The 115343-nt window shown below is 60.8% G+C and carries 109 protein-coding genes and 2 pseudogenes (1 of these 111 running past the window's edge); 56 read left to right on the plus strand and 55 right to left on the minus strand.

What is annotated here, in order from left to right:
• The 4 genes and pseudogenes from NA8A_RS24390 to NA8A_RS14760 all read right to left on the minus strand — a co-directional run.
• Positions 1–257 (minus strand): DUF1515 family protein (locus NA8A_RS24390; protein WP_081581957.1); only part of this gene is annotated, 257 nt, incomplete at its 3' end.
• 5 nt (positions 258–262) lie between these two features.
• Positions 263–507, minus strand: a pseudogene (locus NA8A_RS25510) (hypothetical protein).
• Complete coding sequence (locus NA8A_RS14755; protein ID WP_009451129.1) at positions 419–661, minus strand: hypothetical protein; 243 nt, start codon at positions 659–661, stop codon at positions 419–421. The pseudogene NA8A_RS25510 and the gene NA8A_RS14755 overlap by 89 nt, the downstream one beginning before the upstream one ends.
• Entirely contained in the window at positions 661–1476 is an 816-nt protein-coding gene (locus NA8A_RS14760; RefSeq protein WP_009451130.1) for a lysozyme family protein, read from the minus strand. Before NA8A_RS14760 ends, NA8A_RS14755 begins: the two co-directional genes overlap by 1 nt.
• A 155-nt stretch (positions 1477–1631) precedes the next feature.
• On the opposite strand from NA8A_RS14760, the gene NA8A_RS14765 reads away from it, so the two are divergent.
• Together NA8A_RS14765 and NA8A_RS14770 are read left to right on the plus strand one after the other, a co-directional pair.
• Positions 1632–2504 (plus strand): sulfotransferase family 2 domain-containing protein, encoded by an 873-nt coding sequence (locus NA8A_RS14765; protein WP_009451131.1) that lies wholly within the window; start codon positions 1632–1634, stop codon positions 2502–2504.
• A 195-nt stretch (positions 2505–2699) separates the two neighbouring features.
• The gene (locus NA8A_RS14770) at positions 2700–4676 is read left to right on the plus strand and encodes an acyltransferase family protein (protein WP_009451132.1); all 1977 of its coding nucleotides are present in this window, start codon (positions 2700–2702) and stop codon (positions 4674–4676) included.
• A gap of 1634 nt (positions 4677–6310) precedes the next feature.
• Here the strand turns inward: NA8A_RS14770 and cueR are convergent.
• Genes cueR through NA8A_RS14790 form a run of 4 tightly spaced genes read right to left on the minus strand, consistent with a single transcriptional unit; the run spans position 6311 to position 10722 of the window.
• Positions 6311–6790 (minus strand): Cu(I)-responsive transcriptional regulator, encoded by a 480-nt coding sequence (cueR, locus tag NA8A_RS14775; protein WP_009451133.1) that lies wholly within the window; start codon positions 6788–6790, stop codon positions 6311–6313.
• A gap of 24 nt (positions 6791–6814) precedes the next feature.
• Positions 6815–7831: a 2Fe-2S iron-sulfur cluster-binding protein gene (locus NA8A_RS14780; protein ID WP_009451134.1), complete on the minus strand. Its 1017-nt coding sequence runs from the start codon at positions 7829–7831 to the stop codon at positions 6815–6817.
• A 5-nt stretch (positions 7832–7836) separates the two neighbouring features.
• A complete protein-coding gene (locus tag NA8A_RS14785; protein WP_009451135.1) occupies positions 7837–8109 on the minus strand; it encodes a glutaredoxin family protein in 273 nt (90 codons plus the stop codon).
• Positions 8110–8163: 54 nt separating this feature from the next.
• Positions 8164–10722, minus strand: coding sequence for a heavy metal translocating P-type ATPase (locus NA8A_RS14790; RefSeq protein ID WP_040672701.1), 2559 nt, complete (start codon positions 10720–10722; stop codon positions 8164–8166).
• 160 nt (positions 10723–10882) lie between these two features.
• Here NA8A_RS14790 and NA8A_RS14795 point away from each other — a divergent pair, with 160 nt between their 5' ends.
• Complete coding sequence (locus tag NA8A_RS14795; RefSeq protein WP_009451137.1) at positions 10883–11077, plus strand: heavy-metal-associated domain-containing protein; 195 nt, start codon at positions 10883–10885, stop codon at positions 11075–11077.
• A gap of 355 nt (positions 11078–11432) precedes the next feature.
• On the opposite strand, the gene NA8A_RS14800 is transcribed toward NA8A_RS14795, so the two are convergent.
• The 5 genes from NA8A_RS14800 to NA8A_RS14820 form a co-directional block, all read right to left on the minus strand.
• Complete coding sequence (locus NA8A_RS14800) at positions 11433–12956, minus strand: malonate--CoA ligase (RefSeq protein WP_009451138.1); 1524 nt, start codon at positions 12954–12956, stop codon at positions 11433–11435.
• A 97-nt stretch (positions 12957–13053) separates the two neighbouring features.
• On the minus strand, positions 13054–14397 hold the full coding sequence (locus NA8A_RS14805) for a malonyl-CoA decarboxylase (protein ID WP_009451140.1): 1344 nt from the start codon (positions 14395–14397) through the stop codon (positions 13054–13056).
• A complete protein-coding gene (locus tag NA8A_RS14810) occupies positions 14394–15710 on the minus strand; it encodes a TRAP transporter large permease (RefSeq protein ID WP_009451141.1) in 1317 nt (438 codons plus the stop codon). Before NA8A_RS14810 ends, NA8A_RS14805 begins: the two co-directional genes overlap by 4 nt.
• Entirely contained in the window at positions 15707–16285 is a 579-nt protein-coding gene (locus NA8A_RS14815) for a TRAP transporter small permease subunit (RefSeq protein ID WP_081581961.1), read from the minus strand. Before NA8A_RS14815 ends, NA8A_RS14810 begins: the two co-directional genes overlap by 4 nt.
• A 67-nt stretch (positions 16286–16352) precedes the next feature.
• The gene (locus NA8A_RS14820) at positions 16353–17357 is read right to left on the minus strand and encodes a TRAP transporter substrate-binding protein (protein ID WP_009451143.1); all 1005 of its coding nucleotides are present in this window, start codon (positions 17355–17357) and stop codon (positions 16353–16355) included.
• A 132-nt stretch (positions 17358–17489) separates the two neighbouring features.
• On the opposite strand from NA8A_RS14820, the gene NA8A_RS14825 reads away from it, so the two are divergent.
• A complete protein-coding gene (locus tag NA8A_RS14825; protein WP_040672703.1) occupies positions 17490–18167 on the plus strand; it encodes a GntR family transcriptional regulator in 678 nt (225 codons plus the stop codon).
• Between the two features lie 155 nt (positions 18168–18322).
• Here the strand turns inward: NA8A_RS14825 and NA8A_RS14830 are convergent, their stop codons facing one another.
• From NA8A_RS14830 to NA8A_RS14860, 7 genes are read right to left on the minus strand one after another with little or no spacing between them, the layout of a single operon-like run.
• Entirely contained in the window at positions 18323–19738 is a 1416-nt protein-coding gene (locus NA8A_RS14830; protein WP_009451145.1) for a M20 family metallopeptidase, read from the minus strand.
• A 2-nt stretch (positions 19739–19740) separates the two neighbouring features.
• Entirely contained in the window at positions 19741–21315 is a 1575-nt protein-coding gene (locus NA8A_RS14835; RefSeq protein ID WP_009451146.1) for a gamma-glutamyltransferase, read from the minus strand.
• A gap of 18 nt (positions 21316–21333) precedes the next feature.
• On the minus strand, positions 21334–22314 hold the full coding sequence (locus NA8A_RS14840; protein WP_009451147.1) for an ABC transporter ATP-binding protein: 981 nt from the start codon (positions 22312–22314) through the stop codon (positions 21334–21336).
• The gene (locus NA8A_RS14845; protein ID WP_040672753.1) at positions 22311–23321 is read right to left on the minus strand and encodes an ABC transporter ATP-binding protein; all 1011 of its coding nucleotides are present in this window, start codon (positions 23319–23321) and stop codon (positions 22311–22313) included. The genes NA8A_RS14840 and NA8A_RS14845 overlap by 4 nt, the downstream gene beginning before the upstream one ends.
• A gap of 14 nt (positions 23322–23335) precedes the next feature.
• The gene (locus NA8A_RS14850) at positions 23336–24235 is read right to left on the minus strand and encodes an ABC transporter permease (protein ID WP_040672705.1); all 900 of its coding nucleotides are present in this window, start codon (positions 24233–24235) and stop codon (positions 23336–23338) included.
• A 4-nt stretch (positions 24236–24239) separates the two neighbouring features.
• Positions 24240–25157 (minus strand): ABC transporter permease, encoded by a 918-nt coding sequence (locus tag NA8A_RS14855; protein WP_009451150.1) that lies wholly within the window; start codon positions 25155–25157, stop codon positions 24240–24242.
• 58 nt (positions 25158–25215) lie between these two features.
• Positions 25216–26730 carry an ABC transporter substrate-binding protein gene (locus NA8A_RS14860; protein WP_009451151.1) on the minus strand — a complete coding sequence of 505 codons (1515 nt, stop codon included), beginning with the start codon at positions 26728–26730 and terminating at the stop codon, positions 25216–25218.
• A 181-nt stretch (positions 26731–26911) separates the two neighbouring features.
• On the opposite strand from NA8A_RS14860, the gene NA8A_RS14865 reads away from it, so the two are divergent.
• Complete coding sequence (locus tag NA8A_RS14865; protein ID WP_040672708.1) at positions 26912–27694, plus strand: IclR family transcriptional regulator; 783 nt, start codon at positions 26912–26914, stop codon at positions 27692–27694.
• 42 nt (positions 27695–27736) lie between these two features.
• On the opposite strand, the gene NA8A_RS14870 is transcribed toward NA8A_RS14865, so the two are convergent.
• Positions 27737–28804, minus strand: a complete 1068-nt coding sequence (locus NA8A_RS14870; protein WP_009451153.1) for a LacI family DNA-binding transcriptional regulator — start codon at positions 28802–28804, stop codon at positions 27737–27739.
• 210 nt (positions 28805–29014) lie between these two features.
• On the opposite strand from NA8A_RS14870, the gene NA8A_RS14875 reads away from it, so the two are divergent.
• From NA8A_RS14875 to NA8A_RS14910, 8 genes are all read left to right on the plus strand, one after another.
• Complete coding sequence (locus NA8A_RS14875; RefSeq protein WP_009451154.1) at positions 29015–30316, plus strand: ABC transporter substrate-binding protein; 1302 nt, start codon at positions 29015–29017, stop codon at positions 30314–30316.
• Between the two features lie 83 nt (positions 30317–30399).
• Positions 30400–31149, plus strand: a complete 750-nt coding sequence (locus NA8A_RS14880) for an SDR family NAD(P)-dependent oxidoreductase (protein WP_009451155.1) — start codon at positions 30400–30402, stop codon at positions 31147–31149.
• A 15-nt stretch (positions 31150–31164) separates the two neighbouring features.
• Positions 31165–32049, plus strand: a complete 885-nt coding sequence (locus NA8A_RS14885; protein WP_009451156.1) for a carbohydrate ABC transporter permease — start codon at positions 31165–31167, stop codon at positions 32047–32049.
• An 11-nt stretch (positions 32050–32060) separates the two neighbouring features.
• Positions 32061–32888 carry a carbohydrate ABC transporter permease gene (locus NA8A_RS14890; protein ID WP_009451157.1) on the plus strand — a complete coding sequence of 276 codons (828 nt, stop codon included), beginning with the start codon at positions 32061–32063 and terminating at the stop codon, positions 32886–32888.
• A gap of 5 nt (positions 32889–32893) precedes the next feature.
• A complete protein-coding gene (locus tag NA8A_RS14895; protein ID WP_240532797.1) occupies positions 32894–33922 on the plus strand; it encodes an alcohol dehydrogenase catalytic domain-containing protein in 1029 nt (342 codons plus the stop codon).
• Positions 33922–35001: an ABC transporter ATP-binding protein gene (locus NA8A_RS14900; protein ID WP_009451159.1), complete on the plus strand. Its 1080-nt coding sequence runs from the start codon at positions 33922–33924 to the stop codon at positions 34999–35001. The genes NA8A_RS14895 and NA8A_RS14900 overlap by 1 nt, the downstream gene beginning before the upstream one ends.
• Positions 34998–35936 carry a PfkB family carbohydrate kinase gene (locus NA8A_RS14905; protein WP_240532798.1) on the plus strand — a complete coding sequence of 313 codons (939 nt, stop codon included), beginning with the start codon at positions 34998–35000 and terminating at the stop codon, positions 35934–35936. Before NA8A_RS14900 ends, NA8A_RS14905 begins: the two co-directional genes overlap by 4 nt.
• The gene (locus NA8A_RS14910; RefSeq protein WP_009451161.1) at positions 35933–36967 is read left to right on the plus strand and encodes a tagatose 1,6-diphosphate aldolase; all 1035 of its coding nucleotides are present in this window, start codon (positions 35933–35935) and stop codon (positions 36965–36967) included. Before NA8A_RS14905 ends, NA8A_RS14910 begins: the two co-directional genes overlap by 4 nt.
• 135 nt (positions 36968–37102) lie before the next feature.
• Here the strand turns inward: NA8A_RS14910 and NA8A_RS14915 are convergent, their stop codons facing one another.
• From NA8A_RS14915 to NA8A_RS14950, 8 genes are all read right to left on the minus strand, one after another.
• Entirely contained in the window at positions 37103–38107 is a 1005-nt protein-coding gene (locus NA8A_RS14915; protein WP_040672757.1) for a YeiH family protein, read from the minus strand.
• A gap of 26 nt (positions 38108–38133) precedes the next feature.
• Positions 38134–39132, minus strand: a complete 999-nt coding sequence (locus tag NA8A_RS14920) for an Ldh family oxidoreductase (protein ID WP_009451163.1) — start codon at positions 39130–39132, stop codon at positions 38134–38136.
• Complete coding sequence (locus NA8A_RS14925) at positions 39129–40061, minus strand: hydroxyacid dehydrogenase (protein ID WP_009451164.1); 933 nt, start codon at positions 40059–40061, stop codon at positions 39129–39131. Before NA8A_RS14925 ends, NA8A_RS14920 begins: the two co-directional genes overlap by 4 nt.
• Before the next feature lie 22 nt (positions 40062–40083).
• Positions 40084–40557, minus strand: a complete 474-nt coding sequence (locus NA8A_RS24925) for a tripartite tricarboxylate transporter TctB family protein (RefSeq protein ID WP_040672715.1) — start codon at positions 40555–40557, stop codon at positions 40084–40086.
• Positions 40554–42065: a tripartite tricarboxylate transporter permease gene (locus tag NA8A_RS14935; protein ID WP_040672717.1), complete on the minus strand. Its 1512-nt coding sequence runs from the start codon at positions 42063–42065 to the stop codon at positions 40554–40556. Before NA8A_RS14935 ends, NA8A_RS24925 begins: the two co-directional genes overlap by 4 nt.
• Positions 42066–42131: 66 nt before the next feature.
• Positions 42132–43106: a tripartite tricarboxylate transporter substrate binding protein gene (locus tag NA8A_RS14940; protein WP_009451165.1), complete on the minus strand. Its 975-nt coding sequence runs from the start codon at positions 43104–43106 to the stop codon at positions 42132–42134.
• A 122-nt stretch (positions 43107–43228) separates the two neighbouring features.
• Positions 43229–44410 (minus strand): UxaA family hydrolase, encoded by a 1182-nt coding sequence (locus NA8A_RS14945; RefSeq protein ID WP_009451166.1) that lies wholly within the window; start codon positions 44408–44410, stop codon positions 43229–43231.
• Between the two features lie 18 nt (positions 44411–44428).
• Positions 44429–44716, minus strand: coding sequence for a UxaA family hydrolase (locus tag NA8A_RS14950; protein WP_009451167.1), 288 nt, complete (start codon positions 44714–44716; stop codon positions 44429–44431).
• 169 nt (positions 44717–44885) lie between these two features.
• On the opposite strand from NA8A_RS14950, the gene NA8A_RS14955 reads away from it, so the two are divergent.
• Positions 44886–45593, plus strand: coding sequence for a GntR family transcriptional regulator (locus NA8A_RS14955; RefSeq protein ID WP_009451168.1), 708 nt, complete (start codon positions 44886–44888; stop codon positions 45591–45593).
• 74 nt (positions 45594–45667) lie between these two features.
• Here NA8A_RS14955 and NA8A_RS14960 read toward each other — a convergent pair whose 3' ends face one another.
• From NA8A_RS14960 to NA8A_RS14970, 3 genes are all read right to left on the minus strand, one after another.
• The gene (locus NA8A_RS14960) at positions 45668–47239 is read right to left on the minus strand and encodes a GMC family oxidoreductase (protein WP_009451169.1); all 1572 of its coding nucleotides are present in this window, start codon (positions 47237–47239) and stop codon (positions 45668–45670) included.
• A gap of 41 nt (positions 47240–47280) precedes the next feature.
• A complete protein-coding gene (locus NA8A_RS14965) occupies positions 47281–47823 on the minus strand; it encodes a hypothetical protein (RefSeq protein ID WP_009451170.1) in 543 nt (180 codons plus the stop codon).
• A gap of 153 nt (positions 47824–47976) precedes the next feature.
• Positions 47977–48372 carry a VOC family protein gene (locus NA8A_RS14970; RefSeq protein ID WP_009451171.1) on the minus strand — a complete coding sequence of 132 codons (396 nt, stop codon included), beginning with the start codon at positions 48370–48372 and terminating at the stop codon, positions 47977–47979.
• 200 nt (positions 48373–48572) lie between these two features.
• Here NA8A_RS14970 and NA8A_RS14975 point away from each other — a divergent pair, with 200 nt between their 5' ends.
• Positions 48573–48893 (plus strand): ribbon-helix-helix domain-containing protein, encoded by a 321-nt coding sequence (locus NA8A_RS14975; protein ID WP_009451172.1) that lies wholly within the window; start codon positions 48573–48575, stop codon positions 48891–48893.
• A 16-nt stretch (positions 48894–48909) separates the two neighbouring features.
• Here the strand turns inward: NA8A_RS14975 and NA8A_RS14980 are convergent, their stop codons facing one another.
• From NA8A_RS14980 to NA8A_RS14995, 4 genes are read right to left on the minus strand one after another with little or no spacing between them, the layout of a single operon-like run.
• Positions 48910–49233: a hypothetical protein gene (locus tag NA8A_RS14980; RefSeq protein ID WP_040672719.1), complete on the minus strand. Its 324-nt coding sequence runs from the start codon at positions 49231–49233 to the stop codon at positions 48910–48912.
• Between the two features lie 30 nt (positions 49234–49263).
• On the minus strand, positions 49264–50340 hold the full coding sequence (locus NA8A_RS14985) for a hypothetical protein (RefSeq protein ID WP_009451174.1): 1077 nt from the start codon (positions 50338–50340) through the stop codon (positions 49264–49266).
• Positions 50340–50747, minus strand: a complete 408-nt coding sequence (locus NA8A_RS14990; RefSeq protein ID WP_009451175.1) for a hypothetical protein — start codon at positions 50745–50747, stop codon at positions 50340–50342. Before NA8A_RS14990 ends, NA8A_RS14985 begins: the two co-directional genes overlap by 1 nt.
• Before the next feature lie 8 nt (positions 50748–50755).
• Positions 50756–52270: an FAD-binding oxidoreductase gene (locus NA8A_RS14995; protein WP_009451176.1), complete on the minus strand. Its 1515-nt coding sequence runs from the start codon at positions 52268–52270 to the stop codon at positions 50756–50758.
• Between the two features lie 318 nt (positions 52271–52588).
• Between NA8A_RS14995 and NA8A_RS15000 the strand changes: the two genes are divergently transcribed.
• From NA8A_RS15000 to NA8A_RS15020, 5 genes are all read left to right on the plus strand, one after another.
• A complete protein-coding gene (locus NA8A_RS15000; RefSeq protein WP_009451177.1) occupies positions 52589–53530 on the plus strand; it encodes a 4-hydroxy-tetrahydrodipicolinate synthase family protein in 942 nt (313 codons plus the stop codon).
• A 96-nt stretch (positions 53531–53626) separates the two neighbouring features.
• The gene (locus NA8A_RS15005; RefSeq protein ID WP_009451178.1) at positions 53627–54334 is read left to right on the plus strand and encodes an aspartate/glutamate racemase family protein; all 708 of its coding nucleotides are present in this window, start codon (positions 53627–53629) and stop codon (positions 54332–54334) included.
• Between the two features lie 3 nt (positions 54335–54337).
• On the plus strand, positions 54338–55447 hold the full coding sequence (locus tag NA8A_RS15010) for an NAD(P)/FAD-dependent oxidoreductase (RefSeq protein WP_009451179.1): 1110 nt from the start codon (positions 54338–54340) through the stop codon (positions 55445–55447).
• Positions 55428–55703 carry a (2Fe-2S)-binding protein gene (locus NA8A_RS15015; RefSeq protein WP_009451180.1) on the plus strand — a complete coding sequence of 92 codons (276 nt, stop codon included), beginning with the start codon at positions 55428–55430 and terminating at the stop codon, positions 55701–55703. Before NA8A_RS15010 ends, NA8A_RS15015 begins: the two co-directional genes overlap by 20 nt.
• Complete coding sequence (locus NA8A_RS15020; protein ID WP_009451181.1) at positions 55700–57082, plus strand: FAD-dependent oxidoreductase; 1383 nt, start codon at positions 55700–55702, stop codon at positions 57080–57082. Before NA8A_RS15015 ends, NA8A_RS15020 begins: the two co-directional genes overlap by 4 nt.
• A 31-nt stretch (positions 57083–57113) precedes the next feature.
• On the opposite strand, the gene NA8A_RS15025 is transcribed toward NA8A_RS15020, so the two are convergent.
• The 6 genes from NA8A_RS15025 to NA8A_RS15050 form a co-directional block, all read right to left on the minus strand.
• The gene (locus NA8A_RS15025; protein WP_009451182.1) at positions 57114–59432 is read right to left on the minus strand and encodes a molybdopterin-dependent oxidoreductase; all 2319 of its coding nucleotides are present in this window, start codon (positions 59430–59432) and stop codon (positions 57114–57116) included.
• Between the two features lie 15 nt (positions 59433–59447).
• Positions 59448–60410, minus strand: a complete 963-nt coding sequence (locus NA8A_RS15030) for an ABC transporter ATP-binding protein (RefSeq protein ID WP_009451183.1) — start codon at positions 60408–60410, stop codon at positions 59448–59450.
• Complete coding sequence (locus NA8A_RS15035) at positions 60407–61426, minus strand: ABC transporter ATP-binding protein (protein WP_009451184.1); 1020 nt, start codon at positions 61424–61426, stop codon at positions 60407–60409. The genes NA8A_RS15030 and NA8A_RS15035 overlap by 4 nt, the downstream gene beginning before the upstream one ends.
• Before the next feature lie 2 nt (positions 61427–61428).
• Positions 61429–62256, minus strand: coding sequence for an ABC transporter permease (locus NA8A_RS15040; RefSeq protein ID WP_009451185.1), 828 nt, complete (start codon positions 62254–62256; stop codon positions 61429–61431).
• Positions 62257–62266: 10 nt separating this feature from the next.
• Positions 62267–63250, minus strand: a complete 984-nt coding sequence (locus NA8A_RS15045) for an ABC transporter permease (protein WP_009451186.1) — start codon at positions 63248–63250, stop codon at positions 62267–62269.
• 94 nt (positions 63251–63344) lie between these two features.
• Entirely contained in the window at positions 63345–64946 is a 1602-nt protein-coding gene (locus NA8A_RS15050) for an ABC transporter substrate-binding protein (RefSeq protein ID WP_009451187.1), read from the minus strand.
• 575 nt (positions 64947–65521) lie between these two features.
• Between NA8A_RS15050 and NA8A_RS15055 the strand changes: the two genes are divergently transcribed.
• From NA8A_RS15055 to NA8A_RS15070, 4 genes are all read left to right on the plus strand, one after another.
• Entirely contained in the window at positions 65522–66583 is a 1062-nt protein-coding gene (locus NA8A_RS15055; RefSeq protein WP_157174146.1) for a MalY/PatB family protein, read from the plus strand.
• Between the two features lie 99 nt (positions 66584–66682).
• Positions 66683–68107, plus strand: a complete 1425-nt coding sequence (locus tag NA8A_RS15060) for an NAD-dependent succinate-semialdehyde dehydrogenase (protein WP_009451189.1) — start codon at positions 66683–66685, stop codon at positions 68105–68107.
• A 3-nt stretch (positions 68108–68110) separates the two neighbouring features.
• Positions 68111–69832: a GMC family oxidoreductase gene (locus NA8A_RS15065; RefSeq protein ID WP_009451190.1), complete on the plus strand. Its 1722-nt coding sequence runs from the start codon at positions 68111–68113 to the stop codon at positions 69830–69832.
• A 231-nt stretch (positions 69833–70063) separates the two neighbouring features.
• A complete protein-coding gene (locus NA8A_RS15070) occupies positions 70064–70738 on the plus strand; it encodes a TetR/AcrR family transcriptional regulator (protein WP_009451191.1) in 675 nt (224 codons plus the stop codon).
• Positions 70739–70957: 219 nt separating this feature from the next.
• Here the strand turns inward: NA8A_RS15070 and NA8A_RS15075 are convergent, their stop codons facing one another.
• The 5 genes from NA8A_RS15075 to NA8A_RS15090 form a co-directional block, all read right to left on the minus strand.
• The gene (locus tag NA8A_RS15075) at positions 70958–73288 is read right to left on the minus strand and encodes a Tex family protein (protein ID WP_009451192.1); all 2331 of its coding nucleotides are present in this window, start codon (positions 73286–73288) and stop codon (positions 70958–70960) included.
• 175 nt (positions 73289–73463) lie between these two features.
• Positions 73464–74666 carry an OpgC family protein gene (locus NA8A_RS15080; protein ID WP_009451193.1) on the minus strand — a complete coding sequence of 401 codons (1203 nt, stop codon included), beginning with the start codon at positions 74664–74666 and terminating at the stop codon, positions 73464–73466.
• A 10-nt stretch (positions 74667–74676) separates the two neighbouring features.
• Entirely contained in the window at positions 74677–76482 is a 1806-nt protein-coding gene (gene mdoH / locus NA8A_RS15085; protein ID WP_009451194.1) for a glucans biosynthesis glucosyltransferase MdoH, read from the minus strand.
• A 69-nt stretch (positions 76483–76551) separates the two neighbouring features.
• Positions 76552–76707, minus strand: coding sequence for a cupin domain-containing protein (locus tag NA8A_RS25125; protein WP_157174147.1), 156 nt, complete (start codon positions 76705–76707; stop codon positions 76552–76554).
• The gene (locus NA8A_RS15090) at positions 76691–78313 is read right to left on the minus strand and encodes an OpgD/OpgG family glucan biosynthesis protein (protein WP_009451195.1); all 1623 of its coding nucleotides are present in this window, start codon (positions 78311–78313) and stop codon (positions 76691–76693) included. Before NA8A_RS15090 ends, NA8A_RS25125 begins: the two co-directional genes overlap by 17 nt.
• A gap of 298 nt (positions 78314–78611) precedes the next feature.
• Here NA8A_RS15090 and NA8A_RS15095 point away from each other — a divergent pair, with 298 nt between their 5' ends.
• Complete coding sequence (locus NA8A_RS15095; RefSeq protein WP_009451196.1) at positions 78612–79394, plus strand: SDR family oxidoreductase; 783 nt, start codon at positions 78612–78614, stop codon at positions 79392–79394.
• A 144-nt stretch (positions 79395–79538) separates the two neighbouring features.
• Here NA8A_RS15095 and NA8A_RS15100 read toward each other — a convergent pair whose 3' ends face one another.
• Positions 79539–80879, minus strand: a complete 1341-nt coding sequence (locus NA8A_RS15100) for a GH1 family beta-glucosidase (protein WP_009451197.1) — start codon at positions 80877–80879, stop codon at positions 79539–79541.
• 36 nt (positions 80880–80915) lie between these two features.
• Positions 80916–81974 carry a LacI family DNA-binding transcriptional regulator gene (locus NA8A_RS15105; RefSeq protein WP_009451198.1) on the minus strand — a complete coding sequence of 353 codons (1059 nt, stop codon included), beginning with the start codon at positions 81972–81974 and terminating at the stop codon, positions 80916–80918.
• 266 nt (positions 81975–82240) lie between these two features.
• Between NA8A_RS15105 and NA8A_RS15110 the strand changes: the two genes are divergently transcribed.
• The 7 genes and pseudogenes from NA8A_RS15110 to NA8A_RS15140 all read left to right on the plus strand — a co-directional run bounded on the left by NA8A_RS15110 (position 82241) and on the right by NA8A_RS15140 (position 90411).
• Positions 82241–83617 carry an ABC transporter substrate-binding protein gene (locus NA8A_RS15110; protein ID WP_009451199.1) on the plus strand — a complete coding sequence of 459 codons (1377 nt, stop codon included), beginning with the start codon at positions 82241–82243 and terminating at the stop codon, positions 83615–83617.
• Between the two features lie 72 nt (positions 83618–83689).
• Positions 83690–84844 (plus strand): carbohydrate ABC transporter permease, encoded by a 1155-nt coding sequence (locus NA8A_RS15115; protein WP_009451200.1) that lies wholly within the window; start codon positions 83690–83692, stop codon positions 84842–84844.
• A complete protein-coding gene (locus NA8A_RS15120) occupies positions 84841–85974 on the plus strand; it encodes a carbohydrate ABC transporter permease (RefSeq protein ID WP_009451201.1) in 1134 nt (377 codons plus the stop codon). Before NA8A_RS15115 ends, NA8A_RS15120 begins: the two co-directional genes overlap by 4 nt.
• 8 nt (positions 85975–85982) lie before the next feature.
• A complete protein-coding gene (gene bglA, locus NA8A_RS15125) occupies positions 85983–87665 on the plus strand; it encodes a beta-galactosidase BglA (RefSeq protein WP_009451202.1) in 1683 nt (560 codons plus the stop codon).
• Positions 87666–87679: 14 nt separating this feature from the next.
• Positions 87680–88755: pseudogene (locus tag NA8A_RS15130) on the plus strand (ABC transporter ATP-binding protein).
• A gap of 276 nt (positions 88756–89031) precedes the next feature.
• Positions 89032–89724 carry a helix-turn-helix transcriptional regulator gene (locus tag NA8A_RS15135; RefSeq protein WP_009451205.1) on the plus strand — a complete coding sequence of 231 codons (693 nt, stop codon included), beginning with the start codon at positions 89032–89034 and terminating at the stop codon, positions 89722–89724.
• 96 nt (positions 89725–89820) lie between these two features.
• Positions 89821–90411, plus strand: coding sequence for a helix-turn-helix transcriptional regulator (locus NA8A_RS15140; protein WP_240532799.1), 591 nt, complete (start codon positions 89821–89823; stop codon positions 90409–90411).
• A gap of 48 nt (positions 90412–90459) precedes the next feature.
• On the opposite strand, the gene NA8A_RS15145 is transcribed toward NA8A_RS15140, so the two are convergent.
• From NA8A_RS15145 to motA, 6 genes are all read right to left on the minus strand, one after another.
• Positions 90460–90900 carry a hypothetical protein gene (locus NA8A_RS15145; protein ID WP_009451207.1) on the minus strand — a complete coding sequence of 147 codons (441 nt, stop codon included), beginning with the start codon at positions 90898–90900 and terminating at the stop codon, positions 90460–90462.
• A gap of 17 nt (positions 90901–90917) precedes the next feature.
• On the minus strand, positions 90918–91988 hold the full coding sequence (gene flhB, locus NA8A_RS15150; RefSeq protein ID WP_009451208.1) for a flagellar biosynthesis protein FlhB: 1071 nt from the start codon (positions 91986–91988) through the stop codon (positions 90918–90920).
• A 67-nt stretch (positions 91989–92055) separates the two neighbouring features.
• A complete protein-coding gene (locus NA8A_RS15155; protein ID WP_009451209.1) occupies positions 92056–93063 on the minus strand; it encodes a FliG C-terminal domain-containing protein in 1008 nt (335 codons plus the stop codon).
• A 33-nt stretch (positions 93064–93096) separates the two neighbouring features.
• Positions 93097–93468, minus strand: coding sequence for a flagellar motor switch protein FliN (gene fliN, locus NA8A_RS15160; protein WP_009451210.1), 372 nt, complete (start codon positions 93466–93468; stop codon positions 93097–93099).
• A 30-nt stretch (positions 93469–93498) separates the two neighbouring features.
• Positions 93499–94455 carry a FliM/FliN family flagellar motor switch protein gene (locus NA8A_RS15165; RefSeq protein WP_240532800.1) on the minus strand — a complete coding sequence of 319 codons (957 nt, stop codon included), beginning with the start codon at positions 94453–94455 and terminating at the stop codon, positions 93499–93501.
• Positions 94456–94468: 13 nt separating this feature from the next.
• Positions 94469–95347 carry a flagellar motor stator protein MotA gene (motA, locus tag NA8A_RS15170; protein ID WP_009451212.1) on the minus strand — a complete coding sequence of 293 codons (879 nt, stop codon included), beginning with the start codon at positions 95345–95347 and terminating at the stop codon, positions 94469–94471.
• A gap of 146 nt (positions 95348–95493) precedes the next feature.
• Between motA and NA8A_RS15175 the strand changes: the two genes are divergently transcribed.
• The 24 genes from NA8A_RS15175 to NA8A_RS15290 form a co-directional block, all read left to right on the plus strand.
• Complete coding sequence (locus NA8A_RS15175; RefSeq protein WP_009451213.1) at positions 95494–96615, plus strand: DUF1217 domain-containing protein; 1122 nt, start codon at positions 95494–95496, stop codon at positions 96613–96615.
• A 9-nt stretch (positions 96616–96624) separates the two neighbouring features.
• Entirely contained in the window at positions 96625–97341 is a 717-nt protein-coding gene (flgF, locus tag NA8A_RS15180) for a flagellar basal-body rod protein FlgF (RefSeq protein ID WP_009451214.1), read from the plus strand.
• A complete protein-coding gene (gene fliI, locus NA8A_RS15185) occupies positions 97338–98732 on the plus strand; it encodes a flagellar protein export ATPase FliI (RefSeq protein ID WP_009451215.1) in 1395 nt (464 codons plus the stop codon). Before flgF ends, fliI begins: the two co-directional genes overlap by 4 nt.
• On the plus strand, positions 98729–99400 hold the full coding sequence (locus NA8A_RS15190; RefSeq protein WP_009451216.1) for a hypothetical protein: 672 nt from the start codon (positions 98729–98731) through the stop codon (positions 99398–99400). Before fliI ends, NA8A_RS15190 begins: the two co-directional genes overlap by 4 nt.
• Before the next feature lie 32 nt (positions 99401–99432).
• Positions 99433–99813, plus strand: a complete 381-nt coding sequence (flgB, locus tag NA8A_RS15195; protein WP_009451217.1) for a flagellar basal body rod protein FlgB — start codon at positions 99433–99435, stop codon at positions 99811–99813.
• Between the two features lie 3 nt (positions 99814–99816).
• Positions 99817–100236 (plus strand): flagellar basal body rod protein FlgC, encoded by a 420-nt coding sequence (gene flgC, locus NA8A_RS15200; protein ID WP_009451218.1) that lies wholly within the window; start codon positions 99817–99819, stop codon positions 100234–100236.
• Positions 100233–100541, plus strand: a complete 309-nt coding sequence (gene fliE / locus NA8A_RS15205; RefSeq protein ID WP_009451219.1) for a flagellar hook-basal body complex protein FliE — start codon at positions 100233–100235, stop codon at positions 100539–100541. Before flgC ends, fliE begins: the two co-directional genes overlap by 4 nt.
• Before the next feature lie 12 nt (positions 100542–100553).
• Positions 100554–101342 (plus strand): flagellar basal-body rod protein FlgG, encoded by a 789-nt coding sequence (gene flgG, locus NA8A_RS15210; RefSeq protein WP_009451220.1) that lies wholly within the window; start codon positions 100554–100556, stop codon positions 101340–101342.
• A 5-nt stretch (positions 101343–101347) separates the two neighbouring features.
• Positions 101348–101815, plus strand: coding sequence for a flagellar basal body P-ring formation chaperone FlgA (gene flgA, locus NA8A_RS15215; RefSeq protein WP_009451221.1), 468 nt, complete (start codon positions 101348–101350; stop codon positions 101813–101815).
• A complete protein-coding gene (locus NA8A_RS15220) occupies positions 101812–102927 on the plus strand; it encodes a flagellar basal body P-ring protein FlgI (RefSeq protein WP_009451222.1) in 1116 nt (371 codons plus the stop codon). Before flgA ends, NA8A_RS15220 begins: the two co-directional genes overlap by 4 nt.
• A gap of 9 nt (positions 102928–102936) precedes the next feature.
• Positions 102937–103452: a MotE family protein gene (locus NA8A_RS15225; RefSeq protein WP_040672779.1), complete on the plus strand. Its 516-nt coding sequence runs from the start codon at positions 102937–102939 to the stop codon at positions 103450–103452.
• On the plus strand, positions 103449–104153 hold the full coding sequence (flgH, locus tag NA8A_RS15230) for a flagellar basal body L-ring protein FlgH (RefSeq protein WP_009451224.1): 705 nt from the start codon (positions 103449–103451) through the stop codon (positions 104151–104153). The genes NA8A_RS15225 and flgH overlap by 4 nt, the downstream gene beginning before the upstream one ends.
• Before the next feature lie 23 nt (positions 104154–104176).
• Positions 104177–104668 carry a flagellar basal body-associated FliL family protein gene (locus tag NA8A_RS15235; protein ID WP_009451225.1) on the plus strand — a complete coding sequence of 164 codons (492 nt, stop codon included), beginning with the start codon at positions 104177–104179 and terminating at the stop codon, positions 104666–104668.
• Positions 104665–105396, plus strand: coding sequence for a flagellar type III secretion system pore protein FliP (gene fliP / locus NA8A_RS15240; RefSeq protein WP_009451226.1), 732 nt, complete (start codon positions 104665–104667; stop codon positions 105394–105396). The genes NA8A_RS15235 and fliP overlap by 4 nt, the downstream gene beginning before the upstream one ends.
• A 298-nt stretch (positions 105397–105694) precedes the next feature.
• On the plus strand, positions 105695–106564 hold the full coding sequence (locus NA8A_RS15245; RefSeq protein WP_009451227.1) for a flagellin N-terminal helical domain-containing protein: 870 nt from the start codon (positions 105695–105697) through the stop codon (positions 106562–106564).
• A gap of 195 nt (positions 106565–106759) precedes the next feature.
• Positions 106760–107629 carry a flagellin N-terminal helical domain-containing protein gene (locus NA8A_RS15250; protein ID WP_009451228.1) on the plus strand — a complete coding sequence of 290 codons (870 nt, stop codon included), beginning with the start codon at positions 106760–106762 and terminating at the stop codon, positions 107627–107629.
• A gap of 110 nt (positions 107630–107739) precedes the next feature.
• Positions 107740–109383: a flagellar basal-body MS-ring/collar protein FliF gene (gene fliF, locus NA8A_RS15255; RefSeq protein WP_009451229.1), complete on the plus strand. Its 1644-nt coding sequence runs from the start codon at positions 107740–107742 to the stop codon at positions 109381–109383.
• Positions 109383–110027: a hypothetical protein gene (locus tag NA8A_RS15260; RefSeq protein WP_040672783.1), complete on the plus strand. Its 645-nt coding sequence runs from the start codon at positions 109383–109385 to the stop codon at positions 110025–110027. The genes fliF and NA8A_RS15260 overlap by 1 nt, the downstream gene beginning before the upstream one ends.
• Positions 110024–111307, plus strand: coding sequence for a MotB family protein (locus NA8A_RS15265; protein WP_009451231.1), 1284 nt, complete (start codon positions 110024–110026; stop codon positions 111305–111307). Before NA8A_RS15260 ends, NA8A_RS15265 begins: the two co-directional genes overlap by 4 nt.
• Positions 111304–112596: a chemotaxis protein gene (locus NA8A_RS15270; RefSeq protein WP_009451232.1), complete on the plus strand. Its 1293-nt coding sequence runs from the start codon at positions 111304–111306 to the stop codon at positions 112594–112596. The genes NA8A_RS15265 and NA8A_RS15270 overlap by 4 nt, the downstream gene beginning before the upstream one ends.
• Positions 112593–113858 (plus strand): flagellar hook-length control protein FliK, encoded by a 1266-nt coding sequence (fliK, locus tag NA8A_RS15275; RefSeq protein WP_009451233.1) that lies wholly within the window; start codon positions 112593–112595, stop codon positions 113856–113858. The genes NA8A_RS15270 and fliK overlap by 4 nt, the downstream gene beginning before the upstream one ends.
• Positions 113824–114381, plus strand: coding sequence for a transglycosylase SLT domain-containing protein (locus NA8A_RS15280; protein WP_009451234.1), 558 nt, complete (start codon positions 113824–113826; stop codon positions 114379–114381). The genes fliK and NA8A_RS15280 overlap by 35 nt, the downstream gene beginning before the upstream one ends.
• A gap of 126 nt (positions 114382–114507) precedes the next feature.
• Positions 114508–115182 carry a response regulator transcription factor gene (locus NA8A_RS15285; protein ID WP_009451235.1) on the plus strand — a complete coding sequence of 225 codons (675 nt, stop codon included), beginning with the start codon at positions 114508–114510 and terminating at the stop codon, positions 115180–115182.
• A gap of 111 nt (positions 115183–115293) precedes the next feature.
• On the plus strand, positions 115294–115343 hold the 5' portion of the coding sequence (locus tag NA8A_RS15290) for a flagellar hook protein FlgE (protein ID WP_009451236.1). It continues 1207 nt past the right edge of the window; the window shows 50 of its 1257 coding nt (coding positions 1–50); the start codon lies at positions 115294–115296; the stop codon falls past the right edge of the window.

Below are 115343 nucleotides of genomic sequence, written 5' to 3' on the forward strand. Positions count from 1 at the left end.
AGCCATCGCCCGAGTGTTCCGGCACCGGCAGGCTGAGTGCGCAACTGCGCCATATCATCGGTGACCGGCTTCATGTCGTTGACCGTCTTCTTGGTCGCCTCGACCTCCCCTTCCACATGCGAAAGGCGTTCGCTCACCTCATCGAGGCGGCGATGCACCACGGCGCGGCTGTCATCGGCACGCTTCAGCCGGTCATCGATCCCCTTGAGTTCTCCCAGGATTTGCCCAAGGGTGCGCTTCACGCTGGCTTGCGTCATACCGGCTATTTCCGAACCGCTCGCCCATGGCGGGCGCATTCCGATGGCGTCCAGATCGATGCACCGCAGAGGCCTGCGATGTTTCATCAATCTTGCCCTGATCGCGCGAGGTTGCCCCTTTCGCCCCGATCAGCGACGTTCCGACCACAGAGCGCAGGCCGTCACTCGTTACAGGCACCGGTTTCGAAGTCGTACAGCCCGCCACGCTCAGCGCAGCGGCGATAGCGAGCCCTCCAGTCTTCAGCCGCATTGCCGGCCTCCTTGTTTTCCTGATTGATCTTTTGGACGAATGCCTTCTGCTCAACCGAGCGTCCGGTGCGATAGGCCCATGAATGCGACCACATGAGCCCCCCGGCGATGGCCAGTACGGCGCCGATGCGCAGCCAGCTGTCGAGTGAGAGCATCACCCCTGACCCTCGACGGCGCCTTTGATCTCGCGCACTGCGGCAACGATCTGCGAGCGCAAGGCAACGAGCACGAGCAGAACGACGATCAGCACCACGCCGCCAGCGAGGATTGCCTGCCAGTCCATGCCCGTCAGCCAGCCAAGGCCGAACGCGCCCGATCCGAACAGACCCGTGAGCCATTGCCATAAGCCGGATTTCTTCCTGACTTCCTGCTCGACCTGTTCCGGTACAACAGGCTTGTCGACCTCGACCATCTCAACCTGCTTGGGCTCCCCTTCCATATGCCGGTGACGGACCTGCGAGAGCGCATATTTGACATCAGGAACCGTCACGGATGCCCGCTGCCCGCTGTAATAGCCCTTGCCGGAGGACGTCGGCAGGCTCGCCCATTCCTTCGCCAGGTTGGTGAGAAGCGTGTCCGTGCTCAGGCGCCCCGCCAACCATTTGTCGATGCCGCGCTGCCCGAGCAGAAAGCAGGCCATGCGGTCCTGCATGTCCCGGTCGAAAAGCTCCTTGCCGGTCAGGCCTAGTGTGTTTCGGATGGCGCGCATAGTGATGCGCACAATCTGGTAACGACCAACCGCGCTTGAATTAAGCTTGTTTTTCGGATGCTGGAGCATCTTCGTCTGCAGCGCATCAACCTGGGTCAGCGTCATGGAAACGAGATCAACATCGCCGCCGGTGTAGGCGCCATAGGCCAGCCTCTCATCGTAGCCGTCGCCCTTGTCCGTTCCTTCCGAGCGGCCGAGCAGATCGAGAACCGGGCGATAGACATGATAAGCGTCCACGGCCCGCGCAAAATTGCGGTCCATTGCTGATACTCCTGTTGCGGTTAGAGTGGGAACGACCTCTCGCATCTGGACGAATTGGCCTCGGCGAGGGTATTGAAACCCGAAAAGGATGCTGCGCAGAGCGAGATGAAATGCCGGATGCATTATCAAGCCCCTTACACCGGGACCTGTTCGAAATGTCCGTCAGGTTCGCCAGAGCGGGCGAGGAGATCGAAGGCGAGCGCTTTTTAGCGAAAGCCACCGCACCATGGGACTATCGGCTATTCCTGGCGGAGAAGTTCGCAAAGCAAGGCGCCCCGGCGATCATTCCAAACGCATTTGGCTCCTGGTTCCGGTCCCTGGCCGCTCTGAAGCAGGCGGGCGTCAACGAAGCCACGATCATGATCCCGCGCGATCAGAATTTCCTTGCAACGCCAAATCGAACCGCGGTGATAGTGGAAGAATTCAAGGTCATCTTCCTGCCGATATACAAATGCGGAACATCATCGTGGCGAGCACTGGTTCATGCAAATTGCTCTGAATTCTCTGATCGGGACGCCTCAGACAGCACCTCGCTGAATCGGACAATCAACCCTCAGGATGAACAATTTGGCACGTACGAGAAGTTCACCTTCGTTCGCCAGCCAATGGACCGTTTTGGCTCATTCTTCCGTGATAAGCTGCTTGCGGAAGATGGCACGCCGAATCACGAACACTTCATCATTCCCATAAGCGTTCTCATGGGGCAGAAAATCAGTGCACATGCAGCAGCGGAATTCATTGCCTCGATTCCGCCAGAGTATTGCGACCCGCACTACAAGCCGCAGTGGTTGACCATCAAACACCGTAAGACGATTTTCCCCGACCACATATTCCGGCTTAGCGACAGCCATCGCCTTTCGGAGATCGGGGTGCCGCACAAGTTTCCAACCAAGCTTTCGACAGCCAGCCGGAAAGACGCATACAAGGAAGACCCAACCCTTCAGGATGCCGAGACGGTCATTCGCGGCTACTATCCGCGCGACTATCGTTTGTGGCGAGATAGCGAAGCAAAGGCGGACGTTTCCTGAGTTCAGCGGCCGGCAAATCGTGACCTGAACAACAGACACGGGAAGCGCCCACAGCCCGCGCGAAATTGTGGTGCACCAAAGTTGCCTCTCATGAAGGAATGAGTCTGGGAAACAACGAGCCATAGCCATCTCCAATCAACTAACGCTTGGGTTGAACAGCTTACACGCTTGTGTAAAAGAGCCGGACAATCGGCAATGGGTGTGCCCGTGAAAACCAAGCAAGATTATCGCAACGACATTGATGGCTTACGTGCCATCGCAGTGCTTCTGGTCGTTGTCTTTCATATCAACGAAAAGCTGATTCCAGGTGGCTTCATCGGCGTCGATATGTTCTTCGTGATCTCGGGATACGTGATCACATGGGCAATTATTAAGGGCTATGGATCGGGAGAATTCTCCTTTGCGGATTTCTACCGCAAGCGCATAAAGCGCATCCTTCCAGCCATGTTCTTTGTGACAGCCGTCACCCTCGCCGCAGGCGTGGCTTTGATGCTGCCTGAAGATGTGGAAGCGTTATCCTGGTCAGCTGTGGCCACGGTGCTTTCGGGCGCGAACATCTATTTCACCTACTTCCTCGACACGAGCTATTTTGCGTCTGACAGCCGGGCCATTCCCTTGCTGCACATGTGGTCACTTGGTGTAGAAGAGCAGTTCTACATTTTCTGGCCTGCGTTCCTTCTGACGATACTGCGTTGGCCACGCTTCGTCATACCCGCCCTTTTGGCGCTGATCGCATTGAGCATATTGGTAGGCGAGCTTCAGCTGCATCAAGGGTTCTATTCCTGGGCGTATTACATGCTGCCGGCCCGCGCGTTTGAGTTGGCGGCAGGTGGCCTTTTGATCTACGCCCAAAAGGGGAAGCAACCGCAGCTTCACAAGGGGATTGCATTCTCGGCAGCTGTTCTGGGTCTGCTTCTAATCGGGCTAAGCGCCGCCCTCCTGACCGGCGAAAGCCCGTTCCCGGGGCTGCTCGCAATCCCGGTTACTCTGGGAACGGTGTTGCTGCTCGCCTCCGGCAGCACTGCCCAGCCCATCAGCTTAATCCTGTCGTTACCCCCTGTCCGGTGGGTCGGGTTGATATCCTATTCGCTCTATCTCTGGCACTGGCCGGTGCTCGCCTATGCGCATTACATGTTTGGAGAGATCAGCGTCACACAACAGTTGGCATGCGCGGCATTGATGCTGTGTCTTTCGGTTCTCAGCTATTATTCTGTCGAAAAGCCCGCGCGGTTCTCTGAAAAGCCGTTCCGATCACTGGCGATCCGCTATTTTGCCGTTCCTACGGCGGCGATGGTCATCGTTGCGAGCGCCCTAATTATCACCAAGGGTTTCGGCCCCTGGCTGCTGACCAAATACCCTGAACAATTGGCGCAGTTCTCCACCGATATCAGGCCGGCTGGAGATATGGATTATGTCTGCCAGACAAGCACCTTGAGCAAAAAGGACACCGAGAACCCAAAGTGCATAATCAACGGAACGTCGGAGCCCAAAATTCTGCTTTGGGGCGATTCCAATGCCAGTCACTATGTTGGAGCACTTGCGGCATTATCTCGGGAGGCCGGCATATCGTTCAGGAACTTTGCACATTCCGCCTGCCCCTCGGTCCTCGACAGACCGGAGCGTTTCACCAGAGAGAAGATTGCAAAGGCATGTAAATCTTCCTCTGCGACGGCGCTCAAGGAATTCGACAAATACGACACGATCATAATGTCATCGTCCTGGGACACCTATCTCAGGCAGAATGAAGCCGAATTCACCCAGGCACTCGCGAAGACCATTGAAACGCTGAAGACCAAGAATAAGACAATTATCGTATTGGGGCAGGTTCCACGGCTCTACGGGTATGACCCCACGTGTGAGAGAAAAAACATCAAGCTCAAGGTCCTTCACTGCCGAGACGCCTTCAAAGGCGCTCCGCAGCGAATTGAGACGACAAACCAAATTGTCAAAAAGGTGGCCTCGGAAAAAGGCGTTGGGTATCTCGATTTCGAACCGATCTTGTGCTCCCGCGATTTTTGCGGAAGCAAAATAGCCGAGAAATCGATCTACTATGACACTGGTCACTTAAGCGGTGCCGGATCAGAGCAATTAGGTATAGCTGCATCGAAGAATAGCGGGTTCATGAGCGATTTCATCAAGATCATGAACATCACGATGCAGAGCGGAAGTTGACAACCTACAATGACTGCTCTGTCAGCGTCGCGTTAGCTGCCAACCAAGATCGGCGGCCCCTCCAGTAGCTCTATTGTAGGCCTCAATCTTCACGGAGTCTTTTGCCTCGATAGCAGGAATTGTGAACACAGAAAATATATCTGCGCCGCTGTCGCGCCCGCCGGTCAGGCCAATGAAGTTTCCAACTTTGACACCATCAACGGTAATTCGACAACCCACGGCTTAACCCCAAAATGATCCTCCAACGATGCTCGCTCCGCCGCTGACTACCTCATAAATCGTGGAATAGGACAGCGCCGGAACAGATACCCTGTCCGCTCTCTCAAACTTCAGCACATCTGATTTTGTAACCGCCCGTGATGCTCGGTTGGCAACGGCGCTGGTGGTTACCATGCCTGGTCCGCATGGGTAGTTGATTGTCTTGACCGAGGACCCCGTGCCTGCAACATCCACGTGATCGATAGGATTCCCGTCCGCAGTAGTGCCATCCGCTGCAACAATAGAGCCACCGGAACAGACGATGCGTCCCAACGACGGCACAGAGCCATCAAGCGTGGAACCGCCAACACCGACAAATGAGCTGGGAGCAGCCCACACATCGACGCTTGTATTGTCCGAGAATCTTGCCCCATCCGCGACGACCACGGAACGGCGACAATATACCCCTTCCTTACACCCAGTGGCGATACCTTGGAAAAGTAGCAAAATGAGCCGCGACTGACATCCAGACCCCGTACTATCTATGCACACAGCACGCGAAAGATTGTATTGATGAAGCCGTGATCGAGGCGGCAACACTTCCCCCTCCCGATCACTCCCTTTGGTAGCTATCAATCCTTGACGCGTGAGTATTTAAACACGCGCCGTTATTAGCGCCGTTGTCGACGTTCTTGACGCCTTTCCCGGGCCGCACATACCCATAGGAATTATTGTTGAGCGTATATCCGCGAAGCAATGAGAAATTTGCGCAGTCTACGACAATGTCCCATTCCGGCATTTTGGCATTTACGGCAAGGAAAGCGATTAGCGAGGTCCGCGGAACTCCTGGGTCCAAGTCACTATTGGACACCGGAACAAAGGTATTTGAAATCGAGACAACCTGAACTGATGCGATGGATGCCTCCTTCGATAGCGCCGCTAAGGCGCGGATAGCATCATACGATGCCTGACGAAGGGGGCATCCATCGCATTAGTTCAATCCGGTCGCCTATTCAGTAGCGACGGTTCACAATGTAATCGATCTGCCCGACGATTAGAGCCTAGCGTCCGTTACCCCATAGTCTCTAGGCGCGCATTCGAGCGCGGCCGGCGAACGAGAACGGCGGGCGAACATCGGAGAGGGGGTATGACCGTAGCGCACCCAAGCTACCATTGATCTCCTGTAACGCGTCACAACAGATGCGCCTTTGACGGGGAGAACCGGGGAGAGGCGTGGACAGCGGTTCAAGGTCCTCACAGCCTGCGACACCTCAGCGACCGCAGCAACCAACAGACAGCCCGCCAGGATGACAGCCCGCAAGGACGACAGGACGAGGAGTACGCGCGGGCCGTTTTGGGCGCATGCAAAATCCGCCTGTGAGGATCACCGGCAAACGCTTACGAAAAGCTGTGCAGTAATCGCCGCTTCCTCGCGCCTACGCCTGGCCGAAACGTTGCGCCCGACCCAGTTTGTTTCCGGCCACGCCGAAACGAGGACGATCCTTGATCCGTTCGGATTCCAGTTCACCTCTGGCCGAAAGTTCATTGATGATCGGGCAGTCCGGGCGGGAATTACCTTGGCAATTATCGGCCAGGTGCCTGAGAGCCTTGCCCATCTCGGTAATTTCGCGAGCTTTCCGCTCAAGCTCTTTGACGTGCTCGAGTGCCATGCGTTTGACATCCGCGCTCGCCCGATCACGATCCCGCCACAGAGCCAGAAGACCGATCATCTGCTCGACGGAGAATCCGAGGTCGCGTGCCCGGCGGATGAAGCGCAGCGTATGCACGTCATTGTCGGAATAATCACGGTAGCCGGCATCCGTTCGGGACACTTTCTGTATCAATCCGATCGATTCATAGTAACGGATCATCTTCGCCGAGACGCCGGACGCTTCCGCTGCCTTGCCGATATTCATAACGCTATCCTTCCGGTTACGGACTTATATAGTTGTGTCTTCAGGCGTAAAAAACACGTCCGCATGGATGTCCTCATTGCGCACCCCTCGGTCCTGAAGCAACGACCCAGCAGTCTCGATCATCGCCGGCGGCCCTGCCATATAGGCTTTCCAGCCATCGAGGTCCGGGAGATCTTCAGCAATCGCAGTCGTCACGAAACCTTTGCGGAAGCGGGCGGAGCCCCGTTCTTCCGAAAGCACCGGAACGAACTCGAAATTGCCGTAGGTGCTCGCCAGAAGGCCGAAATGTTCGGTCAGGTAGAGATCGCGCGCCGTCCTCGCTCCGAAATACAGGTGAATCGGCTGCCTCAACCCGCTTGCCAGCGCCATTTCGACAATCGACTTGATCGGCGCCAGGCCCGACCCGCCCGCAACCGCCAGAATGGGACCCGTGTGCTGCTCACGCAAGAAGGCGCTGCCAAGCGGCCCGCGAACGAGAACCTTGTCACCCACCCTGAGCGTTCCAACGGCGTGTTCGCTCGCCGCTCCGCCAGGCACATGCCTGATGTAGAATTCGAAATGGGATCGCCCGGGCTGGTTCGCCATCGAATAATCGCGCGCGGGAACGCCGTTGAACCTCACCTGCGCATACTGGCCTGCCTTGAACGATACCGCCTCTCCAATTGCAACCTCCAGCCTGATTTTGCGGATGTCATGCGTTAAATGATCGACTGCGGCAACCTTGGTCCGGTATGTTTGGATGGGAATATCGGACTGTTCTTCCGCCTCATCGAGCCACGCAACGCCGCAGTCGGCAAGCGGCAGTGCCCTGCAGGCAAGGATCAGTCCTTGGGCCCGTTCTTCATCCGTCAGGGAAAAAGGCGTATGTGGCAAAAGGTCAACTTTCCCGTCAAGCAGTCGGGACTTGCAGGAGCCGCAACGGCCTGAGCGGCATCCATGAGGATAGGCGATCCCTTCCTCGAGTGCTGCCTCCAGAATGGTTTTGCCTTCCGGCACCAGGATGCTGCGCGCTGCCTGTCGAATGTCTATGCGTTTGGCCATTGCGATCACCCTTGAGCAGTGCCCGTCAGCTTCAGCGCTTCAGCCAGGCGGGGTTTCTGGTCGGCGAAGGTTCCATAGAAGACCTGTCCCTCTATAATCACGATGGGTGCGACCCGCACGCCGGTACGCGCTTTCGCCTCTTCGGCGATCTGCGGATCCGACAGATCCCGCTCCTCGAACGCGACGCCTTCCGTTGCGAACCATTGTTTGACGGCGCGGCAATCCGGGCATGTCGGCGTGGTGTAAAGGATCACCGATCCATTCTTTGAGTTTGTCATTGCCTTATTCCTTCCTGGGAGCGGGCGGGCCTGCCGAAGCAGTCCCGCCTGTTCTCACTCAGCCGGGACGAGTTCGAGCTGACGGCGCGGCTCCGCCCCGTTCTCCCCCTGCATCGGCGCGCGGAAGGCCTTGAGCCTGAGCGCATTGCCGAGCACGAAAACGCTCGACAGGGCCATGGCGCTTGCGGCGAAGACAGGCGACAGCAGGATGCCGTACAGCGGATAGAGGAGACCTGCGGCCACCGGGATCAGCGCCGTGTTGTAGGCGAAGGCCCAGAACAGGTTCTGCCGGATGTTCCCGATTGTCGCCTTGGACAGTGCAATCGCATTCGGCACTCCCTGCAGGCTGCCCGACATCAGAACGACGTCTGCCGCCTCGATGGCAATGTCCGTGCCGGTACCGATGGCAAGACCCACATCCGCCGCAGCCAGCGCCGGTGCGTCATTGATGCCGTCGCCTACGAAAGCCACCTTGCCATATTCGGTCTTGAGACGGCGAACAGCATCGACCTTGCCGTCCGGCAGCACTTCCGCCACCACCTCGTCGATCCCAAGGCGCTCTGCAATGGCTTTGGCGGTACGCTTGTTGTCCCCCGTGATCATCGCCACCTTGAGACCGAGATCATGCAGCGCCTTGATCGCAGCCGGCGTGGTCTCCTTGATCGGATCCGCCACGGCGATTATCGCTGCCAGCGTGTTGCCGACCGCAGCATAGAGAGGCGACTTGCCCTCATTGCCGAGACGCTCGGCCACCGCAGAAAAGGCTGTCACGTCGTGGCCGAGTTCAGCCATATAGCGGTCGGCACCGATCTCGATGCGCTTACCATCGACCTGCGCCGTTACGCCGAACCCGGTCACCGAGACGAAGTCTGACACGGTTGGCAGGGAGAGATTTTCCCTGGCGGCGGCATCCACGATCGCGTGCGCGATCGGGTGTTCCGACTTGGCCTCGACGGCGGCAACGAGGCTCAGCACGTTTGCCCGATCAAAGCCTACGGCAAGTTCGAGATCGGTCAGGGCCGGCTTGCCTTCCGTGAGCGTACCCGTCTTGTCGACCGCCACGACCCTCGCATCTTTCAGCGACTGAAGCGCTTCACCCTTGCGGAAGAGCACGCCCAGTTCAGCCCCGCGACCGGTGCCCACCATGATCGAGGTCGGCGTTGCGAGGCCCATGGCGCATGGGCAGGCGATGATCAGAACGGCGACGGCATTGACCAGCGCGAAGGTGAGCGCCGGCGACGGTCCAAAATAGAGCCAGGCGGCGAAGGTTAGCGCCGCGACCGCGAAGACCGCCGGCACGAACCACATGGTCACCTTGTCGACCAGCGCCTGGATCGGCAGCTTGGAACCCTGTGCCTCTTCGACCATGCGGATGATCTGGGAAAGCACCGTATCGCCGCCGACCGCCGTCGCGCGGATTGCGAAGACGCCCTTCTGGTTCACGGTCCCGGCCACGACGTCGCTGCCATCGGTTTTAAGAACCGGGATCGGCTCGCCCGTGATCATCGATTCATCGATATAGCTCTCGCCTTCGATCACTGCGCCGTCCACCGGAACACGTTCGCCCGGGCGTACCTCGACGATGTCCCCCGAGATCACGGTATCGATCGGTAGCTCGACGATCCGGCCATCTTTGCGCACCCGCGCCGTCTTGGCCTGAAGGCCGACCAGACGCTTGATCGCCTCGGAAGTGCGCCCCTTGGCACGAGCTTCAAGCAGCCGGCCGAGCAGGATCAGGGTCACGATGACCGCAGCCGCCTCGAAATAGACATTCACCGTTCCTGCAGGCAGGAAACCGGGTGCGAAAGTCGCGACCAGCGAATATCCGTAAGCTGCGAGCGACCCGACGGCCACCAGCGAATTCATATCGGGAGCCAGGCGCCACAAGGCCGGCAGCCCCTTGTTATAGAAGCGGATACCCGGCACGAACAGCACCAGCGTCGTCAGCGCGAACTGCAGGTACCAGCTGTTCTGCATGCCAATCGTCGCCGCGATCAGGGCGTGCACACCGGGAATGAGATGCGATCCCATCTCCAGGATGAAAACCGGCGCCGTGAGCACTGCCGCGATGATGAAGTCACGGGTCAGTTCTCGACGTTCGGCTTCCTTCTTCTCGGCGCGTTCATCCGTCTCCGCCGGGCCGGTCCCGGTTGCTGCCCTGACCACCTTGGCGTCATAGCCCGCATTCTCGATTGCCGCCATCACTGCGGCCGCTTCTACCGCACCCTGGATGGTCGCCTTTTCGGTTGCGAGGTTGACAACGGCTTCCGTGACGCCGGGCACGGCCTTGAGCGCCTTTTCGACCCGGCCGACGCAGGATGCGCACGTCATGCCCTCGATTGCGATCTCAAGCGAGGTTGCCGCCGGTTCGGCGAAGCTTGCCGGAACCTCATAACCTGCATCCTTCACGGCCTTGACGAGCGCCGCATGCTCGACCGGGGCTGAAGTCGTGAGGCTTGCCTTTTCGGTCGCCAGATTGACGACGGCGCCGGTAACGCCGGGCACAGCCTTGAGGGCTTTTTCAACACGCCCCACGCAGGATGCGCAGGTCATACCCTCGATGGGTAGCGATAGTGTTCGTGACAAATCCATTGACCGAACGGGGGCATTCATAGCCGCCTCCTTCTCATTCCGAAATTCAGGTTCGGACGGAAGATGGGGTTTCCAACGATGGTAAGGTCAATAGCGAAATTTCCTTTTTCATGCCTCTTGACCTTGCCATCGTTGGAAACCCCACCTTGAGCGCCTTGAGACCGAAACAAGGAGAAATCTCATGGAACTCAAAATCGAAAACATGACCTGCGGTGGATGTGCCAAGTCCGTCACCAATGCGATCCGGTCGGTCGATTCCGATGCCGAAATCAAAACCGATCCGGCGGCACGCATGGTCGAGATAAAGACCACAGCACTGCAAGAAGCCATTCTGCAGGTTCTTGAAGAAGCCGGCTACCCGGCAACAGAGGCCTGATCGGGGTCGAAACCATGAACAAACTGACGTCGGCATTCATAACCGGCTCACTTGCCGTCAGTGCTTGGCTTACCATTGCTCAAAGCTAAAGAAACAAAGGACGTGCCCTGGCTTCCCTCCGATTTTTCGGAGGGTCGCGGGTTACGCTGCCCGAAGCCAAGCTTCACATCGAAGCCTACGGTACACAGGGTATGATGAGGGATAGCATTAGCGATCCTTTGCTGCATTTAATCTGCGGACATACGCCAATCCTGTCCAGCAGGTTGCTACGTCACTTCAGTGGTATCAGCTTGCAGCAAATTGTTCGTGGCAAGGCAGGGCGGCGGCAGAGAAGTACACAACCCAAGAGGCCTTCCTATCCCGCATTCGCGGGCTGGTAGAGATCGGCATAGGATTGGCGCAAAATGTTTTTCTGCACCTTGCCCATCGTGTTGCGCGGCAATTCCTCCACGAAAAGGATGCGCTTGGGCTGCTTGTAGCGCGCCAGGCGCCCTTCCAGCCCCTTGAGGATGGCCTTTTCGTCCACTTCCTTTCCGGGTTCGGCAACCACGACCGCCGTCACGCCCTCGCCCAGGTCGGGATGCGCCAGGCCGATCACCGCACTCTCCACCACGCCGGGGAAAAGGTCTATCTCCGTCTCGATCTCCTTGGGATAGACATTGTAGCCACCGGAGATGACAAGGTCCTTGCCCCGACCGACAATGTGGACATAACCGCGCTCGTCGATCTTGCCGAGATCGCCCGTGATGAAGAAACCATCGTCGCGAAACTCTGCTTTGGTCTTTTCCGGCATGCGCCAATAGCCCTTGAAGACATTGGGGCCGCTGACCTCGATCATACCCGTCTCGCCATTGGCAACAGCGGCGCCGGTCTCTGGGTCGACCACTCTCAGCGAGACACCGGGCAGCGGAAAGCCCACCGTGCCTGCAACCCGGTCCCCGTCATAGGGATTGGAGGTGTTCATGTTGGTTTCGGTCATGCCGTAGCGTTCGAGAATGGCGTGCCCGGTCATCTCGCGAAAGCGCTTGTGGGTTTCAGCCAGAAGCGGCGCGGACCCCGAAACGAACAGGCGCATCGTGGAGGCCGCTTCTCGCGTCAGCCCTTCGTGCTGTACCAGACGCACATAGAAGGTCGGAACGCCCATCAGCGCGGTGGCGCGCGGCATCAGCCGCAGAACCGTGTCCGCATCGAATTTCGGCAGGAAAAACATCGACGCGCCCGAAAGCAGGATCACGTTCGAGGCGACGAACAGCCCATGCGTGTGGAAGATCGGCAAGGCATGGATCAGGCGGTCCGACGCGCTGAAACGCCAGTAATCGCAGAGCGTGAGCGCGTTGGAGAGCAGATTGTCATGCGACAGCATGGCGCCCTTGGAGCGCCCGGTGGTGCCGGAGGTGTAGAGGATCGCGGCCAGATCATCTGCCGCGCGCGCCACATCCGCGAAATCGGCGCCCTCTCCGCTCATTTGTGCCAGAAGCGAGCCCCCACCTTTTTCGTCAAGCGTTTCCAGGCGCGCGCCATGGGCCTGTGCGACAGGGCGCAGCCCGTCTTCCGAACCAGGCGAAACCACCACAAGGCGCGGCTGTGCATCGCCGATGAAATAATCGAGTTCAGCGGTCGTATAAGCCGTATTGAGCGGCAGATAGACCGCCCCTGCCCGCAGGCAGGCGAGGTAGAGCATCAGCGCTTCGGGGCTTTTTTCCACTTGCACCGCAACGCGGTCTCCCGGCTCCACTGAAAGGGCGCGCAGCAAATGGGCGAGCCTGCCTGAGAATTCGAGCATGTCCCCATAGGTCCAGACCTTCCCGTCCGGTGTCTCGATGAAGGGAGCGTCCGGCCGCGCGGCTTTCCTGATGGCGTCGAACATATGGTTGCTCATGATGCAGTTCCTACTCTGTCTTTCAGGCCGTTGCCCTGTTGCGGAGATGCCGTGCCTGTCGCGCACGCGGTGCTCCGTTGTCGTGCTCTTTCAAAGTCTAGCGTCCCGCCGGCGCCAGCCGCCTGACAGCCGGTGATGCGGCCACCTCGCCCCGCGTCGCAAACGCTTCGTGATTGGTCTCGATATCATCGAGCTTGTAGAGATAATTGACCATCATGCCATGCGCCTGCCGCATGGCGCGCGGCGAACGGTCGGCAAGGAAATTGATGCGTTCGAGCCGCGCTCCATTGCCCAGATGAAAGCGCGCGACGGGATCGAGAACACGCCCCCCGGAAGAGCGTCCATGCAGCAAATAGCGCGCGGCAAGCCCGGTCATGACAGGCCGGAGTGCTGTAACCGCCTCATCATTCTCCACCCATTGCGGATCGTCGAGTGCGCAGAGCGTCGCGAGGTCCTCCCCGTCGAGCACTCCCTCTTCTCCCGCCTGGCGTTCGCGTGCTACCCAGTCCGCAAATCCCGGAACCGGTGAAAGCGTCACGAATGTGTTGAGCTTCGGCAATTCGCGGCGCAAATCTTCGACCACCTGCTTTATGAGGAAATTCCCGAAGGAAACGCCCCGCAATCCAGCCTGACAATTGGAGATGGAGTAGAAGACTGCCGTCGTCGCCTCATCCGCACGCACCAGCGCCCGGTCCTGGCGCAGCACTTCGGCGATATTGCCGGGAATATCCTTCGTAAGCGCCACTTCCACGAAGATCAGCGGCTCGTCCACCAGTTGCGGATGGAAAAAGGCGAAGCAGCGGCGATCATCGGGCTTCAGGCGGCGGCGCAGTTCGTCCCAGTCGTCGATCTGATGCACGGCCTCATAGCGGATGATCTTCTCCAGAATGTCGGCCGGTGTCGACCAGCTGATCGGCCAGAGCGTCAGAAAGCCCCGGTTGAACCAGGAGGCGAAGAGATGCGCGAAATCCGCGTCCACCGCCGCAAGGTTCGGGTCTTCCGCCTTCATCCGCAAAAGCGCCTCGCGCATATGCACCAGCGTCGAGATGCCTTGCGGCGCAAGGTTGAGGCGGCGGATAAGCTCCTGCCGCCGTGGCTCCGCCGCAGCGCTCAGTTCCAGAAGCGCTGCGGTCGTCGCCTTGGCGCGATAGGCTTCGATGGCCTTGTCCAGCCGCTCGGTGTCAGGCCCGAACCGCTCCAGAAGCATGGTCATGAAGGCCTGTCGCCGCTCGGCGTCGAGCCCTTCCCACCGGTCTGCGATCTCCTTGGCAAGCGCCATGCCGGACGCCTCGCCCCGGCTTGAAAGCAACGTCTCGCAGGCCGCCTCCAGAGCCGCCATGCCGTTTGCGCCACCCTCATCGCGAATGTTGAAGGAGAGGACCCGCCGACCGCGGTCGGTTATGGCCTGAAGCATATCGCTGAAAAAGGTGGCGCCGTTCATCGGACAACTCCCATCATGTGGTTGGGCAGCCAGGTGGCAATATCCGGGAAGATGCACAGGATGAGGATCGCCAGGAACATCACCAGCACATAGGGCAGCGCTCCCCAAAGAATATCCCGTGTGGGAATGCTTGGCGCTATGGCGTTGATGACGAACAGGTTGAGGCCGATGGGCGGCGTTATGAGGCCCACCTCCATGTTGATCGTCAGGATGATGGCGAACCAGTAGGGATCGAACCCGGCCTGCGTAACGATGGGGAAGAGCATCGGCGCCGTCATCACGATCACCGCGACGGGCGGCAGGAACATGCCGGCCACCAGCAGGAAGATATTGATGACCCCAAGCAGCACCCAGCGGTTGACCTCCATGTCGGCGATGGCCGAGGCGATGGTCTGGGTGATGAAAAGCGAAGACAGCGCAAAGGCAAAGAGCTCCGCCGCCGCCATGATCATCATGATCATCACGCTCTCGCGCATGGCCGAACCGAAGATGGAGGCTACAGGCTTGAAGCGAAACAGCCGGTAGGCGACCACCACCACGAGAAGCGTCAGCATCGCCCCCACGCCCGCTGCCTCCGACGGTGTGGCAAGCCCCCCGTAAAGCACATAGAGCGTGCCTGCGATGATGAGCATGAACGGCAGAACACGCGGCAAACCGGCGAATTTTTCACGCAAGGTGAAACGCACGGCCCGTGCTGCGAAATCATAGCCCTTGCGTCGGCAATCGATGATTGCCCAGGCCATGAACATTGCCGTCAGCATGATGCCCGGAAGCACTCCGGCCATGAACAGGCGACCGATGGAAGTCTCCGTGGAAATACCGTAGACGATCAATGTGACGGAGGGGGGAATGAGAATGCCGAGCGTCCCTCCGGCGGCGATGGAACCGGTTGCGACCGAAGTCGGATAACCGCGCCGCAGCATTTCGGGAATGCCCATCTTGCCGATGGCGGCACACGTGGCCGGCGACGATCCGGTCATGCCCGAAAAGATGCCGCAGGCACCGATGTTCGACAGGACAAGCCCGCCCGGCACCCGGTTCAGCCAACGGTCAAGCGCGGTATAGAGGTCTGCCCCCGCCGGTGACGAAGCAACTGCCGCGCCCATCAGGACGAACATCGGGATCGCCACATAGGCAAGATTGGCAATCCCCGAAAACATCGTGTCGCCAAGCACGTAGAAGATGTCGAGCCCACTCTGCAGGAACAGCGCGACGAATGCCGCAAGCCCAAGGGCAAAGGCAATCGGCATTCCCGTTCCCAGGAGCACAAAAAGGGCAGCAACGATGGTCAGGCCGGCAAAGGTCGGGCTCATCGGGCATTCTCCTTCATGGCCTGTCCGGCATCGGCCAGCGATCCACCGGAACGCGTTGCCTCTTCGACTTCACTGATTTTTCCGACGACCGCGACACCCGAGATCTGCGCGGCGATCTCGGCGATATATTGCAGAGACAGAACGCCGAAACTGATCGGCAGCGCAGACAAGGGAACCCACAGAGGCGGTGCCCAGACGCTGGAATGCTTCCAGTTTCCTGCCCATGCTTCATGAAACTGCACGGCCGTCGCCGCCAGCATGATGAGGCAGAAAGCCAGCCCCAAAAGGCTGGCCACCAGACGCAAACGCCTGCGTGTCCCCTCTCCCACCATCAGCTCCACCACGTCGACCCCCACATGCCCGCCCTTGAGCAGCACATAAGGCGCGCCGAGAAACATGGCAGCCGTTGCCCCGAACACCACGAAATCGTTCTGCCAGATCGTCGGCAGGCGGAAGACGTAGCGCAACAGGATCATCTGGCACACAACCAGCATGGCAGCGATCAGCAACAGGGTCGCGACGACGGCGAGCCCTCGGGAAATATTGCTGACGGCCTTGATGTAGCCCATCACCATCATTCAAATCCTCATGCGGGATCGTGGCTGGGGGGGCGGGCAAGTCCGCGCCGCCCGGCCTCTTTCCTTACTGAACCGCCAGCGCCTTCTCGATCAGCTTGTCGCCGTTTGGAACATTCTCGGCGAAGTTCTTGTAGGCCGATTGCTTGGCCACACCGAGCCAGGCGTCATAGTCGTCCTTCGACATCTCGACCACTTCAACGCCGGCATCCCTGAAGGTCTTGATGAGAAGCTCATCACCCTTGCGGATCTCCTCGTTGAAGAATGCTTCAGCCTTCTCGCCGGCATCAAGGATCGCTTTCTGCTGCTCGGGCGTCAGCCCCTCGAACACCTTCTTCGACATCAGCACCGGCTCATACATAAACCACAGCGCATTTTCGCCAGGCGCCGTCAGGCACTTCACCTGCTCGTAAAGCCGGTAGGAGACGAAGCTCGCCGAAGACGTGTTGGTGGCGTCGAGAACATTGGTCTGCATGCCCGTATAGATTTCAGACGACGGCATGGAAGTGATGGAAGCACCGGCCGCCGCCAGCATCTCTTCGAAGGCGGGACCCGCCGCGCGAATGACCTGCCCCTTCACCGTGTCCGGCGAGGTGATGCAGCCCTTCTTGGAGGCAAACGCGCCCGACAGCCATGCATCCGAAATGACCATCGCGCCTGCATCGTCGACGATCTTCTTGATATCCTTCATGAAATCGGAATCGTTGAGGCGGATAGCCCGGTCGAAATTACCCACAATGCCGGGCATGAGAGTCGCCGAGAACTCAGGATGGCGGCCCGAAGCATAATCGAGCGGGAACGAGGTAAGCGCCAAGAGACCGCGCGTGACGGCGTTCCACTGGTCATTCGGCTTGTACAGCGAGGCGCCCGGAAACACCTGAATTTCCAGCCCCACATTGGCCGCCGCGACGTCGCGTGCAATCATCTGCACCATCTCGTCGCGAATATCGCCCTTGCCGCCAGGAAACTGGTGCGACGCTTTCAGCACGGTCTGGGCACCGGCAGCGCCCGCTGCCAGACAGCCAACGGCAACGCAAGCCGCAAGCCTCAGTGACTTGATATAATTCTGCATGATTTCCTCCCTGATCTCCCGGCCCTCCAGCCGGACGGATTTGAAGGCTTGCGAATCTTGTGCTCAAAGTCAATTGTCTTGTATACAAAAAAGAGACTTATGCATTCGAAGACCGGGCGGACGGAAAGAAAAATGACCCAGAACACGTTCCACAAGCTGCGCGACGAGATCGAGAACGGCATCGTGACCGGAGAGTTCTCACCTGGCGAACGGCTGGACGAGGCCCAGCTTGCGGCCCGCTTCGGCGTGTCGCGCACGCCGATCCGCGAAGCGCTGATGCAGCTCAGCGCCATCGGGCTTGTGGAAACGCGCCCGAGGCGCGGCGCCGTGGTAGTCGATCCCGGGCCGAACCGCATCTACGAAATGTTCGAGGTGATGGCGGAACTGGAGAGCATGTCGGGGGCGCTCGCCGCCCGCAGGCATACGGAGGAGGACAGGGTGGCGATCCTGGATAGTCATCGCCAGTGCGAGATTTCCGCAGAAAGCGGCGAGACCGACCCCTATTATTACAGCAACGAGGTTTTCCACCACGCCATCTATGCGGCCAGCCACAGCGGCTTTCTGGAGGAGCAATGCATCGCGCTGCATCGCCGGCTGCGCCCTTATCGGCGCCTGCAACTGCGCGTACGCAACCGCACCCGCACCTCCTTCAGCGAGCATGCCGCCATCGTGGAGGCCATTCTCGCCGGAGATGCCGAGCGCGCCCGCACATTGCTGCGCGATCACATTGCCGTTCAGGGCGACCGTTTCAGCGATCTGATCGCCAATCTGAACCGCCGCGAAACCGCGAGCGCCGATGGCAAGAGCTAGAGTATTTTGCAGTCGGGCGGAATCATCTTAGGTCCGATAAGTATTGAAAAACAATGGGATAGATCGGAAAAGCGTTCCATGAAACGATGAAGCGCAAAAAGGACGGGCCATCCTCATTCGAGAAATGGCCCGCAAGTGGTCGCCTCGCAAAGGAATTATTTGGCCGCAGCCATCTCCGCTCCGGCACGGTCTTTCTGCGCTTCGGCAATATCCCAGAAGATGCCGGCCATCATGGCCAGCGCCTCCGCGCTACCGGAAAGCAGAAGATGCTCATTGGGCGCGTGTTGCGAGCAGCCCGGATAGGAATGCGGCACCCAGACGGTCGGCAGGTTCAGGATTTCCGCAAAAGTCTCGTTCGGCAGTGAGCCCGCGAGGTTCGGCAATACGGCCACCTGCTTGCCTGTGGTCTCTTCTATGGAGGCGCGCACCCGCTTCACCCAGGGATGATCCGGATCGAGCCGCGTCGCCCGGAACAAGCCCCGCCGTGCAGGAATGATCTCCACCTCCTGAAAACCGTTGCGGTCGAGATGCCGTCGCAAGGCGGGCAGGATGTCCTCCGGATCGGTACCCACAACATAGCGAAGCTGGCAATGGGCATTTGCCGAGGCAGAGATCGCGTTCACCGGGGCTTCCGGCACGCCGCTCTTCTGGGCAAGAACGGCAAAGCTGTTCCAGCCGAACACTCGCTCCGAGGGGGTCAGGCTCTCCTCTCCCCAGTTCGGATCGATCTCGGGTCCTTCGAAACCGCCAACAGGACATTCGGCAAGGGCGGCCCGAACCGATGGAGTAAGGCTGTCCGGGCGCCATTCGGGTATCTGTATCTGCCCACGCCGGTCCACAATGCAGGCGATGGCATGGGCAAGCACGATGGCGGGATCGCGCAAAAGCCCGCCCCAGTTGCCCGAATGATGCGCGCCCTCGCGCAGATCGACCTTGAGATCGAAATTCACGCCTCCGCGAGACCCCATGAACATGGTCGGACGGTCGGGATGAAGCCTTGGACCGTCGGAAGCAATCAGCACATCGGCCGCAAACAGGTCGGGATGAAGCCTGAAAAGATCGCCAAGCCCCGGCGAGCCGCATTCCTCACCCGTCTCGATAACGATACGGCAGTTGAAACCCAGATTGCCACGTTCGGTGAGCAAGGCCCGAAGGGCGGCGATGTTGATGCAGTGCTGCCCCTTGTTGTCGGCCGTTCCCCGTCCATAGAGCCTGTCGCCCTCGATCACCGTCCTGAAAGGGTGCAACCCCTCGCGCCACTGATCGGTCTGCGCGCGGATCACATCGCCATGTCCATAGACGAGGACAGTTTCGTAGGAGGGGTCCTCCATCCGTTCCGCTTGCAGGAAAGGCATGCCGGGATCGACGGGATTTTCCAGAACCTGATGCGAAAAGCCCATATCGGCAAGCTTGGGCACCATCTCCTCGATGAGATAGCGCAAAAGTTCCGGGCGCTGCGAAAGCTCCTGGCTCTCACTTTCATAGGCGATCATGCGCGACAACTCGTCGACGAAAGCACCCGAAGACGCATATTCCTTTACACGCGCGATGACGTTTTCGCGACTTGCCACGGCTAGGCTCCTTTCAGTTCGGGCACGGCGTCGCCCCATGGCGACATGATCTCCGTGCACCCCATATTCACGTTGCCGTCCCGCAATACGCCCGCCGGGCATGCGAAGGCATAGGGAAAGACGGTCCGCTTCGCGGTGGCGACCGGATGAACCGCTTCAAGCGCTCCGATCACCGCTTCGGGCAGGTCCTCATCGGCGACGATGGTTCCCCCGCCGCTATTGTCGACGCGCGGGTGGTGGAACGCCTCCTCCAGCGTCATGTCGAAATCCATGAGGAAGGATGTGAGGTTGAGCACGGCCGGCAGAATCTTGCGCCCCCCCGAGGCGCCGATGGCGAAGCGCCGCCCGTTCTTGACGCCGATTGCCGGGCAAACATTCATCAGGCAGGCCTTGTTCGGTGCCAGTGAATTCGGGCGGCCCGGCTCCGGATCGAACCACATGATGCCATTGTTCATGAGGAGCCCGGTGGAAGGTGAAACCACGCGCGATCCGAAGATCGAAAGAAGGGTCTGCGTCACCGCGCACATGTTGCCATGCCGGTCCACCACGCTGAAATGCGTCGTGCAGGAAGGCGCATGCGGCGCCTCGCCATCGCCCATTTCGCGCAAACGCCGCTCATAGGCCGTGCCGAGCGCGCGCGCCATTCCTGTAAAACTGGCTTCGTCAGGATCGTGTCCCGGAACGAAGGCCTGCTCCATCATGGCAAGACATTCGACAAGATTCTCGCCCGCCGTAAACCCTGCAGAAGCGTGTACTGTCCCTCCACGATAGCCAACGTCGAGTGTGTGCGTACGATGCGCCCGGTAGGCTGCCAGATCCTCCCGCGACAACGCGCCTCCCTTGGCCTTGATATCGCCGGCAAGCGCGGCAGCGATATCGCCCTCATAGAAGTCCCGCGCACCCGCATCGGCAAGCCTTGCAAGCATATCCGCCATGCGCGACTGGTCGAGCCGCGTTGCTGAAAGAGCAGTCCATCCGGCGACCTTCGGCCAGGTTCCTTCATCAAGGAAAAGCGCCGCCGCATCCGCATCCTTGGCGAGTTCGCGCGCTGTGGATGCGATGATCAGCGAGGCATACCAATCGACCAGCATGCCCTCGCGCGCCAGCCCGACCGCCGGAGTGAGCAATTCGCGCCAGCTCATGCCGCCATAGGTCTTGTGCAGAAGTTCCATGCCCGCGACGACGCCCGGCACGGCAATCGCCGTTGCTCCCTGAATGTTGCGGTCGTCCACCACCGCCGCCCAGGGAAAGAGGTCAGAGGCCTTCCCCGCTCCCGAAAGGGGATAATCTGCGGGATTGAGACCGGCAGGCGAGCGCATGCCAAACTGGATCGTCTCGGACTTCTGTTCTTTTTCGCGCCAGATAACCATGGTGCCGCCACCGGCAGGGCCGCTCATCCAGGGCTCCACGACACCGATGGCGAAGGAGGTGGCAACCGCCGCATCGACCGCGTCTCCGCCAGCCTCGAGAACCGAAGCACCGATCTCGGCCGCGACCTTATGCTGCGCGGCGACAACACCACCGGCGGTCGCCGTCACATGCTTGCGCACCCTCTGCGTATTCGAGAAATTGCTCATGGATCTGTCCTGCTTACATCACTGGGTGGTCGCCGCTGCGTAAAGGTGGCAATCCACATGGCCATCCGGCCCGAGGATATGCGGCGGCGGCATGCTGCGGCAGATATCCTTCAACTGTGCGCACCGCGGATGGAACCGGCAGCCCGACGGCGGGGAAATGGGATTGGGATACGCCGCCCCGAGATAAGTCTCAGGCACCGAGAGCGATGGATCCGGTGTCAGCACGGAATCCAGAAGTGCCTGCGTATAGGGATGGCGCGGATTGGCGAACAGCGCCTGCGAGGGCGCCTCCTCCACCACCTGACCGAGATACATGACTGCGACCCGCGTCGCCAGATGCTCCACCACCGCCAGATTGTGGCTGATGAAAAGATAGGTCAGTCCGAGTTCATCGCGCAGATCGCCCAGAAGATTGAGAATCTGCGACTGCACGGACACGTCGAGCGCCGAGGTCGGCTCGTCGCAGATGACGATTTCGGGGTTCATGATGAGAGCGCGCGCTATGGCGACACGCTGCCGCTGCCCGCCGGAAAGCTGGTTCGGATAGCCGCGCCGCACCCTGGCCGGAAGGCCCACGAGATCGAGCATCTTCGTGACCGACTGCGCGCGCGAGGCACTGTCGCCGACACCATGAACGACAAGCGGCAGGGCAATGATGTCCTCGATGCTCTTGCGCGGATTGAGCGAAGAATAGGGATCCTGGAAAACCGGCTGGATGCGCCGGGCAAGAACCCGCCTCTCACCTGCGGTGATCTCCTTGCCATCGACGAGAACCTGACCCTCGCTCGGCATTTCGAGGCCGAGCAAAATCTTGGCGAGCGTGGACTTGCCGCAACCGGACTCGCCCACCAGACCGAGCACATCCTTGCGGTTCAACTTCAGGCTGACGCCGTTGAGGGCGTGCAGGGGCTTCGGCTTGGCAAACATGCCCTGTTTGACCTGATAGGTCTTGGTGACGGAAACGAGTTCCAGCACCGGAGGCGTGACGTCGTCGCTCATGGCCGCACCCCCTGGCTTACCCCTTCACTTGCCCCCTCTCCGGCAGCGTGGATGCAGCGCCACATATGTTCCTGCCCCTCCTCCTGAACGGGTACCATCTCGGAACAGATGGGCTCGGCGACATCGCAGCGCCCACGGAACGCGCAACCCTGGAAATTGCCGACAAGCGACGGCACGATGCCAGGAATGGAGCCGAGCCGCTCCCCGGGCTTGGTCTTGCCGGGAACGGGAATGCAGCGCAGAAGACCGCGCGTATAGGGATGGCGCGGATTGTCGAAGATTTCGGCTGCGGTGCCCTGCTCCACCACTTCGCCCGCATACATGACCGCCACCTTGTCGGCGATACGCGCCACGATGCCCAAATCATGCGTGACGAGGATCATCGCCATGTTCATCTCACGCTGGAGATCGGACAAAAGCCGCAGGATTTGCGCCTGGATCGTGACGTCGAGCGCCGTTGTCGGCTCATCGGCGATGATGAGTTCAGGCTCGCACATCAGCGCCATGGCGATCATGACGCGCTGGCGAAGCCCACCGGAAAGCTGATGCGGATATTGCGACAGGCGGCTTTCGGCAGCCGTGATGCCCACCTTGCCCAGAAGCTCCACCGCCCGGGCACGCGCCTCCGCCTTGCCGGCTTTACGGTGCAGAAGATAGGCCTCCTCGAGCTGATCACCGATCGTATAGGCAGGGTTCAGCGACGTCATGGGTTCCTGGAAGATCATCGCCATGCGGTCGCCCCGCAGACCGCGCATCATGCGTGGCGTCTGGTTGCGCAGATCCAGTCCGGCAAATTGAAGCTTCTCGGCCTTCTGCCTCAGCTTCTTCGACAAAAGTCCCATGATGGCGAGCGAGGTGAGCGACTTGCCGCTGCCCGATTCTCCCACGATGCACAGCGTCTCGCCGCGTTTCAGGTCAAAACCGATGCCACGCACCGCATGCATGGTGCCCTGTGCCAACGGAATGTCGATGGTGAGATGGCGAACGCTCAGGATCGGATCGTCCATGCCTACCTCCATGCCTACCCCCTGTTTTCCGGTGCGGTGACGTCGCGAAGACCGTCGCCGAGAAGATTGATGGCAAGCACCAGGATGAAAAGCGCAACGCCGGGAATGGCGATCAGCCAGGGCTCGAACAGCATCATCTGCTTGCCTTCCGAAATCATCAGCCCCCAGGAAGGCGTCGGCGGCTGGACACCCAGTCCCAGGAAGGAAAGTGCGGCCTCCAGCAGGATGGCATGAGCCATTTCAAGGGTCGCCACGACAATGAGATTGTTGAGGACATTGGGCATGATCTCGGAAAGCACGATACGCGGAACCGAGCAGCCGATGGCCTTGGCGGCATTCACATATTCCAGGTCCCGCACCTGCATGACCGAAGAGCGCATGACCACCGCGAAACGGTCCCACAGGAGCAGGCCCAGCACCACGATCACCACTTCCAGCGAGCCACCGAGAATGGCCACCACGGCAAGCGCCACCAAAACCACGGGCATGGCAAGCCTGACATTGATGAGGAAGGTGACGACGAGATCGACCTTCCCGCCGAAATATCCCGCAGCAACCCCCATCGCCGTTCCGATCAGCCCGGAAATCAGCGCCGCAACGGCGCCGATGGCAAGCGAGATGCGCGCTCCGTAAAGAAGGCGGGCGAGATAATCGCGGCCGAGATGATCCGTCCCCAGAAGATGGTCCGGATCGTGACCAGCCATCCAGAAGGGCGGCTTCATACGCGCCATCAGGTCCTGCGTGTACGGATCATGGCTAGTCAGCAAAGGCGCGAAAAGCGCGATCAGAACGATGATCGTCAGAACGGCAATGCCGAAAACCAGCCCATAATGGCCGAAGATGCGCCGGCGCAGCATGGCGCCGGGGCTCGGGCTGCGGATTTCCTCGGCGACGGTCTCTATAGTACGCGCCATGGCCTCACCCCACCCGGATGCGCGGATCGAGCCAGGCATTGGCCAGATCCGACAGGAATGTGAACACGATGTAGAACAGGGAGAAGATCAGGATCAGCGCCTGCACCGTCGGCAGGTCGTTGCGTGCGATCGACTCCCAGGCGAGGTAACCGGCACCATGCAGTGCGAAGATCGATTCCACGACGATGGAACCACCAAGCATGAAGCCCATCTGCACCGCGGCAAGGCTGACAACCGGTACCACTGCGTTGCGCAGCGCGTGCTTGAACATGACGCGCCATTCGCTCGCCCCCTTGGCACGCGCCGTGCGGATGTAATCGGCATTGAGCACTTCAAGCATGCCGGCACGCGTGAGCCGCATGATGGCGGGCATTGCGTAATAGCCCAGAACGACGGTCGGCATGACGAAGTTCTTCCAGCTCGAAGAACCGGAAGGCGGCAGTAAGCCCAGATTGATCGAGAAGATCACGATCAGCACGAGGCCGAACCAGAAGCTCGGCATGGCCTGCCCCATCACCGAGAGGAACAACGCCAGCCGGTCGATGAAGGAATTGGGCCGTACGGCGGCTGCAACGCCGAGCGGCACAGCCGTCAGAAGCGCGAAAGAGATGCCGCAAATGCCCAGAAGCATGGTCGTCGACAGCCGATCCGCGATGAGATCGGCAACCGGCAGCTTGAAATAATAGCTCTGGCCGAAATCGCCGCGCAGCGCGCTGAAGAGCCAGTCTGTGTATTGGACAAGAAAAGGCCTGTCGAAACCATAGAGCGTGCGGATCGCCTCGATATCGGTCGCACTGGCGTTTTCGCCGGCAATGGCAGAGGCAGGATCGCCGGACATGAAGAGTAAGCTGAAGCTGACCAGCGACACGGTCAACGTGACGAGGACGGCAAGCCCCAGCCGTTTCAAAGCGAAAGCGAGCATATATCTGTTCCCGACGGATGGATCGGGCGCCGGCGCGCAAGCGCCGGCGCTTTCAGGATCACTGCTTCCAGCTCACCTGGAAGAAACGCACCACTTCGTCGGGCGTTGGCGTGAATTCCGCATCCTGGGTAAAGACATAGTTTGAGTTGTAGGAGAAGAGCGGAACCCAATAGGCCTGATCCGCGATCTTCTTCAGCGCCTCGGAATAATTCTCCTTGCGCACCGCCGGGTCGACGGAAGTATCGGCGGCGTTCAACCAGGCAAGAACCTCGTCGTCACGCGCAAAATCCTCCGCGCCGTGCTTGAAGAACTGGCTGGTGATGGCCGATGCGTCGTTGACCGAGTAGGAACCCCATGTCTGGAAGCTCATGCTCGTCTCGCCCTTGAAGCGCATGTCACGAAGAGCCGAATACTGGAGGTATTTCAGATTGGCCTGAATACCCACCTTGGCGAGATAGGAAAGCATAGCCTCCGCATAGGGGCGGTCGCGATAGGCATAGAAATCGACGGAGAACCCGTCGGGATAACCCGCTTCCGCCAGAAGCGCCTTCGCCTTCTCCGGATCGTAGTCATAGGTGGTCACGTCCTGCTCGCAGCCGAACTGGGTCGGGAAACAGGCTGAGTGAACGACCTTGGACTTGCCCTTGAGCAGGCTGTCCACGATGGCCTGACGGTCGATGGCATGGGCAATCGCCTGACGGACCTTGGCCTTGGTGATCGGATGATCGCCACTACGGCCAGCCGCATCGAGTTCCAGATAGCCGATACGCATTGTGCTTTCATTGGCCACCGTAAAGCGGCCCATCGCGGCAATCTTCTCTGCCTGATCGGCGGGAACGCCCCAGATGAAATCAAGGCCGCCGCTGAACAGCTCGGCAAGCTGTGTGTTCACATCGGGGATGGTGCGGATATCGACCGTGCCGATGCTGGCAGCGCCCTTGGGGCTGTCGTGATAGCCTTCATATCTCTTCAGGACGAAATGCTTGCCCGGCTCGACGCTTTCCACCTGATAGGGACCGGTTCCAACTGGCTTCAGCGCCATTCCGGCGGGGCCGGCCTCGGCATAATATTCGTTGGGATAGATGGAGACCGGACCGGCCAGATATTCGAACGCCGCCGGGAAAGGTCCATTGGTGATGATGCGGACGGTGTATTTGTCGACCTTGACCGCCTCTTTCATCCAGTTGACGTTGCGCTGGACCACGACACCGTTTTCCGGTTTGGCGACGAAGTTGACAGTATAGACCACATCGTCGGCGTCGAATTCCTCGCCATTGTGAAACTTTACGCCCTCGCGCAGCTTCAGTTCGAGAGTGGTGTCGTCGACCCACTGCCAGGACGTCGCCAGATTGCCCTCATACTCACCCGTTTCCTGGTTGAGATAAAGCAGGCCATCCCACACCGAACGCTGGAAGATCACGCCTTCCCGCGCCGAGTTGAAATAGCTGTCGACGGATTCGAGTTCCTTGGTGAAGGCGACATTGAGCGTGTCGTTGGCCTTGTCGGCCAGGGCATTGCTTCCGCTGAACGCCAGAACTGCGGCGACGGAGCCTACTAAGAGACGTGTCTTCATCAGTTTTCAAACCGGCTTGGCCGGCCCCCTCTTCTCGATTTTATTATATAGTAATATTGAAAACCATATTATAGTTAAGCGTATTAATCACTAGAAGGCTTGTCAAGAAAGCAGCGAATTGCGAAACGAGCGGTGTGGATTATCCGCACTGCGCATAAGGGGCGCGCCGGTGGCAGAAAAAGTGGCGAAAGAAAAAGAAAAGCAGAACACGCTGTTTGTCGGTTCGCTGGAAAAGGGGATGCGCATCATGAGCGCATTCAGCGAGTATCACACCGCCTTGGGCCTGACGGACCTGGCGCAACTGACAGGGCTGGACAAGAGCGCTGTTCAGCGCCTGACCAACACGCTGCACCAGATCGGCTACCTCAACAAGGATCCCGAATCGCGCCGTTTCAGCCCGTCGCTGAAGTTTCTCGAACTGGGCAATTCCTACCTGTGGTCCGATCCGCTTGTGCAACTTGCCATGCCCAAGGTGATCGAGCTTGGACGAAGGCTTGGCGAGCGGGTGAACGTGGCCCGCATCGACGGAGCGGAAATCGTCTACATCATCCGCATCCCGACGCAGCTCACCGCCTTCGGCGCCATGATCGCCGGGCGTCGCCTGTCGGCCCTGACCACATCCAGCGGCCGCGCGCTGATCGCCTGCCTTCCCGCCGAGGAGCGCAGGAAAGCGGTTGAGACCTGGCCGATCAAGGTGATGACCCCACGCACCACACTCGATCGCGGAAAGATCGCGGAAGCGGTGGAGGAAGCCGCCGCGTGCGGCTATGGCCTGACCTTCGGCGAAAATATCGTCAATGAAATCGGTATCGCGGCCCCAATTCCGTCCGATCGGGGCGCCTCGGTCGCCACCGTTCAATGCTCGGTTTCCGCTCTCCGCTGGACCGTGGAGAAAGTGCGCGAGGAACTTGCGCCTCAGATCATGGAAGTGGCGAATTCCATCCATCTGCCGGGCCAGGGCTGATCAAGCCCCCAACAATACCGCCACGGGTGATCCCTTCAGCGGTTAACCGGCCTCGTCGCGCGGTGGTGGAGCCGTGGATTCCCGCACCACCATGGAAAAGTCGATCTCCCTGTGCATGATGGGCGCTCCGCCGGAGAGGTGCTCCACCAGATATTCGCCGGCCCGCACCCAGATTTCATCCGTCGGCATGTGAATGGTGGTCAGGCTCGGCCGCAGGTGGCGGCTCCATTCAAGATCATCAAACCCCACCACCGACAATTGCGCAGGCACTTCGATACCGAGCTTGATGGCCTCCAGCATCACCCCATAAGCAATGACGTCATTACCGCAGATCACGGCTGTCGGCCGGTCGGCGCCCGTCAACAGAACACGGGCTGCCTGACGCGCATCATCGAGCTTGTAATTCACCTGCAAGTGCCACCGGTCGGGCGGCACGGCGTCATTCGCCGCAAGCACATCGAGAACACCGCTCACGCGCGCCTGTGCGCGGTCATTGTTGCGTTGGAGCGCCGCCACGATCGCCACCCGGCGATGCCCCAGCTCCATGAGATGACGGGCAATGCGCCGGCCTGCGGCGGTGTTGTTCACACCGATGCTTGGATAAGGCTTTTCAGGCTCATAGACACCGACATTCACAAACGGGATCTTCTGCGTGAGAAGCATGCGCCTCAGGTCGTCATGACGCTGGTCCCCACGCAGAATGAGACCGTCTATTCCCCGGCTGACCAGGTTGCGCGCCTGTTTCAGCTCCACTTCCAGATCATATTCATTGGTCGCGAGAAGCAGCAGATAATCCTTGGTCGCCAGATAGGTCTGCAGCGCCTGAAGCCCCTGGGCAAACATCGCATTGTCGATTGTGGGAACGATAGCTCCGATGGTGCGCGTCTTGCGTGACGAAAGCGCCCGGGCCGAAGCATCCGGAATGTAACCGATTTCATCAATCGTGGCGTGAATGCGCGCCCGCAGCGTCGCGCTAACGGAATCCGGGTTGTTCAAGGCCCGTGAGACCGTTGCCGTAGAGACACCCGCACGACGAGCGACCTCGCGTATACCGACGGATCGGCCTTCGCCGGAAACTGGTTTCTGCGCGTTTCTGCCAACCGGTTTCATGTTGCTTCCAGTAAAATCTCCTCCGGCCAGGCATTCACCAGGCCCCCGAAATTCAGTCTAGTAACGACTTTGCGCATTGAAGGCAAACCATACGAAGGTGGATTGACTCTCAGCACAAGCAGATTTATGTAACCGGTTACAGTTTCTCGTCGAGAACTGTCAAGCGCCGCTCCGGGAGGGACCGGCGCATGGAATTTGGGAGGATTCACAATGCAGCTACCCTTGAATTTGTCGCGCGCGTTTGCCGCCGCCCTGCTTGCCACCACCGCGATTTCCGGCGCAGCCGCGCAGGATTTTGACTGGAAGGCGCATCAGGGCGAAACGATCACCTTTCTCGCCAACAACAATCCCTGGGCCACCAACGTCCTGAAATACAAGGACGAGTTCGAAGCTCTGACAGGCATAACCCTGCGCGTGGACACATATCAGGAGCAGCAGATGCGCCAGCGCCTGCTGACCGTTCTCAATGCGCACAGCGATGAGATCGACATCTTCATGACCTTGCCATCGCGCGAAGGCCGCCAGTTCGCCGCAGCCGGATGGTACAGGGACCTGAAGTCCTATACGCAAAACGCCGTCTCACCCGATTACGATTTCGACGGCTTCGGAAGCGCGCTGGTGGAAGCCGCCGTGTTCGACGATGTCCTCACCGGCGTGCCGCTTAATATCGAAGGACCGATCCTCTATTACCGCAAGGACATCTTCGAAAAATGCGGCCTTGGCGCACCTTCCAAGCTTGAGGACCTGCCCGAAATCTCCGCCAAGCTCAAGGAATGCGCGCCCGACGTCACCGCCTTCGCAAGCCGCGGCCTGAAGCCCGCCCTGCCCTATACGTTCAGCAACTTCCTGCACAATGTGGGCGGAAGCTACATGAAGGACGGCAAGTCGAATCTGTGCTCGGACGAAGGCAAGAAGGCAATCGGCCTCTATGCGAACCTTCTGAAGGATTACGGACCGCCCGGAGCCGTCAACTACTCCTTCTACCAGCTCACCTCGCTCTATCGTGAGGGTCGCGCAGCCATGTCGTTCCAGTCCTCCAACGAGTTTCCCGCTGTCATGGAAGGCGGTGCCCGGCTCGAGGACACAGCGCTCATGCCGCTTCCAGCCGGCGATGGCGGCTCGCATCCCACCACGATCGGCTGGGCGCTCGCCGTCTCGAACTTCAGTTCCAATCCGGATGCCGCTTGGTATTTCGTGCAATGGGCAAGCAGCCCCGAAATGCAGGCGAAGCTCGCACTTGAAGGCATTGCCCCGCCGCGCAACGCCGTTGCCGAAAATGCCGGATACAAGGCTTGGCTCAGCGAACAGCCGGTACGCCAGGAATGGCAGACGGCACTCGGTCATCTGGCCGACCAGGGCACCTCGGAAGTCGGTTACCCGATCATCCAGAACCCGGAATCGCGCGAACATATCGGCCAGGCCGTCGACGCGGTGCTTCTCGGCACCAGCACGGTGGAAGAAGCCTGTGCCGAGGCCGACAAGCAACTGAATGCGCTGATCGAGCGCGAATAGCGCGCTCATATCCGGGGCGGCGCTCGCGCCGCCCCAAAATCGACACGTCAGAACGAAAACCGCCCGCGCGGCCTGAAGGGAACATGCAAGTGTCACCCACATCCTCCCCTTTTGCCCTTGCTCCGGAATTCACCGCCGTCGTCATCGGCGGCGCCGGCGGCATCGGCGCCTCGGTCTCGCGCCTGCTTCTCGATCTCGGCGCGACGGTGGTTGCAACCGGCATAAGCGAAGCGGAGTTGGCGACATGCGGTTTGCCGCACCATGACAAGCTTTCGCTGCGCGTCCTGAACGTTACCGACGACGCAGCCATGCGCGCTTTCGCGCAGTCCTTCGAACGCGTCGATGCGCTGATCAATTGCGCCGGCATTCTTCGGCGCGACGCGGAATATGAACTGGACGTTTTTCGCCAGGTGATCGACGTAAACCTCACCGGAACCTTCAGCGCCTGCACTGCCTTCAAGAGCGCGCTGACGAATGCCGGTGGCGCCATCGTCAACATTGCCTCCATGAACGCCTTCTCCGCCCTGCCGCGCATCCCCGCCTACTGCGCCAGCAAGGCCGGCGTGGTGATGCTGACAAAGGCGCTCTCGCACGCCTGGGCACCCGATGGCATCCGCGTCAACGCTGTTGCGCCCGGCTTCATCGAAACCGCGATCAACGCCGATGGGCGCAAGGACACGGCCCATTACGAGCGCATCGCGGCGCGAACGGCCATGAAGCGCTGGGGCCAGCCCGACGAGGTTGCAGGCACAGTTGCCTACCTCCTGATGCCCGCATCCGCTTATGTGACCGGCAGCGTGTATGCTGTCGATGGCGGATTTCTTGCAAGCTGACAGCGGAGAACGACCATGAGTGCGTCCACGACGACCCAGAAAGGCCCGCTCGCGGCCCAGCTCGCTGCATTGTCCATGCCCGCGGTGCTGTTCACCGTCGCGATGATCGCCTTCCCCTTCTGCTACACGATCTGGCTGAGCTTTCAGTCCATCTCGCCGACGGGCATGACGCGTTTTGAAGGTGTCGGGAACTATGTCCGCATGGTCGGTGACGACCAGTTCTGGAACGGCATCTATGTAACGGCATACCTCTACTTACTGTCGCTGTTTCTCCAGCTTGTCCTCGGCACTGCGCTGGCTCTTCTCCTGTTCCGTGCCAAGAAATTGCCGGGCATCATCCGGTCGCTGTTCATCTCACCCTTCATGATGCCGCCTGTGGTGGCCGGCATGATGTGGCTTGTTATTCTCGACCCGTCGCTCGGCGCGGCGAACTACATTCTGACCTCGCTCGGCCTGCCGCCTTCGGCTTGGCTTGCCTCGCCCGGTTTCGTAGTGCCGACGCTGGCTCTCATCGACACCTGGCAGTGGACGCCCTATGTCGCGCTGATCGTGCTCGGCGGCCTGCAATCCCTGCCGCCCAGCGTCTACGAGGCTGCCGAGATCGACGGGGCCTCGCGCTTCAGGATCTTCTACCGCATCACCCTGCCGCTTCTCCTGCCGACACTGGTGACGGCAACGGTTCTGCGCAGCGTCGATCTCCTGCGCTTCTTCGATCTTATCTACATCACCACCCAGGGCGGCCCCGCCAACGCTTCGACCACGCTCAACATCTACGGCTTCCGCACCGGCTTCGAATTCTTCCAGCTTGGCTATGCGAGCGCCCTGATGGTTACGCTGTCGGTCATCGTCCTGGGCACGGTGCTCGTGCTCAACCGCTTGCGCAACACAGTCGCCTGGTGAGGAGGAAAACCATGACCGAAGTCTCCGAAACCGACCGCTGGATGGGACGCCTGAACACGGTCCTGCTCATTCTCGCCGGCGTGATCGTCATCACCCCCACGGTGTGGATGATCCTGTCCTCCTTCAAGTTCTCTCACGAGGTGACCGCGTATCCGCCCAAACTGTTCTTCACACCCACCTTGGCGAATTACGCCACGCTGTCGGAGACCACGCCCTTCCTGCATTACGGTTTCAACAGTATCGTGGTAACGGCCTCCTCCACCGCGCTTGGCATGCTTCTGGGCGCACCGGCAGCATTTGTTGCCTCATGGACCCGCATCACCTGGCCCGCCATCGTCACGCTGGTCGCGCGCATGGCACCGGGTACGCTGTTCCTGCTTCCCTGGTATGTGATGTTTCGTCATGCAGGCATGATCGGCAGCTACTGGTCGCTGATCCTCACCCACGCCGTCATCACCATGCCCATCGTCATCTGGGTGTTGCTGCCATTCTTCGACAATATTCCGCGCAGCGTGTTCGAGGCAGCGCAGGTGGATGGCTGTTCGCCGTTCCGCATCTTCCGGCGCATCGCCCTGCCCCTCGTCAGCTCCGGCCTGGCCGTGTCGGCCATCCTCGCTTTCGTGTTCTCATGGAACTACTTCCTGTTCGCACTCGTCCTGTCGAACTCTGACACGAAGACGCTGATTGCCGCCTCCTTCAATTTCATCGGCGAGGGTTCGACCAACTGGGGCGGCCTGATGGCGGCTGCGACCCTCATTGCCCTGCCTCCGCTTATTCTCGCAACAATCGTCCAGCGCTGGCTGATTTCCGGTCTGACACTCGGCGCTGTGAAAGGTTGATCCCCATGAGCGCAACTCCAATGAACGTCACGTCGATGAACCATTCTTCCATGCAGGGCGCCGTCTTTCACGGCAATGACCGCATCACCATCGAGGAAGTTCCTGCCCCGCAGCCCGCCACCGGCGAAGTGCTGGTCAAGGTCCTACGCACCGCCCTGTGCGGCTCGGACTTCAAGCTTTGGCACAATGGCGCGGAGTTCACCGCCGGCCACGAGATATTCGGCCGCGTCGAACAGCCCGGCCACGCCTTCGATGGAAAGCGCTGCGCGGTCTACATCCCCCTTCATTGCGGTCATTGCGCTACTTGCCGGGCCGGCGACACGCAGATGTGCCTGGAAATATCCTCGCTGATCGGCTGGAATCGGGGCGGCGGCTACTGCGAATATGTCGCCGTGCCGGAAAACTGCCTGCTGCCGGTTCCCGACGACATCGAGGACGACCTGGCGCCGCTTCTGCTCGACACGATCGGCACCTCCGCCCACGCGGTGCGCGAGGCCGGCCGACTGGTGCCGGCGGACAAAAACCCGCCCGTGCTCGTCACGGGAGCCGGCCCCGTTGGCCTTGGCGTGATCCTGGCGCTGAAATCGCTGGGCTACCGCGATATCCATGTCTCAGATCCCAATGGCGAACGGCTCGCCATTGCCGAAAGCTTCGGCGCACGCGCCCATCCCGTCGGCGCGAAGGACACGCGCTTCGCCATGATCGTGGAGTGTTCGGGAGCTCATCCCGCACGCAACCTTGCCATCGAGCTCGTCCTGCCCAAGGGCGTCATCGTCCTGGTCGGCGAAAACGCTACCCCCTGGACCATCACTGAAGACAAGATCTTCCGCCGCAAGGATTTCATGATGCTGCGCACCTTCTATTTCCCGAAGGGCGACTTCGAAGCGAATGTCGAGCTCCTGCGCGCAAACCGCGACGACTATGCCCGGCTCGTGGACGATTCCTTCCCCCTCGACAGCCTGCCGGAGCGGTTCGCCCGCTTCGCAGAAGGCCGTCTCATCAAACCCGTACTCGCTTTTGAGGAGAAGCGCTGATGGCATCCATTAGCATGCGGAATCTGGTGAAGCATTATGGTGACTTCGCCGTCATTCCCGGTCTGAACCTCGAGATTCCCGATCATGAATTCGTCGTTCTCGTCGGTCCATCCGGTTGCGGAAAGTCCACGCTGCTGCGCATTCTGGCCGGCCTTGAAACCGTCACCGAGGGCGATCTGTTCATCGGTGAGGATCGCGTCAACGGCGTGCCCGCCTCCAAGCGCGACATTGCCATGGTGTTCCAGGATTACGCGCTTTATCCGCATATGACGGTCCGCCAGAACATGGCCTTCGCGCTGGAAATGCGCGGCATGGGTAAGGACGAGATCGAACAGCGCGTCAACCGCGCCGCCGAACTGCTCGACATCAGGCAATATCTCGACCGTCGGCCGAAGGCACTTTCGGGCGGCCAGCGCCAGCGTGTTGCGATGGGCCGCGCCATCGTGCGCGATCCAAAGGTCTTCCTGTTCGACGAGCCGCTGTCCAATCTCGATGCAAAACTGCGCGCGCAGGTACGTGCCGAGATCAAGGCGCTTTCCCAGCAACTGCGCACCACCATGGTCTTCGTCACCCACGACCAGATCGAGGCCATGACCATGGCCGACCGGATCGTCGTCATGAAGTCCGGCGTGATCCAGCAGGTGGGCACTCCTGAGGAAGTCTACGAACAACCGGCCAACCGCTTCGTAGCCGGTTTCATCGGCTCGCCAGCCATGAACTTCATCCCCGTCACCGTGGACGGTGCGGGCCTGCGCATGGAAGACGACCGCATCCTCAACACGGCAGGCATCTTCTCGCGCGAACTGCAAGACGCCGACAAGACACGCAAACTCGAACTCGGCATCAGGCCGGAACACTTCACCGTTGCTGCCGGCGACCCCGATGCAATCAAGGTCGACATTCATCTGGTGGAACCGCTCGGCTCCGATACGCTGGTTCACTTCAAGCTGGCCGGCATCGAGGCGATCGCACGCGTTTCGCCCGACCTTCGCCCGAAGCCCGGCGACCGCATGGCCCTGAAACCCGCCTCCGGGAAAGCGCATCTGTTCGATGCCGAAACCGGCGAGGCGATCCATTGAGCCGTGACGAAGCGATGATCGACACTCGCTGGACCGGAAACCGCGCCCGGGTCACATGTCTTGGCCTTTCCGCTTTCGATTACATTTGGAAGGTCGCGGAGCTTGCCGGCGAAGGCAGCCGCAAGCTGAAGGCTGGCGATTTCGCCAAGAAGGGCGGCGGCATGGCTGCCACCGCCTCGGTTGCCGTTGCAAGACTGGGGGGCGACGCTTCCTTCTGGGGGCGTGCCGGCGACGACATAGAAGGCCTCCAGATGCGCGATGCGCTGGCTGATGAAAATGTGAACGTCGAGAATTTTCGCCTGTTCGAGGGCGGTAGATCCTCGGTTTCCGGCGTGATCGTCGATGAACACGGCGAACGGCAGATCGTAAATTTCCGCGGCGGTGATCTGCCGGTCGATCCGGCCTGGCTGCCTTTGAAACAATTGCGTGGAACAGGGGCCGTGCTTGCCGATCCACGTTGGCCTGAAGGCGCAGAAGCCGCCTTCAAGGCTGCTCGCGCGGAAGGAATTCCCACCATCCTTGATGCCGACATGGCCGAGGCAGAAGTGTTCGAGCGTCTTCTTCCACTGACCGATCACGCGGTCTTTTCCGCCCCTGCTCTCACTGCCTTTGCCGGTTCCGTCAGCGCCCTGGAACGCGTTGCCACCCATGGCTGCAGGATTGCGGCCGTGACGCTTGGCGGCGAAGGGGTCCGCTGGCTCGAAGACGGTAAGGAGGACCACCGCCCGGCCTTTCATGTCAACGCGGTCGATACGACCGGCGCGGGCGATGTCTTTCACGGCGCCTACGCCTTCGCCATCGCCGCCGGCGCGCCCGTAGGCGACGCAATGGGCTTCGCATCCGCTGCCGCCGCCCTCAAATGCACCAAGCCCGACGGGCGCAGCGGCATTCCCACCCTTGAGCAAACCTTGCAGTTATGGAGACACAAGCAATGAGCACGATCGGCAAGATCCGTGGCCTCACCCGGCTGGCCAGTGAAGACGGATATTTCACCATGGTGGCGCTCGACCAGCGCCCGCCGCTGATCGGCGCCATCGCGAAGGCAAAATCCATCGTCCCCGAGGCCGTCACCTTTTCCGACATGCTGGCCGCCAAGCGGCTGCTGGTAAAGTCGCTCGCCGGCGATGCAAGCTCCATGCTGTTCGATCCAAACTTCGCCATTCCTGCGGCAATCGACATACTTCCGGCCAAGACCGGCCTGATCGTGACGCTGGAGGAGCATCGCTTCGAGGACACGCCGGAGGGCCGCAAGTCACGTTCCATCGACAATTGGAGCGTCGAGAAGATCCGCCGTCTGGGTGGCGACGCCGTCAAGGTGCTCGCCTGGTATCGTCCCGACGCAAGCAAGGAGGTGCTTGCCCACCAGCAGGCCTATGTCCGCGCCGTCGGCGCCGAATGCCAGCGCTATGATATTCCCTATGTTCTGGAACTGCTGGTCTATCCATTCCCAGACAGCGCGAAGCACACGACCGACTATGTGGAATCGCCCGACAAGAAGGCCGAACTGGTCATCGAAAGCGTACGCGAATTCGCCAAGCCCGAATACGGCGTCGACCTCTTCAAGCTCGAGACGCCGCTTCCCGCAGCATCGCTTCCCGAAATGGACGGCAGCGAAGCCCACCGCAAGGCCGCGAAGGAGTTCGAAGCCATCGGCCAGATCTGCGCCGATGCCGGCGTTCCCTGGGTTCTTCTCTCCGGCGGCGCAACACCTGCCCAGTTCGAGCGGGTCTTGTCCTATTCCTACGCTGCCGGGGCACAGGGCTTCCTTGCCGGCCGCACGATCTGGCTCGACGCCATACAGTCGCATTTCCCCGACGAGGCGGCGGTTCTGGCCGAACTCGATGACGACGGACGCGCCCGCCTGCGTGCGCTGTCCGACCTGACGCGCCAGAAGGCAAAGCCGTGGAAAGGCGCTTTCGAAACAAGTCATTGCGAGCGCGAAGGAGCGTTTGCGGCAAATTACTGACCGCCTCCAGAACAAAAAGGCCGGCTATCGAAACACGATGGCCGGCCTTTTTTTGTGTCCAGCTGAAGCGTTTTGCATTCAGGTGGAATTGCATGGCCTCCGCACAAATGCGGAAAAGCTGGGAGATGAACTGATCTAGATGTAATTGACGAGCACGATCGCCAACAACATCAGGAAAACGGTGATCGAGACCACAACGCTGATATGCCCCGCGCCAAGCGCAAACATATCCTTGAGCGCTGTACGCGCCCCCAGTGCTGCGATTGCCGTGATCAGGAGCCAGCGCGAGAGTTCGGACAGGAAACTCGCCACCACCGGCGGAATGAGGCCGATGCTGTTGGCCACCACCAGCCCAGCGAAAAGCAGTACGAAGGACGGCAGCGAAACCTTGCCCTGCGCCTCGCCGCGCATGGAGACGAGCATGATGCCGATCACCACGACGGGCAGGAGAGCAACCCGCAGGAGCTTGACGAAAGTGGCGATGTCGCCCGCTTCCTCCGAGACCGCATAGCCTGCCCCCACCACCTGCGCCACATCGTGAATGGTTGCGCCGATCATGATGCCGATCTCGTGCTCGCCGAAGCCAAGCGCCGAAAACAGGATCGGATAGACGATCATGGCGAGCGTGGAGAGCCCCGTCACCGCTATCACGGTAAAAAGCGTGTTCTGTTCACGGTCCGGCCGATTGGGCAGCACCGCCGAGATGGCAAGCGCGGCCGATGCCCCGCAGATCGCCACCGCCCCGCCCGTCAGCAAACCGAAAGTCCAGTGCCGACGAAACAGCCGCGCCATCAGGAAGCCGAAGCCGATTGTCGCCGCCACACAGATCAGCACGAGGATGATGGGACGAAGCCCCAGGGAGCCGATCTGCTCGAAGGTGATGCGCGCACCCAGAAGCCCGACGCCGAAACGCAACAGGGATTTGGACGCAAAGGCGATGCCGGCCGCACTGCGCGGCTCGCTCGACATGAAATTGAAGGCCATGCCGAGCAGCAGCGCGAAGAGCATGACCGGAGCGGTGTAATGTTCAGCAAGGAAGTTGGCCGCAAGAGCCAGCACCACGGCGAACATCACGCCGGGCGCAATGCTCCTGATGAAGCTGATCTGGTCCTGCGCGGCAGGCAGAGCGGGAATGCGCATGATCTTGTTCCGCAATTCTTCCCGGCCTATCGGCCAAGCGCCTCGATTTGAGCCAGAAGCGCATCGTCCACGGGAATACCGTTGGCGATCATGTCAGCCTTCAGCTTCTGCCGGCGGCGGCCGGGAAGGCGCGTACCTTCCATACCTTCGATGGCGCTTGCCAGAACGGCAAAACGCTCAATCGCCCCCGGGCCGAAGGCTTCCGGATCCATGGCGATGATGAGCTGGCCCGTTCCCGGCGGCGTGCCCTCGCCGTCGAAGAACGAGGAGGCATCATAGGCGTAGTTCGCGCCCGTCAGGCCGGCGCACAGCATCTCCACCATGATCGCCAACGCAGTTCCCTTGGCGTCTCCCATGGGCACCATCGTGCCGGCCATGCCCTGAGCGGGATCGGTCGTCGGATTGCCATCCGGATCGAGCGCCCACCCCTCGGGAATGGACTTGCCCTGCTGATGCGCGGCCATGATCTTGCCGCGGGCAACCTTCGAGAGCGAGATATCGATCACCACCGGATCGGCGTCGCCGAGCGGCGCGGCAAAGGCTATCGGGTCGGTGCCGAACAGAGGCCGCTTGCCGCCCCATGGCGCCATGGCCGCCGGCGCGTTGGCGACAAGGAGCGCCACGAGTCCCTTTTCCGCCAGCCGCTCCACGATGAGGCCGGCCACACCGCAATGGTGCGAACGGTGGATGCCCGCCATGGCAATACCCTGCGAGCGCGCGGCATCCGGCAGCCAGTCGAGCGCCAGATCGATGGCCGGATAGGCAAAACCATAGGCCCCATCCACCGACAGTGCGCCGGGGCGGTGATTGACGGCAGTCGGCTTGGCCTTGCCATCGACCTTGCCCGAAAGCGATTGCGCACAATAGGACGGCATGCGGCGCAACCCATGTCCCGCCTGCCCCGCAAGCTCTGCGCCGATGAGCGCCCGAGCCACCGACACCGCATTGCCGGCACTCGTCTTGCAGCGAACCAGCGTATCGGACGCCAGCGCGACGGCCTCGTCGACCGAAAGATGCCTGCTCATGAATTTCCCCTTAAATGCTTGAGCACCGCCTCGGCCGTGACCCGGCTGACGCGGACATTCGATTCTTCCGTGACACCAGCGATATGCGGCGTCAAAACGAGATTGCCGATGCCGGCGAAGCGCCTGCCGCTCTCCGCATCGAGCGGCTCCTTCTCGAACACGTCGAGTGCTGCTCCTGCGAGCTTGCCTGCCTTCAAGGCGGCGCAAAGCGCGTCCTCGTCCACCACGCCCCCACGCGCCGCATTGATGAGCACGGCGCTGTCCTTCATCAGTTCCAGCACCTTGCCATCGATCATGTGCCGGGTCTCCGTCGTCAGCGGTGTGTGCAGACTGACCACATCGGCCTCCGTCAGAAGTGCATCCAGCGAACGATTGCCCACGCCTTTCCAGGCGGCATGATCGGCGGGCAGAAATGGATCGAAAGCGATCACCGGCATGCCGAGCGCGCCCGCACGGCGCGCGACCTCGCGTGCAATGGCGCCGAAGCCCACCAGCCCCATAACCCGCCCCGAAAGCTCGCCGCCGATCAACGCGTTGCGCGGCCATTCGCCCGCGATCACGCGGTCGGTGGAAAGATAGGCCCGGCGCAAGAGCATCATCGCGGTCGCAATGACATATTCGGCGACCGAAAGGTCATTGGCACCCGTCGCCGGGAAAACTGCAACGCCCCTCGCCTTGCATGCATCGACGTCGATATTGTCGAGGCCGACGCCCAGACGCCCCACACACTCAAGGCTTCCCGCACCTTCAAGCAGTGCACCGCGCACCTGCGTGCGGTTGCGAACGATCAGCGAGCGGGCTGATGCAGCCAGCTTCGCCAGTTCCTCTGGCTTGTCCACCAGATCGGGATCGTAGTGGGTCTTGAAGTCACGGGCGAGGAGGTCGACCGCCGCCTGATCCATGAACTCGGATATGATGATGTCGTGCATTTTGATCCGTTGGTGTTGAACGTCAGAAAAGAAGGCCTCTGGGCATGGGAATATTGAGCACATTGCCCATCAGGAAATAGAAGCAGACCACCATCGCCAGAACCGCGGCGAGATAGAGCGCCAGGCGATAGGGCGATGTCCGCCCGAACAGGCCGGTGAACATCAGGATGGCGCAGGCGGCCAGACTGGTCACGAACATGCCGATCACCGGGAAGAGCAGTGCCCAGGCGATCATCGTGAAGAGCAGCGTCATGCGGCGCCCGAGCCCTTCGGCCTGCTCGCTCACGCTCGATCCCTTTTCGACCGCCTCGCCGCTGCGCCCGGTGAGCGCCATCACGATGTGAAGCAGCGCCAGAACCGCCATGGCAGCCCCGATGGTGCGTGGAAACATTGCCGCAAGCGGCGACATATTGAGGCTCGCGATGAAAACCGCCGCCCCGATTGCAGCAAAGAAGGCGGAGCCGACGGCGCCTGCAATGTCTTTCTGACCGTTCATGGCTTCACCCCGTTTCCGGATTTGCGAAACTGGCGCAGCAGCGGCAGGCCGAGCGTAACGACGATCAGCGCGACAATGCCCCAGCTGATAGGCCGATCAAACAGGAGCTGACCCCAGAAATTGTCCCGGGCCCCACCGATCATATAGGCGCGCATGAAACCCTGCTCGGCGATCTGGCCGAGGACAAGCCCCAGAACGATCGGAGACGGGCCATAACCTGCGAGCCCCAGAAGCCAGCCCAGAACGCCCATCGACACCATCACAACCACATCATGCGGGTTCGAATGAATGGCGAAGCTTCCGACTACGGTCATGAAAGCGATCAGCGGGACGAGGAGCGCTTTCGGCGTGTTGACGATGAAGCGATAGGCATAGCGGCCGATCAGCAGGCCAAGCGGCAACATCATGACGGTCGCGATAAGAAGCCCGAACATGAAGATGTAGACGATGCCGCTCTGCTGCGTGAAGAGCTCAGGCCCGGTGCGGATGCCCTGCACCAGAAGGGCGCCGAGGATCACGGCATCAGGCGGCGTGCCGGGAATGCCGAGCACCAGTGTGGGAATGAAGCCGCCGCCCACCGTAGCGTTGTTGGCGCTCTCCGTCGCCATGATGCCAGCGGGTTCGCCTTTCCCGAAACGCTCCGGATGTCGGCTGGAGCGCCTGGCTTCCGAATAGGAAACCAGTGAGGCGATGGACCCGCCCGCTCCCGGCAGGATGCCGATCAGCGTGCCGATCACCGACGAGCGCAACAGATTGAAGGCATTCTGGGCACACAGGCCAAGCGCCTCGAAAAGCCGAAAGCCGCGGCCAAGCGGCGCCGGCTCCAGATGCCGGTCGGGACGCGCGACAAGATCGATCAGCACCGGAATGCAGTAGAGGCCGATCAACGCAGAAACGATATCGATGCCGCCCAGAAGCGCCGAGGAGCCGAAGGTGAAACGTATGTCACCGCCGATGACGGCAACACCGATCATCGACAGGACGAGGCCGAAGGCCCCGCCGATCAATCCTTTCAGCACATTGCCCGTGGAAAGGCTGGCGATCAGCGTGAGGCCGAGAATGGCAAGCCAGAAATATTCGCTCGACTGGAAGGCGAGCGCGATGTTCGCCAGAAGCGGCGAGAGCGTCATCAAGAAGATCGCGCCGACGACACCGCCCACCACGCTCGCCAGCGTTGCCAGCGTCATGGCGAGGTCGCCATCGCCGCGCTTGGCCATGGGATAGCCGTCGAACGTGGTTGCAATGGCCGATGGTGTTCCCGGCGTATTGACGAGGATCGCCGCATAGGCGCCACCATAGATCGCGCCCGTATAGATCGCCCCAAGCATGATCAGGCCGGATGCCGGATCCATCGCGAAGGTGAACGGCACGAGGACCGCGATCGCCATCGTCGCCGAAAGGCCGGGCAAGGCGCCGATGACCGTGCCGAGCACCACACCGACAAGCGCCAGAAGAAGATTGAAAGGGCTGAACGCCTGGGAAAGAACGAAGCCGAAGTCGAAAGCCAAGGCAAGCTCCCTGAAAACGCCGAAACAGAGGGAGCCGGCGATCCCACAGGATCGCCGGCAGCGATGCTACTTCAGCGATCCGAGCTGACGCGCGATGTCCTCATAGAGTTTCTTGCGCTCTTCCATGAACGCGCCGACCTTGTCATAGGGCACGTTGAGCATGGCAAAGCCCGCCTGTTCCATCTCCTTGATGAACTCGGGATCGGCATTGATCTTTCCAATGATGTCGGACAGCTCCTTGCGCACATCCTCCGGCGTCGAGCTCGGAACGGCGATGCCGCGATAGGCCCCGCCGGTCATGTCGATGCCGAGTTCCTTGAAGGTGGGCACATCGGGGAAAAGCGGATGACGCTCATCCTGCGCCACGGCCAGCATGCGCACCTTGTCGCCCTGTCCCGCTGCAACTGTGGTGTAGCCCCACAACAGATCCACCTCACCGCCGAGCAGTGCCGGTGTCGTGGCACCCGTTCCCGTGTAGGGGATGTAGGTGAGCTGCGCACCGGTCAGATTGGTGAAGAGCTGGTTGGCGATGTGGTTGGCGGTGTTGGTGGCGACGCCCCCGACGGTCAGTGAACCCGGTGCGGCCTTGGCCGCATCGATCACCTGCTGGACGGTCTCGAACTTGCTGTCGGCGCGCACCAGAAGCGCGTCCGGCGTGAAGTGGAACATATAGATGTTGGTGATGTCGTCGGTCTTGTAGCCCGGATCCTGCAACAGTGGCTGAAGGATGATATGCGGCAGGTTGGTGCCCATGATCGTGTAGCCGTCGCCGACCTGATCGTTGAGCACGGACCATGCCTGGGCCCCGCCGGCGCCGGCCTGGTACTGGATGATCAGGTCCTGCCCGGTGAGCTTCTTGAAATAAGGCTGCTGGAGACGCGCGGAAACATCGCTTTCGCCACCTGCGTTGAAGGGGATGATGTAATTGACCGGTTTGTCCGGGAACGCCATTGCGGTCCCCGCCGCAAGAAACGCCATTGCGGTCCCCGCCGCAACAGTGAGAACGGCGGTGGCCGCAAGAAGTTTGAGTTTCTTCAGCATTGCATTCCTCCCATTGAATGACTTGATGATGTCTCACTCCGTTCCGTCTGGAGAACCCGTTCCTCCCTGGGTCCGCAAGACAAACAGAGCCCCGCACGTGGCGGGGCCCTGCGTGGGGTAAATCAGGCGCTGCGATAGAGCTTCGTCATCACGAACTCGCGATGACCGAGCGCTTCGGCAGCCGTGCTGCGACCGTTCGAGGTCCGCACGATCATGTCGATCAGCGCGTCGCCGGCTTCGTCGATGGTCATGTCGCGACGCAGGATGCCCGACACGTCAACATCCACATGCTCGCCCATGGTGCGCACGGTGCGCGGGTTCGCCGTGATCTTGATGACCGGAACGATCGGATTGCCGATCACGTTGCCCTGGCCCGTCGGGAAGGTGTGCACCACATAGCCACCGGCAGCCATCAGCGTCACGCATTCCGCGGCAGCCGAAGAACTGTCCATGAAGTAGAGGCCCCTGCCCGACTTCGGAGCTTCGGCCGGCTCCAGAATGTCGATATAACGCGAGGTGCGGCCGATCTTTTCCAGATTGCCCAGAGCCTTTTCCTCGATGGTGGTCAGGCCACCCTCGATATTGCCCTTGGTCGGCTGGCTTTCGGAAAGGTCGTCGGTCTGGTGGGCAAAGATGACGTCGTCCTGATAGGCCTTCCACATCTTGTACCAGCGCTCGCCGACTTCCGGATTGATGGCGCGGTCCTTGCAGATATGCTCGGCGCCAGTGATTTCCGACGTCTCGCCAAAGCAGCCATAGATGCCTTCCGGCAGCAGCTTGTCATACATGTTGCCGACGGTCGGGCAGGAGCCGAGACCGGTGGTTGTGTCGCTCTCACCGCATTTGGTGGAGACCCACAATTCCGAGATCGGGCATTCCTCGCGCTGCAACTCGGAAGCGTAGTGCACGAATTCCTTGGCCTTGCGCGACGCGTCCATAATGGTCTTCAGATCGCCGTTCTGCTCGATCGAGAAGGCGGCGACGGGCTTACCGGTCTCGGCAATGCCGTCGGCGATGCGCTTGGTCCAGCCCGGTTCGATGCCGATCACGATCACGGCTGCGACATTCGGGTTCGCACCAGTGCCGATGATCGTGCGGAAATGCAATTCCAGATCCTCGCCGAACTGCAGACGGCCATAGGCGTGCGGCAGCGCGATGGTGCCCTTGATGTTGTTGGCCACAGCCTCGCAAGCCGCGTTCGAGATATCGTCGACCGGCAGGATGACGACGTGATTGCGCACGCCCACCCGGCCATTGTCGCGGCGATAGCCCTTGAAGGTAAGATTTCCGTATTTCGACGCCATTTCTACAGTCTCCCCGGCCTACCAGCGCTTCGTCTTGAGATTGTGGACATGCACGTGGCCGCCCTTCTTCACGTCAGCGACGAACTTGCCGATGTCCTCGCCGTATTTGATGGCGGTGTCGCCGGCCTTCACGTCGCTCAGCGCGACCTTGTGGCCGATGGGTACGTCGTCATGAACCGGCATCTCGAAGCTCGAATTGTCGTGCGTCACGACGCAAAGCATGTTGGTGCCTGCCTTCAGGTTCTCGACAACGACGACACCGACATTGTCCTTTTTTTCATGAACAAGCAGGTGGGGAATGGTCACGAATGCTCTCCTCTCGAACGGTGGCCAAAGAGACCGGGCTTCCTTCACCCAAGTCTTATATAAGATATAAGATAGAAGAGAGTGGAAATGTCAACAGGCCTGCGCTAAGGATTCTGCAGCGCTGGTGCTAAAAGGGTTGGGAGAAGCCGCGTTGGAAGAGAGCAGACCCATGGAATACAAGCCCCTCTATATGCACATCCGCGACCAGCTGGTTCGCCATCTGGTTGATGGGAGCTGGGCGCCGGGCATGGTGATTCCAAGCGAAATGGAGCTCGCGCGCCAGCTTCAGGTCAGTCAGGGCACTGTTCGCAAGGCTCTCGACACGATGACGGCGGACAACCTTTTGGTGCGCAAGCAGGGCAAGGGAACCTTCGTCGCGGAACCCGAAGATTCGCGCATTCTTTTCCAGTTCTTTCGCCTTGTGCCCGACGATGGTCCTTCGGCTTTTCCACAGTCCTCGGTGATCGAGTGCGAGGAAAGCGGGGCGAGCGAAAGCGAGGCGACCGCACTCGAGATCGAGCCGGGCGCCCCGTTGTGGCGCATCCAGCGCCTGCGCCATCTGGCAGAGCGCTGCATCCTGGTTGAGACGATCTGCCTGCCCTCGGACCGGTTTCCGGATTTTCCCGATCTCGGCCAGATCCCCAACAACATCTACCAGCTCTTTTCGATGCGCTGGGGCATCACCATCGCCCAGGCCGAGGAGCGCCTGAAGGCGGTGCTTGCAGAACCCGCCGATGCCCGCCTGCTGGCTTGCGAACCGGGAACGCCTCTCCTTCGCATCCACCGCATCGCCCGCGACCTGGAAGGGCGCGCGGTGGAACTGCGCATATCGCGCTGTCTGACCGACGACATCCACTATGCGGTCAACCTGCGTTAAGAAATACGCGGTCAACCTGCGTAAAAAAAGAGGGGCCGAAGCCCCTCTTCCTGGCATCTTTTGGCGCAACCCGATCAGATCGTGCCGGCCGCCATCTCCTGTGCGATGTAATCGGCCTGACGGATCGCCAGCGAAACAATGGTCAGTGTCGGATTTTCCGCCCCGCCCGTCGTGAACTGGCTGCCGTCAGACACGAACAGATTCGCGATGTCATGCGTCTGCCCATGTTTGTTCACGACGCCATCGGAGGCCTTTTCGCTCATCCGGTTGGTGCCCAGATTGTGGGTCGAGGGATAAGGCGGCGTCGGAAACGTGCGGATCGCCCCCACGGCTTCATAGAGAGCGCGGCTTTGCGCATAGGCATGGTTGCGCATTGCGACATCGTTCGGATGGTCATCGAAATAGACGTCCGGGATCGGCATCCCGTGTTCATCCTTCATGTCCGCATGCAGCGTGATGCGGTTCTTCTCCTGGGGCATGTCCTCACCAACGATCCACAAACCGGCCATGTTGGCGTAGTTATCGAGAGCCGAGGTGAAGGAGCGGCCCCAACCGCCCGGATCGAGGAATGCGGCCATGAACGGAATGCCGAGCGACAGGGTTTCAAGCTCATAGCCACCGACGAACCCGCGCGACGGGTCATGCCTTGCCTCATCCCGGATGATGCCTGCCATGGTCGTACCGCGATACATGTGAACCGGCTTGTCGAACACGGCATAAACCGACCCGGTCGTATGACGCAAATAATTGCGCCCCACCTGACCGGATGAGTTGGCCATTCCGTCCGGGAACATTGAGGATGCCGAGTTCAGCAACAGGCGCGGGCTTTCGATGGAATTGCAGGCCACGCAGACAAGCCGCGCCTTCTGGAAATGCTGATTGCCGTCCTTATCGGCATAAAGCACGCCGGTCACCTTGCCGCTGTCGTCATGCTCGATTTTCAGCGCCATGGACTGCGGCCGCACCTCCAGCTTGCCGGTCGCCTCGCCCTTCGGAATTTCCGTGTAGAGCGTCGACCATTTGGCGCCCCATTTGCAGCCCTGGAAACAGAACCCCGTCTGCTGGCAGGCCATGCGATCATCACGGAAGTCGGAATTGATCGCCATGTTGCCGGTGTGGCATTCCTTGTAGCCGAGCTTGTCCGCACCGGCCTTCAACACCTTGAAATTGTTGTTGCCCGGAAGCCCTGCGATCCCGTTGGTGCGGGTCACCCCCATCTTGTCTTCGGCCTTGGCGTAATAGGGCTCGAGTTCGGAGAGCGTGATCGGCCAGTCGAGAAGGTTCGCGCCGTCCACCTTGCCGTAATGGCTGAGCGTATGGAACTCATGTTCCTGAAAACGCAGCGATGCGCCCGCCCAATGGGTCGTGGTTCCACCCACAGCCTTCACGATCCAGGCCGGAAGGTTCGGAAAGTCCCGTGCAACACGCCAATCGCCCGAGGTCGTGCGCTTGTCACCCCAGGAGAGTTGGCCGAAACTCTCCCATTCGTCATTGATGAAATCCTCGTATTCGATGCGTTTGCCGGCCTCCAGGATCACCACGTCGATGCCCTTCTGTGCCAGCTCGTTGCCCAGAGTGCCGCCGCCGGCGCCCGATCCGATGATGACGACGACGCCGTCGTCGTTAAGGTCATAAGGTGCAGCCATAATTTCCTCCCGTTACGTCGATGTTCCAGAAATCAGGCTGACTACAGCCACTCGATGTCATCGAAGCCGCGGTTGATGTAACCACCCTTCGAATAGGATTCGCCCTCGTAGCCGAACAGCGGCCATACCTCCTTCTGATTGTAGAGACCGGTCACGAGCCCGCCCCGCACGGTCTGGAAGAAAGGCGACGTTTCGATCTGGCGCAGGATATCGACGCGGTCGTCTTCCCAACCGAGCCCGCGATAACCGCCTGTGCCGGCCCGCTTGTCGAGATCGGCGACACCTCCCTCGACCATCTCCCTGAACGTGGCATCCTTGCCGGCCTGCTCGTCATAGGACTTGACGGCAATGGCGTAGAAGCGGTCCTCGATGTGATCGTGGGGATAAATGTCCCGCGCCATCTGGATAAGCGTGGCGACTGTTTCAGGCGCAAGCCCGCTCGTCTCCAGCCCCCAGGCGAATTGCGGGCTGATAACGGCGCTGCCGCTGATCACCAGCATCGCGCCGAGACCGGCCTTGCCGCCGCGCCGGAGCACGTCACGGCGCGAAAGGCCGCGCGGCTTTGCTTCATAGACTGTGGTCATGTCTTCCTCCCTTGCTTGCTGAAGCGCCTGGCAGCGCCCGTTGCTGGCTGTTGGCGCCACCCTCCTCCTAGGGAAAGGCGCCAACAGATATTCTCGCGGCAGCGCCGCGCATCGCGCTTACCGAAAATCGCTCTCGATTCTCGGGCCAATGCGCTAGCGATAGCGGCCGTGCTTCTGCAACACCTCGATCTTGTAGCCATCCGGGTCGGCGACGAAGAAGAAGCGGGCAAGAAGCGCACCCTCACGCTCAAAGGCGACAATGTCGCGCGGCTCAAGGCCGGCTTCCTTGAAACGGGCATGCTCGGCATCGAGATTGTCCACGGCAACAGCCAGATGCCCATAGCCGTCGCCAAGCTCATAGGCTTCGCTACGCCCCTTGTTGATGGTCAGTTCAACCTCGAAATCGGCTTCGTCATTGCGCAGATAGACCAGCGTAAACCCGTCGAAATCGAAGCGGTCCGCAATCTCCAGGCCGAATGCCGTCCGATAAAAGGAAACCGACCTCGCCTCGTCCAGAACGCGGATCATGGTGTGAATGCACTTGGCCAAAACGCCTCCGTATCTTCTCTGTCCGGCGCGCCGATATGGCTCGCCGGCTTGCGGTTCGCGATGATGTCGGTGATTATGGCTGTTGATGCAGGCTTGTGGTGGCAACGGGCTACCACGCATCGAAAGTGATAAGGCCGTATCAGTGTGCAGGGCCGTGGAATCGCGTGGCGCTGCGCGCGTCAGAGGAGGAGTTCGACCAGATGTGCAAGGTTTTCGCTGAACAGGATCCGCAAGGCTACAAGCAGATCAACCGCTCGCTGCGGATCGGCGGCCACTCCACCAGCATTCAGCTTGAGGCGGCGTTCTGGGAGCTTCTGGATGAAATCGCCGCCTCGCAGAACATGTCGACCCCACGTTTCATCTCGACACTCTACGATGAAGCGCTCGAGGCCAATGGTGCGATTCCGAACTTCGCTTCCATGCTGCGCACAACCTGCGCGCTCTATCTTCGCGGCCACCAGCCGGAACCCGAAACGGCAAGCCCGATTGCCCCCATCGCGCTTCAGGCCGGGCACGCCTGAGGAAAGTTGAAAAAGGTCAGAAGCCGGCGGGAAGCGTTATTTCCTGCGAAAGCGCCAGACAGCCATTCTTACGAAAGGGCAGAACAAGAAGCGCGCCGGACGCATAAAGCCTGCGCACATAGTCTGGCCTGTCGCTGACAACCACGGCATAGTGCCCTTCCCAGCGCAGGATGCTGACATCGGCGGGCAAATTCGCCGGCGAACCGGCTGGCGGTCCCACAACCAACGCCGCCGGAGCTTGCCCTGTCACGGCAAAGACAATGGCGAACATCGCCACGATGCCCGCCATCAGGCCCGCCGTTATCCCAACTCCCCTCGCAATGGCTGAAAATCCCGGCATCCGACTTGTCTCTTGGCGGCCGAAGCCACCTCAGTAATCGAAAACATGTTCGATACCGGGGTCCGCAACCGGCACCGCACGCATCATATCACCGAGATCCTTCACTTTCACCGAAAGCAGCACCCGCCCATTGCCAAACCCGGCACGTGCAAAGCGGGCAATCGTTTGCCCCTTCGGCAAGCCCGTCACGGCAGCATCGGGAGCCACCGTAAAGCTGACCATGACATCGTCATTGCCGGCGATTTCCTCAATGCTACCGCCAGCCTTCGCGATCTCGGAAAGAATGTGGGTGAAACGATCATAGCGCGGGCTCTCGATCAAGAATCCCTGCGGCAGTTCCTCGACCACGGTCACATCGGAAATACCTTCAAGTGTCTGCCTGGACAGGCCCGATACCACGCTGAAGATAGTGAGTTTCGCCTCGCCCGTGGCTTCCACCGCACTCGCGATTGCACCTGCATAGGCGATCTTGGCCTTCCATTCGCCACCAAGGGCAAGACGGCGTTCCCAACCCCGCAGGAGCGAAGGCATTGGCGCGGACCACAGATCGTCCACGGCCTTGGCAAAATCATATTTGTACCAGGGCACCTGGCGCAGGAAGGCTGCATAATCGGCAGCCATGTCACGCGCCACCACATCCTGCGGCGTCTTTTCCGCCCCGCGAAGAAAGGCGAAGAAGCGGCCAAGCGTTTCCTCATAGGCAGCCTTCAGCCCCATCTCCAGAGTGAAGCTCACGCCGATGGTGGCAATGGTCATACGTGTCGCGCTGTCAGCACCGCCATGGGCATCGGCGACACGCATCAGGGCACAGTCCGCTTTCCAGAAATCGCGAATGCTCTCCCAATAGTCAAAACCGTGCTCGTCGCCGTTCTTCAGCGCTTCGGCAAGCCCGTCATAGGCATAGACGATGTGCCACTCGGGATAGGTCAGATAGGTGTTTGCCTCGCGCCGTTGCCGCTCCGGCGACGAGATCAGTGGCGCATAATCCTGTGTGGGCGGCTCGGCATGGCAAAACGCTTCCACATAGGCGGCCGGGCTCAACAGCGCGACGACCAGAAGAAGCAGGGCGACGAGCCCACCGCCCACCCATTTCAGGAAACGCCGCATCAGGGCGCTTCTCGGGCAAAAAGATAGCTGGAAACAATGGCAACACCGCCAAGGAAGAGATGCGGCAGATTTGCCAATATCTTGAAGCCGAGCGGCAGATCCACGATGCCGTAGTTGACAATACCGAGATCGAGATACCCCGACCCCGTGACAAGGCCCAGCAGCCCGTCGCTGAAATAAAGGATGCCGAAATAGAAAAGGAAATTGCGTGCCGCACGCGCAGAAAGCAGAGCAGCAATTCCCGCCCACAGCGCAGACGCCAGATGCAGGCTGTCGTCATAGATATCAAGCGCAAAAATGCCAAAGGCCCTGCCCTGCGCATCGGTCAGGCCGGGAACATAGTTGAGGGCCGCCGCGCCGAGCAGCGCCAGCGCGTAGAGCCCCGATATAAGTCGCAACCTGGACATGGCTTTCCTCAAATCCTCGATAGATAATTGTCCCACAGTCCATTCCGGAAAAGGAGCCCGGGATCGGCTTCCTTCTTTCCAGCAACGAAGGCTTTCGCGCGTGGATAGGCCCGCTCGAACTGATCGAGCCGGGCATGCGGGCGATAAGGCAGATAATAGCTGCCGCCGATAGCGATGACGCGCTCGATCAGCGCCTCGGTCATGCGCGCCATATCCGCCTCGCCGCGCACCGTCTTTTCCTGGGAGAAAAGCATGACGGCGGCGATACGCGGCTCGCCCGCATAGGCAAGCACGCTCTCCCTGTCCGTATTGACGTAGCGAAGCGTGATATTGAGAAGCTGCTGGTAGGAAGCCGGGATAACGGCCTTGCAGGCTTCCACGAACTCCGCAAAGCGTGCCGGTGCAACGAAATATTCGTGCAGGATGTCGGTGCGCGACGGATCGCGGTCGTCGAGCGTGACGACGGGCTCGTTCATCAGGCTGTTGCGGGTGGCCATCCCCGCGATGCGCGGATTGAGTGCCGCCTCGGTCCACCAGCGGAAATGCTTGACCCCATCCGAGCCGAGCTGGGCGCGGAAGATATCGCGTGCCACACGGCTGGCAAAGCCCGAGCCTTCCGCCTCGGGAATGGCGCTCTGGTCGTCTGCAGGGCGATAGGTGATCAACAGGGCGTCGTCGAAAAACCGGTCGAGCGAGATATCCATGCGTCCATAGGCCATCTGGATGGAAGGATCGCCAGCCAGCACCTCGGCGAAACGCGCGCCGAGCGCGGTTCCCGGCAACCGCTCGAAACGCGGCTCGAGCAGTGCGTTCGGCACCATGTCGAGCTCCATCTCCGTAATGACCCCGAAAAGCCCGTAACCGCCCATCGCCAAATTGAAGAGTTCGGAATTGCTCGTGCGTGAACAATCGACGAGCGCGCCATCCGCCATGAGCATGCGGATCGAACGAACGGTCGATCCGCACCCGCTGAACGGAACCGGCCAGCCATGCGCATTGACCGCGAAAGTACTCGCCACGCCGAAATCATTGTTGGACTGCATGACCGCCGGCGAAAAACCGATGGCATCGAGCCTGGAGATGATTGTGGACCAGCGCGCGCCCGCCGCAACCCGGTAGGTACGAGCGGCCGTGTCCGCTTCCAGCCATTCCTGATCGAGCGTCAGCACGGAACCGTTGCGCGCAAGGCTCTGCGCGCCCATGGAATGACGGGCTGCGCTGGCAATGAAGGAATGCCCGGCCGTCTTGGCCTCCGCCATCGCTGATCGGATCGCTTCGACAATGGCCTGCTCCGGCCTTTGCGTAATGGTGATGTGGCGCGCAACCGGGGTCGGGCAAAGCTCGCTTGCATCGTTGAGAAGCGCACGCCCCTCGCCAGCCCGCGCCTCTGCCGGGAAAAGCGGACCGGGGTCATTGGAGGGTTTCAGCAAATACCGACCCGCCACGGCGCCCGCGATGGCCGAACCGCCAACAAGCAGGGTACGTCGGGTAAGACTGCTTTTCCTGCGCGAAGCCCCACTCATCTCATCAACCTCGTCAGTCTGCACAACCGGGAACAATTGCCGACAGAAACGATTGCCAGCGGGAACGATAACAGCCGGCGCAACCTAATGTTGACATGCGAGTCGATCAAATCATTACGGAAATTAACCGTCCAGACGCCACTTTCGCAGTGGAAAACAATGTCTTGGAGCCCCTGCTGCACGATATTTGATCTGTACGGACGGGCATTCACGCAGCCGCCGCCAGAGTTGACGAACGATCATTTCAAATGTACGTTTCAATTAAGAAGATGAGACCATAAGGCCGGCCCTCCGGACCACAGAGAGGAAGCAATCGCGATGACGAAAATGCGGATCGAAGGCTCCTTCGTAGCCATGATCACCCCGTTCAATCAGGACGGCACAGTGGACTTCGCCGCGTTCGAGGAACTTCTGAAGTTCCAGCGCGACAACGGCACATCGGCCGTCTTCCTTCTCGGGTCGACGAGCGAGATTTCCATGCTCAGCCTGGAAGAGCGCCGCGAGATCATCACGCGCACGGCCAGGATGAAATCCGGCGGCATGAAGCATTTCTATGGCTGCACCGGCGGCGACACCGCCAGCACGATCGAGATGCTGCATTATGCCAAGGCCGAAGGCGCCGATGGCGCGATCCTCTCCGCCCCCGCCTACATCTGCGCGTCCGAAGCTGACATCGAGGCCTATTTCCTTGAAGCCGCCGATTCCATCGAACTGCCGATGGGCATCTACAACAATCCGCCGCGCGTGAAGACCGATCTGGGCCACGAGGCGCTGCTGCGGCTGTTCAAGCATCCGAATTATGTGGTTCACAAGGAATCGACCACGCGCGTCGGCCAGGTGGGTCAGATTCTCGCCGCAGAGCCGGACGTTTCGGTGATGTGCTGCGATTCTCCCAATCTCGGCCTTGTCGTCCCCACCATGACGCTCGGCGGCCACGGTACGGCGAACATGACCGGCAACATCGCTCCCGCCGAGATCGCCGCGCTTTCCAAGCCCTGGAAAGAAGACAGCGACGGCATGGAATTCCGCAGGAACTATCTGCGTCTCCTGCCGCTTCTGCACTATACCTATTCGGCCACGAACCCGGTTGCCGTGAAATCCCTGATGCGGGCCATCGGCCTGCCTTCCGGCGACCTGCGGCGTCCATTGACCGCGCTTCAGGGCCCGGCACTTGAGCGCGGGGTTGAAATCGTCCGGCGTCTCGGCCTTCTTGAAAAATACAATCTCCCTGGCATGCCGCTCGGCATGGCGGCGGAGTAACCGCCCGCTGCCCTGGGCGATTTGCCGGGATGGTTTATACCAGCCCGGCCCTTTCTTCCCGCGCTGTCGGCGCATTCTATTCGAGATCACGGTTCCATGATTACCGGCACGTCGGAACATTGCATCGGCATTCTCATCCTGGACACCGCCTTCGAGCGGATACCGGGGGACGCCGGCAACGCCACCACATGGAACTTTCCTGTCCGCTACAAGACGGTCCGCGATGCGAGCGCGTTGCGTGTCATCGACGGCCAGGCGGAAGGCCTGCTCGATGCATTCATCGAAGCGGGGCACGAACTGATCCGCGACGGTTGCAGCGCCATAACCACCACTTGCGGCTTCCTTGCGCTCTATCAGGAGCAACTTGCCGAGGCCCTTCCCGTGCCCGTGGCGACATCGAGCCTGTTGCAGGTTCCCGTCGCGCGCCGCCTTCTGGGGCGCGGCCGCAGGGTCGGTGTGCTTACCATGGATGCCTCACGTCTCACACCGCGCCATCTGGCATCGGTAGGGATCAACGAAACGATACCGATGGAAGGCTTGCCCCGCGACGGCGTCTTCTGGAAGATGATCGCCGAAAACGCCCCTATCGACCCGGAAGCGCTCCAGGCGGAAGTGCTCGAAGCGGGCGAACGCCTGCTCTCGCGCGAGCCGGAAGTCGCGGCCCTCGTGCTCGAATGCGCCAACATGCCGCCCTATGCCGCTGCCCTTGCGGCACGGTTGCAGGTTCCCGTATTCGACATCGTGACCATGGTCGACTGGCTGGCAGCGGGCCTCGCCCCCCACCGTTATCCTTGGGGGGCATGACCTTTGGCGGGTCGTGGCATTGTCATCGGCGGCGGGATCGTCGGCCTTTCCATTGCGATCGGCCTGGCCTCATCCAACATGGAAGTCATCGTTCTCGACGGTAGTGACGCGGACAATCGCGCCTCCTATGGCAATGCCGGCCTGATCTGGGTTCAGAGCAAGGGCGCCGATCACCTGCCCTATGCGCTCTGGTCGCGCCGCTCCGCTTCCATGTGGCCGGAATTTTCCGAACGCCTACTCGAACAGACCGGCATCGACGTCGAATATGAACGACGTGGCGGCCTGAGCCTGTGTCTGGACGAAACGGAACTGGCCGCTCGCCGCGCCATGGTGGACCAGGTGGCCGCACAGCTTGGAACGCAAAACGACGTGGAATTCGTCGACGCCGCCTTCGTGCGCGACCGCTTGCCCGGTGTCAGTCCGCATGTACTCGGTGCGAGCTGGTGTCCCGCAGACGGTCACGTCAATCCGCTGATGCTCATGGGCGCGCTGAAAAAGCGCTGCGATGCGCTGGGTGTCACCATTCGGCGCAATAGTCGTGTCGAGGCCGTTCGAATGGAAGGCTCTCATCTGACCGTGATGGGCGCGGATTTCAGGATGCGCGGAGAGCGCGTCGTCGTCGCGGCGGGGCTTGCCACAGAAAAACTGGCCGCCACCGCCGGCATGACCGTGCCTCTCAAGCCCGTGCGCGGCCAGATCGTGGTCACGGAGCGCATGAAGCGTGTCATCGACTATCCGACACCGACCATAAGGCAGGCCCGTTGCGGCAGTGTGATATTCGGCAACAGCCACGAGGAGGATGTGACCGCAACGGGCACGACCCTGCCTGTGATGGCCTCTCATGCCCAGCGCGCCATGGCTGAATTCCCCTTCCTGGCGAGCGCCCGCGTGCTGCGCAGCTGGGGCGCGATCCGCGTCATGCCGGTCGATGGGAAACCCATCTATGCCCGTTCCATCGATTGTCCGGGGGCCTATGCGGTTGCCTGCCACAGCGGCATCACGCTGACCGCCGTCCATGCCAACATCATCGGGCCGGCCATTGCTGCCGACTGCCTTCCGCGCGCCGTAGCAACCCTTTCGCCGGAGCGTTTCGATGCTGTTGCGCACCATTGACGAGAGCCGGCCAAGGGTACAGCTGATCGTGGACGGCGCCACGGTGGAAGCCTTCGAGGGCGAAACCGTCGCCGCCTGCCTCCTGCGTCACGATATGGCCGTTACCCGCCTCACCCCGTCCGGCCGCAAACGCGGTCCCTATTGTCTGATGGGGGCCTGTTTCGAATGCGTCGTGGAGATCGACGGCAAGGCCAATGTGCAGGCCTGCCTGACAGCCGTCTGCGACGGCATGAGCATACGCCGGGGTCTTCCATGAGCGGTGTGTTCGATATCGCCATTGTTGGCGCCGGCCCCGCTGGCATGGCGGCTGCGGTGGAAGCCCGAGCCCTTGGCCTCTCCGTTGCGGTACTCGACGATCAACCGACAATCGGCGGGCAGATATTGCGCGGCATCACCCGCTCGAAACCGGAATTCTATGAAGCCTGGGGAGGTCCGCTCGCAGAACGTTTCCTGTCGAGCGGCGTCACACATATCGCTAACGCTGCGGTCTGGGCGCGCGACGGCAATGAACTCTACTTCAGCAGGCGCGGTGCAACGGACAAGGTGAAGGCGCGTGGCTTTATCCTGGCCACCGGCTCCATGGAGCGCCCCATGATGGTGCCCGGCCACACCCTGCCCGGCGTGGTCACGGCGGGCGCCCTGCAGTCTCTCATGAAGGGAAGCGGCGCTGTTCCCGCCGGGCGCTTCGTTCTTGCCGGCAACGGTCCCTTGCTCCTCCTTTGCGCCCTGCAACTCATTGAGGCAGGTGCACGCCCCGCAGCGATCATAGAGACAACGCCGGCGTCCCGGCTTTTCAGGGCCCTGCCCCTGACGCCCGGCCTTGCCCGCGACCTGCCGCTTCTGCGCAAAGGGCTGGGCCTGATGGTGGGAATCCGTCGTTCCGGCGTCCCGTTCTTTGCCGGTGCGAGCAGCCTGCGCATTGCTGGCGAGGAATGTGCCGAAGCGATCCACTTCATTCATCGCGGCCGTGCCCGGATCATCCCGGCCAGCCTCATCGCCCTTCATGACGGCGTCGTGCCGAACGACAATCTCGCGGTGTCGATGGGTGGTAAAACCACTTGGAACCAGGCCCTGTCGTGCTACGAGACGGAAACCGAAGGCACGAGCGGACTGAGTGGAGCGAAGGATATCTGGGTGGCGGGCGATTCCGTGGCCATTGCTGGCGGGTATCAGGCAATGCTTTCGGGCCGTCTCGCTGCACTCGATGCAGCACACGCGCTCGGGCTTTGCGACGGCGAACACCATGCCTGCGCCAGCGCTCCGCTTCTCGCCGAACGCAAGCACCTTGGCACGGCCCGGCGTTTCATCGACCGTTATTATGCGCCCACCCTTCTGCCAAGGCAGGCACCCGACGAAACACTCATCTGCCGTTGCGAGGAAGTGTCCCTCGGAACGGTGCGTGCCGCCATCGCTGCCGGTGCGGACGGAACCCGTTCTTTGAAGGCCGCGACACGCTGCGGCATGGGGCCCTGCCAGGGGCGTCAATGCACGGTTTCGGTTGCAAGCGCGCTTGCTGCAGAGGCGCCAGGCCTCAATTTCGAACGGCCGAGCCTGCGCTTTCCCGCTCGCCCCATCACGGTTGCCGAACTGGCCCAGAGCCATGTGGGCCTCGACCACAGCGGCTCCGACGCCTGAAGGTCCGATTATTCAATGGTGCTGAAGGCCGTCAGGCGGCAACGAACTCCGGCTGGCCAAGAACCCGGATCGGCTCTATCGCCCCCTCATATCGCTCGACCTCCACCAGGCAGGTCTGCGCGCTCGAGCCCTGCCCCAGCCGCGACGTACCGATATCCTTGGTCAAGACATTCGGATTGCCATGGTTCTCCAACCGTCCGTCGCCGAGCGGCTCGAAGGTCGCACCCGTCGGCAGGCACACGACACCGGGCATGATGGCGTCGGAGATGCGCAGCCCCGCGAGACAGGCGCCCCGCTCGTTAAACACTTTCACCACGGAACCTTCGGCAAGCCCGCGTGCGGCGGCATCCTGCGGGTTCATGTAAAGCCCGGCGCGCTCGCACACCTTGTTGTCGCGGCTTTGTCGGCTTGCATCCATCTGGCTGTGAAGTTTGTCCTGCGGCTGATTTGAAATCATGTGCAGCGGGAACCGGTTCGCGAGATCGCTGCCCAGCCATTCGGACGGCTCGCGCCACACGGCCATGCCGGGGCATTCGTCATAGCCGAAATCGGCCACCGTCTGCGAGAAGAGCTCGATCTTGCCCGAAGGGGTTGCAAGCCGGTGTGCTTCCGGATCCTCCCTGAAATCCTCGAACAGCGTATAATTCTTCTGCGGATCAGGAATGCGCACATGCCCCGCCTGCCAGAAGGCGTCGAAATCGGGCGGGTTGAAGCCACGCACCGACATGCGCTCGCAAAACCGCGCATAGATGTCGCGCAGCCAGTCTTCTTCGCTACGGTTCTCGTGAAAAGCCTCGCCATCGCCCAGACGATCCGCGAGATCGCTGAAGATGCGATAATCGTCGCGCGCCTCGCCCACCGGTTCGATGGCCTTGTGCATGGCGAAGATGAAAGGATCGCGTGAGGAACCGCCGACGTCGTTGCGTTCGAGCGGCGTGGTCGCCGGCAGCACGATATCGGCATGCCTTGCGGTGGCCGTCCACCAAGGCTCGTGCACGATCACCGTTTCGGGCCGCTGGAAGGCCTCGCGAAGACGGAACAGGTCCTGATGGTGATGGAATGGATTGCCGCCGGCCCAATAGATGAGCTTGATATCGGGATAGACGAAGCGGCGGCCGTCGAATTCCGCCGTTTCACCGGGGGACAGCAGGAGATCGGCAATTCGCGCGACCGGAATCTTCAGATCGTTCTCATGCTTGATGACCGACAGGCCCGAGATCGGCATCCGGTAGACCGGATTGCCCATTCCGTTCATTGAACCGTAGCCATAGGCGACGCCACCGCCGGGAAGCCCGATCTGGCCAAGCATGGCCGCGAGCGTCGCCAGCCCCCAATAGGGCTGTTCGCCATGTTCGGCCCGCTGTAGCGACCATGCCGCGCTCAGCATCACCCGCTTGCCGATCAGGCGCTGCGCGAACTCGACGATCCGTGCAGCAGGAATGCCCGTAATACGCGAAGCCCAATCCGGCGTCTTTGCCGTCCCGTCGCTCCTGCCATTGAGATAATCGACGAAGCGATCGAAGCCGACGCAATAGCGCTCCACGAAATCCGTGTCGGTAGCGCCGCGCTCATGAACCACATAGGCAAGCGCCAGGATCAAGGCCTGGTCCGTTCCCGGCCTGATCTGCAGCCATTCGGCGTCGATCACGGTTTCCGTATCGCTGCGCAGCGGCGAGACATTGGTGAAGCGAATGCCGCGCGCGGCCGCATCGCGCATGAAATCGTCGAAAAGATGCAGTCCCGCACCGCCCGATTGGATCTGCCAGTTCTTGGCCGCGATGCCGCCAAAGGCCACGAATTCCTGGCAATGTTCGAGAATGGCGCCCCAATCGGTTACAGGGCCCGCCACAGTCGCATCGTCGCCGAAAATATGCGGCAGAAGGCGCATCGCGGCACCATAGCTGTAATTGGTCACCTGTCCCGTGCAGCCGCCGATGGCGCCCAGAAAGCGATGAATGAGTGTACGTGCATGATGCATGCGCCCGGCGCTCGACCAACCGTAGGAGCCGCCGAAGATGGAGGCGTTGCCGAACGTCTTGCGCACCCGTTGAAGCTCGCCCGACACCATGTCCAGCGCTTCGTCCCAGGGCACTTCCACGAAAGGTTCCGAACCGCGCCCATTCCCGGGATGCGGTAGGCCGCGGCCCACGGTTTCCAGCCAGCCCTTGCGCACCGAAGGCCGTGCCACGCGGTTATCCGCATAGACCATCTCCGGCCATGCCTCGATCAGCTTCGAAGGGTGCGGGTCCTCGGAGAAGGGAGAAACGCCGACCAGCCGTCCCCCTTCGGTATGGGCGTCGAACGCTCCCCAATGGGAAAGGGTGGGAGATTTTCTAGAGGCGGCGCTCATTTCTGTTTCTCCAGCTCACGCAGCGGCGGACACCGTTGCTGACCACTCCTTGGCGCGGTGGCAGGCAACCTGATGGCCTTTACCATTTTCCTGCAGGTCGGGCACCTCTTGCGCGCATTTTTCGATGGCCAGCGGGCACCGTGTTCTGAACCGGCAACCGCTCGGCGGAGACAGAGGGCTGGGAAGCTCGCTGTTGAGCTTCACCTCGGGGCCTTCGCCCATGGCGTCGTTGCCTGTCGTCTGCATCAGCGCCCGCGTATAGGGATGCAGAGGCGATGACCAGATCTCCTCCACCGGCCCGATTTCCACGATGCGGCCGAGATACATGACCGCGATCCAGTGCGAGACATACCGCACGACTTCCAGATCGTGGGAGATGAACAGGTAGGACAGGTTCTGTTCGCGCTGCAATTCCACGAGCAGGTTGAGAACCTGCGCCTGCACGGAAACATCGAGAGCCGAAACCGGCTCGTCGCAGATCAGGATTTTGGGTTCGAGCGAGAGCGCCCTCGCAATGCCGACACGCTGCCGCTGACCGCCGGAAAGCTGGTGCGGAAGCCGGTCATGCATCGCCTCTGGAATACCCACCCGGTCGAGCAGTGCCTTTACGAAAGTCTTGCGCTCCGCCTTGCTGCGCGTGCGATGAACCGTCAGCGGTTCCTCCACGAGCTGCTGCACGGTCAGGCGTGGATTGAGCGAACCGTAAGGGTCCTGGAACACCATCTGAATGTCGCGCGCATGGTTGCCACGTCGGCGCATATCCATGGGATCGCCATTGATGGAGAGCGCCCCGGAAGTGGGGGTATTCAATCCGATCACGGCGCGCGCCAGGCTGGACTTGCCGCAGCCGGATTCGCCCACAAGCCCAAGGGTTTCGCCAGCCGCAATCTCGAGATTGACACCAGCGACCGCCTGCACAACCCCACGCCGTGTCTTGTGCCCCGCGACCAGATCCGTGATTTCAAGACGCTTGGTCATGCTGGCACCTCCTTCAAGGGATGATAGCAGGCGAAAGACGTTCGGGCGCCGGTTTCATTCCGCAGGCTCGGCGGCTGGCTTTCGCAATCGGGCTGGCTGCGGTTGCAGCGCGGACCGAAGGCGCAGCCGGCCGGGCGATCTGCCGGCGACGGCACGGTTCCGGGAATTTCGCGCAACTTGTGGCCGTCGAGCGAGAAACTCCCGTGCGGGCGCGCTGCAAGAAGGCCCTCCGTATAGGGATGATGGGGCCTGGAGAACACATCCTCCACATTTCCCGTTTCCACGATGCGCCCCGAATACATCACCGCGACACGGTGGGCGATGGACCGCACGGCGTGCAGGTCATGGGTGATGAAAAGCATGCCCACGCCCAGTTCCGTCTGGAGTTCCCTCAGGAGATCGAGGATCTGTGCCGAGATCGTCACGTCAAGCGCCGTGGTGGGCTCATCGGCCAGAATGAGCTTGGGGTTGCCCGCCAGGGCCATGGCGATCATTACCCGCTGGCGCATGCCGCCGGAAAGTCGGTGCGAATATTCGCCGAGGCGAGACTTTGCGGCTGGTATGCGCACCATGTCGAGAAGCTCCAGCGCCCGTTGCCGCGCAGCCGCCGCCGACATGTCGTTGTGAAGCCGGATCGCTTCGACAAGCTGCCGTTCCACCGTCAGGACCGGGTTCAGCGAGGACAGCGGATCCTGAAAGATCATCGCCATGGTGGAACCGCGGATCTTGCGGATTTCCCTGTCCGACAGGGTGCTCAGTTCCTGCCCGTCGAGCCGGATGCTATCGGCTTCCACTCCCATCGACTGCGCTTTGTGCAGCCGCATGATCGCCATCGCCGTCAGTGACTTGCCGGCACCAGATTCCCCAACCAGCGCGAGCGTTTCGCCGACCCCGACGCTGAAGCTGACCGCATCGACCGCCCGGACCTTCTGTCTGGAGGATTGCTTGATAAGGACAGACAGCTTGCGCACATCGAGCAGCGCCGCACCCTGTTCCTGTTCTTGCATGGCCTTCATCCTCAGCGCTTCCTCAGATGCGGGTTGAGTGCGTCGTTGATCGCATCGCCCAGAAGGTTCAGCGCCAGCACCGTCAGCACCACGAACAGGCCCGGAATGATGCAGATGAACCACGTCGAACGGATTGACGGGCGGCCGATATTGATGAGCGTGCCCCAGCTCATCACATTGGGATCGCCAAGCCCGAGGAATGACAGCCCCGCTTCGGTGATGATGGCCGTCGCGACGAGAACAGCGGCTGCGACGATGACGGGAGAGAGGGAATTGGGCAGAACCTGCGTCAGGATGATGCGCGGCGCCGACATCCCGATGATCTTGCAGGACTGCACGTATTCACTCTCGCGCACCCGCAGCACCTCGGCGCGCGTCAGGCGCGCCACGGGCGGCCAGGATACGGTGGCGATGGCAAAGATGATGGTGCTGATCGACGGCGAAAGGATGGAGACCAGCACCACCGCGAAGAGAAAGCCGGGAATGGTCTGGAATGCATCTGTAATGCGCATCAGCACCGCATCGGCCACGCGCCCGAAATAGCCTGCGATTGCGCCCACGGTGATGCCCACCACCAGGGCACAGACGGTTGCGACGATGCCCACCAGCAGCGAAACCCGTGAACCGTAGAACACGCCCGCCAGAATATCGCGGCCAAGCGCATCAGTGCCGAAGGGTATTCCCGGCCGCGATCCGGGCCACAGATAGGGCCGGGCCACAAGCGCCCAGGGACCTTTGGGAAACAGGTAGGGAGCGCTGATCGCCATGCCGACGATCAGGAGCAGGGTTACGAGACCGATCATACCGGCAGGTGAAAGCAAGACTCGGCGCAGCATCATTCCGTCTCCGTCACCGGCTGATTTCCACGCGCGGATCGAGCAGCGTGTAGATGATGTCGATTATGAGATTGACCACGATGATGATGAACGCGCACACCAGCAGAACGCCGAGGATCAACGGGTAATCGCGCTCGAACACCGCGTCATAGGCAAGGCGCCCGACGCCCGGCAGGCTGAAGATCGTTTCCGTCAGAACCGCTCCGCCGAAGAGTTCGGCGATTTGCAGGCCCACCATGGTCACGACCGGCAACAACGCATTGCGCAGCGCATGGCCGATGATCACGTTGTAAGTGCTCAGCCCCTTTGCATAGGCGGTGCGGATATAATCCTGATCCAGCACCTGCAGCATCGATGCCCGCGCAAGCCGCGCATAGATCGCGATATAGAAGAGCGACAGCGAGAAGACGGGCAGGATCAGGTGAAGGGCGACATCGCCAACCAGCTCCAGGAAACTGAAGTCGACGCCCGGCGTTATCAGACCGCCGATGGGAAGCAGTTTGAGCTTCACCGAAAAGACGATGACGAGGCCGAGGCCGGTAAGAAAGATCGGCGTCGCATAGAAGACGAGAACGATCATCGAGATGATGACGTCGATGGGGCGGTGCGCGTGCCGCGCCGCGATGACGCCGGCCATCGTGCCGAAGAAGACGGCCGTGATGACCGAGCACACCACCAGAAGAATGGTCGCGGGCAGGCGCTGCAGCACCAGCGAAAGAACATCCGTCGCATTGCGATAGGAATAGCCGAGGTCCCCCTGCAGGACGCTGCCGACATAATTCAGGAGCTGGACGAGAACGGGCTGGTCGAGGCCATAGCGCTCGCGCAGCGTGGCCATGAGCTCCGCATCCATGTCGCCCCGCTGGCCGCCCAGCACGTCGACCATGTCGCCGGGCACCAGATGCAGGAGCAGGAAGGAACCGACAATGACGATGGCAATGATCACCAGGGACTGGAGCACACGCCAACCGAGATAGGTCCAGAATTGCCGGTCCAAATTTCAGCCCTCGCTGGTCTAGTTGGAATCCACGGGATTTCGACCCGGGAGGGAAATAACCGGCCGCGACTGCGCGACCGGTCGTTTCGAAAGCTTACTGCGCCGGCTCGAGATAGACGTTGGCGAAGTTGCTGTAGGTGCCGTTGGCGTCGATCGTGTGGTTCTTAAGACGCTTGTTGGCGATCGTCGTGCTTTCCACGGCCGTCAGCGGCAGCACAGGCAGGTCTTCCATCGCGAGCTTCTGGAAGTCATGGTACAGCGCCTTGCGCTTGGCCGCATCCATTTCAGCCGCAGCCGATTCCAGGATCTCGTCCATCTTCGGGTTCGAATAGTGCGAACCGTTGGAGAACCCAACACCCGGCTTGAAGCTCGGCGTCCAGAACGTGCGCTGCGTGCCGATCGTCGGATCGGAGCCGCCCGTCAGGAGATTGACGGTGAACTGGAAATCACGATCCGTGTAAACGCGCTTCACGAAACCGGCGAAGTCCTGCGCGCGCACTTCCAGATCGATGCCGACCTCGCGGAAGGCTTCACGCATATAGGCGGCGACGTGGTTCTGGTGTTCGCCATAGGGCAACGGGTCCACGACGAGCTTCAGACGCGTGCCGTTGGCATCCGGCTTGTAACCGGCCTCTTCAAGCAGAGCCTTCGCCTTCTCCGGATCGTAATCGTACTGCGGAACGTCCGATGCGTCGTAAAGCTCGGTAAGCTGGGGATGGAGCGGCGTCTTGGCCGAAATACCATAGCCGAAGAAGATGTTGTCCACGATCCAGTCCTTGTCGATCGCATGAGCGATCGCCTGGCGTACGCGGATATCCTTCATCACCGGATCGTCGAGATTGAACTCGATCATCTCCATCTCGTTCTGGAATTCGTAACCCTTGGTGGTGACTTCGAATTCGCCCGTCGCCTGGAGACGCTCCAGATCGACCATCGGAACGAGGTTCTGCGGGGCGATCTGCGCCTCGCCGGCCTCGAGCGCTGCCGAACGGGTAGCCGCATCCGGGATGAAGCGGAACACGAGCTTGTCGATATAGGGCTTGCCCTCATCCCAATAGTCGGGATTGCGCTCAAGCACCAGATTGTCGCCAGGCGTGAAGGACACGACGCGGAACGGCCCGGTGCCGACCGGCTTCAGGTTCGCCGGATTGGTCAGAATATCGGTGCCCTTGTAGAGATGGGCGGGCAGAATCTGTGCCTGCTGCGCGGCAAGGCTCTTCAACATACCCGGCGAAGGGCGGCTGAGAACGAAGACCGCCGTATATTTGTCCGGCGTCTCGACCTTTTCGACATTGCCGAAAATGGTACGGCCGCGGCCGTGCAGCACCTTCCACACTTCCATGGTCGTGAAAGCCACATCCTCGGATGTGAACTCCTCGCCATCGTGCCACTTCACGCCTTCGCGCAGGTGGAACGTGACGCGCTTGCCGTCTTCGCTGACCTCATAGCTCTTGGCCAGAAGCGGCTTCGGGTTGAGATCGAAATCATAGGTGAAGAGGCTGTCGGAAATCTTCGAAGACACGACCTGCTCGGCGCCGGCCGTGGTGATAGCAGAGGTCAGGATCTGCGGGGCGGGCGACATGAGGAAGGTGACTGTACCGCCCTTTACGGGTTCTTCCGCCTGCGCATGAAATATCGGCGCGGCGGCAGCGCATAGCATTGCCCCAATGCCAGCAATTAAGTTGATAGGACGCATTATCGACTCCTCTCGAAGAAGGATTTCAAGTCTCCGCGCTTGCAATCCCTGTCCCCTGAAACGTCGAACAGGAGCGTTGCGCTCGTTCGACATGATCGGCTGTTGGACTCTTTGGTAGACTGGCCCTTTGACACCCGAGTGCTGAAACGATCCGCACCCGAATGGGCAATGGACTGTTTCATACCACTATTTCAAACAAATGTTTTTATCCCCGTCAAGGCTTTTCCCTTGCAGCATTCGGTGCGGCATTCGGTACGGCGTTGGGGTAGCGAGAGATCGCATTCTTCATCCTTCTCCTGGGCGCAAATGCCCGATTCTCGAAACGACCGGACAAGACCGGTTCCGGTTAGCGGGAATTTCAAACAATTGACCGTTTCAAGCAATTGTTTTAACAAATGGCGAAGCGGCGATTATGTCGTTTCATCCCGACCGACGCCGAGTCTGAGGGAAAGGGAGCCTCCATGAAAGAAAAAGAAATTGGGGAATTGGAGCTCGATCGGGAATTTCTTTTGTCCCGAAGGGCTTCGAAATGGTGTCGTTATCCCAATGATGTGATTCCGTCCTGGATTGCCGAGATGGACTTCAGGCCAGCCGACATCCTTCAGGATTCGGTGCGTCAGTTGGTCGACAAGCGCGATTACGGTTATCCGCGCCGCCACCTGATGCCGGCCGAACGATTGATCTCGGAAGCCTTTGTGAAGCGGATGGAGGAGCGCTTTTCCTGGCATATCGAGGAAGCAGCGGTTCAACCCGTAACCGACCTCTTGCAGGCCACCATCGCCGCCATCCTGGCCTTTACCGAACCGGGCGACCGCGTGGCGGTCCATACGCCCTGCTACGGGCCGTTCCGCGAGGCGATTGAAGATGCCGGCCGCTCCATCGTCGAAATTCCCATGCGTGATAGCGGTTCAGGATATGAACCGGACATGGAAGCGCTGGAACAGGCACCTGCCGGCACGCGCATGCTGGTCCTGTGCAATCCGCAAAACCCCACGGGCCGCGTCCTGACCCGTACCGAACTCGAAGCCATCGCGGCAATCGCCGCAAGGCGCGACATGATCATCTTCTCCGATGAGGTTCACGCCGACTTCGTTTATGAAGGCGGAAGGCATATTCCCATTGCCTCGCTCAGCGCGGACGCCGCCTCCCGCACGATAACCGCGAACTCTCCGGGCAAGAGCTTCAACATTGCAGGGCTGCGTTGCGGGGTCATGCATTTCGGCACGCCGGAATTGCTCGAACGGTTTCGACGCCGCATCCCCCGCCTGCTGCTCGGCAAGCCATCCATCGTTTCAATCGACGCTGCGGTCGCCGCATGGACCCATGGGCAACCGTGGCTCGATCAGGTAATGGCCCTTCTGGACCGCAACCGCAGGATCGTCATCGAGACGCTCGCAGAACGCATGCCGAAGCTAAAGGCCTATATGCCGGAAGCCAGCTATCTGGCCTGGATCGACTGCAGCGCGATGGGTTGGAAAAAGCCGGCTGCGAGCGTTTTCCTCGACGAAGCGAGAATTGCCTTCAGTCCAGGCGAATCCTTCTGCACGAGCCATGGCGATTTTGTGCGGCTCAACTTCGCAACATCGAGCGATATCCTGCGTGAAACGCTGGAGCGCATGGAAAAAATCGCAGGTTGAGAGGCCAGGAGGGCAATCGCGAACCATCGCCAATTGTCTCTTGAGCATCGCATGAAATGTGTGTTTTAAATAGTCAATTGAAATAATCCGGGGCCGTTCATGTATCAGCAGCCAGAGCTTCTCATCGCGGGAGCACCCAGACAGACAGCCGAATTCGCGGAGAACATTGTCGTCAACCCAGCAACGGGTGTGGAGCTCGCGCGTTTGCCGATTGCTTCGCAGGCCGATATCGATGCTGCGGTCGCGGCGGCTGACAAAGCTTTCCTTCCCTGGAGCGAGACCGCGCCCGCCAGACGTTCGCGCATTCTGCGCGACGCAGCGATCCTGATGCGTGAGCGCCTTGATGACATGGCGCATGCCCTGACGCTGGAAAACGGCAAGACGCTGGCCGAGGCCAAAGGCGAGATTGGCTTCACCGCGGACGTCTTCGACTGGTTCGCCGACGAAGCGCGCCGCGCCTATGGCCGGGTGATCCCGAGCGCCGTCGGCACCCGGATGATCGCCCTGAAGGAGCCCGTCGGTCCCATAGCTGCCATGTCGCCGTGGAACTTTCCCGCCGTCACCGCCGCCAAGAAGGTCGCAGCAGCGCTTGCCGCCGGATGCACCGTGGTCCTCAAGCCGGCCGAGGAAACGCCGGCCACACCGCTGGCCATGGCGCGCTGCCTGATCGATGCGGGCCTGCCGGCTGGCGCCATCAACGTGATCTTCGGGCGACCGGCGGAAATCTCGGAACGGCTCATGGCCTCACCTGAAATCGCCAAGGTCTCCTTTACCGGCTCCACCAATGTCGGCCGCGAACTGGCGCGGCTCGCCGCCCCCGGCCTCAAGCGCCTGACGATGGAGCTGGGCGGTCATGCACCCGTCATCGTCATGGATGACGTCGATCTCGAAACCGCGCTTGATCTTTCCGTTGCAGGAAAATTCCGCAACGCGGGCCAGGTGTGCACCTCCGCCACGCGTTTCTTCGTCCACCATCGCGTCTACGACGCCTTTGTCAGCGGCTTTGCCGACCGTGCCATGAAGATCAAGGTCGGCGACGGTCTCGATCCCTCGAGCCAGATGGGACCGCTTTCAAACCGCCGCCGCCCGCCTGCCCTCGAACGTCTTGTCGAGGACGCCGTCAGTTGCGGCGCCAAGGTTGCAGCCGGCGGCAAGCGGATCGAGAGCCAGGGCTTCTTCTTTGAGCCGACCGTTCTTGCCGATGTTCCCCCCAATGCACGCGTCATGCAGGAAGAACCCTTCGGGCCGCTTGCCGCAATCGTTCCTTTCCGGGAACTCGACGACGCCATTTCGGCTGCAAACGACATTCCCTTCGGCCTTGCGGCCTATGCGCTGACGGAATCCTCCCGCACTGCAAGGCGCATCGTGCGCGGCCTGAAAACCGGGGTCGTCGGCATCAACACTTTCGCGGCAAGTGCTGCCGAAACGCCCTTCGGCGGCGTCAAGGACAGCGGCTACGGCGTCGAGGGCGGTTCGGAAGGCCTCGATTCCTATCTGGTCACCAAATTCGTGCACGAGAACTGATCCATGACCAAGGTTGTGAACTGTGATTTCGTTGTGGTCGGCGGCGGTTCCGCCGGCTGCGTTATGGCGAGCCGCCTTTCGGAAAACGGCAAGCACAAGGTGATCCTGCTGGAAGCCGGCCGAGACACGCCCCCTGATCGCGTAGAGCCCGCCATCCTCGACAGCTATCCGCGCATTGCCTATTTCAATGCGAGGAATGTCTGGGCCGATCTGCGCGTCTCTCTCCAGCCGGTCCCGCACAACGACCAGCGCCAGCGGCATCTGCGGCGCTATGAGCAGGCCCGCCTCATGGGTGGCGGCTCCAGCCTCAACGACATGCAGGCCAACCGCGGCACTCCCGACGACTACGATGACTGGGCAGAGAACGGCGCATCCGGTTGGAGCTGGAACGATGTCCTCCCCTTCTTCAAGAAGGCGGAACGCGATCTGGATTTCGATGGCCCGATGCACGGCAAGACCGGCCCCCTGCCGATCCGCCGCATTTATCCCGAAGCCTGGCCGGAATTCGCCCACGCAGCTGCCGGGGCCTTCGCCGATAACGGCTTCAAGGCTCTTGCCGATCAGAACGCAGAGTTTGAGGACGGCTATTTCCCGGTCGCCATCAACAATGTCTATGACCGCCGTGTTTCAACGGCCATCGCTTATCTCGACAATGCGGCCCGCAGACGCAAGAATCTGGAAATCTGGCCGAACACGGTGGCAAAGCGCCTGATCGTCGAAGGCACCCGCATTGTGGGCGTCGAGGTGGAAACCGCCGAGGGCCCCGCCCGCATCATGGCCGGCGAGACGGTTGTTTCCTCCGGCGCGCTCCATTCGCCCGCAATGCTCCTGCGCGCCGGCATCGGCCCCGGCGAAATGCTGCGCAAGCTCGGCATAGAAGTGGTGGCCAACAGACGCGGCGTCGGCCGAAATCTGCAGGAACATCCCACCATCTCGATCTCCTCGCACATCGCTCCGCACGCACGCCTTTCCCGCACCAACCAGCGCCGCCACATCCACGTCGCGCTGCGTTATTCCTCGAATATTCCCGAGGGAATGCCCAACGACATGTACATGGTGGCGATGGCAAAGACCGGCTGGCATCCGGTGGGCCAGCAGATCGGCTCCTTGATGACCTGGATCAACAAGGCCCATTCGCGCGGCTTCGTATCGCTCGACAACCCCTCGCCTGAGGTTGAGCCGCATGTGGAGTTCGGTCTCCTGTCCGACTACCGTGACGTCGCCCGGCTTAAGGAAGGCATTCGCCTGATCGCCCGGCTCTACGATACGCCCAGCATGAAGGCCGCCACCAACGATCCTTTCCCCACGAGCTACACCGAGCGCATCCGCGATCTGGGCATCGTGAGCACCAAGAATCTCGTGCTCACGAAGATTCTCGCCACAGCGCTCGACGGTCCCGGCTGGATGCGCCGTCTGCTCCTCAGGAAGGTCGTAACCGAGGATGCGCCGGTGGAGCAATTGCTGGCCAATGACGAATTGCTTGAAGCTTTCGTCACCCAGAAGGCGCATGGTGTGTGGCACGCATCCGGCACCTGCAAGCTCGGCGATGCGGATGACCCCGAGGCTGTGCTCGATCCGTCCGGCCGGGTGATCGGCGTGGAAGGTCTGCGCGTGTGCGATGCATCCGCGATGCCCTTCACACCGCGCGCCAACACCAACCTGCCCACGATCATGATCGCCGAACGCATGAGCGCGCTGATTTTGGAACAGACGGAGAAAGTCTAGGGAAGGAAGAAGGCAAGTTGCGAATGCAGGTTGCCTGAAACGCGAAGTTGGACAAAGCTTGTCCTACGAACATTGTGGGGATTGGAGGCATTGACCTTTTACGCGGGCAGTCACGGCTTGCAGTCCGGTAGGGTTATGCTATCGCGTCTCGCGGCGCAGCGTTGTTTCGGGAGGAGCCCTCGAAGAACATCGCCTGTATTTCCCACGACAGCACTCTAAGGGAGCACCACCTTGGATCAGACACTTGCCGCCAAGCGGTCAGAAAAGGATGCCGACACGCGCGAACGTCTTCTGGCGGCCGCTCTGCGCATCTTCGCCAATCGCGGCATCGCGTCGGCGACCCTGCGGGAAATCACCGAAGAGGCGGGCGCGAATGTGGCCGCCGTCAATTACTACTTCCGCTCGAAGGAAGAGCTCACGCGCACGGTTCTGGAAACCTGCATGCGCCCCATCAACGATGCACGCCTGAAGGCTTTGCAGAGCTGCGTCGACGCAAATGAAGGCCGCACGCCGCCGCTTGAAAGCATAATCGAAGCTCTGGTTCGTCCAATGGTGGAGCTTTCGGTGGACCCCAATGGCGGCCGCCCGCCCGTCCGCCTTCTCCTGCAGGTCCGCGCCCTGCCGCATCCACTGACCAACACCATTCTGGCCGAGCAATTCGACCTTATACACCGCCACTTCATCGACAAGCTGTCGGCGGCTCTCCCCGACTTGCCCGCTGAGGAAGTGGGTCTGCGCTACGATTTCGCCCGTGGCGCAATCATGCAGATTCTGGGTGACCTTGACCCCGCGGCCCGCGACCTGCCGGACCTCAAGCTCAAGCAGGTGAAGAACGACAACGAGCGGATCATCCGCCATCTTGTGGACTTCATCTCCGCAGGGTTCCGCGCGCCTTCGAAGACGTGAATTTCAGGCGTTTCAGGAAAAGCAGGCACCATGCTTGACCGTCCCCTTTGGGGCAATCAGGCATGCGCCATTGGCCGTTCGAGCATTTTGCAATCAGGTGAAATCACCTGACGTCCGCACAAATGCGGAAAAACAAGATGATGGAGCGGAGAAGCGTTTCCATGAAACGGTGAACCGATCTAGGCCGGGATCAACCGGATCCCGGCCTGTCTGCTCAAACTATTTGCGCTTGAACGCCTCGGCGAGCGCGGCGCCAAAGGAGCCCTGCGAAGCCTGCTCGCGGCTCTGCCCGCCCGAGCGGCCACCGCCGCGCTGGGCCTGCTGGGACTGATGCCCTCCCTTTCCACCGCTGCGTGCCTGCTGCTGTGGCCGTCCTCCGGCATCGCCATCCTTGCGCATGGAAAGACTGATGCGCTTGCGCTTTACGTCCACCTCCAGCACGCGCACCTTCACCACGTCGCCGGCCTTGACGACCTCATGCGCATCCTTGACGAAGCGGTCGGCCAGCTGGGAGACGTGCACGAGCCCGTCCTGATGAACGCCAATATCCACGAAAGCGCCGAAAGCCGCCACATTGGTGACCGTACCTTCAAGCGACATGCCGGGTTTCAGGTCCTTGATGTCGTCGATACCTTCGGCGAACGTCGCCGTGCGGAAGGCGGGGCGCGGATCGCGGCCGGGCTTTTCAAGCTCCGAAATGATGTCGCGCACGGTCGGCAGGCCGAAACGCTCATCCACGAAAACACGCGGATCGAGCGCTTTCAATGCCCCGCTATCCCCCATCAGCGCGCGCACATCACGCCCGCATGCCGATACGATGCGCCGCGCCACGCCATAGGCCTCCGGGTGCACCGAGGAGGCGTCGAGCGGTTCGTTTCCATTGGGAATACGCAGGAAGCCGGCGCATTGCTCGAAAGTGCGCTGGCCAAGCCGCGTCACTTCCAGAAGCTCCTTGCGGCTTGAAAACGCACCATTCGTGTTGCGATGCGCGACAATGGCTTCCGCCAGAGAGGCTCCAAGGCCCGACACCCGCGCCAGCAGGGAGGCCGAGGCCGTGTTGAGGTCCACGCCGACCGCGTTCACCGCATCCTCGACAACCGCATCGAGCGCCTTGGCAAGCCTGTATTGATCCACATCGTGCTGATACTGGCCAACGCCGATGGATTTTGGCTCGATCTTGACGAGTTCGGCCAAGGGGTCCTGCAAGCGCCGCGCGATTGAAACGGCGCCGCGCAGCGAAACATCGAGATCGGGAAACTCCGCGGCCGCCGTTTCGGAAGCGGAATAAACGGAAGCACCGGCTTCCGAAACCACCACTTTGAGCGGTTTCGGCGCCGGCATATCGCCGAGCATCTCGGCCACCAGCTTTTCCGTTTCGCGACTGCCGGTACCGTTTCCGATCGCCACCAGCTCCACATTGTGCTTGCGGATGAGCGATGCAAGCTCGGCCTGCGTGCCGCGCACATCGTTGCGTGGCGGGAAGGGATAGACGGTGGTCGTCGCGACAAGCTTGCCGGTACCGTCGACCACCGCAACCTTCACGCCGGTGCGGATACCGGGATCAAGCCCCATCGTGGAGCGCGAGCCGGCAGGCGCGGCAAGAAGCAGGTCCTTGAGATTGCGGGCAAACACCCGGATGGCTTCCTCTTCGGCCTGTTCGCGCAGATCGCGCATCAGGTCGAGCGTGAGATGCAGGAAGAGCTTGACCCTCCAGGTCCAGCCCGCCACCTCCATCAGCCAGCGGTCTCCCGGCAGATCGCCGCCGAGCGCATAGGCCTCGGCCACCATACGCACCGGGGGCTTCACCGGCGACGGATCGTCGGCATCCACCTCGATATCGAGCGACAGCACGTCCTCATTGCGCCCGCGCAGCATGGCAAGCGCCCGGTGGCTCGGTACACCCGACCAGCGCTCCACATGATCGAAATAATCGGAGAACTTGGCGCCGGCCTCTTCCTTGCCGTCAACCACCCGCGAACGCAGGAAGGCGCGCTCCTTCATGTATCCGCGCAGACGTCCCACGAGATCCGCATTCTCCGCGAACTGCTCGGCGATAATGTCGCGCGCGCCCTCAAGCGCCGCTTTCACATCCGCAATCTCTTCCGTGATATAGCTCTCCGCAAGCTTGGCTGGTTCGGCTGCGCGCTCGGCAAGGATCGCCTCTGCAAGAGGCCCAAGGCCGCGCTCGCGGGCGATTTCCGCCTTCGTCCGGCGCTTCGGCTTATAGGGCAGATAAATGTCTTCCAGTTCGGCCTTGGTGACAGCTGAAACGATCTTGAGCTCCAGCTCCTCCGTCAGCTTTCCCTGCTCGCGGATCGAACCGAGGATCGTCTCGCGCCGCGCATCGAGATCGCGCAGATAGGATAGGCGCTCCGAAAGCATACGGAGCTGCGTATCGTCCAGCGCGCCGGTCACCTCCTTGCGGTAACGGGCGATGAAGGGCACGGTCGCCCCCTCGTCGAGCAGTGCGATTGCCGCTGCGGCCTGTTCGGGCCTCGCTCCGATCTCGGTGGCAATCAATGCGGCATGGCGTTTGGCGTCTGTGGTCATGCTTGTCCCGGATTACTGATCTTCGGCCACGGAGCGTATTACCGAACTCCCGCTGGCATTTCGATGCGGCAGAGGTGCGATTCCCCCCTCGCATGGATTTTTAGAGCGCTTTGCCCCGGCAGGGAAACGGCGAGGCTCGCCGCTTCGCCGTTTTCCGCAGATGTTTGATCCGCAATCAGGCCGTCTCTGAGAGCGGTGGCCGCGCCATTCCCTGCCGATAAGGGGCACTGTCCGGCACCGGATCGGCCAGAGGAGCAGGCGCAACCCGGCGGGCCTTGGGGCCAGCCTTACGCGCGGAAAAGAACAGCGCAACGCCATATTGCGCAAGAAGACCAAGGCCAAGCAGCACCGCATCCTGCGCGAACCCCGTCTCAAGACGCAGACGCAGGATCTGAAGCGCGATGGCCAGAACAGATCCGGAGACGAAGACGGCGAGCCCGTTCTTGCCCATGAGTTCGATGGGCCGGAACACCGGCAACCGCAGAAGTGAAGGCACCCAGGAAAGATTGGTCAGCACATAGGCGAGAGCCAGCGCATGCGAAAGCCGGGGCAAGGCAAGGAATGTCTTGTCGAAATCACCGATGAAGAACGGCAGATAGGCCCGTCCGGGCAAAGCGCCGGCACGAAGCATCACCCAAGCACAGGACGCCGCCAGAAACGCAACGCAAGCCCAGAACAGCCATGGCTTGTATTCGACCAGCTTTTGCCCTTCGCGCATGGAAAGGCCGCCGGCAATGCCGACCGCGTAGATGAGCTGCCATGAGAACGGGTTGAAGAACCAGCCGCCGGGGTTGGGATAGTTCGGCATGTTTATGCGGAACATGCCTGCCAGGAACCAGATGGCAATCGCCATGGCGATGAGCCATGCGCGGCTGCGCAGTCCCACAAGTATATAGAGAGGCGAGGCAAGGAGAAGCGTCGCATACATCGGGAGGATGTTGAAATAGCCGAGCTGATGGCCAAGCAATGGCAGGCCGATCATGGTCTGCAGGGGCTGGTCCAAAAACCGCGTGAAATTGATGCGACTGATGATCTCGACCGTCCCCAGATGCAATATGCCGGCAGCAACCAGAGCCACGGCAACGATGGAACTCACGATATGGGCGACATAAAGCGTGCCCGCCCGTCGCCAAACACGCATGCACGCTTCAAAGAGCGGACCCGTGCTGAAACCGCGGGAGTAGGCCAGGCCGACCGCAATGCCGGACATCAGCACGAATGCTTCGGCCGCATCGGAAAAGCCGAAATTGCGCGAGGTCAGATGCTCGAACAGATTTCCGGGCACATGATTAATGAAGATGGTGATGAGCGCCAGTCCGCGAAACACGTCGAGGCGCAGATCACGGCTTGCAGCAGCCGGCACGAAGGGTGCGTTCATGGCGTTTCTCCTAGCGATCGAGACCGGCCGGGGTAAGGTTCCCCGGAGCTTCCACCGCAACGCCCCCCGCGTCTTTTCCCTCACCGCGCCAACGCGTCAGAACCGCTTCCTGGCGAAGCACCACCGGCGAAGGATGCGTATCCGCACTTGTCAGGAAAATATCGGCATCCTTTAGACGGCCCGACGCGCTCCATGAGCTGATGTGAATAAGGAGCGGCGCAAACACCTGCGGCCCCGCCACAAGAAGCAGCCAGGAGACATATTCGGGCGCGAACTGGAAAGCGAAACCGAGTGTCACAAACCCTGTGGCGCTGACCCACCAGCTGGCCGCCCAGGCCTCCGACAGACTGACCGAACCGGCTTCGCGGTCCGTGGCCGGCCAGCCGCCATCCATGCCTGAAAACACTTCAAGCACTGCACGGCACTGGAACATGAGCATGATCGGCGCGAGCAGGCTCGTCGACAGGATTTCCGTCAGCGTGTTCAAAAGCGCCCGCCAGGTGCCGCCGAACCGCGCATTGGCGCCGCTGATCGCACCGCGCACCACAATAAGAAGCTTCGGACCAATCAAAAGGCCGAACACGCCCACAAGAAGCGTCAGGGCGAGCCCCTGCTCGACGCGCGGGAAAACCGGAAAGGAACCCGGTTCCGGAAAATAGTCCGGAACCCCTTTGAGCGAAGGAGCCGCAATGCTTGCAAGAATGAACAACGCCCACAGCGGCGACGCCACATAAGCCATGATGTTCTGCAGGAAAACGAACCGGCTCCACGGCTTCAGGCCGGGCGCCACCATGACGCGGCTGTGCTGCAGATTACCCTGGCACCAGCGCCGGTCGCGCTTTGCAAAATCGATGACATTGTCCGGCCCCTCCTCGAAAGAGCCGTTCAGATCGGGATCGACGCGAACCGTCCAGCCATTGCGTGCAAGAAGTGCGGCTTCGACATAGTCATGGCTCAGAATATGCCCGCCGAAAGGCGGCTTTCCGGCAAGCTCCGGCAGACCACAGCTCTGCGCGAAAGCGCGCGTGCGCACGATGGCGTTGTGCCCCCAGAAAGGCCCGGCATTGCCCTGGAGCTCGGCGAGGCCGCGCGTATAGATCGGCGAATAATACCCCGTCGAAAACTGCATCGCCCGCCCGAAGAACGAGCGTGCATGAACGATCTTGGGCAGGGTCTGGAGGAGACCGAGCTTGGGGTCGTTGTCCATGCGCCGCACCATTTCGGCCATCGTCGAGGCTTCCATCAGGCTGTCGGCATCGAGAATGAGGAGATAGTCGTAGAGCGCGCCGGAGGTCCGGATAAAATCGCCGACGTTTCCGGCCTTCTTGCCCGTATTCATTTCCCGGCGGCGATAATAGAGGTTCGTCTGCACCCCGAATTCCTGACGCAACCGGCGGAACCAGTGCGCCTCCTGCTCGGCCACCTGCTCGTCGCGCGTATCGGACAGGATCGCGAAATCGAAACGCTCCGCAACGCCAAACGAGACCGTACTTTCGATCATCGCGGCCACATGGGAGAATGTCTTGACCGGGTCCTCATTGTAGACGGGCACCAGAACAGCCGTCCGAGCATTGGTGGCGACCAGTTCGAATGGGCGTTCATCCGGCTCGAGCGGCAGGCTCAGCAACCCGTTGAACGCATAGGCAGCGCCCCATGCGAGCCAGGCCGTGCTGGCCGCCAGAAGGACGATACGCACCGCATCGATCCACTGAATACCGTCGCTGGAAAAATATCCCACCGCCAGCGAAGCGACGAGCCCTGCCATCAAGAGGCAGAACAGGATGGATAATACGCGTCGAATGGTTGTGACCATCATGCCTTGCGGCGGCCTTCGGCCGCCATCCCTGTCGCCTTACCGGATTTTACCCGGCCAGTCTTGAACCCGTTATTTCCAAGCAAATCTTTTGAGTATCGTTGCGAAGAACGCCGTGCGAACCCGTGGGCGTTCGAGCACCTGCTCCGGCATGGCCATGGGAGCCACCGGCAGCGCAAACCCGTCGAGTTCAAGCCTGCCATTGCCTGCCTCAAGAACGCGCGTCATCGGTCTTTCTCCATTGATAGCTCCAGATTTCCGAGAGCCTTTGATCATCAAGTTTCAGGTGGGCGTTCATCTCGACCGGCTTGTCCCCACCGGGTTTCAAGTCGATCACGAGACGCCACATTCCGTTGGTTTCGATTCGAGAGACGGTCGAATGAACGATCTCGCCGCCATTGACGTTCACGATGGCCTCAATGTTTGAGTCCGGTGAAAGGTTCCGCAAAATCTGACCTTCGAAGTCCACAACGAACTTCCTCAGGCCATCCTTGTTCTCGACACCCGAAACACCACCCTCGCCGGTACGCAGGGCGACGACACGCGCAAATTTGTCCGAGGGCTCCTCGATGGCGCCCCATGTCAGCCGATACGCATACTCGAGCTGCTCGCCGGCCTTCGCCTGTTTCTCAGGAACCCAGAAGGCGACAATGTTGTCATTGACTTCAAGTTTTGTTGGAATTTCAACGAGGTTGACCGCCCCCCTGCCCCAATCGCCAACCGGCTCGACCAGAAGCGAAGGACGCTTCTCATAATGCGCGCCGGCATCCTGATAGTCACCAAAGTCGCGGTCGCGCTGGAACAGCCCGAAAGCACGAGGTGTTTCCTCGGCGAAAAACGAGGTCGCCAGATCCGACGGGTTGTTGAGGCTGCGCCATAGCTCATCTCCGTTGCCCCGGATGATCTTGAGCCCATCGCTGTCATGCACCTGGCCGCGATAATCGTCGAAGGCGCTGTCGTTATTTTCGGCAAACAGGAACATGGAGGTCATCGGCGCAATGCCGATACGCTCGATATCCTTGCGCACGAAGATGCGCGCGGTCACGTCCATGGCCGTGCTGCGCCCCGGGGTGATGACGAACCGGTAAGCGCCGGTCACGCTCTCGCTGTCAAGCGCCGCATAAACCGTGAGCTCCTTGCTGCGACGGTTCGGGCGCTCGATATAAAAATCGGTAAAGCGCGGAAACTCCTCGCCATTTGCCGTTGCCGTATTGATGGCAAGGCCACGAGCGGAAAGACCGTAGAGCGTATCGCGTCCGAGTGCGCGGAAATAGCTCGCTCCAAGGAAGGAGACGAGTTCATCCATCACATCGGGGGAATTGAGCGGATAATGCAGCCGGAAGCCCGCCTCACCCGTCATCACGATATCCTCGAACCGGCTGGGATCGAGCGGCGCGCGGTATTCGAAGTCGCGACCGGTAAAGATGATGGGCTTGGCCGCCCCTTCTTCCACCGAATAAAGCCGCACCGGCTCCTTGAAGAGCCAGCCCATGTGAAATGCCTGAAGCTCGAACGGCGCTTCACCCTGCCACAATGCATGATCGGGCCTGAAACGAATCGCCCGGTGCTGATCGTAGGTCAATTCGGCAATCGCCTCGGGCAGATCGGCCTCGGGCGCCGTGAAGGCTTCGCCAGCCTTTGCCCGCATCGCTTCGGTCAATTGCTCGAAGGAAAACGGCTCCGCTGCGCCGTTTTCATGGGCGGCAGGCGTTTCGGGAACCGGGTTCTGCGCGTCGGTTTCCTGGGCGGAAACGTTGGAGGTGAGCGCCATCAGGCTGGAGGCACCTAACAGCGAGGCCGTCAGGCAGGAGGCAATAAAAGAGCGGCGATCCATCAGGAACCCATATTAGAGGAACGTTGCTGAAAGTGGCTGCGAAACGCGAGTGAATTCAAACGCATGAATTGCGGTAAGGTTGCGGCATCTCACATAACTTTCCGAGACCGAATGTCACCAAGATTTGAAGGGTCCGCTGCGAGCGGCGGATTGCTCTACTCCTGCCGCAGGCGACTTGCAATCCCATCTTAATTCGTGCCCAATCGCCCCCATGGCTTCGCGTCGAAGTGTCTCACCACCCAAAACTGCCGCAAGGTCAGGCACTGCCATCTGGCGGTGAAAATTCCGGGGAAATACGATGGATCTTGGACTGAAAAACAAGCGCGCGCTCGTGCTGGGAGCCAGTCGCGGCCTCGGCGCTGCAATCGCTCAGGGGCTTGCCCGCGAAGGTGCTGATGTCACGGCGGCCGCCCGCAACAAGGATGCGATTGCCGCCTGGGCCAAAGAATTGCCCGAAGGCTCGGGTTCCGTGCGAGCCGAAGCGCTGGATATCAGCGATCTTGCCGCAATCGATGCCCTTGTTGACCGACTTGTCACAGAAGGCGGCATCGATATTCTGGTCAACAACACAGGCGGCCCGCCCCCTTCCAGTGCGGTCGACGCAGAACGTGGCGACTGGCTGTCCAACTTCGAGACGATGGCCGCCAATCTTTTTCATCTGACACAGCGCCTTCTGCCTGCCATGCGCGAACGCAAATGGGGCCGTATCATCACTGTCACCTCGTCGGGCGTCGAACAGCCGATCCCCATGCTTGCCCTTTCAAACGGCATCCGCTCGGCGATTGTGGGATGGTCGAAAACACTGGCAGGCGAAGTCGCGCGCGACGGCGTGACGGTAAACATCGTCATGCCGGGCCGCATCCGCACGCAGCGTCTCGTCGAGCTCGATACCGCAGCAGCAAAGCGCACCGGCACACCGCTCGAGGAAATTTCGGCAAAGATGGCTGAGACGATCCCCGCCGGTCGCTACGGCACGCCGGAGGAATTTGCCAATATGGCCGTGTTCCTCGCCTCCGAACGCGCCTCCTATGTCACCGGTGCCAAAATTCGCATCGATGGCGGTGCAACGCGCTCCGTTTAGAGCATTTTGCAGTCAGATGGAAGCATCTGGCGTCCGCACAAATGCGGAAAAACAAGGAGATGGAGCGGAGAAGCGTTTCCATGAAACGATGAACCGATCTAGCGGCGCAGGAAGGGCGTTTCATTCGAGCGATGAGGCGCCCCTTCAACGCCTGAGCGCATCGGCAAGCGCATGCCATGAAGCTTTCGGTGTGCGCTCCAGTGTCTCGAAATCCACGTGGACAAGGCCAAAGCGCTTTTCATAGCCGAGCGCCCATTCGTAATTGTCGAGCAGCGACCAAACGATATATCCCTTAAGCGGAACACCCTGATCGAGCGCCCGCTTGGCTTGCGCCAGGTGCTGGTTGAGAAATGCAATCCGGTCCGCATCCTCCACCCCGCCTGCCGAAACGCGATCCGCCGACGCCATGCCGTTCTCGGTCACATAGATCGGGAGGCCCTTGGTGTAATTGCGGTGCGTCCATTCGATGAAATGGTAAAGACCCTCTGGATAGACCTCCCATCCCATCTGGGTCTTAGGCAGCGGTCCAGGCACATCCTTGAACCCCGGAAACCGGCCGCTTCCGTCCGCCGTGATGAGCTTGCGCGTGTAGTAATTGATCCCCAGCCAATCGACGGGTGCTGCAATGACATCGAAATCCTTCTCGAAGCCCTCCGGCATATGGGGCAACAGCCCTTCAAGAACGTCCTGCGGATAACTGCGCTGAAAAACGGCCGAGAGGAACCAGCGATTGTAGATCCCGTCGTAAAGGCGGGCGGCCTTCTGAGCCTGCGGGCCGCCATCAGCCGGTTCGGCGTATTCGAAATTGGTCACGAGCCCGAGATTTTTCATGCCGAGGGCACGCATGGCCTCCGTTGCCCGCCCATGGGCGAGAAGCACGTGATGGGCAGCCCGCGCCGTCGCGCGAATATCGCGCAGCCCCGGAGCATGCTCGCCATGAAAATGGCTGAGCCAGGAAACGCACCATGGTTCGTTGATGGTCGCCGCCGAAGCAACCCTGTCGCCCAGCCGCTTCATCGCCAGGTCCGCGTAATCGGCAAACCATTGCGCGATATCGCGGTTGCGCCAGCCGCCCAGATCGGCGAGCGCCACCGGCAAATCCCAATGATACAGCGTCGCAAAGGGCTTCAGCCCGCGTTCCAGCATGCCATCGACAAGACGGTCGTAGAAGTCGAGCCCCGCTACATTGGGCGCACCCCGACCTTCCGGCAGAACCCTGGCCCAGGAAATGGAGAACCGATAACAATCGAGGTTCGCCCCGCGCATGAGGTCGAGATCTTCCTCCCAGCGATGATAGTGGTCGCAGGCCGTGGCCCCATCCTCGAAGCGAACCGTATTGCCGGGCGTCGCCGCAAAAGTGTCCCAGTGTGAAAGACCGCAACCGCCAAAGCGACACCCCTCGATCTGATAGCTCGACGCGGCCGCGCCAAACACGAAATCCTCCGGAAAGTCACCACGTCCGAAGGCAAGCTCCTTCGTCTGCATCGCGAAATATCCTCCTGCCTGCGGGGTCGGCGGACGTCAGCCCTGCCTGGGCGGAGCCGTGGTCTGGCCGATGACGAAATCCGCTTCCCACAACTCGTGTTCGGGCGAGGCGGATGGATTATCGATGCGCTCGAGCAGCATCTGGGCCACCCGTTTGCCCGCATCGCGAATGGAAGAGCGCATGGAGGTGAAGTAGGGAATGTCGCGCGCACCGCCCCGATATCCCGCCTGCAGGAAGGACAGGCAGTCATCGAAGGTGATGATGGAGACATCTTCTCCCGGCCGCAGCCCGAGATCGGCAAGCGCCCTCGTGATGCCGATGGCAGGCAGAACGCTGGCAACGACAATCGCCGTCGGAGGATCGGCGAGCGCCATCATCTCTCGCGTTGCGTTGTAGCCGTAGGGCTCAACCATGTCCGCGCTGAAAAGCAGGGCGGGATCGGGAGCGATGCCCGCCTCCTCCAGGGCCAGATCATATCCCTGCCGTCGCCGGTGCGCGAAATTCATCGCCTCAAGACCATTGACCAGCGCAATCCGGCGATGGCCGAGCTCGATCAGAAACCGGGTTGCACGGTGAAAGGCCCGGCGATTGTTGACGTCCATCCAGGAATAATCTTCCCCCACATCGTCGCAGCGCCCGTGCACGACGAAGGGAAGCCCCAGCCCATTCAGGATGCCGATACGGCTGTCGCCCGTCAGCGGTCCATGCACCACCACGCCGTCGACCCTCTGATCTTGAGCGAGATTGACATAGATGCGCTCCTGTTCCGACAGCGGCGCAAGCCGCAGGAGAATGTCATAGCCACTCTGCGCATAGACCTCGCCAGCACCCGCGATGAAATCGGCAAAATGCGGGTTGATCATGATGTGCTCTGAAAGGCTAACCACATGGCCGATCAGGCGCGACTTGCCGGTGGCAAGGCTGGCCGCACTCGGGCTCGGCCTGTAGTTCAGGCGTTTTGCCGCCTCGACCACCCGTGCCCGCGTCTTTTCCGAAACTTCGGGAAAGCCGTTTAGCGCGCGCGAAACCGTGGTTTGCGAGAGCCCCAGCGCCTGCGACAACGTTTTCAGATTGACAGTCTTGGGCGCGGTCAAGACTCCTCCCTCATTCAAAGCGCTTTTAAAAAACAGGTGTCACATCCCGGTATGAGGATCAAGAGGGTTATTCAAAATCACTGTTGCATGCTGAACAGCCACACTGAAATCTCCAGGTTTCCCGTCGATTCAATCGATTTTTCCGAGCTCCTCTTGACTCCAGGCGTCCGTGGATTGATGCTGAAAAAATCCAAAGCGCTTTGGAGAGGCAAAGCGTTCTTAGGAAAAGCTGAATTGCGGTCGGGAGGCCGCCAGTGGAGGAACCCATGAAAACGCCCCTGTTGGCTGGCGCCGTCGCGCTGGCTCTTTGCAGTGCAGCCCCGATGGTAGTCTCGGGGGGAGCCCTTGCGGCCGACCTGAAATTTGCTCCTGGCGAAGATGCCCGCTTCAACTGGAAAAGCTTCGAGGATTTCAAGGCCGCCCACGATCTGTCCGGCCAGGAGATGAGCCTGTTCGGTCCCTGGCTCAGCGCCGACAAGGACCTTATCGAATCCGTCACCGCCTATTTCGAGGAAGCAACCGGAGCGAAGGTGAAATATTCCGGCTCCGATTCCTTCGAACAGCAGATCGTGATCGACACCCAGGCCGGCAGCGCTCCGAATGTCGCGGTCTTCCCGCAGCCCGGTCTCGCCTCTGACCTAGCCTCAAAGGGGTTACTGGTGCCGCTTGGCAATGAAACCGCCGACTGGATCAAGAACAACTACGCCGCCGGCCAGTCCTGGGTCGATCTCGGCACCTATGAAGGCAAGGACGGAACAAGCGCCTTTTATGCCTTCCCCTACAAGGCTGATGTGAAATCACTCGTATGGTTCGTGCCGGAGAACTTCGAAGACGCCGGCTATGAAGTCCCCACCACGATGGAAGAGCTGAAAGCGCTCTCCGAGCAGATCGTTGCCGATGGCGCGACGCCCTGGTGCATCGGGCTGGGCTCAGGCGGTGCAACCGGCTGGCCGGCCACTGATTGGGTCGAGGATCTGATGCTGCGCACGCAGCCACCGGAAGTCTACGACCAATGGGTCAGGAATGAGATTCCCTTCGACGATGAGCGGGTGGTGGCTGCCATCGACGAATTTGGCGCCTTCGCCAAGAACGACAAATATGTCGATGGCGGTACCAGCGCCGTGGTCTCCACCGATTTCCGCGACAGCCCCAAGGGCCTTTTCGCCTCTCCTCCCAAATGCTACATGCATCGACAGGCATCCTTCATCCCCTCCTTCTTTCCAGAGGGAACCGAACTTGGACGTGATGCCGACTTCTTTTATTTCCCGGCTTATGCAGAGAAAGACCTAGGAACCCCGGTGCTTGGCGCGGGAACGCTCTTTGCCATCACGAAGGATTCCGAAGTCGCGCGCGCCTTCATCGATTTCCTGAAAACGCCGATAGCTCATGAAATCTGGATGGCGCAGGCAGGTTTCCTGACTCCCTATACCGGCGCCAATCCCGACGCCTACGCCAATGACGCACTGCGCAAGCAGGGCGAAATTCTGACCAGCGCCACCACATTCCGCTTCGACGCTTCGGACCTTATGCCCGGCAAGATCGGCGCCGGGGCCTTCTGGACCGGCATGATCGATTATGTCGGCGGCAAATCCGCCAAAGATGTCGGCGCCGAAATCCAGAAGGAATGGGACGCCATCAAATAACACTGCACCACCACGCCTTTTTTGATCGGAAAGGCGTGGTCCGCCCCTTTGCCGGGCCCCCAGGAGGCTGACATGGCCATTTCCTCCACCGAGGCACCCAGGTCGACACATTTACCCGCGATACTGCATTTCGCAGCCACGCTCGGCGTCGCCCTTTTCATCATGATTGCCGGACTTGGCATAAGCGTCGTTGCGGCCCTTGCCGTTTTCACGGCGGTGAACGCCATCCTGCCCGATATCAAGCTTCTGCAGGCTGTGCTGGTCATGCTGCTCGGCGTGGCCGCCTGCTTCGGATATTTCTGGGGTTCGAACCGCATTCTCGACATGGCCTATCCGGCCCGTGGAGAAAACATCGCGGCCAATATCAACAGCGCGAATGCCATAAGACCGTGGCTGTTTCTCGGTCCTGCCGTGGTGATCCTGGGCATCTACCTGGTCTATCCGGTGATCAATTCCATCATCCTCAGCTTTCACGGTCCCGACGGCAACCAGTGGGTTGGGGGAGCAAACTATGCCTGGCTTGCCAAGGATGCCGCGTTCCGCGAAAGCATGCGCAACAACATATTCTGGCTGATCGTCGTACCGACCGCGGCCACCTTTTTTGGCCTCGTTTCCGCAGCGCTCACCGATCGGATCGGCTGGGGCAATATCGCCAAGAGCCTGATCTTCATGCCCATGGCGATCTCTTTCGTCGGCGCCAGCGTCATCTGGAAATTCATCTACGACTTTCGCCCGCAGGGGTCCGAACAGATCGGCATCCTCAATGCCATCGTCACCTTCTTCGGGGGCGATCCGCAGGCCTGGATCACCCTGCCTCTGTGGAACAATTTCTTCCTGATGGTGATTCTGATCTGGATTCAGACCGGCTTTGCCATGGTCATCCTCTCCGCCGCATTGCGCGGGATTCCCGAAGAAACCATAGAGGCTGCCATCATCGATGGCGCATCGCCATTCCAGATTTTCTACAAGATCAAGGTGCCCCAGATATGGGGCACCATCGCCGTGGTCTGGACAACGATCACCATTCTCGTCCTGAAGGTCTTCGACATCGTGCTCGCCATGACAAACGGTCAATGGGGAACGCAGGTACTGGCCAATTACATGTTCGACTGGATGTTCCGCGGCCTCGATTTCGGCCGCGCCTCCACCATCGCGCTCGTCATCATGGCAATGGTGACGCCGATCATGGTCTGGAACATCCGCGAAGCACGAAAGGACATGAAATGAGTTCGGTCGTCGGAACACGCCCGGCCCTCACCTGGGCCGTTCACCTCTCTGTCCTCTTCCTGGTTGCGCTCTGGACGCTCCCGACGCTGGGCATCCTCGTCTCCTCGTTCCGCGACAAGGATCAACTTGCCGTCAGCGGTTGGTGGACGGCGCTGGTGCCGGCCGAGCGCAACATCGTCGCCCGCGCCGCTCCGCCCGAGGACGCGGTTGCAGAAAACGGCAACTGGATCATTGCGGGCAATGTCTTCGAGGGCAGCGGCAAGGCGACCGCCTTCGGCATCTCATCGCGTGAACCTGCCGCCTATGCCGTGGGCGATACGGTCGAATTGCGCGACGGTGGCCGCCTTACCCTTGATGCTACTGGCGACTACACCATCAGTTATGTGAAAAAACCAGACGGCAATCGCGGCCAGCGCATTTTCGTCACCTCCGTCGAACCGCCCAAATTCACCACGGCCAACTATCGGACTGTTCTGTTTTCCGAGGGGCTCGGCAAGAGCTTCATCAACACGATGACCGTAACCATTCCCGCCACGGTCATCCCCATCCTGATCGCGGCTTATGCCGCCTATGCACTCGCCTGGATGCAATTTCCCGGGCGCGCCCTGCTTCTGGCGACCATTGTCGGCCTTCTCGTCGTACCGCTTCAGATGTCGCTCATCCCGCTCTTGCGCCTCTACAACGACATCGGCATCGGCAAATCCTTCATCGGCATATGGCTGGCCCATACCGCCTTCGGCCTGCCGCTCGCCATCTATCTCTTACGCAACTACATGGCCGGCCTGCCGCGCGAAATCATCGAGAGCGCCCGCGTCGACGGAGCTTCCGATTTCGAGATTTTCCGCAAGATCATCCTTCCCCTGTCCTTCCCCGCACTCGCCTCCTTCGCCATCTTTCAGTTTCTTTGGGTCTGGAACGACCTGCTCGTTGCCACGGTCTTCCTCGGCAACAACGAGGAACAGCTGGTGCTTACGGGCAGGCTGCGGGAATTGCTCGGGTCACGCGGCGGCAACTGGGAAATCCTGACGGCATCGGCATTCGTCGCCATCGTCGTACCCATTCTCGTTTTCTTCGCAATGCAACGTTACCTGGTCCGCGGTCTTCTGGCCGGGTCCGTCAAAGGAGGCTGATCGCTCCCATGAATGTCCTTCACGATGTTCCCTTCGAACACACCCCCGGGGCCCTCAGCCGCCATGCGGACGACCCCGACTGGTGGCGCGGCGCGGTGATCTATCAGATCTACCCGCGCTCGTTCCAGGATTCGAATGGCGATGGCATCGGCGACCTGAAGGGCATCACCCAGCGCCTCCCCTATATCGCCTCTCTTGGCGTCGATGCGATCTGGCTTTCGCCGTTCTTCAAATCGCCCATGCTCGATTTCGGCTATGACGTGTCCGACTATCGGGACGTCGACCCTATGTTCGGCTCGCTGGCCGATTTCGACGCCATGATTACAGAAGCGCATCGCCTTGGTCTCAAGGTGATGATCGACCAGGTGATTTCCCATTCTTCCGACAAGCATCCTTGGTTCATCGAGAGCCGACAGGATCGCAGCAATCCCAGGGCCGATTGGTATGTCTGGGCGGATGCCAAACCCGATGGCAGCCCACCCAACAACTGGTTGTCGATTTTCGGTGGCTCCGCCTGGCAATGGGATACGGCCCGCTGCCAGTACTACCTGCACAATTTCCTGACGAGCCAGCCGGACCTCAATTTCCATAATGGCGAGGTTCAGAATGCCCTTCTCGATACGGTGCGGTTCTGGCTGGATCGCGGTGTAGATGGCTTCCGCCTTGACACGATCAATTTCTACTTTCACTCGGCCGGGCTCGAGGACAATCCTCCGCTTTCTCCCGAAAAGCGCAACGCGTCGATCGCCCCGGCAGTCAATCCCTACAACTATCAGGAACATCTCTACGACAAGAACCAGCCGGAAAACCTTGAATTCCTGAAGCGTTTCCGTGCGCTGCTCGACGAATATCCCGGCACCACCGCCGTTGGTGAAGTCGGCGATGCACAGCGAGGCCTCGACATCGTCGCCCAATATACGAGCGGCGGCGACAAGGTGCACATGTGCTATTCCTTCGATTTCCTGTCCCAGGAACCGCTCACACCGGAACGCGTACGCGAAGTGATCGAGGCCTTCTATTCGAAGGCAAGCGACGGCTGGGCGTGCTGGAGCTTTTCGAACCACGATGTGGTGCGCCACGCTTCGCGCTGGGCCGATCAGGTTCATGATCGCGATGCGTTTCTGAAAATGACGGCAACCCTGATCCTGGCACTGAAGGGGTCGGTCTGCCTTTATCAGGGCGAAGAGCTTGGCCTTACCGAAGCAGTGCTCGACCTGAAGGACCTCCAGGACCCGTACGGCATTCAGTTCTGGCCCACATTCAAGGGGCGTGACGGCTGCCGCACCCCGATGGTCTGGTCCCAGAAGGAGCCCGGTGCCGGCTTTTCCAGCGGCAAGCCATGGTTGCCGGTTCCGCCGGAGCATCTGCACCTTGCTGTATCCACGCAGGAAAAGCCGGGTTCTCTGCTCTCCCATTATCGGCACATGCTCGACTTCCGCGCCGAAAATCCCGAGCTCGCCAAAGGCGACATCCGCTTTCTGGAAGCCCGCGACGGCGTGCTTGTCTTCGAACGCACACTTCCCGGATCGAGCATACTCGTCGCGATCAACATGAGCGGCAACCCGGCCTCCCTGCCATTGGCCGGTAAAGAACACCGACCGCTGGACAACATGAATGCCGGACCGCGCTTTGAAGACGGCACTTTGCACCTGCCTGCCTATGCAAGCTGGTTCGCAAGGAAGGGGACCTGAAAGGGGAAAATGTCATGACGGCTCTGGACCTGCAAAGCATCCGCAAGAGCTACGGCTCCATCGAGGTCATCAAAGGCATCGACCTGAAGATCGAAGACGGCGAATTCATCGTCTTCGTCGGCCCTTCCGGCTGCGGAAAATCGACGCTCCTGCGCATGATCGCCGGCCTGGAAAACATCACGGCGGGCGACATGCATATCGGAGGCGCGCGCGTCAACGACATCCCACCCTCGCAGCGCGGCATCGCCATGGTCTTTCAGTCCTATGCGCTCTACCCCCACATGACCGTCTACGACAATATGGCCTTCGGGATGAAGATCGCGAAGGCGCCAAAGGAGGAAATCGACAAGCGGGTCAAGGGGGCTGCCGAAATCCTCCAGCTCACGCCCTATCTCGACCGGCTTCCCAAGGCGCTCTCCGGTGGGCAGCGCCAGCGGGTCGCCATCGGGCGGGCCATCGTGCGCAATCCCAAGGTCTTCCTGTTCGACGAGCCGTTGTCCAATCTTGACGCAGCACTGAGGGTCGCGACCCGAATCGAGATCGCCAAACTCAAGAGCTCCATGCCCGAGAGCACGATGATCTACGTCACGCACGATCAGGTGGAAGCTATGACGCTTGCCGACCGTATCGTGGTGCTGTCTGCAGGCCATATCGAACAGGTAGGTGCGCCCATAGAGCTTTATGAACGGCCCGCCAATCTGTTCGTCGCCCGTTTCATCGGCTCCCCCCCCCAGGACGCATTGCCCAAAGCGGGACGCAAACCAGGGTTGCATTGGGTGAACGCAACGTCGACGTTCCCCTCCCCTCCTCCGAAAAGCTGCAGGGACAAACAATAAGCCTTGGCGTAAGGCCGGAAGATCTGCGTCTGGCTGACGGCGAAAACTACTTATTCTCAGGAACAGTCCATTTCGTCGAACAGCTGGGTGAGGTGACCAATGTCTATCTGCAGGTAGAGGGTGCCGAAGACACTGTGGTTATCAAAATCGGCGGCGTTCAGAACTTTGATAAGGGCCAAACTGTTCGCGTATCAGCCGCTCCGGACAAGTTGCACCTTTTCAACAGCGAGGGCCGCTCGCTTCTCTATATTTAGATCGGGTGACAACCACCCCTGAATTGTTGACCCGAATCGAAACGTTAAATATTCCTTAAAAAGACGGGTTGGGGCTCGCACCTGTCCTTCCAAGATGGCATTGGGCAGCGGCGCACGCCTGTCGGATCATCCGTTCGACAACGGATGCGTGTGACGTGCGTTTTCGGTTTTTTTTGCCGGTGGCCAGGGTTTTGAAGGGCGGGGGAACCTTGGCGGCTTGTAGCGTATCCTCGACGACAACGGCTCTTTTTCGAGCCGGAACGGGCGGCAAAAACAATGACGATTGAAACCCGGGAACGCACAGCGTTCCCCCGGCGGAAGATAGCTACGCGGCGCGACCTGTCGGAGCTGGCGATCCGCATCTGCGGCGAAACGGGCGCACGGTTCTACCTTATCGCGGAAGCCACATCCAATTGCGCTAGCGGCCATGTCCGCATCCTGGCTTCCAATTGGACCTTCGATACGATCGAGGATATCGGTCTGGCGGCAATCACCCGGTTGGTCGAAAGCCCGGTGGCGACCTTCCCCGGCACAGATCCCTGCCCCTGGCATCCGCAAGCGCTGGCAGCGCTTCTCGCCAGCGAAGAGATCGGTCATCTTGGCGAACACGGACACCAGGAAATCTTTCCCCTGAAGCTGCCTGCCGGCAAAAGCCGCTACGTGGCGTTGATATCAGGCGAGGTGCCAGGCGCGGTCGACACCGAGAGGCTTGCCGCAGCTCAGTTGCACCTTTCCCACACGCTCTCCGGCCTCGAGCGCCGCATGAACGATGTCGGGGAAGCCTTGTCGGAGCGCGAACGTGAATGCCTGTTCTGGGTTTCGGAAGGAAAAACCGCCGATGAGGTTTCCCTCATCATCAGCGTCTCGGCCAACACCGTGAACAGCTATGTGGCGCATGCGATTCACAAGCTCGCCGCCAACAACCGGGCCATGGCCATAGCAACCGCGATACGGCGCGGGATCATTTGAAGACTGAAAGCCAAGACCGCACCCGCCATGCCAGACAATGAGACACTCGAAGACGCCGTAGACGACTTACGAAACATCGCGCAGGAAATCGGCGCGATGAGGTTCAGCCTTTGCCTGGCCGACAAGCATGGCAACAAGGAAGTAAATTCCTTTCTTTGCGGCTCCGCATCCCCATCCGACGCGCCTCAGGCAAGCCCCTCCTGCGAGGAACTGCCAGCCCGTATCCTCGATCGGCTTGGCGACATCGCGCATCCCGTTCAATGGGGCGAAATCTCCGGGGGGACGACAACGGTTGAGAATGTCTCTGCACCAGGCGGGGAAGCAGGCATTCTCTTTCCCGTCTCCAACGAACAGCGCCGCTATGGTGCCGTGATCTTCGCCGGTGACGATATCGATCTTGCCGAAAACGAACTGGCAGGCCTGCACAGGCGCTGCTACCGCATCTTCTCCTGCGCCGTTCGCCATGAGCCAGAACCGGAAGGCAAGGCACCGCCTGCAATCAGCAAGCGGGAACTGCAATGCCTGAAACTCTCGGCCAACGGTCTGACAAGCGAGGAAATCGCCAAGCGCGTCGGCCTGTCAGTGCATACGGCCAATCAGTATCTTGCGAGCGCTACCCAGAAACTGAACGCCGTAAACCGCGTTCATGCCGTCGCAAAGGCGCTCCGCGCCGGCCTGATAGACTGAGGCTGGACCTTTTACACCAGGCTCGGCCGATGAAAACAAAAGGATGCTCTATCCCATCAGGAGCGGGCGTTCGGTCTTCACGATCCGCGCCGCCATCAGGGCCTTTTCCAGATAGAGGGAATTCTCCTCGGGATCTTCCGACGGGTCGTCGAAGGCCACGTAGTTGACCTCCACTGCCGCATTCTCGGCACTGAGCTCCAGCGAACAATAGACCGTGCATCCCCCAGGCCTCAGCTCGAGATCAAGCACAATGCGGGGATTGCCCTCCCAATAAACATGCGCCTCGCACCCATGGCCAAGCCTCAAAGTGCCCGGCATGAAATACAGCTCGGAGGCCGATTCCACGATATCGGCTATGCTCGCCATGCTTTCAAGCCGAATGAAAGCGACATAGTCCGCGACATCGATTAGCCGAAGCTCGTTCGCCACGGCCCTAAGAGCGTTGGCGACGATGATCTCGCGCGCAGGCGAATGCGGCTGCCTGTCCATGTTCCATCCTTGCTGAACTATGCTCTCCCCCCAGCCTGGTAGACGCGGCGGACAAGCTCCGCCACAGCCTTGTAGAACTGAGTGGGAATAAGGTTATCAATCGAAACTTGTTTGTACATGGAGCGGGCGAGTGCCGGCTCCTCAAACACGGGAATGTTGTGCTGCTCCGCGATCTCCCTGATCTTCAGGGCGATCAGATCCTGCCCCTTGGCCACGACCGTGGGCGCAGCATCCACGTCACGGCGATAGCGCAACGCGATTGCGAAATGGGTCGGGTTGGCAATCACCAGCGTCGCCTGCGGTACAGCCGCGATCATACGCTGGCGGGCGCGGTCTCGCGCCAGGGAACGCAGGCGCGATTTGACGATCGGATCGCCCTCGGTCTGCTTCACCTCGTCCTTCACCTCCTGGCGCGACATACGCAGATCCTGCCGCCACTGGAAGCGGGACCAGAAGATATCGGCAACCGCAATGACGGCGACGACCAGCGTCACCACGACCAGGCACTCCACCGCGATATCGCGGATGACAGAGGTGAAATCGACAGGATTGGTGATCATGCCTGCCAGAAGGCGCGTTTCGGCCGAACGCATCGCGAAGATGAGGAACCCGCCCGCGACCAGCAGTTTGCCGAGCGACTTCAGAAACTCGACAAACCCCTTCTTGCCGAAGATGCGTCCCCAGCCCTCCTTGAGTGAAATTCGGGAAAGCTTCGGCTGGATACGGTCGAGAACGAAACGCGGCGTGTTTTGCAAAACCGAAGCGGAAACGCCTGCAATCACCAGCATCACCATCACAAGGCCCACCACCTTGGCGATTTCAACGAAGACGAGTTGATAAATCGCGATGGCGTCGGCCTGGGTTTCGAGCTTCCAGCCATCGGCCCGCTCGAGGAAGATCGATAGGAAACCGCCCAGCCGGATCGCACTGTCCTGCGCGAAAAAGATGGTGAAAGCCAGAATGGCGAGGAAGGAGGCAAAGACCGGCGCTTCTTTCGAGAAGGGCAACTGGCCCTTCTCGATCGTGTCGCGGATTTTCTTCTCCGTCGCCTCTTCTGTTTTGCTTTCTTTATCGCTTCCTTCGGACATGTGCGCCCGCCAGCTGGAGCAATTTCAATCGAAACGGGGTCGTGTTTCCACGAAACGATGCTTCGGCCTAGGCGGCTGCCTTTTGCATGCCCGGCAGCTCGAACACACCTTGCTGGGCAAGCTGAACGGCCGAGGACGAGATGCGCTTGCGCGCATCCATCACAGCGTCCATGGCGATATCGTCATTGCCGGCTGCAAGCTCTGCCTCAATCATTCGGCGCGTGCGCTGACCGAGCGCCGACAGCACCGCGTCCACCGTATCCATGTCCGCTCCGCGCAGGGCAAGAGTGACCATGTCGGCGGCAAGCCCGTCGAAGAGCGCCACCCGCGCCTTCTGCGAAAGAAGCACGATTTCCTCGAAGCTGAAGAGCTGCGAACGGATCGCGTCCACATCGCTGCTGCCCGCGAGTTCCAATTCATGGATCATCTCGTCGGCCTGCGACTTGTCGAGCTCGTTAAGCAGGCTCGCGACACGGGTCAGGCCAGCGCCGGAATCGCGTCCATTGCGCATGGAGACAAGCAGATCGCCGAGGCGCTTTTCGATCAGCTTCTTGGCCGGCGCCGGCATGTCGCCGGTTGAAGCCATACGGCTGAGAACGGCAGAACGCAGCGTCTTGTCGAGCATGACCAGAACCTTTGCCGCCGACGAGGGCGCAATGCTGGCAAGGATGACGGCAAGCACTTGCGGGTGCTCATCGGAAAGAATTTCGACGAGCCGCTCCGGCTCAAGCTTCTCCAGCTCCCGCCAGACTTCCTCCGCATTGTTCGTTTCAGGATTGCCGCGCCCCATGAGGAGGTTCATTTCCTCTTCGGAGAGCGTTTCGGTCAAAATGGTGTCCATGCTGTCGGCAGAATCCAGAAGGCCCGCACCTTCGGTGAAATGCGCCTCGAATTCGGACACGACTGCCTCGAGCTGGGCTTGGGGAATGGTGCGCAGAAGCCGCGCCCCGTCCATCAGGGCCTTGAGCTCATCCTGCTTGAAGAATTTAAGCAGCTTGCCTGCGGAAGGCTTGCCCATCGCCACCAGAATGGCAGCCGCCTTCTGCGGCTGCGTCAAGGTCAACATCTCAGTCATCGCCGAAACTTCTCCCGCCAATCTTCCGAAAAATCACTCGCCACCGGCGATCTCGGTCAGTTTCACCCCGAAACGCGACGGATCGTCATCGACCAGCGTGATCTCGCCACGCGCAATGCGCCGGCCATTGACCACGATCTCGACGGGTTCGCCGATGCGCCGGTTGAGCGATACGGTCGAGCCCTTCTTCAACGCCATGAGTTGCGAAACCGGCATCTCCGCCGTGCCAAGCACGATCTGCACCTCCACGGGAATACCCATGATGAGGTCATGGTTGGCGCTGCCTGCCTCGGCAGAACCCGTTCCCCGCGGCGCTTCCTCGTGCAACACGTCCTTGAGTTGTTCGATGGCCTTGTTGAGTTCCTCGTCGCCGTCCTGTTGCGGCGTGGGCTCGGCAGTGCTCATGATTGTCTCCTTCACCGCATCCTGCGGCGCCTAAAGCGCCAGCAAACCTTCAACGACATCCTTGCGGGCATCGAAGGGCTGTTTGATCCTGACCGTGTAGTGATGTCCCGATTTGCCGAAATCGCACAGGAACACATCCCTGTCGCGAACGGCCAGACGAACCTCCGGCTGATTGCCGTCGTCGAATTCGATCACCTGTCCCTCATGCAGTGAGGCAAGCTCGCCGAGCGCCATGCTGATCAGGGGGATGGTCGCCTTCACCTTCACCGTCGAGCGCATCACCTCGTCATTGAAGCGATGGGTCCAGTCGGCGGCTTCGGCATCGCCCGCACGTTTGTCCTGCGGTCCGGCAGTGCGCATTTCGAGGATAAGCCTTTGCGGCATCCATGCCGTCAGCACGCCGCCGCTCTCTTCTCCGCCAAGCGAGAAGCGCACCCGCACGCCAGGACCATCACGCACCACGAAGCGGCGAAAATCGAGCCCCGACTGCAACTTGGACAAAGGCATGCGCAACCCCAGGGACCTGCTGCCCGTGCCGTTCAGCGCCTTGGCAAAAGCCTCGAAGGCGAGCGCTGCCACATCCCGCTCGATTGCGGATGGTGGCCTTTCGATAGGTGCGGCCGGCAGGTCCGGATCCCCGCCGAACAAGGCGCTGACCAGAATGGAGATGGCACGCGGGTTAAGCCGCATCGAAAGGGCATCGCCAGAAATTTCCGCCGGCACCACGACAAGAGCGTCGCAGCAGTTTTCCTCCGGCTTCAGCTCGGCAAGACGAACGATCTCGATATCGAGTATGTCGACGGCAATCGGTGAAGCGAATTTGTCGTGAAATGCGTCAAGCACCGGCGCAAGCGCGCGCGTCGCGCAGGCACGCGCCGCCTCGATCACGCGATGGGGCTCGCCCGTGGCACCCACCAGCCGCTCGACGACCAGTGCACGCATCAGTTCGGGATTGTCGGTCAGCGCCATCTGTGGCTGCCTTTCCATTCACGCATTCGCATCACGCCGCCTGCTTCTCCGCACCGCCACCGGGATTCATCGTGCTCTGCTCGACGGCATCGATGGACGGACGGTCGTAGGCCGAAATCGTCTTGCGACCGAACTCCAGGGCCACCTGCGGCAGCGATCCGTTCATGTAGGCCAGCAATGTCTGCTTCACGATGACATAGAGACGGTTCTTCTTTTCGCGAACGATCTTGATCTTGGTCGCAATGGGGCCGACCACCGCATAGGACATGAAGATGCCCAGGAAGGTTCCCACAAGGGCCGCGCCCACCAGCCCGCCCAGAATTTCCGGCGGTTGGTCGATAGCGCCCATGGCCTTTACCACGCCGAGAACGGCCGCGACGATGCCGAGCGCCGGCAGGCCTTCAGACATGGCGACCAGAGCATGGTAGGATTTCAGCTTGTCGCGGCGAATGGTCTGGATTTCCTCATCCATCAACGCCTCGATCTCGAAGGGCCGCGCATTGCCGATGATGATGATGCGGCAATAATCGCAGATAAAGTTCGTCAGGTCCTTGTTCTTGATAACCGTCGGATAGGCTTGGAAGATCGTGGACTCTTCAGGATTGTCGATATGAGCCTCGACCTCGCTGCGCGACTTGGTGCGCAGTTCGCGCATCAGGCTGTGCAGGACACCGAGCGTCTCCAGATATTCCGTTTCCTTCGGAACCGCGCCCTTGAGAGCCTCGCCACAGGCCTTGGCCGTGTCCTTCACGGTGGACATGGGATTTGCCACCAGGAACGTTCCCAACGCCGCACCGCAGATGATCACGGCTTCCCATGGCTGGATGAGCACATCAATGTGTCCGCCCATCGCCATGAAGCCGCCGATCACGCAGCCGAGCGTCACCACCAATCCGATAATAATGCCCATCTAACCCGCCATCTTCCATTGGCCTTTTCTCCGTCGTAGCGCGCCTGCCTTGTGTGAGGCTGAATGCCCGTGCGGGGAACCGAAAGCCTCGCGCAAGACTGGCGAATTACTCTGCCTCCACCAATGATGGCGGAGACTGCGCCCCGATGAACACCTTGCTGAGCTTCAACCTGATAACGCGCGACCTATCGAGTTCGATGGAACGCATCCAGTCGCAACCGATGATCAAGCGCGAGACCGAGTATTACCAGGAGAACATTGGCAAGGTGACGTCGATCGAGGAATTCGTTTCGGACGATCGTCTCTTCCGCTACGCCATGAAGGCCCACGGGCTGGAAGACATGGCCTATGCGAAAGCCTTCATGGTCAAGGTTCTGGAGGAAGGCATCAGCGATCCGGAGAGCTTCGCCAACAAGCTTACCGACAAGCGCTATGTCGAATTCGCCCGCACCTACAATTTCGTTGCCGGCGGTGCGACCACGACAAGTTACGTTCCGGCCCAGACCGGCACCATAGACAAATATCTCAGTGTCGCCATTGGTAATGGCGTCAGCACCAACGACCCCCAGCTCCTCGACGACATCAACTACTACCTGTCGAAAATCGTCGACGTTAAATCCGCAGACGATCTCATTGCCGACAACCGGCTCCTGAGCGTGGCCATGCTCGCCCACGGCTTCACAACGGAAGACACCGTCAGCAAGCAGACCATCAAGGAAGTGCTTGAAGGCGGCATCGACAATGCCGACAGCCCGGCCAACAAGCTTGAGGACAAACGCTTCGCAGCCCTCGCCACGACCTTCAATTTCGCCCGCTACGGCGAGGACACCACCACCTACAACATCGCCTTGTCCCCCACGGTCGAGAAGTATGTGCGCCAGAGCCTCGAGGAGAACGCCGGCGAACAGAACGAAGGTGTACGGCTTGCGCTCTATTTCCAGCGCAAGGCACCCGCACTCACCTCCTACTACGAAATTCTCGCCGACAAGGCGCTGGCGCAGGTCGTTCGCACAGCGCTCGGATTCCCTTCCTCCCTGGCTCAGGCGGACATCGACAAGCAGGTCGAGATGATCAAGGAGCGTGTCGACCTCACCGATTTCGCCGATCCCGAGAAGCTCGACAATTTCCTGAAGCGCTTCACGACCATGTGGGAGATCGAAAACCCGACAAGCTCCCTCCAGACCTCTATTGCCGCGCTTTTCACCCAGCCGGCCGAATACGGCATCTCGACCGACATGCTGCTGACCATCGCGCAAATGAAGAGGTAGCACAGCTCCATGCAGACCGGACTTTACGTCGCCCTTTCCTCGCAGGTCGCGCTTGAAAAGCGTCTGGCAACGCTTGCCGACAACGTGGCCAATGCCGGCACGGCCGGCTTCCGCGCCACGTCGGTGAATTTCAAGGATATCGTCAACGGGCTTGGCCCCGAATCCGTCTCCTTCGCAGCACCCGGCAACGCTTCCGTCGACACGCGCAATGGCGGCCTGCGCGAAACCAAGAGCCCGTTCGACTTCGCGGTTCAGGGCGACGCATGGTTTGCGATAGATACGCCTGCCGGGACGGTGGTGACGCGCGACGGCCGCTTCAGCATACGTGAAACGGGAGAGCTGGTCACCGTCGAGGGTTATCCGGTGCTCGATGCGGGCGGTGCGCCACTCCTGCTCGATCCGCTCGCAGGGCCTCCCGAAGCCAGCGCCGACGGATCGCTTCGCCAGAATGGAAGGCTGATCGGCGCCATAGGCCTCTATTCCTTCACGCCCTCCCAGGATTACGCCCGCTTCGGCAATTCCGGATTTGTCGCCACCGACGCGCAGCCCGTGATCGACCAGCCGGATGTCGGTGTCGCCCAGGGCTTCATCGAGGAATCCAACGTCAACGCGGTCCACGAAATGATGAACCTCATCCAGGTCCAGCGCACGTTCGAACAGGTAACCGCCCTGATGAGCGACAGCGACACGGCCCTTAAGGACGCGATCAAGTTACTCGGCGCATGACGACGCATCCACCCCAGACCCCTGCCCCCGTTTCCAGCGCCAGCGTCATGCCGGCGCTGGAAGCGCTCGGCCACGCCTATGGCCGCATCGCCCTCGACGAGCGCTTCCTGTTGAACCATGGCGGACGCATCAGCGAAGTCCAGCCCACGCATTACAGCGTGCGCGGCCTCTCCGGTTCCGCCCGTCTGGGAGACATGGTGTCCTGCAAGGGCAAGCCAGGCATGGGCGCCGGCGAGATCGTGCGCATCATGGAGGACAGCGTTCTCGTTGCGCCCTTCGACCAGGGAGGAAAGATTGGCCTTGGCGAAGCGGTGTTCAACCGCGGCCCCGTCAGTCTTGCCCCCGGCCCCCAATGGCGCGGACGCGTGGTGGATGCTCTGGGCCGTCCAGCCGACGGTAAGCCCGCCCCGATGCCGGGGCCGCTTGCAACCACAGCGCCGTCCACAACACCACCGGCCATGCAGCGTCAGCGCGTTTCCGCCCCCTTCATGACGGGCGTGCGCGTGATCGATATCTTCACGCCGCTATGCCACGGCCAGAGGCTCGGGGTCTTTGCCGGTTCAGGCGTCGGCAAATCGACGCTTCTGTCTATGCTCGCCAATGCGAGGGCCTTCGACACGGTGGTAATCGCGCTCGTCGGCGAACGCGGCCGCGAGGTACGCGAATTCCTGGAAGACACGATTGGCCCGGAGGGCATGGCGAAATCGGTTGCCGTCGTGGCGACCAGCGACGAAAGCGCCATGATGCGCCGACGCGCACCCGATACGGCCATGCGCATTGCCGAATATTTCCGCGATCGGGGCGACAAGGTCCTGCTGATCCTGGATTCGATCACCCGCCTCGCCCATGCCCTGCGCGAAGTGGCCATCGGCGCCGGAGAGCCGCCAGTCGCGCGTGGCTATCCCGCTTCCGTCTTTACCGAACTGCCCCGTCTTCTGGAACGCGCTGGCCCCGGCGAGGAAGGCCGCGGTTCAATCACCGCGATCCTGTCCGTCCTCGTTGACGGCGATGACCACAACGATCCGGTAGCCGATGCGGTCCGTGGCATTCTCGACGGGCATGTGGTGCTCGACCGCTCGATTGCCGAGCAGGGGCGTTATCCGCCGGTCAACCCGCTGGCCTCCATATCGCGACTGGCCGAGCGCGCCTGGTCGCCCGATCAGAAGCGGTTGGTCCTGCGCCTGCGGGCAATGCTGTCGCGCTTCGAGGATACGCGCGACATACGTCTTCTGGGTGCCTATCAGGCCGGTGTCGATCCCGATCTCGATCAGGCCGTGCGCCAGGTACCCCTCATCTATGACGCGCTGAAGCAATCGCCCGGCGACCCGCCCTCGTCCGATCCCTTTGCCGATCTCGCGATGAAACTGAGAGCCGGAGAACCAGCCTCATGAAGGTCAAGCTGGCAAGCCTGGAAATGCCCGACGGTTCACGTTCCGAAACGACGCAGCGCGCGCTGCCCGGCGTCGGTTACGAACCGCCCAATCGCAAGGGCTATATCCCACGCAAACGCGTGCAACCGAAGATCGAACGCCCCTCCGGCGAGAGCGGGGATTGGGTGATCATGATCGGCGGCGTGACGCTCGCTGCAGTCTGCGCGCTGTTTCCCTGGTACATCTTCTTCAACCAGCAGGATTTCGGCGTCCGCCCGATGACCTTCGAGGGGCAACGCGTCTCCTCCGGTCCTCGTCCGGCAAACCTTCCCGAACTCGTAGGGATGCGCATTCCCCAGAGCATCATCGAGCTCTCGGAACTCGACTACAGCGCCACCGGTGCCATCGGCAGCAACGCCATCGCGACATTCGAGGATCAGCCCTATCCGGGCGACAAGCGCAGCTTTCGCCTGATCGGCGCTGCAAACGGGCGCGCCATGATCGAGGACGACGATGGCTACTGGATTGTCCAGCGAGGCTCCTCCCTGCCCGATGGCAGCCGGGTTGCCCGCATCAGGCAGCGGAGCGGTCATTGGGAAATTCTGACCTCGGACGACCTCATTATCAGTGCCTCCACGGCAAAGGTGAGCGACACGCAAGGCCCGCACAAGACTGGCGACCTAAAGTAACGGCAATCTGATCGACAAGACCGGGAAAAGCCGTGGTACAGCCCATCAATCTTTTCGACATCGCCGCCCAGCAGGCGAAGTGGCTTTCCGTCCGCCAGACGACCGTGGCCAGCAATGTCGCCAACGTGAACACCCCTGGCTATAAGGCCCTTGAAGTCGAGCCTTTCGAAAAGGTTCTGGACGGAACCCGCGTGTCCCTGACAAGCACAGCAGACAATCACCTGCGCATCGGCGCGACCAATGCCGCCTTTGCGGTGGATAGCACCAGCGATCCCGCGGTTCTGCCGTCCGAAAACACCGTCAGCATCGAAAAGGAACTGGTCAGCGCTGGCGAAGTGCGCCGGTCGTTCGAACTGAACACGGCCATCGTCAAGGCCTTTCATCGCATGCTCATGAACGTATCGAGGGGATAAGCCGTGGATCCGCTTTCCGCATCGCTCAAGGTTGCCGCATCGGGGCTGGAAGCCCAGTCCCAACGCATGCAGGTCGTCTCGGAAAACCTTGCCAATGCGCGCTCGACCAGCGACGTACCGGGGGGCGACCCTTATCGCCGCAAGACCATCAGCTTCGTGGCCGAACTCGACCGCGAAATCGGCGGCAGCGTCGTGGAAATCGGTTCCGTCGCCAACGATCCCTCCAATTTCACCCTTGAGTTCGATCCGGGCCACGAGGCCGCCGATGAGGCCGGTTACGTCAAAATGCCCAATGTGAACGTACTCATCGAGATGGCCGACATGCGCGAGGCCAATCGCGGTTACGAAGCGAACCTGCAGGTCATCAAGCAGGCACGCGAACTCATTTCCATGACCATTGATTTGATGCGGAGCCAGACATGATCCCACCCGTCGGCACGATTGCCCCCTCCACTCTGACCAACACGACCGGCCTTCAGGCGGCGCGCCCGGTCGCGACGTCCGAAATCGGCGAATCTTTCAGCGCCATGCTGGGTGAGGCCGCGGCCAACACGGCCGCCAAGCTTGGCCACGCTGAAAGCGTCTCGCTGAAAGCGCTTCAGGGCGAAGCCGATGCGCGCGAAGTGGTGGATGCCGTCATGACGGCCGAGCAGGCACTGCAGGCTGCCATCGCCATCCGCGACAAGTTCATCACCTCCTATCTCGAAATCAGCCGCATGGCCATCTGAGGAGACTGACCGATGAAAGCCCTCTCCATCGCGGCCACCGGCATGAGCGCCCAGCAGCTCAATCTCGAGGTGATCGCCAACAACATCGCCAACATCAACACCACCGGCTTCAAGCGTGCCCGCGCCGAATTCTCCGATCTGCTTTATCAGACGGAGCGCATGCAGGGCGTGCCAAGCCGCGCCAATCAGGCAATCGTTCCCGAGGGTGCGAATGTCGGTCTGGGCGTGAAGGCGGCAGCTGTGCGCAACCTGCATATTCAGGGCCCCCTCACCAATACCGACAACAAGCTCGACGTGGCGCTTGTGGGCAAGGGCTGGTTCGTGATCGATGGCGCCGATGGCGAACCGATCTACACGCGTGCCGGCTCCTTCAACACCAACGCGACCGGCCAGCTCGTCACCACTCAGGGCTACACGGTGTCCCCCAACATCGTCATTCCCGACGATGCGCTGGAAGTCGTGATCAACAAGTCCGGGCAGATCTATGCCCGCATCGACGGTCAGACCGAATTGCAGGAACTCGGCCAGCTTACCCTGGCGAATTTCGCCAATGAGGCGGGCCTCGATCCGATCGGCGACAACCTCTTCCGGGAAACGGCAGCCTCCGGTGCCGCCATCCAGGGCGTGCCCGGCGATCCGGGCTTCGCAACGATCGAACAGGGCTATCTCGAATCGTCCAACGTGGATCCGGTGAAGGAAATTACCGAGCTGATATCCGCCCAGCGCGCTTATGAGATGAACTCCAAGGTCATCCGCGCGGCCGACGAAATGGCCGCCACCGTCACCCAGTCCATACGGTAGCTCCAGTGAAACGGCACAGCCCCCTCATCGCGTTTTTCCTCGTACTCGGCGCCCTCGCTGCCGTGACGGCGCCGGCTGCAGCGGAAGAACAGGCGGTTGTGGCCACGCGCGTCATCTATCCCGGCGAGACCATCACGCCAGATGCGTTGAACGAGATCCTGCTGCGCCGTCCCCCACGCGATGGCAGCGCCATCGCGCGCATGATGGAGGATGTCGACGGCAAGGTCGCCCGACGCACCCTTTTGCCGGGCAGGCTCATTCCGACAAACTATGTGCGCGATCCCTATCTGGTGGAGACAGGCACCCCAGTGACGGTGACCTTTGCGGAGGGTGCACTCACCATCTCGATCCGTGCCGTTCCGCTCCAATCGGGTTCGGCAGGCGACATGATACGCCTTCGGAACGCCGATAGCGGCCGCACCTTCATGGGCATGGTGCTTGCCGACGGTTCCGTGAAGGTCGGCTCGATATGATGGTTCGTTTCCTGTTCCATACGCTTGTCGCCGCAACGCTGGCATTGGGCCTCGTCCAGCCTGCCGGTGCTGCCTCGCGCATCAAGGACGTCGCCACCCTTCAGGCCGCGCGCGACAACCAGCTCGTCGGGTACGGCCTCGTCATCGGGCTGCAAGGCAGCGGCGACAGCCTGCGTAACTCGCCCTTCACCGAACAGTCGATGCGCGCCATGCTGGAAAACCTCGGTATCGCATCGGAAGGCGGCCGGGCCCGCGCCAAGAACGTTGCCGCCGTCATCGTCACGACCAATCTCCCACCCTTCGTCCAGTCGGGTGCCCGCATCGATGTGAACGTTTCTTCATTGGGCGACGCGACCTCGCTGGCCGGCGGCACATTGGTCATGACCCCGCTGCGTGCGGCGGACGGCGAAATCTATGCCGTGGCGCAAGGCCCCGTGATCGTCTCCGGTTTCAACGCGCAGGGGCAGGCCGAACAGCTGACCCAGGGTGTTCCCACCGCGGGCCGCGTGCCCAATGGCGCGATCATCGAGCGCAAGGTGGAAGCCTCCCTCTCCGACAGCGCAACGCTGATCCTCCAGCTGCGCAATGCGGATTTTTCCACCGCAGTGCGCGTTGCCGATGCGATCAACACATACACGACACAGCGCTTTGGCGGGCGCCTTGCCGCCGAGGAAGATTCCCGCACGATCCGCATCAGCCGGCCAAAGGGCGTCTCCTTTGCCCGCTTCTATGCCGAGATCGAAAATCTGATGGTGGAATCCGACGCACCTGCCCGTGTGGTCATCGACGAGCGGACGGGCACCGTGGTGATCGGTAACGACGTCCGTATCTCCCGCGTAGCGATCAGCCATGGAACTCTGACCGTGCGCATCACCGAGATGCCACGTGTCGTGCAGCCCGAACCCTTCTCGCGCGGCACGACGGAAATCGAACCCATGACGCAGATCGAGGCCAATCAACCCGACGCCAATGTCGCGCTTCTGGACGGCCCCGACCTGCAAACGCTGGTGGCCGGCCTCAACAGGCTTGGCGTCAAGCCGGATGGCATCATCGCCATTCTGCAGGGCATCAAGTCCGCGGGCGCGCTCCACGCCGAACTCGTGGTGCAATAGGTGGCGATCATGCAGGTTTCCGCAAAGCTTCCCAGAAAGATCGGCTCCGGCGCCTTTGCCTGCCTCATTCTTTTCACGCAGGCCCTGCCGTTCCACGCAATGGCCGCCGACGATCCGAGCCGCATGAGCGAGGACGAGGTGCAGCGCTTCTGCTCGAACGTGGTCGATGCCGCCCGCGACCGGCGCTATTCCATGCAGGCGATGGAGCTGAAGAAGCTCAAGGAAGACGTGGACGACCGCATCGCCGCGCTGGAGCAGAAGCGTACGGAATATGAAGAATGGCTCGAGCGCCGCAAGGTATTCCTCGCCAAGGCCGAAGCCGGCATCATCGATATCTATGCCAATATGCGCCCGGATGCGGCAGCCGAACGGCTTGCCGAAGTGCCAGCCGAACTCGCAGCGGCCATCCTGATGAAGCTCGAACCGCGCACGGCCGGCGTCATCCTCAATGAAATGAACAGCAAATCGGCCGCCACGCTGACGAACATCATCGCCAGCGCGGCACGCCCGGAGGATCCCACATGACCACGCGGCCCCTGCTCATTCTGCCGCTGCTCCTGGTTGCCGGTTGCTCGCAGAGCCTGAAGGAAATCAACAAGGAACCCTCCTTGTCCCCGGTCGGCGCAAGCATCGACCCGGAAATGATGGCTGCCTACAATTATCCCAAGCGCCCGGCGCCGGTGACCTCGCGCTATTCGCTGTGGGACGACCGCCAGAGCAGGCTCTTCACCGATCCGCGTGCGCTTAATGTCGGCGACATTCTGACCGTCGAAATCTACATCGACGACAAGGCCCGTTTGAAGAACGATTCCAAGCGCTCCCGCGACGCCAGCCGCAATCTCGGCCTGTCGGGTTCCTACTCGGTCGGTGGCGCCGGCTCTTCTGCTGCCGCCGAAGGTCAGATCGGCTCGGGAACCTCGACGACCGGCAGCGGCGCGACCGAGCGCTCGGAGAATATCCGCCTGCGCGTCGCCGCCGTGGTGACCCAGGTGCTGAGCAATGGCAATCTGCGCATCCGCGGCACGCAGGAAGTGCGCGTGAACGCCGAACTGCGGATTCTCACCATCGAGGGCATCGCCCGCCCGAGCGACATCGGACCGGAGAACACCATTTCCTATGAACGCATCGCGGAAGCCCGGATTTCCTACGGTGGCCGTGGCCGCCTGACCGAGGTGCAGCAGCCGCCCTACGGGCAGCAGTTCCTCGACACCGTTCTTCCCTTCTAGCCGGTTCTGGAGCCTGATCGATCGTGGCGCTGCTCGAACAACAAAGCACCGTAAGCAAGGGCCCCTCGCTTGCCATCCAGCTGGTGCTTCTTCTTGGCATCACGGCTTTGGCGGCGGGTGCTGCATGGTTCGCCGGCAGCTATCTCGAACATATGGCAAGCGGCGCGCAGGAAACTGCCGCAGCCCGCAGCACCGGCCATGCGAGTCCTCAAAGCGCGCCTGCGCACGGGCCATCCAACGTAGTGGACCTGAAGCCCATCACCACGAACATGGCCGAGCCCAGCGAAGTCTGGATGCGGGCCGAGCTTTCGCTTGTCTTCAACGGTCCGGTCGACACCGCTGTCGCCGAGACGATCCATCAGGACCTCTTCGCCTATCTGCGCACCCTGAAACTGCGCCAGGTGGAAACGCCAAGCGGCTTCCAGCACCTTAAATCCGACCTCGAGGAGCGCGCGCGTATTCGCAGCGGCGGCACCGTCGACAAGATTTTGTTCCGGGCATTGCTTTTCGAATGAGACTCCTTCTCCTCACGCTCATCGCCATGCTCGTTCCCGGCATGGCTATGGCCCAGACCATCGATCTAGGCGCCATCACCAGCAGCGACGGCCAGACCGTCGGCACGATCATCCAACTGTTCGGCTTGCTGACGATCCTGTCGGTTGCGCCGGGCATCCTGATCATGGTGACGAGCTTCACCCGTTTCGTGATCGCCTTTTCGATCCTGCGCGCGGGCATGGGCCTTCCCACCACGCCGGCAAACCTCATTCTGGTCAGCCTTTCTCTCTTCATGACCTTCTATGTGATGGCGCCGACCTTCGACCGTGCCTGGGCCGATGGCGTGCGCCCGCTCATGAACAATGAGATCACCGAACAGGTGGCGCTTGAGCGCATCTCCGCACCATTTCGTGGCTTTATGGTCAACAATGTGCGGGAAAAGGATTTCGCCCTCTTCGCCGATCTCGCCTCCGAACGCGGGAATATCGACGCGACCGCCGAGACAGCGGATTTGCGCATTCTGGTCCCTGCCTTCATGATTTCCGAAATCAGACGCGGATTCGAAATCGGGTTCCTGGTCGTGCTGCCGTTTCTGGTCATCGACCTGATCGTCGCCACCATAACCATGTCCATGGGCATGATGATGCTGCCGCCGACGGTCGTATCCCTGCCTTTCAAGATACTGTTCTTCGTGCTTATTGACGGCTGGAATTTGCTTGTAGGCAGTCTCGTCCGCTCTTTCGCATAACGCATATCTGGCAGAAATGGGAACCGGTTCCGGGAGACATGCGGAGCCTGCATGAATGAGGAACGCGGAGGAGCCCGGCGGTCGTTTGATCCCGCCGGAGGGCACCTTATTGCCAAGCCAGCAAAAAAGTTTGAGACGTCGTTCCAGGTTATCCTTTTGGTAGGATTTGCCCGCCATAAATGCTCGCAAGCACGGCGGGCTGAACGTTGTAGTTGTTCAAGGGCATGATGCCATTCCCGCAGTACCGGTAAAGCCCGGTATGTCCCTAGTTTGTTTCTAGTTCAGGGGCGTATATCCCATGGCAAGTCTGATGACCAATGCGTCGGCAATGACCGCGCTGCAGACCCTCAACACCATCTCCAAGAACATGGCCACCACTCAGAACCGTATCTCTACGGGTCTGCGCGTGGCGGAAGCTTCCGACAACGCCGCTTACTGGTCCATCGCGACCTCGATGAAGTCGGATAACAAGGCTCTCTCCAGTGTTCAGGATGCTCTGGGCCTCGGCGCAGGTAAGATCGACACGGCTTACACTGGCATCAACGAAGTGATCGATACTGTTGACAAGATCAAACAGAAACTCGTGACGGCTCGCGGCGCTTCCCAGGAAGACCAGCAGAAGATCCAGAGCGAAATCGAGACGCTTCAGGCTCACATCAAGTCGGTTGTCGGCAACTCCAACTATGCCGGCTCCAACATCATCCAGGACAACGCGGATGTGAACATCGTTGCGTCCTACAACCGCGTTGGCACGACCGTAACGGTCGATGAAGTCACGCTCACCGGTGCGAACGTTCTCGTTCTCGACGCCGCCGGCACTGCCGGCAGCGCTGCAACCGTAGTTGCTTCGACCTTCTTCGATGCATCGGGTGCTGCAGTAACCGACACGGCCATCGACACCGCTCTTGGCACTGTCGAGACGGCTCTTGCCTCTCTCGCAGACCAGGCTGCGGAGCTCGGTGCCGCCAAGTCGCGCGTCGATCTTCAGAAAGACTTCGTCTCGAAGCTTTCCGACGCCATTGAGCGCGGCGTTGGCCAGCTGGTCGATGCTGACATGAACGAAGAGTCGGCCCGTCTGTCGGCCCTGCAGGTCCAGCAGCAGCTGGGCATTCAGGCCCTGTCGATCGCCAACTCCAACTCGCAGAACATTCTCTCGCTGTTCCGCTAAGAACAGTCGGCCCTTCAGGGCCGGAGTTGAGACCATGAACCGGGTCGCCCGCAAGGGTGGCCCGGTTTTCTTTTTGCCACCAAGGGAAGCTTCTCGTTAAAACGTTGTTAACCATAAGAACTTACTCATGCTTAACCATAAACCTGAGGTCATTTGGCGGCGGTCAGGGTAGCGGCAAGCAAAGGGGTTGGGCTCATGGCCAGCATTATGACGAACACTTCCGCAATGGTTGCATTGCAGAGCCTCAAGGCAACGAACAAGGCGATGGATGTGACCCAGGGGCGCATCTCGACCGGTTATCGCGTGGCCGAGGCGAGTGACAACGCCGCATACTGGTCGATTGCCACAACCATGCGTTCCGACAACAAGGCTCTGTCTGCCGTTCAGGATGCGCTGGGCCTCGGCGCCGGTAAGATCGACACCGCCTACACCGCCATGAACGATGCGCTGGGCGCAGTGGATTCCATCAAGGCCAAGCTTGTCACCGCGCGCGGCGCGAGCGCTGAAAACCAGTCCAAGATCCAGGAAGAAATCAAGATTCTCCTCGATCAGATCAAAAGCTCGGCAACCGGCGCAAGCTATGCCGGCACAAACATCCTGGCGACCGACGACACCGGCACCATGGAGGTCGTCGCCTCCTACAACCGCTCGGCAACCGGCACGGTTACCGTCGGTACGATCTCCATCGACCTTGCAAGCATCAAGCTTTTCGCGGCCGGCGGTCTTCCGGGCGGCATCGCAGACGACGTCATGCTGATCGATATCGTGACCAACGGCACCGACGCCGATATCGATGGCTACCTGACGGATATCGAGACCGCTCTCTCCGACATTTCCAACGCCGCCGCCAATCTCGGTGCCGCCAAGACCCGCCTCGACCTGCAGAAAGATTTCGTTTCGAACCTGATGGATTCGATCGAGCGCGGCGTCGGCCAGCTTGTCGACGCCGACATGAACGAGGAATCGACCCGCCTTCAGGCCCTTCAGGTGCAACAGCAGCTTGGCATCCAGGCCCTGTCCATCGCCAACCAGAACGCCCAGAGCATCCTGGCCCTGTTCAAATAGGGCATTCCCGCCAAACCAAATTTCGATGGGGCCCTCGTGGCCCCATTTCATTTTCGCACAAGCTTCGGCGCATAGGCTGCCTTCGACATTCGAATGGGAGCATTGGGCCGTTGCCTGAGCAAATTCAGACCGTCGTTGAAAACCTGAAGAGCCTCGGACCGCGCCGTCTGGCGTTGATGGGCGGAGTTCTCGCGCTCGTCATGGCCGTGATCGTGGCAGGTGCGACCTATCTCAACCGTCCCGCATACGAGACGCTTTATGTGGGGCTTGAACGTTCCGATGTGAACCAGATCGGCATGGTGCTGGGAGAAGCCGGCATCAGCTTCGATGTGGTTTCCGATGGAACTTCGGTGCTCGTGCCAGCCGGCCAGACCGCGCAGGCCCGCATGCTGCTTGCCGAAAAGGGACTGCCCAGCAGCACCAATGCCGGTTACGAGCTTTTCGACAATGTCGGCTCGCTCGGCCTCACCACCTTCATGCAGCAGGTGACCCGCGTTCGCGCTCTGGAAGGCGAAATCGCACGCACCATTCAGTCCATCTCAGGCATCAAGGCCGCCCGCGTTCACATCGTCATGCAGGAGCGCGGCACGTTCCGCACCGAGGAAAGGCAACCTTCGGCATCTGTTGTGATCCGCGCTTCGAGCCTCGACGCCACCCGCGCTGCCGCTTCCATCCGCTATCTGGTGGCAGCTGCCGTTCCCGGTCTCGATGCGGAAAAAGTGACGGTTCTCGATTCCGCGGGAACCCTGCTGGCAGCCGGCGACGACCCCTCCAACAGCACGGCACAGCGCTCCATCGGTGTCGAACGCACGGTGGAAACGCAAATCGAGGAAAATATCCGTCGTGCGCTCACCCCTTATCTCGGGCCTGAGAACTTCCGCGCCAGCGTGAAGGCTGACGTCAACACGGATGCCCAGCAGATCGAGGAAGTGATCTACGACCCGAAATCCCGCGTCGAGCGCTCGGTTCAGGTTGTCCGCTCCTCCGACAGTGCCAACCGCGAGACGGCTGTTCAGCCCACCTCCGTTGCTCAGAACCTCCCCGAGGATGAGACCGGCGCGACCGCCGGTCCGAAATCGACCGAGGAAAGCGAGCGGCGTGAGGAAACCACCAATTACGAACTGAACACCAAGCGCATCGCGACCACCAGCAACGGATATTCCATCGACAAGATGTCCATCGCGGTCGTGGTCAACAGGGCCCGCCTGGCGCAGATCCTCGGTGAGAACCCCACCCCCGAGCAGATCGGCGCCCGCATCGCCGAGATTCAGAAAGTGGTTGCATCTGCGACCGGGATCAATGAGGAGCGCGGCGACATCATCAATGTAACCGCAGTCGAGTTCATCGACGGTCTCGACGGGGCTCCAGCTCCCGAAGCTGGCATCCTGGACGGCCTGACCAAGCAGGCCGGTACTATGATCAATGCCGCCGCCTTTGTGCTTGTCGCCTTCCTCGTCACCTGGTTCGGTCTGCGCCCGATGACGGCCACCCTGATGCGACCGGCCCAGCTTGAAAACGCCGCAACCTCAGCCGATGAAGGGCAGCATACCCTGCCGAACCATGGCCAGGATGCACCGCTTCTGGCCAATGAATACAGCGACCCCGATTTCGACGAGGATGAAACCTATGGAACCCATCGTCTGAAGATCAAGCCAAACCCGCAGGAACGACTGGCCCGGATCGTCGATCTCAATGAAGAGCGTTCCGCCGATATTCTGCGCAAATGGTCGCGCGGCGCGGCGGAGGCGACGTGATGCCGCCGGCCCTCGCCCTCATAGATGTGCTGCCGGACTTCAGCGCTCCGGCGCCATCCCTGCCGGAATTGCCGGAGGACGACACCTTTTCGACACTCGCCACGCCTCTGCCGCACGCGCCGACTGCACCACCGGAGGTTCAGACCCGGCCACTCGAGCAGCGGCAAGAGGTCAATGAAGCCGCCATTGTCGAGCGGCTGACAAGGGACCATGAAACAGCAGTCGCGGAGATCGAGGCGCGTCATGCCGAAGAGCTTGCGGCAGCGCGCCGGAGCCTGGCCGAAGATGCCGCAAGGCTCGTGCAGCAGCGTTTCGATGAGCTGGAACAGCAGGTCATCGGCCTTACCGCCGAAACCACCGCTCGAATTCTGGGCGTTGTGCTCACCGAGGACCTCCAGAAGAAATCCATCGCCGAACTCGAGCGCATCATTCGCGAAGCGCTCGATGACCGCGAAAGCGTCCGTATCCGCTTAATCGGCGCCCCCCTTCTCTGGGAAGCATTGAAGACGGGCCTCGGGACCAAGGCAGACCATGTGGATTTCTCGGAAGGGCCGGGTTTCGACATCAGCCTGTCCATCGATGAAAAGCTATTTGAGACGCGCCTGACGGAATGGTCGGACGCATTGAACGGACTGATCGCATGAGCCTGGCGGAAGACAACGAGCGTTCCGGAGAGATCATCATCGTCCGGCGTGGCGGCGGCGACGAGGAAGACGGCCATCACGGTGGCGCGTGGAAAATCGCCTTCGCCGACTTCATGACTGCCATGATGTGCTTCTTCCTGGTGATGTGGCTCGTCAATGCATCCACCGAACAGACAAAGGCCGCCCTTGCCAGCTATTTCAATCCCGTCAAGCTGGTCGATAGCAGCACCGGCTCCAAGGGTATCGAGGAGATTGGCACGGTTCCGGGTGAAGTGAAGCAGGACAAGAGCCTGCCGCAAGAAGGCGAAAGCACTCCCTCCAGCAACCGCGACCAATCATCGCTTCCCGAAGACGCCGACAACGCCGTCACTGTTCCAGAAACCCGGGAGTTCTCCGACGAGAGTCTGTTCGCCGATCCATTTTCGGTCTTGGCGGAAATTGCTTCCGAAACCGGCAGGCAGGCCAATATTTCGAGCCGTGGCGACGGCGGCGCCAATGAGGCAGGTCCCTCGACCGGTGCGTCTGGAGGAGAATCCTACCGCGATCCCTTCGCGCCCGATTTCTGGTCGCAGCAGGTTGCCGGCCTTGAGGTACTGGAGCAGGATGAAGGCGCCAACCCTCCGGCTGAGCGCACCACCGAACCATCGCAGGACAAGGCTGAACAGGTTGAAGCTGGCCAAAGCAGCAAAACGACCGTGGCTCTCGCACCTGTCCCTGAAATCGAACCGTTGAAGCAGGAAGAAAAGCCCGCAGAAGCTGAACCGCAGAAGCAGGAAGCCCCTGTTGCCGAAGCGGCGGCAGCCACCCCCGCCGCCCCACGTTCGGAAGAAATCGCCGCTGCCATGCGCGAGGAACTGGCACGCCAGTTCGAGGGAAGCCCTCTCGCCGGTTCCGTCACCGTGGTCGCGGCTGAGGAAAACGTCGTCATCTCCATCACGGACGACCTCGAGCACGGCATGTTCCCCGTAGGCTCCGCCGTGCCGGACCGGGAACTTGTTCTCGCCATGGACAAGATCGGCCAGGTGCTCGCGAACCAACAGGGTGCCGTGAAGATCAGCGGCCATACGGATGGGCGCCCGTTCCGCAGCGCGACCTATGACAACTGGCGCCTCTCCTCCGCCCGCGCACAGGCTGCCTATTACATGCTGGTGCGCGGCGGGCTCGATGAGAAGCGCATCAATCAGGTCGCGGGCTATGCGGACCGCAAGCTGAAAGTACCTGAAGACCCCTATGCGAGCGCCAACCGGCGCATCGAAATCCTGCTGGAACTGCCGCGATGAAAGCTTGGCTGCCCTTCGCTGCCATGGCGACGGCGGGCGTGCTTCTTGGCAGCCCCGGCAAGACAACGGAACTCGAGCCCTATCAGATGGTGCGCTCGCTGCAGGTTTTGCAGGATCGCATCGCCAATGGCGACCACGCCGCGCTGCCGCTTCAACAGAAGCTGCTTGGCGTCATAGATCAGGGGCTGGCCGGTTCCGGCCCGGAAGATTTCGACGATCCGAAGAACCTGCGCGCCCTGCTTGTCTACGGCCTCAGCGGTGGCAACCCCCGAACGCTCGACACTTTGCTGCCGACGCTTCCGCTCGAAGGCTTCCAGGCCGAGCTTGGCCGGGCGATTGCCGATTATGCGAGCGGCGATTTCGCACGCGCACGCGCGACCATGAGCAAGGCCGATCCGATGGCGCTCGACCCGGAACTGGGAGCGCCTCTGGCACTTGTCGCAGCGACCGTGCTGTCCGCCGACGAGCCGGCAAAGGCAGTGCAATTGCTCGATGACGCCCGGCTCCTGAGCCCAGGCACACTGATCGAGGAAGCCGCCCTTCGCAGGACCGTCGGCATCGCCGCAGCCCTGCAGGATGCGCCTCGCTTCATCCGCGCATCGGAACAATATGTCCGCCGCTTTCTGCATTCTCCTTACGCAAGCCAGTTCGCCAATTCCTTCGTAGCAGGGATCGTGGCGCTTGCAGGCACGATCGATCTCTCGGCCGTCGAGGAAGTGACCGCGGAGATGACCAATGAACAATCGCGCGTGATCTACCTGCGGCTGGCCCGCAGCGCCGCGATCGAAGGGCATGATCCTCTGCTGGATTTCGCCTCCCGCAAAGCCAAGGAATTTGCCGATCTCGGCAATGACGGTACCGATCCGCGCGCGATCCTGTACGCGAACATGGCCTCCGTCACCTCCGACAATGTGGAGGACGTGCTCGACGCGCTCAATGATATAGACCGCAGCCGCCTTTCGGTGAGGGATCGTGAGCTTCTCGACGCGGCAAAGGCTGTCGCTCGCGCCGTTCTCACAAGGCCGGCAGCTGCCGAGGAAACCGCAGCGGTCCCGGACAACGGGCTCTCGACATCCGCGGAGGAGCCGGCCACCGCCGAACCCCTTCAGGAGAACCCGGATCAATTTCCGGTCCAACCCGTTGCCGAAATGCCTCCTGCGCCAATGGAACCGCTGCGCCGCGCTGCCCTCCCTGCCCCCGAAACGGGCGAGCAGGATACCTACGTCCAGGAAACGCGTGACAAGCTGAAGGCAATCGACGCATTGCTTGAGAAGGAAAACACCCAATGAACGCCGGTCTTGCCAACACGCTTCCCGTCAAACCGCAGGGCGCCGACCACGCCGCGCGTGGGCGCAAGGACATGCCCGGCGAGGCAACAAGCTTCAGGGACACGCTTGCCAGTGAGAAGCGGCAGGCCGCTCCGCAGCAGAACGCGGGCGAAAAGCCCAATGCAGAAAACGCCGCCGATCCCTGGAAACCGGTTGGCTGGTCCCTGCCCCACGATTTCGAAAAGAAAAGCATCGCCGCCGCAAAATCTGCAGGCAACCGGCCGAAACAGGATAAGGATAAAGCGGAAGCGGTCGATGCCCTCCCCACCCCACCTAAGGCCGAAGAGGCGGACCTGCCGCAATCCGCCCAAGACGGAGATGCTGCGGATGAAACGCCCGACCGGCTGCCGAAGCAAACCTCGGAGACAGCCAGAAATGCGGCGGACAATGCAGAGCCGCCGACCACGGTCCCGGCACCGCAGGCATCCGAAAGCGGGGCAGAGCATTCAAAGGCGGGCGAGCATATCGGCTCAACCGAAGATCCAGCGCCGCGAGCCAATGACCGCGCACGCGAACGTGCGGCACCGGTTTCCGCACTCAATCGCGAACAACAGCACACGGCAGAAAAGAGCGCGGAGCCCGCTGCACCCCGCGCCGCGCGGGAGACAGAAAAGCCGGCTGAGGCCTCAAAGACTGTCGATCCGCTTGCCCGCCCGGGAAATGAGGCAAAACCTGCTACGGACGGCGCGCCGCAACCCGACATTCGCGTGGTTTCGATCCAGCGCGCGCCGGCACCGGCAACGGCAGCCGACCCAGCCGTACAAAAATCGGCAGCACCCGAGGCGACCCAGCTTCAACAACCGCATCAACCTGAAGCAGGGCGCGTGCTTCATACGCTGAAAATTGAACTGCACCCTGCCGAGCTTGGCCCGGTGACGGCTCGCCTTCGTGTGGTTGCAGATCAACTTTCGGTTGATTTGCAGGTCGAGAACGCCGAAGCGCGTCATAGGCTCGGAAACGACAGCGACGCAATCGTGAAGGCGCTCCGCTCACTCGGTTACGACATCGACCGCGTGACCGTTCAGCAGAGCGCGGCAAGCTCACAAAACAACATGGCCGGCAATCACACCGGTCGCGACAGCGCCTTCCAGTCGACGAGCGAAGGTCAGGGCGACAGCCAGTCTCGGGGAACCGGCGGTGAGCGCTCGCAGGACGAACGCGGCGGCCAGGCAAAGGGAACGCGTGAGCATGCAGAAACGTCTGGCAGCGGCCTCTATATTTAGCCTGATTTTGGCAACCAACAGCCTTGCCGCAGGCAATGCCTGCGAGGGTGAAATTCTGCGTGCGGCTGCACGCTACAACGTGCCCGCAGGGATACTATACGCCGTAGGATTGACGGAAACCGGCGTGAAAGGAAGCCTTCAGCCCTATGCTCTCAACATAGAGGGAAAAGCCGTTTTCGCGCGGACTGCAAACGAAGCCATCGCCCGCTTCGAAACTGCAAGCAAAAGCGGCGCCAAACTGATCGATCTCGGCTGCATGCAGATCAACCATCATTATCATGCAAGCCACTTTGCAAACCTGCGCGCCATGCTCGACCCGCGCCGCAATGTAGACTACGCCGCCCGCTTTCTGGTCGATCTGAAGAAGCGTCACGGCTCGTGGTCGATGGCGGTCGCACGCTATCACGCGGGGCCCGACAACGATCCCGCGCAGAAGCGTTACATCTGCCGCGTCATCACAAATATGGTCGCGACCGGCTTCGGAAACTGGACCCCGGAAGCGCGCAATTTTTGCAACCAATGATTGTTTTTTGGATTTTCCACCGGAGTCTGCCCGACTCCCTATTTATGATTCCTTAAAAATTGCGGTTGTGCCTGATTCGCCCGACCAGTTACCTCTTGAAACATCAAGTGATTCGGAGGGCGGCCGGTGATTGTTGTGATCGACGAGCGTGAGTTGGTGACCGAGGGGTACAACTCGCTGTTCAACAGGGAAGGCGTGGCAAGCGCGGGGTTTGCGCCACGTGAATTCGGCGAATGGGTGGAAACCGTTGCCGAAGACGAATTGAAGGCGGTCAGCGCCTTTCTTCTGGGGCAGTGCGAGGAAGGCAACATCTCCGCACAACGCATTCGCGAACGATCTCCCGCACCGATGATCGCGCTCAGCGAACGCAATTCCCTCGACGACACACTGCGCATGTTCGAATGGGGCGTCGACGACGTCGTGCGCAAGCCGGTGCATGTACGTGAAATCCTTGCCCGCATCACCGCGATCCGCCGCCGGGCCCAGCAAGACGCGGCAACCTATGCGCAGGTTGGCGAGATGCGCATCTATTTCGACGGACGCGATCCCGAGGTCGACGGGGAGGTGCTGCCTCTGCCGCGCCGTGAGCGCCGCATCCTGGAATATCTGGCGGGCAACCCGACCCGCCGCGTGACCAAGACCCAGATTTTCAACGCCATCTACGGTATCTTCGACGAGAACGTCGAAGAGAACGTGGTCGAAAGCCACATCAGCAAACTGCGCAAGAAACTGCGTGAAAAGCTGGGTTACGACCCGATCGATTCCAAGCGCTACCTTGGCTACCGGCTGGCAGGCGACTGAGCCTGCCAACGATAATCCGCGACGGGCGCTGCGTCTCCAGCTGTTTGGCCAGTTTCGCGCAAGTCACGATCCTTACCTTGACTGTGATCGCGTAGACGAGGAGACACCCAGATGGGTCTTTATGGAATGATGCGGACTGGCGTTTCCGGCATGGCGGCGCA

This window comes from Nitratireductor indicus C115 (assembly GCF_000300515.1).
Classification (GTDB): domain Bacteria; phylum Pseudomonadota; class Alphaproteobacteria; order Rhizobiales; family Rhizobiaceae; genus Nitratireductor; species Nitratireductor indicus.

Excerpts from the sequence above, each read along its gene's own strand:
- NA8A_RS14755 (WP_009451129.1), bottom strand. The coding sequence starts at position 661 with ATGCTCTCACTCGACAGCTGGCTGCGCATCGGCGCCGTACTGGCCATC.
- NA8A_RS14760 (WP_009451130.1), bottom strand. The coding sequence starts at position 1,476 with ATGGACCGCAATTTTGCGCGGGCCGTGGACGCTTATCATGTCTATCGC.
- NA8A_RS14765 (WP_009451131.1), top strand. The coding sequence starts at position 1,632 with ATGTCCGTCAGGTTCGCCAGAGCGGGCGAGGAGATCGAAGGCGAGCGC.
- NA8A_RS14770 (WP_009451132.1), top strand. The coding sequence starts at position 2,700 with ATGGGTGTGCCCGTGAAAACCAAGCAAGATTATCGCAACGACATTGAT.
- cueR (WP_009451133.1), bottom strand. The coding sequence starts at position 6,790 with ATGAATATCGGCAAGGCAGCGGAAGCGTCCGGCGTCTCGGCGAAGATG.
- NA8A_RS14780 (WP_009451134.1), bottom strand. The coding sequence starts at position 7,831 with ATGGCCAAACGCATAGACATTCGACAGGCAGCGCGCAGCATCCTGGTG.
- NA8A_RS14785 (WP_009451135.1), bottom strand. The coding sequence starts at position 8,109 with ATGACAAACTCAAAGAATGGATCGGTGATCCTTTACACCACGCCGACA.
- NA8A_RS14790 (WP_040672701.1), bottom strand. The coding sequence starts at position 10,722 with ATGAATGCCCCCGTTCGGTCAATGGATTTGTCACGAACACTATCGCTA.
- NA8A_RS14795 (WP_009451137.1), top strand. The coding sequence starts at position 10,883 with ATGGAACTCAAAATCGAAAACATGACCTGCGGTGGATGTGCCAAGTCC.
- NA8A_RS14800 (WP_009451138.1), bottom strand. The coding sequence starts at position 12,956 with ATGAGCAACCATATGTTCGACGCCATCAGGAAAGCCGCGCGGCCGGAC.
- NA8A_RS14805 (WP_009451140.1), bottom strand. The coding sequence starts at position 14,397 with ATGAACGGCGCCACCTTTTTCAGCGATATGCTTCAGGCCATAACCGAC.
- NA8A_RS14810 (WP_009451141.1), bottom strand. The coding sequence starts at position 15,710 with ATGAGCCCGACCTTTGCCGGCCTGACCATCGTTGCTGCCCTTTTTGTG.
- NA8A_RS14815 (WP_081581961.1), bottom strand. The coding sequence starts at position 16,285 with ATGGTGATGGGCTACATCAAGGCCGTCAGCAATATTTCCCGAGGGCTC.
- NA8A_RS14820 (WP_009451143.1), bottom strand. The coding sequence starts at position 17,357 with ATGCAGAATTATATCAAGTCACTGAGGCTTGCGGCTTGCGTTGCCGTT.
- NA8A_RS14825 (WP_040672703.1), top strand. The coding sequence starts at position 17,490 with ATGACCCAGAACACGTTCCACAAGCTGCGCGACGAGATCGAGAACGGC.
- NA8A_RS14835 (WP_009451146.1), bottom strand. The coding sequence starts at position 21,315 with ATGAGCAATTTCTCGAATACGCAGAGGGTGCGCAAGCATGTGACGGCG.
- NA8A_RS14840 (WP_009451147.1), bottom strand. The coding sequence starts at position 22,314 with ATGAGCGACGACGTCACGCCTCCGGTGCTGGAACTCGTTTCCGTCACC.
- NA8A_RS14845 (WP_040672753.1), bottom strand. The coding sequence starts at position 23,321 with ATGGACGATCCGATCCTGAGCGTTCGCCATCTCACCATCGACATTCCG.
- NA8A_RS14850 (WP_040672705.1), bottom strand. The coding sequence starts at position 24,235 with ATGGCGCGTACTATAGAGACCGTCGCCGAGGAAATCCGCAGCCCGAGC.
- NA8A_RS14855 (WP_009451150.1), bottom strand. The coding sequence starts at position 25,157 with ATGCTCGCTTTCGCTTTGAAACGGCTGGGGCTTGCCGTCCTCGTCACG.
- NA8A_RS14860 (WP_009451151.1), bottom strand. The coding sequence starts at position 26,730 with ATGAAGACACGTCTCTTAGTAGGCTCCGTCGCCGCAGTTCTGGCGTTC.
- NA8A_RS14870 (WP_009451153.1), bottom strand. The coding sequence starts at position 28,804 with ATGAAACCGGTTGGCAGAAACGCGCAGAAACCAGTTTCCGGCGAAGGC.
- NA8A_RS14875 (WP_009451154.1), top strand. The coding sequence starts at position 29,015 with ATGCAGCTACCCTTGAATTTGTCGCGCGCGTTTGCCGCCGCCCTGCTT.
- NA8A_RS14880 (WP_009451155.1), top strand. The coding sequence starts at position 30,400 with ATGCAAGTGTCACCCACATCCTCCCCTTTTGCCCTTGCTCCGGAATTC.
- NA8A_RS14885 (WP_009451156.1), top strand. The coding sequence starts at position 31,165 with ATGAGTGCGTCCACGACGACCCAGAAAGGCCCGCTCGCGGCCCAGCTC.
- NA8A_RS14890 (WP_009451157.1), top strand. The coding sequence starts at position 32,061 with ATGACCGAAGTCTCCGAAACCGACCGCTGGATGGGACGCCTGAACACG.
- NA8A_RS14895 (WP_240532797.1), top strand. The coding sequence starts at position 32,894 with ATGAGCGCAACTCCAATGAACGTCACGTCGATGAACCATTCTTCCATG.
- NA8A_RS14900 (WP_009451159.1), top strand. The coding sequence starts at position 33,922 with ATGGCATCCATTAGCATGCGGAATCTGGTGAAGCATTATGGTGACTTC.
- NA8A_RS14910 (WP_009451161.1), top strand. The coding sequence starts at position 35,933 with ATGAGCACGATCGGCAAGATCCGTGGCCTCACCCGGCTGGCCAGTGAA.
- NA8A_RS14915 (WP_040672757.1), bottom strand. The coding sequence starts at position 38,107 with ATGCGCATTCCCGCTCTGCCTGCCGCGCAGGACCAGATCAGCTTCATC.
- NA8A_RS14920 (WP_009451163.1), bottom strand. The coding sequence starts at position 39,132 with ATGAGCAGGCATCTTTCGGTCGACGAGGCCGTCGCGCTGGCGTCCGAT.
- NA8A_RS14925 (WP_009451164.1), bottom strand. The coding sequence starts at position 40,061 with ATGCACGACATCATCATATCCGAGTTCATGGATCAGGCGGCGGTCGAC.
- NA8A_RS24925 (WP_040672715.1), bottom strand. The coding sequence starts at position 40,557 with ATGAACGGTCAGAAAGACATTGCAGGCGCCGTCGGCTCCGCCTTCTTT.
- NA8A_RS14940 (WP_009451165.1), bottom strand. The coding sequence starts at position 43,106 with ATGCTGAAGAAACTCAAACTTCTTGCGGCCACCGCCGTTCTCACTGTT.
- NA8A_RS14945 (WP_009451166.1), bottom strand. The coding sequence starts at position 44,410 with ATGGCGTCGAAATACGGAAATCTTACCTTCAAGGGCTATCGCCGCGAC.
- NA8A_RS14955 (WP_009451168.1), top strand. The coding sequence starts at position 44,886 with ATGGAATACAAGCCCCTCTATATGCACATCCGCGACCAGCTGGTTCGC.
- NA8A_RS14960 (WP_009451169.1), bottom strand. The coding sequence starts at position 47,239 with ATGGCTGCACCTTATGACCTTAACGACGACGGCGTCGTCGTCATCATC.
- NA8A_RS14965 (WP_009451170.1), bottom strand. The coding sequence starts at position 47,823 with ATGACCACAGTCTATGAAGCAAAGCCGCGCGGCCTTTCGCGCCGTGAC.
- NA8A_RS14975 (WP_009451172.1), top strand. The coding sequence starts at position 48,573 with ATGTGCAAGGTTTTCGCTGAACAGGATCCGCAAGGCTACAAGCAGATC.
- NA8A_RS14980 (WP_040672719.1), bottom strand. The coding sequence starts at position 49,233 with ATGCCGGGATTTTCAGCCATTGCGAGGGGAGTTGGGATAACGGCGGGC.
- NA8A_RS14985 (WP_009451174.1), bottom strand. The coding sequence starts at position 50,340 with ATGCGGCGTTTCCTGAAATGGGTGGGCGGTGGGCTCGTCGCCCTGCTT.
- NA8A_RS14990 (WP_009451175.1), bottom strand. The coding sequence starts at position 50,747 with ATGTCCAGGTTGCGACTTATATCGGGGCTCTACGCGCTGGCGCTGCTC.
- NA8A_RS14995 (WP_009451176.1), bottom strand. The coding sequence starts at position 52,270 with ATGAGTGGGGCTTCGCGCAGGAAAAGCAGTCTTACCCGACGTACCCTG.
- NA8A_RS15000 (WP_009451177.1), top strand. The coding sequence starts at position 52,589 with ATGACGAAAATGCGGATCGAAGGCTCCTTCGTAGCCATGATCACCCCG.
- NA8A_RS15005 (WP_009451178.1), top strand. The coding sequence starts at position 53,627 with ATGATTACCGGCACGTCGGAACATTGCATCGGCATTCTCATCCTGGAC.
- NA8A_RS15015 (WP_009451180.1), top strand. The coding sequence starts at position 55,428 with ATGCTGTTGCGCACCATTGACGAGAGCCGGCCAAGGGTACAGCTGATC.
- NA8A_RS15020 (WP_009451181.1), top strand. The coding sequence starts at position 55,700 with ATGAGCGGTGTGTTCGATATCGCCATTGTTGGCGCCGGCCCCGCTGGC.
- NA8A_RS15025 (WP_009451182.1), bottom strand. The coding sequence starts at position 59,432 with ATGAGCGCCGCCTCTAGAAAATCTCCCACCCTTTCCCATTGGGGAGCG.
- NA8A_RS15030 (WP_009451183.1), bottom strand. The coding sequence starts at position 60,410 with ATGACCAAGCGTCTTGAAATCACGGATCTGGTCGCGGGGCACAAGACA.
- NA8A_RS15035 (WP_009451184.1), bottom strand. The coding sequence starts at position 61,426 with ATGAAGGCCATGCAAGAACAGGAACAGGGTGCGGCGCTGCTCGATGTG.
- NA8A_RS15040 (WP_009451185.1), bottom strand. The coding sequence starts at position 62,256 with ATGATGCTGCGCCGAGTCTTGCTTTCACCTGCCGGTATGATCGGTCTC.
- NA8A_RS15050 (WP_009451187.1), bottom strand. The coding sequence starts at position 64,946 with ATGCGTCCTATCAACTTAATTGCTGGCATTGGGGCAATGCTATGCGCT.
- NA8A_RS15055 (WP_157174146.1), top strand. The coding sequence starts at position 65,522 with ATGGACTTCAGGCCAGCCGACATCCTTCAGGATTCGGTGCGTCAGTTG.
- NA8A_RS15060 (WP_009451189.1), top strand. The coding sequence starts at position 66,683 with ATGTATCAGCAGCCAGAGCTTCTCATCGCGGGAGCACCCAGACAGACA.
- NA8A_RS15065 (WP_009451190.1), top strand. The coding sequence starts at position 68,111 with ATGACCAAGGTTGTGAACTGTGATTTCGTTGTGGTCGGCGGCGGTTCC.
- NA8A_RS15075 (WP_009451192.1), bottom strand. The coding sequence starts at position 73,288 with ATGACCACAGACGCCAAACGCCATGCCGCATTGATTGCCACCGAGATC.
- NA8A_RS15080 (WP_009451193.1), bottom strand. The coding sequence starts at position 74,666 with ATGAACGCACCCTTCGTGCCGGCTGCTGCAAGCCGTGATCTGCGCCTC.
- mdoH (WP_009451194.1), bottom strand. The coding sequence starts at position 76,482 with ATGATGGTCACAACCATTCGACGCGTATTATCCATCCTGTTCTGCCTC.
- NA8A_RS25125 (WP_157174147.1), bottom strand. The coding sequence starts at position 76,707 with ATGACGCGCGTTCTTGAGGCAGGCAATGGCAGGCTTGAACTCGACGGG.
- NA8A_RS15090 (WP_009451195.1), bottom strand. The coding sequence starts at position 78,313 with ATGGATCGCCGCTCTTTTATTGCCTCCTGCCTGACGGCCTCGCTGTTA.
- NA8A_RS15095 (WP_009451196.1), top strand. The coding sequence starts at position 78,612 with ATGGATCTTGGACTGAAAAACAAGCGCGCGCTCGTGCTGGGAGCCAGT.
- NA8A_RS15100 (WP_009451197.1), bottom strand. The coding sequence starts at position 80,879 with ATGCAGACGAAGGAGCTTGCCTTCGGACGTGGTGACTTTCCGGAGGAT.
- NA8A_RS15110 (WP_009451199.1), top strand. The coding sequence starts at position 82,241 with ATGAAAACGCCCCTGTTGGCTGGCGCCGTCGCGCTGGCTCTTTGCAGT.
- NA8A_RS15115 (WP_009451200.1), top strand. The coding sequence starts at position 83,690 with ATGGCCATTTCCTCCACCGAGGCACCCAGGTCGACACATTTACCCGCG.
- NA8A_RS15120 (WP_009451201.1), top strand. The coding sequence starts at position 84,841 with ATGAGTTCGGTCGTCGGAACACGCCCGGCCCTCACCTGGGCCGTTCAC.
- bglA (WP_009451202.1), top strand. The coding sequence starts at position 85,983 with ATGAATGTCCTTCACGATGTTCCCTTCGAACACACCCCCGGGGCCCTC.
- NA8A_RS15135 (WP_009451205.1), top strand. The coding sequence starts at position 89,032 with ATGACGATTGAAACCCGGGAACGCACAGCGTTCCCCCGGCGGAAGATA.
- NA8A_RS15140 (WP_240532799.1), top strand. The coding sequence starts at position 89,821 with ATGAGGTTCAGCCTTTGCCTGGCCGACAAGCATGGCAACAAGGAAGTA.
- NA8A_RS15145 (WP_009451207.1), bottom strand. The coding sequence starts at position 90,900 with ATGGACAGGCAGCCGCATTCGCCTGCGCGCGAGATCATCGTCGCCAAC.
- flhB (WP_009451208.1), bottom strand. The coding sequence starts at position 91,988 with ATGTCCGAAGGAAGCGATAAAGAAAGCAAAACAGAAGAGGCGACGGAG.
- NA8A_RS15155 (WP_009451209.1), bottom strand. The coding sequence starts at position 93,063 with ATGACTGAGATGTTGACCTTGACGCAGCCGCAGAAGGCGGCTGCCATT.
- fliN (WP_009451210.1), bottom strand. The coding sequence starts at position 93,468 with ATGAGCACTGCCGAGCCCACGCCGCAACAGGACGGCGACGAGGAACTC.
- NA8A_RS15165 (WP_240532800.1), bottom strand. The coding sequence starts at position 94,455 with ATGGAAAGGCAGCCACAGATGGCGCTGACCGACAATCCCGAACTGATG.
- motA (WP_009451212.1), bottom strand. The coding sequence starts at position 95,347 with ATGGGCATTATTATCGGATTGGTGGTGACGCTCGGCTGCGTGATCGGC.
- NA8A_RS15175 (WP_009451213.1), top strand. The coding sequence starts at position 95,494 with ATGAACACCTTGCTGAGCTTCAACCTGATAACGCGCGACCTATCGAGT.
- flgF (WP_009451214.1), top strand. The coding sequence starts at position 96,625 with ATGCAGACCGGACTTTACGTCGCCCTTTCCTCGCAGGTCGCGCTTGAA.
- fliI (WP_009451215.1), top strand. The coding sequence starts at position 97,338 with ATGACGACGCATCCACCCCAGACCCCTGCCCCCGTTTCCAGCGCCAGC.
- NA8A_RS15190 (WP_009451216.1), top strand. The coding sequence starts at position 98,729 with ATGAAGGTCAAGCTGGCAAGCCTGGAAATGCCCGACGGTTCACGTTCC.
- fliE (WP_009451219.1), top strand. The coding sequence starts at position 100,233 with ATGATCCCACCCGTCGGCACGATTGCCCCCTCCACTCTGACCAACACG.
- flgG (WP_009451220.1), top strand. The coding sequence starts at position 100,554 with ATGAAAGCCCTCTCCATCGCGGCCACCGGCATGAGCGCCCAGCAGCTC.
- NA8A_RS15220 (WP_009451222.1), top strand. The coding sequence starts at position 101,812 with ATGATGGTTCGTTTCCTGTTCCATACGCTTGTCGCCGCAACGCTGGCA.
- NA8A_RS15225 (WP_040672779.1), top strand. The coding sequence starts at position 102,937 with ATGCAGGTTTCCGCAAAGCTTCCCAGAAAGATCGGCTCCGGCGCCTTT.
- flgH (WP_009451224.1), top strand. The coding sequence starts at position 103,449 with ATGACCACGCGGCCCCTGCTCATTCTGCCGCTGCTCCTGGTTGCCGGT.
- fliP (WP_009451226.1), top strand. The coding sequence starts at position 104,665 with ATGAGACTCCTTCTCCTCACGCTCATCGCCATGCTCGTTCCCGGCATG.
- NA8A_RS15245 (WP_009451227.1), top strand. The coding sequence starts at position 105,695 with ATGGCAAGTCTGATGACCAATGCGTCGGCAATGACCGCGCTGCAGACC.
- NA8A_RS15250 (WP_009451228.1), top strand. The coding sequence starts at position 106,760 with ATGGCCAGCATTATGACGAACACTTCCGCAATGGTTGCATTGCAGAGC.
- NA8A_RS15260 (WP_040672783.1), top strand. The coding sequence starts at position 109,383 with ATGCCGCCGGCCCTCGCCCTCATAGATGTGCTGCCGGACTTCAGCGCT.
- NA8A_RS15265 (WP_009451231.1), top strand. The coding sequence starts at position 110,024 with ATGAGCCTGGCGGAAGACAACGAGCGTTCCGGAGAGATCATCATCGTC.
- NA8A_RS15270 (WP_009451232.1), top strand. The coding sequence starts at position 111,304 with ATGAAAGCTTGGCTGCCCTTCGCTGCCATGGCGACGGCGGGCGTGCTT.
- fliK (WP_009451233.1), top strand. The coding sequence starts at position 112,593 with ATGAACGCCGGTCTTGCCAACACGCTTCCCGTCAAACCGCAGGGCGCC.
- NA8A_RS15280 (WP_009451234.1), top strand. The coding sequence starts at position 113,824 with ATGCAGAAACGTCTGGCAGCGGCCTCTATATTTAGCCTGATTTTGGCA.